Genomic DNA, 113391 nt, shown 5'->3' on the forward strand with positions numbered 1-113391 from the left:
CAGCATGCCGCCGGCTTCCGAGCGGAAGGCGAGGCTCGGCGTCGTACTTCACGTCCTGTACCTGATCTTCAACGAAGGCTACGCCGCGAGCTCCGGTGCGTCGCTGCAGCGCGAAGAACTCACTACTGAGGCAATCCGGCTGGCACGGCTGCTCCTGGCCGCTGCGCCGTCCGAACCTGAGGCGACGGGGCTGCTGGCTCTGATGCTGCTGACTGATTCCCGGCGATCGGCCCGCACTCTGGGCGATGGGACGCCGGTGCCGCTGGCCGAGCAGGACCGAAGCCTGTGGAACCGCGCGCAGATCGACGAGGGCGTTGCGTTGTTGTCATCAGTCCTGGGCCGTAGTGCTGCCGGACCGTACCAACTGCAGGCGGCGATCGCGGCGGTCCACGCGGAGGCAGCGTCCAACGACGAAACCGATTGGCCGCAGATCCTTGCCCTGTACACGGTGCTGGAGGCTGTCGCTCCGAGTCCGGTGGTGACCTTGAACCGTGCCGTGGCACTGGCCATGGTGAAGGGTCCCGCCGCGGGTCTTGAGCTGCTGTCCGGGCTGGATGCTGAGCTCGGGCGCTCGCACCGATTGGACGCCGTGCGTGGGCATCTGTACGAGCTGGCGGGATTGATACCGGAGGCACGCGCGGCTTTTCTTGCCGCAGCCAGGAAAACGCAAAGTCTGCAGGAGCGCCGGTACCTGCTGGGGAAGGTCACAAAGCTGGACGGCGGCGGGTCCTGACCCCATATAGTCGGATCATGGAACAGCGCATACTTGGCAAGACCGGCCGACCCGTTTCAACCGTGGGGCTGGGAACGTGGCAACTCGGAGCCGACTGGGGTTCCGTCACCGAAGCGGACGCCTTTGCCGTGCTGGAAGCCTCTGTGGAGCATGGAGTCACGTTCTTTGACACCGCGGATGTGTACGGCGACGGGCGCAGCGAACAGTTCATCGGTCGCTTCCTCAGCGAGCGCCCCGAGCTGAACGTCACCGTTGCCACCAAAATGGGACGCCGGGTGGACCAGGTTCCGGAAAACTACACCCTCAAGAACTTCCGCGAGTGGACCGACCGTTCCCGCCGCAACCTGCAGCAGGACACCCTGGACCTCGTCCAGCTGCACTGCCCGCCCACCGCGGTATATAGCAGCTCCGAGGTCTACGATGCCCTGGACACCCTGGTCAGCGAGGGAGCCATCCGCAACTACGGCGTCAGCGTGGAGCGGACGGACGAGGCCCTTGAAGCCATCAAACGCGGCAACACGGCCTCAGTCCAGATCATCCTGAACGCCTTCCGTTTGAAGCCCCTCGACGAGGTCCTGCCCGTAGCCAAGGAAGCCGGCGTCGGCATCATCGCGCGTGTGCCGCTGGCTTCCGGATTGTTGTCCGGCAAGTACACTCCGGAGACTACCTTTGCGGCCAACGACCACCGGAACTACAACCGCGACGGTGCCGCTTTCGACGTCGGCGAGACGTTCTCCGGCGTGGACTTCGCCACCGGCGTCAAGGCAGCGCAGGAGTTCAGCGCATTGGTTCCCGACGGCGTCACCACCCCGCAGGCGGCCCTCGCCTGGATCGTCGCCCAGGATGGCGTCACCTCGGTCATCCCCGGAGCGCGCTCCGCCGAGCAAGCTGCAGCCAACGCCGAAGCCGGAGACATGCAGGTTGTCGGAGCAGGCTTGTCTGACGGGGTGCGGGACATCTACGACCGCTACTTCCGCGAAGCGATCCACCCGCGCTGGTAGGCGGCAGGCCGGCGTCGGGCGTTTTTTGTTTCGGCTTACCAGCCGCTCCGGGTGGGCGTATGGCCCTTCCTGGCTTCCTCGGGCATCGACATTTCCGCCCTTAACCCGAGAAGGCGGATCGGCCGGTCGGGTTCGATTTTGGCCGTAAGGTCCAGTGCCTGAGCCAGAACTTCGTCGCGGTCATAGGTCTCGGGGATTTTCCTCGCGTAGGTCTTGGTGAAGAAGGGTTTGTAACGGACCTTGAGGGTTAGCCCGACCACGGGCCGACCCTCGGCGGCGACGTCTTCCAGGACGCGGGCGGTCAGCTCCTTGAGGGCGTTTTCGATCTGGCCGGGCTCGGTGAGATCCTGCTGGAACGTAGTTTCACGGCCGTGGGCGCGGGCAACCCAGGGTGTGTCGTCGACCTCCGTGGCGCCCTCGCCTCTGCCGAGTTGTGCGTACCAAGGTCCCATTTTCGGCCCGAACTCCGGGACCAGGCTGGCCGGATCCGCGGCAGCGAGTTTATTCACCGTGGTGATGCCATGGGTGGCCAGGCGCTTGGAGATCTTGGGGCCGATCCCCCACAACCCGATGGTGGGCTTCTCCCCCATGACGTCCAGCCAGTTGTCCTTGGTCAGGCGGAAGATGCCAGCGGGTTTGCCGAAATCGGTGGCGTTCTTGGCCCGGACCAAGGTGTCACCGATGCCCACGCTGCAGTGGAGCTGGGTGTTCTCCAGGACGGCCGCCTGGATCTGCTTCGCGTACGTCACCGGGTCTTCGGTTTCCACGCCCACAAACGCTTCATCCCAACCCAGTACCTGGACTGTGGCGCCGGGTTGTTCGCGAAGGGTAGCCATTACGGTTTCGGAAGCGGCCAGATAAGCCTCCTGGTCGACGGGCAGGATGATGGCGTCCGGCACCTTCCGGGCCGCTAAGCGCAGCGGCATGCCCGAGCCGACGCCGAACGCCCGGGCTTCGTAGGACGCCGTAGACACAACAGCCCGCTCCGTGGGGTCCCCCCGGCCGCCAACGATGATCGGCTTACCGGCAAGCTCGGGGCGCCTCAGGACCTCGACCGCCGCAATGAACTGGTCGAGGTCTACGTGCAGCACCCATGGAGTTCCGCTCACGGGATCAGTCTGCCTCATTGGGTGCGGGCTTGGCTGCAGCTTCACGACCCTCTTTCGGCTGGGTTTCCGTTGAAATCAACCTATTTCGGGTGCATTTGACGGCCCGCGGCTTGAAAGTGGGTCGGGGCGGTACGCGTCCCGGGCACCGGCTGCCCCCGCATAAGCTGACATGGTGCAGTTTTCACTTTGGCTGGCCCTCGTAGGCGCCGGCACCCTCATCAGTTTCACACCCGGCGCCGGCGCGATCTTCACCATGAGCAACTCGCTCAACTCCGGCTTCCGACGCTCCATCTGGGGCATCCTTGGCCAACAGGTGGCCTTGATCATTCACATCTTGATTGTCGCCCTTGGCGTGGGCGTCCTGGTCTCCAATTCGCCGGTGATCTTCAACGTCATCCGCTACGCCGGCGCCGCCTATCTGGTGTATCTGGGCATCCGGCAGTTCCTGCACAAGCCTGACCTGGATAAAGAACAGGTCGATGACAAGAAGAACGAGCCCGCACTGTCCATGTTCCAGCGCGGCATCTGGGTCAACCTCCTGAACCCGAAGGCAATCGTCTTCTTCTTGGCCTTCATGCCCCAGTTCATCCGCCCGGATCAGCCCCTGGTGCAGCAGTACCTCGTGTTGACTGCCACAGTTCTGGCCATCGACATCATGGTCATGTGGTTCTTCTTCGCCTTGGCAGCACGTTCGTTCCAGCGGTTCACCCATGACCAAAAGGGCCAAATCATCCTGAACCGGATCTTCGGTTGCTTGTTCGTAATGGTGGGTATCCTGCTGGCAGTCATCCACTAGCCCCTTCCGGGAGCGCGTGAATGCTACGGTCAGAGGCATGGAAGCGGACTGGATCGAGCACCGACGCGCGGACGACGGCGAGCATGTCGGATGGATGAAGCCTGTCGACGACGGATTCGTCGCCGTTGATTTGCTGGGCCGTCCCCGGACCGAGGCGGTGGACTGGTTGAGCGCGGAGGAAGTTCTTGATGAGCTCGGTTTGCGGTACCTGGCAGACCCCCACGAGCTACGGCTCGACGACGGCGGATGGCTCCGCGTCCGGATCGCCGAAGTGACGCCCTCCGCAGTCCGGGTCAAGAAGGACGATTGGGGCGACATGACCGCTCCGCAGATCTACTTCACGGTTTCCCTGCCCGTCAGCGAAGAGAAACTTCGCCCGCTGAAGCGATAGCTACGACGTGGATCCCCGCACCACCAGCGAACTCTCCAGGGTCACATGCGGCTCAGCCAGCGGCGTGCCCTCCATGAGTCCCCGGAGCTGCTCCCCCGCTTTGCGCCCCAATGGCGTCGCTGGCAGATGCACACTGGTGAGGCTGGGGTTGCTGGTGGCGGAGTAGGGAAGATCGTCGAAGCCCGCAACTGCCAGCTCCCCGGGGATGGCTACTCCCTCCACGCGCGCTTCCTGCAGCACACCGTAAGCGTGTGTGTCGGTACCGCAAACGACGGCGGTCACCCCCACTGCTTTCCACAAAGGCCAGGCTTCGGCGAAGGCGGCAGCGGCAGCACCGACGTCGATCGCTGTACTGATGACATGCCCGGCATCCACCACGAGACCGCAGGCGGCAGCTTCCTCGAGGAAGGCGTCGCGCCGCAGCTGGAAGGTGGTGGTCCCCGTGACACCGTCCACGTACGCCGCGCGGGTGTGTCCGGAGGAGGCCAGGTGGCGGGCCAGCTCACGGGCTCCTTGGGCAACGTCGAGGTTCACGGAGGGTGCGTAGGCTTCCAGCCCCGGGGCGTCCAGCAGGACCAGTGGGCCGGCTGCGGAGAGGTCTTCAAGGAATTCCGCGCTCGGGGCTCCGACCAGCAGGCCGGCAGGGCGGAGGGCCAGCAGTTTACGTACGTCGGAAGCCTGGGGTGATTCGCCGGCGTCGGTCACTGAGAGCAGGAGTTGATATTCCGCGCCCAAGGCTTCCCTGACCCCTGCGATCACGTTGGCGAAGAACGGGTTGGACACATCGGGCGTCACGAGGATGACGATGGAACTGACGCCGCGGGCCAGTGAACTCCCAATGCTGTCCACCACGTAACCCAGTTCGGCGATGGCGGACCGGACGCGGGAGATGTTGTCGTCCGAAACCCGTCCCTGGGTCTTGCCGTTGGCGACCAGGGAAACCGTGGCTGTGGAAACACCCGCCCGCGCGGCCACCATCGCAGCCGTTACCCGGGGCGAGCGATGTGCGCGGCCACTGCGCCGCTCCAGGGATTCCATGTATCGATCGTAGCCTTGTTACACGGCCCTGACCTGCGCCAAGGCATCAAGCGCTTGACGCCCTCAACGTTAAGCGTTTGACGTAAAGGTTGAAGCAGTGCCAAAATCACCCTGAATGCTTATCGCCCTGCCCCGGGCAAGTTCGTGGCAGGCCCCAATGACGTGGAGAGAAACGTGGAAACCAACCCCCGCAAAAAGATCATTCTTGATTGCGATCCTGGCCATGACGACGCAGTGGCATTGCTGTTGGCGCACGGAAACCCGGACATCGAGCTGCTCGCCGTGACCACCGTGGTTGGCAACCAGACCCTCGAAAAAGTCACCCGCAACGCACTGTCCGTGGCAACCATTGCCGGCATCACCGGCGTCCCCTTCGCCGCAGGCTGCGACCGCCCGCTGGTCCGCACCATCGAAACCGCCCCCAGCATCCATGGTGACTCCGGCATGGACGGCCCCGAGCAGCCCGAGTCCGCGATCGAACTCGACCCGCGCCACGCCGTCGACCTCATCATCGAAACCGTCATGGCGCATGAGCCGGGCACGGTCACCCTGGTCCCCACCGCGGGCCTGACCAACATCGCGATGGCTGCCCGCAAGGAGCCACGCATCGTGGAGCGCGTCAAAGAAGTTGTCCTCATGGGCGGCGGCTACCACGTGGGCAACTGGAGCGCGGTTGCGGAGTTCAACATCATCATCGACCCCGAGGCCGCACACATCGTGTTTAACGAGAAGTGGCCGGTTGTCATGGTGGGCTTGGACCTCACGCACCAAGCGCTGGCCACGGATGATGTGGTGGAGCGCATCGCCGAGATCGGCACCAAGCCCGCCAAGTTCGTTCTGGAGCTCATGGAGTTCTTCAAGAAGACCTACAAGGACGCCCAGGGCTTCGACTTCCCGCCCGTGCACGATCCCTGCGCCGTCGCCTACGTCATCGACTCCACGGTCATGACCACGCGCAAGGTCCCCGTGGACATCGAACTGCAGGGCAAGCTCACGCTCGGCATGACGGTGGCCGACTTCCGCGCACCCGCCCCGGAGGACTGCCACACGTCCGTTGCCGTTGACCTGGACCACAAAAAGTTCTGGGATCTGGTCACCGACGCGATCGAGCGGATTGGAGAACCAATGCACGACGGCGGCACTCCCTCTGGCGCGCAGCTCGCCGAAGCGGTTCTGGCAGGAGAGGCGAAGTAATGTCCACCCTCGCTGAAACCAAGTCCACCCGCAGCAACGTCACAGCCCTCATGGTCGCCCTGCTGGCAGCCTGCGTGGCCTTCCAGCTCAATGCCTCCATGCTCAGCCCGGCCCTGGTGACCATGGGCAACGAACTGCAGACCGACCAGGCCACCATCGGCCTCTCGCAGACCTGGTTCTTCACGGCCGCAGCGCTGTTCTCCCTGTTCCTTCCCCGCCTCAGCGACATCGTAGGCCGCAAGAAGATCCTCCTCGGCATGATGGTCCTCATGGCCGTCGGTTCGGTCATCGCCGCTTTGGCACCGGACGTCACCTGGCTGTTCGTAGGCCGCATCATCCAGGGCGTGAGCGGTCCGACGGTTCCGCTCTGCCTCATCATGCTCCGCTCCGCCGTGAGCAACCCGCGAAAGTACGGCGCGCTCATGGGCCTCATAACGGCCGTCAATGGTGGCGTGGCCGGCGTCGACTCCTTCGTGGGCGGCTACTTCGCGGAGAACTTCGGCTTCCGCAGCATCTTCTGGCTGATGGTTGCCCTGGCCGTCGTTGCCACCGCTTTGATCGCCTTCCTGGCCAGCGAAAGCAAGCCGGCCGCAGGCACCACTATGGACTGGTTGGGCGTATTCTTCATCGTCATCGCCGTCGGCGCGCTGCTGACCGCGCTGAACGAAGGCTCCAAGCTCGCGTCGGCATTCGACGGCGGCACGCTGGCCCTCGCCGTCGGCCTCACTGTAATTGCCGTCGTCGCGTTCCTTGCGTTTTGGACCGTCGAGAAGCGCGCCAAGCAGCCGATGGTGGAAACCGTCCACCTGCGCCAACGTTCCACGTGGGCTCCCCTGCTGACCACGACGCTTACCATGACCGGTATCTTCGCGGTGATCAACGGCATCGTCCCCGCGTTCGTCCAGGCCGCCGATCCCGGTTTTGGCGTCGGGCCCACGGAAATGTCGCTCATGATCCTGACCCCGTACGCGCTCCTCGGCTGGGTCTTCGGACCGATCAGCGGCCGGCTCGCTCCAGTGCTGGGCTACACCAAGGTGCTACGCATCGGCCTGGTCGGCAGCCTCGTAGCCCTGGCGATCATTGCGCTTTTCGGCCTCAGCAGCCTGCCCATGATGATCGTGGGAACGGCCTTGCTGGGTATCATGTACGCCGGTACCGTCAACATCATGCTGAACGGACTCGGCGTGGTCCTCTCGCCCAAGGGCAACCCCGGTTTCCTCCCCGGCATGAACGCCGGCGCCTTCAACCTGGGTGCGGGACTGAGCTTCCTCGTCCTTCCGGCCGTCCTGGTGGCCACCTCAGCGCTCGGTGACGCGAAGGCGTCCTACCTGACCGTCGTCGTCGTTGGTTTTGCCATTACGTTCGCTGCCTTCGCGGCCTCACTGCTGATCCCCAAGCCGGTTGACGCCGAGGTGCACGAAGACCAGGAGGTGGCGGCGTGAGCAAGTCCGGAATCGTCGTCGTTGGCTCGCTGAACGCGGACCTGACCATTTATACCGAGCGGCTCCCCCAGCCCGGCGAGACCGTACACGGCAACGGTTTCGCCGTTAATCCCGGCGGCAAGAGCGCCAACCAGGCCGTTGCGGCCAGCAAGCTTGGCGGCAACGTGACGCTGATCGGCGCTGTCGGCAACGACCCCAACGGGACCATGCTCCTTGAGTCCACTGCAGGTGCCGGCGTTGATGTTTCCCGCGTCCGGCGCTCGGACGTTGCGACCGGAGTAGCTGTCATTTCCGTGGATGCCAACGGAGAGAACAGCATCATCATCTCCGCCGGCGCCAACGGCACGCTGGCCCCGGCCGACGTCGACTTCGCTGCCTTCCGCGATGCCGCCGTGGTCTGCCTGTGCCTGGAGGTGGGCATCGATACCGTGGTGGCCGCCGCCCAGGCAGGGCACGACGCCGGGGCAACAGTCCTGCTGAACCTCTCGCCGTACGCGGAGGTTCCGGAGTTGTTGGCAGGCTTGAGCGACGTGCTGCTGGTCAACGCGCACGAGGCGGCCCTGTTCCTTGGCTCGGAGGCTTTTATCCCTTCCGCCGAGGCGAACGCCGACGCCTGGGAGCCCGTCCGCAGCCAGTTCGCCGACCGTGGACTGCAGCGCGTCCTCGTGACGCTCGGTTCGCAGGGGTCCGTGGTGCTGGATTCCCTGGCTGACGGAGAGCAACTGGCACGGATCGCTCCAACGCGGGTGGCCGCCGTCGACACCACGGGTGCCGGCGATGCGTTCACCGGTGCCGTGGCCGCGCGCTTGGCTGCCGGTGATTCGCTCGTTGATGCGGCGTCGTTTGCTTCAGTGGCCGCCGCGTTGGCTGCGACGAAGAAGGGCACCCAGGCCGCCTACGCAACCCTCGGGGAAGTCGAAGCCGCCCGCGCCTCCTAACCCCCGTGTACCCAACTGGGTAACAGCACACGTCCTATTGAGACGTCAGTGGAACATGTGCTGTTACCTACTTGGGTTAAGCGGACTTGCGGGCGGCGCGTTGGGCGGAGCGCTCGGTCGCCCGGCGGCTCAGGGCACCGTGTCCCGCCATGAGGCGGGGCACCACAACGTACACAGCTGTGGGAACCACGAAGGCGGTCAACACCAGGGCGCGCAGGACCGGGTGCAAAGGCTCCATGAGCGGGCCAAGCAACAGCATGCCCACCGAGACCAGCGGGAAGATCGCGATCCAAGTGATGAGTGCACGCATGTGCACCGAGGGTCCCTGGGGCCGGACGACGGCGGCGCTTGAGTTGGGCGCGACAGCCGGGGCTTCGGGGGCAGTTGTTTCGGCGGCGACGGGGGTCGTCATCAGATTCTCCAACCAGATAGTTGTAATTGATGTGAGATCACCATAACCCTGCGCGCAAACAATTACAACTACTTAGTTGGAAACTGCTAATATGACCCTATGGCATGGGACACTGAACGAACCAAGGCCCTGCTGCTTGAGGCCGCCACCACCGAGTTCTGCACGCGCGGTTTGGCGGGCGCCCGCATTGACAGGATCGCGTCCGAGGCCGGGGTCAACAAAGAGCGGATCTACCAGTACTTCGGCAACAAGAATGCGCTGTTCGACGCCGTTATCGTCACGGCCCTCAGCTCCCTCATGGACGAGGTACCCATCGAAGGCACCGGCCCGGAAGCCATGGCCGATTACGCCGGGCGACTCTTTGACCACCACCAAAAAGACGCCACGGCCCCCCGCCTCCTGTTCTGGGAGGGTTTGGAGCGCGGCACCGACGTTGTGGGCCTGCCCAAACGAATGGCCAATTGCGCTTCCAAGGTCAACAGCACCATCGCAGCCCTGCCCGGCATCTCCAGGGAGGATGCCGGAGATCTCCTCATCACCATCGTCAGCCTCTGCGATTCGGCTCCCGTCCTGCCCGCCCTGGATGGTCTCATGGCCGGCAATGACCCCGGCCGCATCCAAAGGCGACGCGCCGCCGTCGTACGAACTGTCCATTTGGCCGCAGCGGCACTGGCAGCGGAAGCCGCCACCGCCTGAAGCCGGCGCCCTGCGCCCACGCTGTGACAACTTTGACACCAAAAGTGACTCACTTGTGAAGTTGCCCCTAGCCAAGAGGGGGTGACATCGACCATGCTTGCTGAATGTACTCAACGACGAGCCCATACCGCATCATCACGGTCTGCACTGGAAACATCTGCCGCTCGCCCATGGCCGCGCTCATGCTGACCGAAGCCTTCGCCGCGGAAGGGCTCGGCGAACTCGTAGTGGTCGACTCCGCGGGCACCACCGGATACGAAGTCGGCCACCCCATCGACGCCCGCGCAGCCCGGGTCCTGACCGCCCAGCACATCGCCTCCGAGGACCACGTGGCCCGCGAATGGAGGCACGAATGGTTCGCAGGCCGCGACCTCATTCTCGCCCTCGACGTAGACCACTTCGGCTGGCTCCAGGAAGGCGCCCCTGACCGCGGATCACTGGAAAAAGTCCGCATGCTCAGGAGCTTCGACCCCCAGGTGGCAGGGCGAAACACCCTGGATCTCGGCATCGAAGACCCCTGGTACGGCGGGCACACGGACTTCGACAACACGTGGACACTCATCAAATCGGCCATCCCCGGAATCGTGGAGCATGTCAAAGCCGCCATCGCCTCCGCAGGCATCGAAGCAGGCCACGAGCACCAGCAGGTAACCTCTATGACATGACCCCTGCACCTGTGATCATCGCTGTTGACGGCAGGTCCGGCGCAGGCAAAACCACTCTGGCCGTGGAACTGGCGGCCCGGTTGCGGCAGCACCACAAAGTATCGCTTTTCCATCTGGAGGACATCTATCCCGGCTGGAACGGGCTGCGCACGGGCATTGAACGCTACGTGGGCACCGTCCTGGCGCCGCTTCGCGAGGGCAAGGCGGCCGAATGGGTCAGCTGGGATTGGGAACGGCATTACGACGGCGGCCTGAACGTCACGCTGCCCGCCGAGATCGTCATCGTCGAGGGTGTCGGAGCTGGAGCCGAAGCGGCCCGTTCCATGCTGGACGCGGTGGTGTGGGTGGAGGCGCCAGGCGAGGATCGCCGTCGTCGTGCCCTGACGCGCGACGGAAGCACCTACGAACCGTACTGGGACTCCTGGGCCGCCCAGGAGGATGAGTGGCTCTCCACGGACTCGGTGACCGAGGAGGCCGACATCCACGTCCGGAATCCAGCCGACGGCAGCGCACCGGAGGATGTCCTGCAGGCCCTGATGTACCTGCCGTCGCTGGCGGCCATCCTCTCCCCCGAACTCAGCGCCCGCCGCGGCTTGCAGTTGCGGTCCGAGCGCCTGGAAGCAACACCGGACGCAGCGCTGCTCTTCGAAACCCTCTATGGCCGCTCAACGAACGCTGTGTGGCTCGATTCCTCGAACGCCGCCGCGGTTGCCGGCCGCTCCCAAGCCGCCGCGCGCAGCCGCTTCAGCATCCTGGCCGACGACGGCGGAACTTTCGGCCAGTCGGTACTGCACCGCTCCGGGGCCACCAAAGTGACCGCGGGGTCCGCCACTGTGACAACATCCGGCCCCTTCTTCCGATGGCTGGACTCAGTCTGGGGCAGGCGGGCCGTCCGCGCACCCAGGGGCTACGACGCCCAGTTCACGCTCGGCTGGCTGGGATACCTGGGCTACGAACTCAAACGTGAAACCGGCGGCAACGACGTCAACTCCGACACCCCTGACGCGGCACTCATCTTCGCCGGGCGGGCCGTGGTGCTGGACCATCGCGAACACACAGTATGGCTGCTCGCATTGGAAGCCCCCGACGCCGGCGACTGGCTGCGGGAGGCGCGAGCCGCCGTCGTCCAGGCTTCCGACGGCGGTGCTGCCGCTGCTTTGGGCGGCTCCGGCGCGACGGGCGCCCTTGGCGCGACGGTTCCCGAGTTCGCCAGCCGGGATTCCGCAACCGACTACAAGCGCAAAATCGCCGACTCCCAGCACCAGATCAGCGAAGGCAACTCCTACGAAATCTGCCTGACCACCACACTCGAGGCGGCCGCCGGGGACCTGGACGCCTGGAGCAGCTACCTTGCGTTGCGACGCCGGAACCCAGCCCCGTTCGCCAGTTACCTCCGGTTCGACGGACTGGAGATTGCCAGCACGTCGCCTGAGCGGTTCCTGCGGATACTGTCCGACGGCGGCATGCGTGCCGAGCCGATCAAGGGCACCCGCGGCCGGTCAGCCGACGCGGCCGAGGACGCAGCGTTGCGGCACGACCTTGAGACATCGTTGAAGGACCGCGCCGAGAACATCATGATCGTTGACCTCCTGCGCAACGATCTCAGCCACTTCGCAATTCCTGGCTCAGTGACGGTGAGCAGGCTCTGCGCCATCGAAAGCTACGCCACTGTCCACCAGATGGTGAGCACTATCGACGCGCACCTTCGGCCGGGAGCTCCCCGGGCTGAAGCAGTCGCCGCGGCATTTCCGGCCGGGTCCATGACGGGCGCGCCAAAAATCAGCACCATGGACATCCTCGACCAGCTGGAATCAGGGCCACGGGGCATCTACTCCGGCGCCATTGGCTACTTTTCCCTGAACGCGGCCACCGACCTCGCCGTCGTCATCCGCACCCTGGTGGTGAACCCCGACGACGACGGCGGACGGACGCTCTCCCTGGGGGTGGGCGGGGCCATTACGGCTGATTCGGTAGCCGACGACGAATACGAGGAGATCCGGACCAAGGCTTTCGGTGTGCTCTCCACCCTTGGCGCCGACTTCCCCCACTGAGTTTTTGTACAGCTAATGCCCTCATAAAGGCCCTTTAGGCGCATTAGCTGTACAAAAACTACTGCAGCGTGGCGGTCAATCTGGCGACGTTATCCACATACTTGGCCAGAGGGGGCCTGTCCATCCAGTCGTCCAACGTAAGCTCACGGGATACCTCGCGATACGTGGACTCCACGGCCCGCATGAGGTTCACGGTTTCGGCGCCCAGCAGCATCACCGAAACCTCCATGTTCAGGGAGAAGGAGCGCATGTCCATATTGCTGGAACCAAGAACGGCTACTTCGTCATCAATGGTGAAGTGCTTGGCGTGGAGGACGTATGGCGCACGGTACAGGTAGATACGCACACCCGCATCCAGCAAGGCCTCGTAGTAGGAGCGCTGGGCGTGGTGAACCAGGAACTGGTCGCCCTTCTCCGAGACGAACAGCTCCACATCCACGCCCCTCTGGGCAGCCGTGGTGATGGCATAAAGCAGGGAGTCATCAGGCACGAAGTACGGGCTGCAAATGGAGATCCGGTGCTGCGCCGAGTAGATCAGCGTGTTGAAAAGGCGAAGGTTGTTTTCCGTGGCGAACCCGGGTCCGCTGGGCACTACCTGGGCTGTCACCTGTCCCGGAGACGGGAGGGGCGGAAGACGCAGCTGGTCCTCCAGGGATTCGTCAGTTTCACTGAGCCAGTCGGTCGCGAACACCACGTTGAGGGTGGGCACAATCGGCCCTTCAAGCCTGGACATCAGCTCTACCCACTTGCGGCCAACCTTGTGGTGCTTGGGATTGTTGTAGGAAGGTTCGATCAGGTTCTGTGAGCCCGTGAAAGCGACTTGGCCGTCAATGACCATGATCTTGCGGTGGTTCCTCAGGTCCGGACGCCGCCATTGGCCGTGGATTGGCAGTAGCGGCAGCATCCGTTTCCACTGGATCTTGCTTGCCTTCAGCCTGCGGATCAGCCGACGGTAGCCCTTGACCCGCAACGTTCCGATGTGGTCGAAGAGGAGCCTCACGGTGACACCACGTTCAGCCGCTTTCTCCATCTCGGTCAGAAGTTCGTCCGTCACGGAGTCGCTGCTCATGATGTAGAACTCGGCGTTGACGTAAGATCTGGCGCCCCTGACCGCCTCGGCCATGGCCTTGATGGATTCCTCATACCCAGGAATCAGTTCCACCTTGTTGCCATCCACCATGGGAAGGGAGCCAAGCCGGTGATTGAGCTCACCGGCCGACTTCACCCACTCGGGGCCGGAGTAGAGGCTCACCGGATCGGCGAGGTCCGAGGTCACTGCACGAACACGGCGGTTGACCTCTTCCTGCTGCTCACGCCTGCGCTTGGAGAGCTTGAAATTGCCAAAAAGCAGGAACAGGACGAAGCCCACGGAAGGGATGAGGAACACAGCCAACAGCCAGGCCATGGCGGTGGTGGGACGTCGGTTGCCGGGAATGATTCCCAGCAGGACGATCCGCATGACGACTTCCGCGATGGCCCACGCACCCAGCAACCAGGTCCACTCCTGGCCAAACGGAAAAGGAAAGAGCACCTGACAAACCCCCACGGTTCATGAACAACAGTGACCACAGCCTATCCGGCAAAGTCATCAGCAGCGGCCCGCACTAAGCTGGGACCATGACTTCAGCAGCTCCCACCGTCCTCGTTTTCCTGGACCCTGCCTTCGAAAACGGCCGCATTGTCGACTCCGGCCAACCGCAACTTATGGCCACGGACTTGGGAGCTACCCGGGGCGATGGCGTGTTCGAATCGCTCCTGGCCGTGCAGGGCCGCCCCCGGAAGGTCCAGGCGCACCTCAACCGTCTGGCCGGTTCCGCGGCAGCGCTGGACCTGACCCTGCCGTCACAGGACGCGTGGCGAAAGGCAATCGACACAGCCATTACGGAATTCCGCGAAGTCCACCCGGCACCCTCGGCCGAGGAGGATGAAGTGGTGGTTAAGCTGCTCGTCACCCGAGGTGTTGAAGGTGCGGCGAGCCCCACCTGCTGGGTACAGGCGTCGCCCTCACCCGCGGGCAGCCGCCGGCAACGGGAGACGGGTATCGACGTCGTGCTTTTGGACCGCGGCTTCGACACCGAAGCCGGCGAGCGCGCGCCGTGGCTGTTGCTTGGCGCCAAAACGCTGTCCTACGCCGTCAACATGGCGGCGCTGCGCTACGCGCACAAGCAGGGCGCGGATGACGCGATCTTCACCTCGACCGATGGCCGCGTCCTTGAGGGACCGACGTCCACTGTGCTGCTGGCGCACCTTGAGACAGTCGACGACGGCGACGGTTCCGTCAGGACTGTTCGTCGCCTCATCACGCCACAGCTCGACAGCGGGATCCTCCCGGGCACCTCGCAGGGTGCCCTGTTCGCCGCGGCCAAGGCTGCGGGCTGGGAATTGGGCTACGGGCCGCTTGAGCCGCAGGACCTGTTCGATGCCGACGCCGTCTGGCTCATTTCGAGCATCCGCTTGATCGCCCCCGTGAACCACATCAACGGCAAAGAAGTGGGCACGCCCGCCATCCGAAAGCAGCTTACAGCCGAACTGAACGAATTGTTCGCGGGCATCGAGTAAGGTCCAGCATCGCGCATCTGCCAAAAATGCTCCGCTTGGAACCTAGCAGGTCACAAGTAGAGTAATTGCTCGCATGACTCAATGATAAGGAACTCTTGGCCTCGGCCATGAGCTTGTTGTGCGTTGAATCCCATTTCTTATCCTCCTTGAAATGGTTATTCGTCATGTGATGAATCTTGTTTCCGTGTTAGTTGGATCACTTCCAGCTGGCACTACCTTCAGACTTTTCTGGCTAACTTCCCGGAGGGAACATGGGACTCAGCTCCCCCACAAAAGCCGAAGCATCGGCAACCGAAGCGCAGACTGCTGCTTCATCATCAGGACTCCGCCGGTCCATGGAGGCCCGGCACCTGGTCATGATCGCCATGGGCGGAGTCATCGGTTCGGGGCTTTTCGTCAGTTCCGGCTACACCATCGCCACGGCCGGCCCCCTGGGTGCGGTGCTCGCATTCCTGATCGGCGCCGTCGTGGTTTACCTTGTCATGGCTTGCCTCGGGGAACTCGCTGTTGCGTTCCCCGTGTCAGGCGCATTCCACATCTATGCGGCCCGGACCATTGGACCGGCCACGAGCTTTGCCACCGCCTGGCTTTACTGGCTCTGCTGGGCCGTGGCACTGGGTTCTGAATTCACGGCAGCAGGACTCCTGATGCAACGGTGGTTCCCCGGCGTCGACGTCTGGATCTGGTGCTTCGTGTTCGCCACGGTCCTGTTTACGCTGAACGCCATTTCATCGCGTGTCTTTGGTGAATCGGAGTTCTGGTTCGCGCTGATCAAGGTCGCCGCCGTCGTCGGCCTCATCATCCTGGGCGGTGCCGCACTGGCTGGCTTCCACCCCCTTGCCGCGGGCGACTATCCGTCGTTCGGATCGAACTTCAGCACCCCTGACGGGCTCTTCCCGAACGGCTTCACCGGAGTTTTCGTCACCTGCCTGGCTGTGTTCTACGCCTTCTCCGGCTCTGAACTGATCGGCGTAGCGGCGGGCGAAACCGCCAACCCCGGCGCCACCATCCCCAAGGCCATGCGCACCACGGTGATCCGCCTCATGATCTTCTTCGTCGGTGCCATCACGGTCATCGCGGCCACCATCCCGTATGAAAAAGTCAGCGTGGACGAGAGCCCGTTCGTCACCGTGTTCTCCATGCTTGGCATTCCCTACGCAGCGGACATCATGAACTTCGTGATCATTACCGCGCTGCTTTCTGCCGGTAACTGCGGTTTGTTCTCCTGTGCCCGCATGCTGTTTTCACTGGCCGACGAAGGCCATGCCCCGCAGGTTTTCAAGAAACTGACCAAGCGCGGTATCCCCCTGGTTGCCCTCTGCGTGAGCATGCTCGGCGGACTGGCTTCGCTCATCAGCAGCGTCGTGGCGCCGGCTACCGTCTACCTGGTGCTGGTCTCCGTAGCCGGCTTCGCAACGGTGGGCGTGTGGATGTCGATTGTGGCTTCACACTTCATCTACCGGCGGACATTTGTGCGGAACGGGGGCGACGTCAACACGTTGCCGTACAAGGCACCGCTCTTTCCGCTGGTGCCGATCCTCGCATTCACACTGTGCGTTGTGTCCTTGATCGGCATTGCCTTCGATCCCAACCAAGTGGCAGCCCTCCTGTTCGGAGTTCCATTTGTGGGCGCCTGCTACGCGTTCTTCTACTTCAAGTACGGACGCCGACGCTCACTCAAGAGGGCCCTGGACGCTTAGCTCCGTGGCTTCCTGAACTTTGGACACCGATCGGCCCTCAGTCAACCAGTCGTGGTTGACCGAGTGCCGATCGTTTTTAAGTTTCGGTGCCGCCACCACCTGCTTTCAGGTTGCACGAGCCGCGCCACGCCGTTTGGGGAGGCGTGTCGGGTACGGCGACCAGCCAAAGTGGGTCGTGGCGGCACGCTTTGGCATCGCGGCTTAGGTGAAAGTACGACGCCGGCCCACACCTCGCCAGCGCAGGCTCACCGTCGATGGGTTCCCGACGGCTTAGGGTCTCGGTGGCTTCCTGACCCACTCTGGACACAGATCAACCCTTGGCCAACGTACTGCGGTTGACCAAAGGCTGATTGGACTTGAAAGAAGGTCAGGACGCCAAGCTTCCCGTGCCGCCATCACCCACTTTCATCTTCCAAAGGGCCCGCCACGCCGTCTTCCACGGCGAGCCAGGCAGGATGCGCGGCCAAAGTGGGTCGCAGCGGCGCGCAGGCGGGACAGCTCGAGTCCTACTTCCTGCCCGCCCTGACCGGGTGTTCGCTCAGAATCGACAGGCGGTTGAAGGCGTTTATGCCGATCGCAGCCATGCAGATGACACTGATCTGCTCGTCGCTGTAGTGCTGGCGCGCTTTGGCAAAGAGTTCGGGGCTGGGCCGGGAGGTGCTCATCCGGGTGATCTGCTCGGCAATCTGCATGGCTACAACTTCGGCGGGCTCGAAGAGCTGCACTTCTTCATACACCGCTACCAAGGACAATCGCTGTTCGGTTTCCCCGTACTTCAGGGCTCGGCGATGGTGCAGGTCCAGGCAAAACGCACAGCCGTTGATCTGTGAGCACAGGTAATTGATGAGTTCCAGGGTCTGGCGTGAAATTCCGAGCCGGTCGGCCTCGTCAACGAGTTGCTGCGAATAGTGACTGAGCGTTGCGTAAAGGTCGGGCTGCTGCTTATCGAGGTAACCGGCGAGCCGGGGCTTCGTTTCCTGTTCGGGCATGCTTGGAGCTTAACCCACCACGCAGCGGGGCCACCAAGTGAGCGAGCGACTGCCCCAAACCCAGGGAACGTGAGCGAGCGACCGCCCCAAACCCAGGGAACGTGAGCGAGCCTTGGCCCCAAGGGGTGGGAACGTGAGCGAGCGACCGCCCCAAACCCAGGGAACGTGAGCGAGCGACCACCCCAAGGGGTGGGAACGTGAGCGAGCGACGGCCCCAAGGGGTGGGAACGTGAGCGAGCGTCAGTCGCCAGCGTCGGCGGAGAGGCGGATGCCGTTCTCAGCCAGCCACAAGGGGTTGAAGGCCTTGCTCAGGTAGTTCGTACCGGCGTCGGGCGCTATGGCCACCACCACCGAACCGTGAGGCGCGGCACGGGCTACCCGCACTGCCGCTGCCACCGCGAGCCCGGACGAGGGCCCCAGCGCCAGTCCTTCCTCATCAAGTAGGCGGTGGACGGTGGAGTAGACCTCGTCGTTGGGAATGCGGAGGAAGCGATCGACTATGGAGCGGTCGAAGATCTTGGGCCATTCAGCCTGCGGCCAGGAGTTGCCCACGCCATCCACCAGGATCTCACCGGGGTGCCCGCCGCTGTACGCGGAGCCGTAAGGGTCCGCGCCCACTACTTCCACATGGCCGCCCGGGCGCGCGGCCGCCACCTGTTCCTTCAGGTAGCGCCCGTTTCCGCTGATGGTCCCGCCCGTACCGATCCCGGCCACAAAGTGTGTCACCAGACCACCGGTCTGTTCCCAGATTTCCGGCCCGGTCGTCTCGTAATGGGCTAAAGGGTTGGCCGGGTTGTCGAACTGCATGGGCCGCCACGCCCCCGGCGTCCCTGCCGTAATGCGGGCGGCCACGGCTCGGGCGTTTTCCGGGGACTCGGACGGCGCGTTCCAATCCGTCAGGATCACCCGCGCCCCGTAGTTGTGGAGGGCCGCCAGTTTTTCCTGCGAAATGGTGTCGCCGGTGACCACCACAACCGGGTGGCCCGTGAGGTGCCCTATCAGCGCCAACCCAATCCCCGTGTTTCCGGACGTGCTCTCAACGATCGTGGCACCGGGCTGCAGCTCCCCTGAACGTTCGGCCGCCCGCACCATACTCAATGCCGTACGGTCCTTGATGGAGCCGCCGGGGTTCTCCGACTCCAGCTTGATGTGGATGGCACTGCCCAGCCCGCGGCTGAGCTCCTCCAACTTCACCAACGGCGTATTTCCCACCTTGTCCAAAACTGAAGCATCGAGTCCGTCAAGAGCCGCGGGCATGGCGTGCGCCCCATGTTTGCGGGTGCCCGTACTCATGCTGTCTCCTCCTCAGTCCCGGGGAACAGCTGGTCCGCGGCTTCCCGCAAGACTGTCCGTGCCCGCTCCACCAGTTCCGCAGCCGACGGCCTGTCCGCCAGCACATCGGCCAGCCGGCCCACCACCAGCCCCGTCCCGTTCCCGAGCGGCTGCGCAGCCTCCGCTTCCAGCAGGAGGTAGGAAGCAGTGAGGGCCTCGATCGCCAAGAGCTTCTCCGCCGCATCAATGGACTTTTCCAGTTGCTGCAGGGCCAGTGGCGCCAAGGTGGAATGGTCCTCGACGTCGGCCGAGAGGGTGGGGGCGCCAAGGGTCGCCGGGGCTGCCAGGAACTTGAGCTCGGCCAAGAGCCCAGCCGCCGAGTACCAGAGCAGCCCGGGCAGTTCCTCCTGGATCAAAGCCGACGCAGATCCGGGCTCGGACGATGCCGCTGCCAGGTGTCGTGCCCGGATGGCCCGTTGCGGTGGATACAGCTTGGCAATGCGTCGTTCGCTGGAAATCCCCACATGCGCCAAGGCCAGCCGCAGCCCTTCAAAGGACAAGGCCAGCTGCATCGGTTGGAAGTTCCCGCCGGACACCATCGCACCGGACTCCACATCAACCAGCGGGTTATCGCCCCGGCCATTCAGTTCCACCTCCAGGGCCGACCGCAGTTGCGACACCAAAGACCGGAACGCACCATGGGTCTGCGGCGCGGCACGGAACGACAACGCGTCCTGCACCGATACCTCCGGCCGGACGTCCTCCAGCCATCCACCGCTCAAAAGCCGGCGGACAGCGGCCGCCGAGTCGCCCTGCCCGTCCACTGCCTTTGCCGCCTGGATGGCCGGCGAAAAGGGACTCAGGTTCCCGCCGCCGTCGTACCTTGCGATGGTCTCCAGCGAGAGTGAAAGCGCGACGTCGGCCAAGCGGGTCAGGTGCCTCAGCCGCACCAAAGCAAGGGTCCCGGCACCAACGGAGAACGCGTTGGCACTCACCAAGGCCAGCGCCTCACCGGCAGCGGGTTGGAGGGGTTGAAGGCCGGCGTCGGCGAGCGCTTTGGCGCCAGGAACCAGCAGGCCGGAGGCGTCGAACGCTTCGCCCTCGCCCAAGGCAACAGCGGCGACGGCGGCCAGTTGGGTCAGGTCGGACGAGCCCACCGAACCTTCGCTGGGGATGGCGGGAAAGACGCCACGGTTGAGCAGTTCAGCATAGAAGGCGGCGGTTTCCGGACGGACGCCTGAGCCGCCCCGGCTGAACCCGATGAGGCGGGCGAGGATCACCGAGCGGGCAGCAGTCCGGTCAAGGTACGGACCCACGCCGCTGTTGTGATACCGGACCACCTGTACTTGATAAGCCAGCAGCGACTTCTCCTCCACGTCGGTGTCCCGACCGGATCCGAGCAAGGTATTCAGCCCGTAAACCCGTTGGCCGGACGCGGCAGTCTTTTCCACGACTCCCCGGGAACGCCGGAGCAAATTCAACGCATCTTGGTTGAGTTCCACGTGAAACGTCGGATCCGCGGCCGCCTCCGCCACAAGCAGAGCGGAAACAGTCCCCGTTCCGATGCTGAAGGTTCCCACTAGAAATCCAGGAGATTCTGCCGGAAACCGCCGTTGCCGTAACTCGTCCTCAACAGGCCGCGGCGCCGCAGTTCAGGCGTGAGTTTGTCCAGGACCCCGTGGACAGTCACGGGATCCACGAAACCGGAGAACAGAAACCCGTCACCGCCAACAGCCGAGCCGGTTTCCTCAAGGTAGTCGGCGATTTCACCGACCGTGCCGATGATCGAGTCACCCGCACCGCCGCTGCGTGCCTGCAGGATCTCGCGCAACGTGGATCCGGGAGGCGCCGCCTTGGCGAAATGCTCCAGCGTGCCTTGGTTGCTGTTGGTACTGAGTTCGGGAAGGGGCTGGTCCAGGTCGAACTGCTTGAAATCGATCACGGAGAGGTAGGAGATGGAGTTGAGCTGGCTGTCGATATCGCGCTGCGTCAGCTCCCGGCGCTGGGCCCGCAACTCCTCCGCCTCCGCGGTGGAACCAACCACGGTGGGCTTCAACACGAAAAGTACCTTCACGTCGTCGGGATTCCGCCCGGCTTTCGCGGCCTCGGCGCGGATGGAATCGCGGTAGGCCTTCATGCCGTCAACGCCACGGGCCAGGGCAATCGCCACGTCCGCGTGGCCGCCGGCGAACGCCTTGCCGCGTGGCGAAGCACCGGCTTGCACCAGGACAGGCTCCTCGGGCAACGGCGCTGTGTTCAGCGGGCCGCGGACCTTGAAGAATTCTCCTTCGTGGTTGATGGGATGCACTTTGCTGTGGTCGGCAAACCTGCCGGCTTCCACATCCTCAAGAACCGCGCCCGGTTCCCAACTCCGCCACAGCCGCCTGACGACGTCGACGAATTCCTCCGCCTTTTCATACCGGAGGTCGTGTTCGATCTGCTGGTCCAGGCCGTAATTCTGCGCAGCGAGATCGCTGCCCGAAGTGACCACGTTCCACCCGAGCTGCCCCTCTGAGAAGTGCTGCAGCGTGGCAAGGAGGCGGGCCGCCGTGAAGGGCGGGTAGAAGGAGGCGCTGACAGTGGGGACGATTCCCAAGTGTTCCGTGGCAGAGAGCAGGTACGGGACCAGCGCCAGGGGATCGTGCTTCGGCGCAAACGAAGCATGGGCCAGCGAAACCTCGGCTGTGCCTCCATAGGTGTCGGGGACGGTCAGGGAGTCCTCGATGATGAACAGGTCCAGGCCGGACTGCTCAAAGGCCCGGACAGCTTCCTGGTACAGGGCGGGTTTCTTCCAGTCATAGCCCAGGCTGTACCCCGGCGTGCCCCATCCCTGGACACCGAATCCGTGCCCCACAAACCAACCAAAATGCAGCATGGGCTTGAGTGTAGAACTGCTCTGTCCGTTCACCGCGACCTGCTTTCACACGAAGTTACAGGGGGTCGTACTGCGTCAATTATGCTCCCGGGACGTCTTAATTGGGCCCGTACTCCAGCACCCTCCGGTTACGCAACATGACGAGGCCCGCCGTGCAGGCCGTCGTCGTGAATGCTACTTTTTTCTTGAGTAATGAGAACCAGCGCGAAGCCCTGACTTGCTGGTCGGCAACCCTCTCTCCGGCGGGGTGCCTCAGGTGACTACTCGGCGTATCGACAACTCGAACTGCAAGCGTGACTGAGGAGCACCAGCAATGCCTGAACCCACCGAAGAAAAACTCGCCTATCGCCTGATCACGGGCCCCGACACCCGTGAATTCTGCGAGCGCATCAGCAATGCCCTGGCTGAGGGCTACGTCCTGCACGGCAATCCCGCAGCCACCTTCAACGGCACAGACGTGATCGTCGCCCAGGCCGTGATCCTGCCTGCCGCCGTCGCCAGTTCCGACGCTGCAGTAGCAAGCGCCGTGGACGAGTTGGAGAACTACGAGGAAATTTTCGAGGGCCACGCATGAGCTACGCCGGTGACCTGACCCCGCAGGACGCGTGGACCAAGCTGGAACAAGGCGCCATCCTGGTGGACGTCCGGACCGAGGGCGAGTGGGCCCACATCGGCATTCCCGACACCAAGGCCACGGAGAACGATCCCCTGTTCATCCAGTGGAACCTCGCCGGGGGCATCCCGAACTCCCGCTTCATCGATGACCTGCAGCAGCAGGCTCCCGAAGGCGACGGCGTGGAACTGGTGTTCCTCTGCCGCTCCGGCCAGCGCTCCATCGCCGCTGCCATCGCCGCCACCCAGGCCGGATTCACCGCCTACAACGTCCTTGAGGGCTTTGAGGGTGAGCCGGACCGTTACGGCGAACGTACTGTAAATGGCTGGAAGAACCGCGGCCTGCCTACCAACCTGGGGAACGACTAAGTGACTTTTAATCCTGACGCCGCCGGCTGGAGCCCTGACACCCAGGCTGTCCGCGGTGGCCTTGACCGTACCAACTTCCAGGAAACGGCCGAGCCTGTCTTCCTGAACTCCGGCTTCGTTTACGAATCCGCCGCAGCCGCCGAACGCGCCTTCACGGGCGAAGACGAACGCTTCGTCTACTCCCGCTACGGCAACCCATCCGTGGCCACCTTCCAGGAGCGGCTCCGCCTGCTCGAGGGAACCGAAGCGTGCTTTGCGACGGCGTCCGGCATGTCCGCAGTGTTCACCGCCCTGGGTGCCTTGCTGGCTGCCGGTGACCGCGTGGTTGCCGCACGCTCGCTCTTCGGCTCGTGCTTCGTGATCCTCAACGAAATCCTGCCGCGCTGGGGCGTGGAGACGGTGTTTGTCGATGGACCGGACCTGGATCAGTGGCGCGAAGCTCTCTCCGAGCCGACCACTGCGGTCTTCTTTGAGTCGCCGTCCAACCCGATGCAGGAAATCGTGGACATCGCGGCCGTCAGCGAACTGGCACATGCCGCAGGGGCGACGGTCGTCGTCGACAACGTCTTTGCCACTCCCCTGCTGCAACGCTGTGGAGACCTGGGCGCAGACGTGATCGTCTACTCCGGTACCAAGCACATTGATGGCCAGGGCCGCGTCATGGGTGGCGCCATCCTGGGCACCAAGGAATTCATCGACGGTCCGGTCAAGCAGCTCATGCGCCACACCGGCCCGTCTCTGTCCTCCTTCAACGCCTGGGTGCTCACCAAGGGCCTTGAGACGATCGGGCTGCGCGTGAACCACAGCTCGGCGTCTGCCCTGAAGATCGCCGAATGGCTTGAGCAGCAGCCTGCCATCAGCTGGGTAAAGTACCCGCTGCTGAAATCTCACCCCCAGTATGAGCTGGCCACCAAGCAGATGAAGGCCGGCGGCACCGTGCTGACCTTCGAGCTCTCGCCCTCCGGTGGGCGCAGCGCCAAGGAAGCCGCATTCGCGCTGCTCGATGGCCTGGGCGTCATCGACATCTCCAACAACCTGGGCGACTCCAAGTCCCTCATCACCCACCCGGCCACCACGACGCACCGGGCCATGGGTCCGGAGGGACGTGCGGCGATCGGTTTGTCCGATGGCGTGGTTCGTTTGTCAGTGGGTCTGGAGGACGTCGACGACCTCATCATGGATCTGGAGAAGGCCCTCAAACAGGTCTAACCTTGCTGGCATGAGGCATCCATACCGCCGTGCGGGGGCTGTCATCGTTGCGGGTTCGGTGGTGTGGTTGGCCGGGATTTCGCCGGGTTCGCGCGTGTACCTCATGCGCGACCCCGCCGAGCGCCTGCGTTTGCTGGTCAACAGCGAACGCGGGTGGGTCATCGGCCATCATTTGGCTGCTGCGGGAACGGCGGCGGTACCAACGGGCTTCCTCGCCTTCGCACAGGTCCAACGTCCCGGGGCCTCCAAAACGTGGGCATCCGCCGGAGCAGCAGCGCTGTTGGCGGGTGCACCCCTTTTCATTTACAGCCTTTCCCGCCGGGCCTCGGACCTTGAGCGTTTCGCCTCGTTTCGAGGGTCCAACGCACCCTTCCTCGGCTACTCTTGGCTGCACGTCCTGGGTTTGGCGGCGCTGGGCGGCAGCCTCTTGAAGTCCCCTGCCAAACGGTGGGTGGGCATCACGGCAGCAGGGGTAGCCGCTGCCTCCGGAACTGTCCTGGCAACCACTAAGGACATACCGCCACTGGTCTTCTACCTCACCGAAGGGGCCCTGGGCGCATACCTGATGATCTGGGCTGAACCCCACGCCGACGCTGAACAGCCGGAAGACTAGGGCCGCCGCACCCTGGTCATCATGGGTGAAGGGTCCTTGTGCGCAGCGGCGGCTGTGCCACGGACCGTCACCCTCGCAGCATGCGCGACGACGGCAGCAAGGGTTTCCCCGTCGGGCACACCTCCGGGCTGATTGCCCCGGTCGCGGCGCCTCTTGCTGTATCGCACCGCCGCGTCCCGTTGCTCGAAGGCCCCGTTGCCGCGCCCGAGGATCTCCGCGACACCGGCCTTGACGAGCGCCAATTCGCCCTGGTCATCCAGGACGGGGCTCAGGTAATCCACCAATGCCCAGACCACATCCGCGGCCGGTTGGGGGCGGAAATCCCCGAAGTCCAGGAGATCTCCGCGCAACCCTGAATTACTGGCCCGCCAACCCGCCATCCGCAACAGTGCGGTAGGCACCGGGGTGGGATCAACGCCGTCGAGCATCTCCAGGGAAGCAGTCTCCACCAGCGCCCGTACCAGCACGGCGATCAGGGCCGCGTCCTCCGCGCGGAGGCAGACATCGGCCACCCGGACTTCCACCGTTGGGTGGTTTTTGGAAATCCTGGCGTCGAAGTAGATCATGCCCTCATCCAGGATTACCCCTGTATCAAGCAGCCGCTGCACGACGCGTCGATAAGCCGTCAGCGAGCCGAAGAGGGAGGACGGTCCGGACGTTGGCCATCGGTTCCATGCCTGCGTGCGGTAACTGTCGTAACCCGTGGGAAGTCCGCGCCAGTAGGGGGAATTGGCGGAGAGGGCGGTGAGGACGGCCAGTTTGTCCCGGATGTGGTCCAGCACCACCACGCCTTCTTCGGGTGACTCCACGGAGGTGTGCACATGGAACCCGCAGGTCAGCTGCTCGGTGGCGATGATTCCGAAGTTGTCCAGCATCGCGGCGTAGCGCGGGTCCGGGGTGGTGTGCGTGTTCGAGGCGAGGGGGGACGTCGCGAGCGCAGCAATCCTTGCCCCGTGCTGCCGGGCTGCTTGGTCAGCCATGGCGCGGCCCCGGCGGATCTGCTGGAGGATTTCAGCGTAGCTGTGGCACGGACGTGTCTGGGTTTCGATCTGCTCCAGCTTGAGTTCCGGGCTCAGGCCTGTGGCCGTCACAGCTTCGTCATGGCCTGCCAGCAGCGCATCCGCGAGGGCCAAGGGCGCGCCCGTCACGGGATCCACAATGAGCAGCTCTTCCTCCACCCCGAAAGTCCGCATGCTCCATTCTGCGCCATGGGTGGCTTTGCCGAATACAGGTCAGACGTGCGGGGTGACGTGAGATTCTGCTGGATCATTGCCGCTGGGAGCGGAGCGGCCTCGCGGATTGTCAGGTCAGGCAAGCCGGCCGAGGCCGATGATCCAGCAGATTTGTCCACATACGCGAATTTTCCGGGCCGGAGAAGGTCAAGTCCGTGGCTGACTGAGCCCATGAACGCATTTGAATTCTTGTCCTCGGTGGGTGGAGTAGCCACGGTGGGCCTGCTCAAGGCACACGGCCACAGCCCGGCGGACCTGAAGAAGCTCGAGGGCGCCTATCAACCGCGGCACGGCATATGGGCTCTCCCATCGGCAGATACTGAGTTTGTCTTCGCCCTCGTGAACAACGGACTTCTCACGTGCGCAAGCGCGGCTGTCCGCTATGGCCTCTGGCTCAAGGACAAACCGCGAAGACTTCACTTGGCAACCAGGCACAACAGAGGTCGGGGATTTATCCGGCACGGCGGTCTCAGGCTGGGCTCGGAATCCCACATGCCGGTTGCATCCTTGGAAGACACAGTCATTCACGCTCTCACGTGCCTGCCGGAGGTCGACGCTATTGCCGTGGCCCAGTCCGCGATGAAGAGCCGTGGAGTTTCGCGGGACGTCCTGGAGGGCGAGTTGCGGGCCAAGTACTTCGGGAATGCGAGGAAACGACTTCGGATGGCCGATGGTCTGTCCGAGTCCGTTCCGGAGATCAGTGCCCGTCTGCTTTTCGAATCAGAGGGTCTTTCATTCAGACGCCAGGTCCGTATCCCCGGAGTGGGCCGGGTGGACACCCTGATTGATGGCTGGCTGATTGTGGAGGTCAATGGCTATCAGTTCCACAGCTCAAGAGACGCGTGGCGTAAGGACATGGGCAGGCTGAACGCGGCACAGGAACGGGGTTTCACCATCCTGAGCTTTGCTCCTGAGCAGATCTGGCGTTCTCCGGACGATGTCATGGCGCAGATTCATGGGTTTCTTGCACGGGGACGGCCGCACACCCGACCCTGCCCTTGAGTTTTCTGCTGGATCATTGCGGACAGAAGGAGGAGGCGAGCCCGTCATTCCGGGGTTGCCTCCTCCTTCTCATGCGGATGATCCAGCAGATTTGCTTGCCATCAGTCCTGGAAGTACTCGACCTTCGCGCCAATGGTGTTCAGGCGCTCGGCCAAGTCCTCATAGCCTCGCTCGATCACGTAAATGTTGCGCAGCTCCGAGGTACCCCGGGCGGCCAGCATGGCCAACAGCAGGCAGGCAGCGGGGCGCAGGGCGGGCGGGCAACCGACCTCGGCAGCACGCCACTTGGTGGGTCCGTTGACGTAGATCCTGTGCGGGTCCAACAGCTGTACCTGGGCGCCGAGCTTGTTCAGCTCCGTCAGGTAGATTGCCCGGTTCTCGTAGACCCAGTCGTGGATCATGGTCTGGCCCTCGGCATTGCCGGCGATGACGGCGAAGAAGGGCAGGTTGTCGATGTTCAGGCCCGGGAACGGCATTGGGTGGATCTTGTCCTGCGGGGCATGTAGTTCTGAAGGCTTGGTGGTCACGTCCACCAACCGTGTGCGGCCGTTGCGGGCCATGTATTCACCGGAGATCTCCAGTTTCTGGCCCATCTGCTCAAGGGTAGCCAGTTCAATCTCCATGAATTCAATGGGGACGCGGCGAATCGTGACCTCGGAGTTGGTGACGATACCGGCCGTGATCAGGCTCATGGCCTCGATGGGGTCCTCGGACGGGAAGTACTCGATGTCCACATCGATTGCGGGCCGCCCGGTGATCTTCAGCGTGGTGGTTCCCACGCCTTCGATCTCCACACCCAGTCCCTGCAGGTAGAAGCACAGATCCTGGACCATGTAGTTGGGGCTGGCGTTGCGGATCACCGTGGTGCCTTCACGGTGGGCAGCAGCCATGATCGCATTTTCTGTGACCGTGTCGCCGCGCTCGGTCAGCACGAAGGAGCGGTGGTGTCCGTCGGCCGGAGGAGCAGCCACGGAATAGAACCCTGACTTGGCTTCAACGGTCAGGCCGAACTCGCGCAGCGCCTGCATGTGGGGCTCAACGGTTCGGGTACCAAGATCGCATCCGCCGGCGTAGGGCAGCAGGTATTCGCTGGTCTCGTCCAGGAGCGGTCCCAGCAGCATGATGACGCTGCGGGTGCGGCGGGCGGCGTCGACATCCATCGACTCGAGGTCCAGTACTTCGGGCCGGCGAATGCGCAGATCGCTGCCATTGAGCCAGGTGCACTCCACGCCGATGGATGTCAGGACTTCAACAATCCTGTTCACCTCTTCAATGCGTGCCAGCCGGCGGAGCGTGGTGGTGCCGCGGTTAATGAGGCTCGCGCACAGCAGGGCCACACCGGCGTTCTTGCTGCTGTTGACATCCACTTCGCCCGAAAGCGTCCGGCCACCTTCCACCCGGAGGTGGGTCATCTGCGGTTTGCCTACCTTGACGATGGAACGGCCGAAGATCGCTTCGAGTCGTTCGATCATCCGGAGGCTCAGGTTCTGTTTACCTTGCTCCATACGGGCGATTGCGCTTTGGCTGGTTCCCAGCTCAGTAGCCAACTGCCCTTGCGTCCAGCCCTTTTCTCCACGTGCGTTGCGGAGCAGGAGGCCGACGTGTTCTGCGGTAGGTTGAGTCATACCCAAGAAATATCACAAATGAGTTAGAAGTGGCTACCAAAACACGGTTTGCGCGGCAAACGTCACACCCTACCCGTTTTGTGCGATAAAGCCCGACGGCGGTGCGCTGCGCGGCGGGACGCTGCGCGGGACGGAGATTTCCACATGGGCATCGCTCCCCATTGTTCCGTGGGAAATGATAGCTGACCATGAACTGGAAACCACAGGGGGAAACATGCCTTTCTTCGGCGCCGACGTCGAGGACAACATCGTGAGCGTCCGGCACCAACAACAAGCCCGACGGCGGATGCGGCCTTCTGCAGGCCGCGCCACTCTCGCCTGCCTGCTCACCTTTGCCCTGGCCTTCACCCTTGCCGCTTGCTCCCTGGGAGGAAACGTTATGCCCGAATCCGACGACTCACTCAACAGCAAAGTGCTCGATTCCGCCACCAATGGCACAGCCTTGAAGCTGGCCGATGCCCCGGACTTCGCGTGGGACCAGGCCGGGTTTGTCCTGTCGGGCACGCCGGCGAAGGACATCGAGGAGGCCTTCGGCGAACCCCTGACCAAGGAGAACCGCTACACCGCGTCACCGGCGCTGTTCGTGTTCCTGAAGGATGGCAAGGTGGCCAAGGCAGTCCGTATCGTCCCGGACGCATTCTTTGGAGCCGACGCCAGGAAGAAATATGGCCGGGACGTGGTGCTCACCCCTCCGGAAGGCAAAAAGGGCTTCCTGAACTGGCGCGAGTAAAGATCCTAAGCGCGCCAATAGCCCAACGCATCAATGCGGTGCTTGTCCACACCCAAGCCCTTCCGCAGATGCTTGACGATTGCCCGGGTACTTGACGCTTCGCACGCGATCCAGAAGAAGTCCTCCGCCACGGACACAGAAGGGGCCGTCAGCGAGTCACACACCTCCTCAACCAGGGACGCCCCGTCGCGTTTGCGCGGAATCCAGGTGACCACATCGGAATCCGACGCCCGCACCTCAAGCGAAGGGTCGGCGTCGTGCTGGTATTCAATCCAGGCCGTGACAGGGACCGATCCCCGTGCGTCCAGCAGCGAGTTGATGGCCGGAATCGAGGCAGGATCGCCCACCACCCAGATGCGGCGCGGGGCGGGCTGCGGGAAGGCGAAGGAGCTGCCTTGGACGGTGGCGTCGATGGTGTCGCCGGCTTTGGCCGTGCGTGCCCAGTCAGCCGCCACCCCTGCGTGCATCGCGAAGTCCATGCTGAAGGTGCCGTTCTCCGGCGACGCGTTCACCAGGGTGTAGGCGCGCTGATGAGCCTTGCCGGAATCGTCGAACCACAGCCGGATCCACATGGTTGGATGCACGCCACTGGCCTGGAGGAGTCCGCCGTCGCGAACGTGCACGCGGAGGAAATCCGGCGTGATCTCTTCCCGGCCCGTGACCTCCAAGGTGAAGTCCTTGGCACCCATGACCTTAAGGACTACGCCCTCCCAATTGCGCTTCACACGGCTCTCCTTCACGAACGGCCACAATTTGTGTGCGCAGCCGATGCCACCTATCTTGAACTTAAGTAAGCCTAACCTAAGCCTGAAAGCAGCCAGAGAACATGACGCCATCTTCCGTCCCGGCAGGTGGTCCCGGAAACTACCGGGACAACTGGGGCATTCCGCATCTGTGGGCTGAATCGGCGGATGAACTCGCCTTCCTTCAGGGGCGGAACGCGGCGACGGACCGCTCGTGGCAGATCGAGCTGGAACGCTGGCGATCAGAAGGCCGCACCGCCGAAGTGCTGGGCCCCGACGCCTTGGTCTGGGACCGCTTTGCCCGGCAGGCCCGGCTCAATGACACCGCGCGCCGCTGCTTCGAGAAACTCCCCCATGAAACCCAGCACTGGTGCGGACAGTACGTAGCCGGGATCAACCAAGCCCTGGCGGACGGCCTTCGCGGAGGCCCCGAATTCGACGCAGCCGGCTGCGCCCCCGAGCCATGGCTCCCTTGGACTCCGCTGGGCGTCTTCCTGGTGCATCACATCCTTTTCTCCACCTTTCCCAACAAGATGTTCCGCGCCCATGTCGCTCGGACGCTCGGGGAAAACGCCGTGGGCCTGTTCAGCATCGAAGCCCCGGTCTGGTCCGGCAGCAACGCGTGGGCCGCGCACGGTTCCACGACGGCGAGCGGCCGGCCGCTGATCGCCGGGGACCCCCACCGCCTCATGGAACTGCCGGGCGTGTACCAGCAAGTGCGGCTCGCCTGCCCGGAGTTCGACGTTGTGGGTTTCGCATTTCCCGGCGTCCCGGGCTTGCCACACTTCGCCCACACGGGACACACCGCCTGGGCCGTTACCAACGCCATGGCCGATTACCAGGACCTCTACGTGGAGGAACTCCGCCGGATCAGCGACAGCACCGGAGACCACATTGAGGCGCGGGGTCCGGAAGGCTGGGAAACCGCCGTCGTCAGTTCCGAGACCATCAGGGTCCGGGACAGCGACGCTGTAACTATCGAGATCATCGAGACTGCCCGCGGCCCGGTCATCTCTGACACGCCCGACGGCGGCGCCCTGAGTTTGCGCTTCCCGGCGCGGGTTGATGGGCGGCTGGGTTTCGAGGCGCTCCTGCCGCTGCTGCGGAGCCGGAACGTCGCAGACGTGGAGGCCGCCCTCGATGCCTGGGTGGAGCCCGTGAACAGCGTGGTGGCCGCGGATTCCTCCGGTGCGGTACGGCATTTCGTCGCCGGGCTTGTTCCGCAGCGCAACCCCGCAAACCGCCGCTTGCCCGCACCGGCCACTTCGCCGCGCCACGCATGGGACAAGCACTACGCTTCGCTGCCCCGCACCGACATCCAACGGTTTGCGGTGAGCGCGAACGACCGCGCGGCCGGAGGCGGCGAATCCGTAGCCATGGAGTTTGCGCCCGCCCATCGTGCCACGCGGATCCGGCACTTGTTGGAGTCCGCGCCGGCGGCGACGTTGACCGTGGACGACATGCAGGCCATCCACACTGACACGCTGCTGGGTCCTTGGCCAGTATTCCGGCAGATTCTTGGCGGGATGCACCCCGGCGCACTCTCCCCGAAGGCAAAGGACGCGAGATCACAGCTGATGGCCTGGGATGGCCGGATGGACGCGGACAGCCACCAAGCGGCGCTCTTCGCTGCTTGGCGCGGTGCTTTGGTCCAGCGCTTCCACGGGCATTCGGCTCTGGCTCCGTTGAACACGCCCAGCGGATACTCCCCCTTGTTCGGGCCATGGTTATCGGTGGCATCGCGCATCGGCTTTGCGCTGGAGACACTGCTGGCCCGGGCCCAGGAACTGGGCATCGACGTAAGCACGGAGGCCATGGCGGCGTTGGAGGACACAGCGCTGGAAGAGGCCTTGCGGGATGGGGGCTACTGGGGCGATCGACACAAGCTGTTGCCCGTCCACGTGCTCCCCGAGCCCCTGGCGGCAACGGTACCCACCTCCGGTCTTGGCGGAGACACCGGTTGTGTGCTGAGCACCGAAAGTCTTCCTGGTGTGGAGGACCGAAGCTTCCGGGGTCCCGTGGCACGTTACGTCTGGGACTTGGGCGACCGGGACAACAGCCGATGGATCGTGCCCTTCGGGGCCGCCGGAAGGCCTGGCCACAAGCATTTCACTGACCAGCTCCCCTTGTGGACTGATGGCCAACTGGTCCCCGTGGCCACCGACTGGGCCGCCCTGGCCAAAGACCCCCACTGACAGCGGCGCCAGCCGCACCAACCGAAGGAAACCATGACCACCACCGCACAGGACTTCTCTGTCCGCACCACTGTCTACACCGAGGAACTCGAAGGCTGGGGCTCACTCCGGATCGTTCCCCTGGTCCCCACCGAGGACATCGGACTCATCCACGAGTGGGTGTCGCAGCCCAGGGCCAGGTTCTGGGGCATGACCGGGAAGCCTCGCGAGGAAGTACTTGCCATCTACGAGTTCCTTGACTCACTGGACACCCACCACGCGTTCCTGGTGATCCTCGACGGCGAACCACTGGCTCTGTTCCAAACGTACGAACCACTTCACGACCCCGTGGGTGAGGCGTACCCGGCGCGGGAGGAAGACATCGGAATGCACCTCCTCCTCGCCCCGGCCACCCGGCCCATCCCGCACTTCACGCCCCGCCTGGCAACCTCGCTCATCAAGTACCTGTTCTCTGTGCCGGGCAAGGACAGGATCGTTGTGGAACCGGATGCCCGCAACGCCAAGGCCCTTCGCCGTTTGGAAGCCACCTGCTTCGAATTGGGTCCGATCATCCAACTGGAAGAAAAGGAAGCCCAGCTCGGATTCCTGACCCGCGCCGGCTTCGAGGAGATCCAGCGCCAGCGCTAGGCAGCTAACGCCAGACGAAGCTCCACGTCCCTGCGCCCACGGCTGTCAGCATCGCGGCCGCGGCAACCAGCACCCCGCCGAGCACAACCCACGCGTCCAGAAGTGAGTACGTGGACTCACGCGCCCACGTCCGTTGTCCGCCGCCGAAGCCGCGTGCTTCCATGGTCACGGCCAACCGTGAAGCCCGGCGGACAGCCTGGACAAGCAAGCCAAAACTCTGTCCCAGCGTCGCCTTGAGTCTCTGCAACGGACTGCCCTGCGAGCCGACGCCCCGGGCGCGTCGGGCCATTCCGATGGTCTGCCATTCCTCCGCCATGAGGCCCACCAGCCTCATGGCAGCAAGGGAACCAAGTACAAAGCGGTGCGGCAGCCTCGCTTTCTGGGCCAAGGCGTCGGCAAGGTCGGTCGGGTCTGTGCACGACATCAGCAGGATCGCCGGGAGGGCAATCGCCAAACCGCGCAACATGAAACCAAGCCCCAGCTGGAGGGAACCTTCGCTGATTGACCAGAGTCCGACGTCGAGCAGTAGAGCGCCGCTGTCCGCCGCCACAATGGCGGTACTCCAGCCCCCGATCACCGCCGCGATGATCAGCGGCCACGCGCGAAGCCACAACAGCCGCAAGGTGAGGCCCGCCAACGGGAAGAGCGCCAGTTCCGCAATCAGCGCAGTGGATGCCGAAACCCAGTCGATGGACAGGGCCAACACCAGTGAGATGAGAAAGACAGCCACGAACTTCGCCAGGGGGTTTGCCCGGGTCAGGAGGGCGTGGTTGCCTCTCAGGTTCAATGCATCCCTCATGCGGCGCCCGCTTCCTGATGCGCGGTTTCGCCCTGCGCTACGGGCCCCAGCCGCAGCTCCGTCCCGCCCAGGACCGCGCTGAACTCCTGGTCGTGGGTTACCGAAACCACGGCCGTCCCGGCGTCGAGCAACTCGGAAAGGAACGACGCGAGCTCAGCCCAGGTATTGGCGTCCTGCCCGAACGTCGGCTCATCCAGGACCAGCACCTTGGGGTGGGCCGCAAGCACGGTAGCTACCGAAAGCCTTCGTTTCTCCCCGCCGGACAATGTGTAGGGATTCGCGTCTACCAGATGGCCCAGCCTCAACCGCTCCACCAGTTCGTCGACGCGCTCCTCGCCGTGGCCAAGATGCTTGGGGCCGAACATGAGCTCGTCCAGGACGTTGCCTGTAACGAACTGGTGCTCAGGCTCCTGGAAAACTGTTCCGATCCGTGAGATCAGCTGATCAGCTTTCCACTTGTACGGGTCAATGCCCGCTCCTTCCGAAAGCTCGACGCCGGCACTCACCGTGCCGTCCACCGGCGCCAGAAGGCCGGCCAACGTGAGCGCAAAGGTCGATTTGCCGGCACCGTTCGGCCCGGTAATGGTCAAAGCCTGGCCTGCCCTGACCTGGGCGGTGATGTCTTTCTGCGCGGGAACGGGCGGGATGGTCCTGAAGCCCTTCCGCTTGGGCTTTTCCCGCGAAACGGCCAGGTCCTGGGCTGCGAGGAGCAGCTGGTTGGGACCGTCCGCCTGGGTCCGCGCCCGCGTCGCAGGGACGTAACCGGGGACCCACACGCCCGCTGCCATCAGCATTGACCGTGCCTTGGTGAGAACCTGGTCCGGCGGTCCGTCCAGCAGCGTTCCACCACCGGCAGAACCGGGCTGCAGGACCACGATCCGGTCCACCAGGTCCTTCCACACGGACACCCTGTGCTCCACGACCACCAGCGTGGCGCCCGTCTTGTCCAGGCAGCGGCGCACCGCATCCCGGACCTCCAGGACGCCTGCGGGATCGAGGTTGGCCGTGGGTTCGTCGAGCAGGATCAACCCGGGCCGCATCGCCAAAATGCCCGCCAGCGCAAGCCGCTGCTTCTGGCCGCCGGAAAGTGCCGCCGTCGGGTGGTCCAGCGCCAAACCGCCGCCCGCAGCGGTACGCAAGCCGACGTCGTCGAGCGCTTCATGCACGCGGGACCAGATCTCATCCCGCGGCACGGCCAGGTTCTCCGCACCGAAAGCGACGTCGTCGCCCACGCGGGAGAGGATCACCTGGGTTTCGGGGTCCTGCTGCATCAACCCGGCGCGGCCACGTGACTCACGGGGTGTAACGCCGTCGATCAACAGCGAACCTGTCTCGTCCGAGTCGTCTTCCTCGTCACCCAGCACCCCGGCCAGGGCGTGCAGCAGCGTGGACTTGCCGGCCCCTGACGGGCCCAGCAGCAGGACCCGCTCCCCCGGTTCGATCCGAAGGTCCAAGCCCTGGATGGCAGGCGTGGAACGGCCGGCATGCCGCCACCCCCACCCCTCGGCGGAAATGGCGGCAGGCTTGACCGAGCCGCTGTGTGTGGCGGGCATCAGCTGAAGACGGGCTCCGAGGCGGCCTTGCGCGAGGCGAAGGAGCTCAGAACGCCCGTCTTCGCCAGACCGCGGGTGGCCACCCAGGAGAGGGCCCCTGCGATGATGGCGCCGGAGATCGTGGTGAAGGTGATGTAGGTCAGCTTGTCGATTGCCTCGTAGGCGATGTTCCAGCCCCATGGCAGGAAGGAGTCGTTAAGGCCGCAGAAGAGTCCGGCGCCCGCACCGGCCAGCAATGAAACGGGCAGGTTGAACTTCTTGTAACGGAAAGCCGCGAAGATGAGCTCGGCGCCGAGGCCCTGGAGGACACCGGAGATGAGCACGGTGGTGCCGTATTGCGAGCCCATGATGAGTTCGCCGGTGGCGGCCACAGCCTCGCAGAACAGGGCTGCGCCGGGCTTGCGGATAATGAGCATGCCAAGGACCGCGGGAATCATCCAGCCGCCGGCGATCAGGCCGGTCAGCGGCGGGTAGGCCGCGTTCATGGGAATGGATACGATCGCGGCGCCCTGGGACCAGGCCCAGAAGATCACGCCGCCGGCGATGGCGATGAGGGCCGCCACCACGATGTCTACAACACGCCAGCTGTAACTGGTCTTCTTCACGTTTACCGTGGTCATTTTTCTGCCTCCTGAGGTTACAGGAGGGGAAAGTGCTCCCCGGCTTCCAAACGGCATGCGCCGTCCGGACCCGGACACTCTGAGAAGCTCGACTCCCTTGCGCCGGTACTAACCGGATCAGGTTCGAGGGTCTGCGGCTGTCCGCACTCTCAGCGCCCTCGCGTCTCCTGCGTGGTGCAGGATTCGACGGCGGCGCTCCCCTGTCGTTATCAAATCTGCCCTGATGGGCGGGTTCAGTTTACACCTTGGCGTGCCAGGGAGTCCGGGTGGGCGGCCAGACGGGGTCACATTCCGCCCTTGCCGTTGCGAGGCCCGCTCTGCGCCCCATTCCTCGCCCGTGGCACGCAGAGCAGGCCAGGCAACGCACCCTGCAAGAATGGCTGCATGACGGATGTTCCCGGTTCCAACCTCCCCGACGCCACGCCAGTGTCCGAGCCACCCCTCGCAGCCAGCGTGATCCTGCTCCGCGATGCCCCTTCCGGGCTTGAGGCGTTCGTCCAACACCGGGTCAGCACCATGGACTTCGCTGCGGGAATGGTGGTGTTCCCCGGAGGCCGGGTGGATAAGGCGGATCAGGCCGGATGGGATTACCCGACGGAGCTGCTCCAACGCCACGCTGCCGACTGGGCGCAAAGCTCGATTGCCTCGGATCCAACCCAAGCCCGGAATGCCTCGGGAACTGTCCTGGCTGCAGCCATCCGCGAGGTCCACGAAGAGGCGGGGCTTGCCATTGAGGCCGCTGCCTTGCGCCCGTGGGCCAACTGGATCACTCCCGTGGACATGCCCAAGCGTTTTGACACCTACTTCTACGTCGCCAAGCCCGCACCGGAAGCACAGCCCCGGCATCAGACCACGGAGGCGTGGCAATCGCTGTGGATGCCGGTCAGCGCGATTTTGGCTTCCGAAGCCGAAGGCAGGCTCAAGTTGATGCCGCCCACGTATTACCTGCTGAAGGAAATCGAGGCTTTCGACTCCGTGGACGCTGTTTGGTCGGCCGAACACCCGGTGGTTCCGGTGCTGGCCCCGGTAGGTTCCTTGACTGCGTTTCTCAAGGAACGGGAGAACCGCGGGTAGCCTGCCATACAGCTAGGCTGGGGGCATGAACCTCTTTTTCAAGCTGTTGGGCGCCGGGGTAAGCCTCGGCGCGGGCTTTGTCGGTACCAAACTCGTCAACAAAGGCTGGGAAAAGGCCACAGGCAACAAGCCGCCCACAGGCAACGACGACGTGGAGACGAGCCTGCGCTCGGCCCTGACCTTCGCGCTTATTTCCGCCTTCGTGAGCACGGTCATCCAGGTCCTCACCAGCCGGGGGACGCAGCGGGCCATTGCCCGTTTCGCCAAGTCCCAGGACATCGTCTAAGCACCACACCCGCAAAAGCAACGCGGGGTCACTTATGGCCCATATATCCCCTTGGGACGGGCCATAAGTGACCCCGCGTTGCTGTTAAGGTTCCAGTTGCTGTTAAGGTTCCAGGGGCTCCTGGCCGGCAGCAGCCCTTTGGACCACGGCTTCGAGCTCATCCTTGGTGAGCTTCTCGCGGTGTCCGTGCTTGGTCCGGTAGGCGGAGCGGCCCACCATGTGCGCGGACACCGGCGCCGTGAGGAGCTGGAAGATCCACGCCACCAGCAGGACCGGCCACACCCACCAGGTGCGCATCTGCAGGCCGATGGCTGAGAGCATCAGGAACAGGCCGAGCACCTGCGGCTTGGTGGCTGCGTGCATGCGGCTCATCAGGTCCGGGAACCTCAGCAGGCCGATCGCCGCGCCAAGGGACATCAGCGCACCGACAATAAGGAACACCACGGTGACGGCGTCGATGACCACATCTACTCCGGAGGCATCAGGATTCATTGCTGTGTTCCCTCCTCTCGGCCACGAAGCGGGCAACCGTCACCGAGCCTATGAATCCAATGATCGCAAGGGCCACCAGCAACACCAGATTGTTGAGGTGCCGGTTTACCGCCATGTCCACGGCAAGCGCTGCGCCCACGATAGCCAGCAGGACGTCGGAGGCCAGGACGCGGTCCAACAGGGACGGCCCGATCGCAATGCGGATGATGGCGCCTGCAGCTGCGAGGCTAAGGATCACCGCCGTAGCCACCAGAACAAATTCCTTCACAGCGCTGCCCCTTCCAGGCCGGCACGAGGTTCGGCCTTCAGTGCCTCAACCTCTTCCCGGGTCCCCATAATCCGGATCAGCCCGGCCTCAATACCCTGCGTTTCGTGACGTATCTTGGCGATGTCCGCTTCCCCGTAAATATTGAGTGCGTGCAAGTACAGCGTCGACGTCGAACGGTCCACCTCCACCACCAGTGATCCGGGGATCAGCGATATAACGTGACCTGTTGCAGTCACCATGAGGTCCGAATGGCTCCGCAGGGGAACAGCGACGACGGCGCTCCGGACCTTGGGCCCCTTGACCACCGCCAGGTACAGAACCACGAAGCTCGCTGCCACCACTTTCGCGAGGAAGACCACGGCGAACGGAATGGCACGCAGGATATTGAACCTGCCGCTGAGCTCCACGGGCGGGAGGTAGAAGAACTTGGCAACCAGCACGGCGATCAGGGCGCCGAAGAGCAGGTTGCCCGGGCTGAAGTCCCGCCACAGCGCACCCCACACGATGACCAACCAGATGAGAAGCGGCAGTTCCGTGCGGAACGAGGTCGGTTTGCGGCTCATTTCGCACCACTGTTCTGAGGCAGGGGCGGCACTTCGACGGCGTCGCCCAGCACGGAATGGATGTAGGCCGAGCGGTCCAACATGATTTCAGCTGAACCGTCCGCAATCTGGAAGAGTGGACCGGCGAAGACCGTCAAAGCCACACCGAACACGACCAATGCCGCCGTTGAACCCACCATGGTCCGCGGCAGCACTCCGATGTTCCCGGGGGTCAGCAGCACGGGGTCCGGGTACTCGGCATCTTCAGGTTTGCGCCAGAAAGCCCTGTTCCACACCCTTGCGATGGCCAGCAGGGTCAGCAGGCTCGTGACGACGCCGCCCACTACCAGCACGATCGCCAGAGGCGTACCAAGCTCCACGCCCGCCTGCAGAAGCCCCAGCTTCCCAAGGAACCCGGAGAACGGTGGAATGCCTGCCAGGTTCATGGCCGGAACGAAGAAAAGCAACGCCAACAAGGGCGAGAGCTTGGCCAAGCCGCCAAGCCGGTCAATGGAGGAGCTGCCACCACGACGCTCGATCAGACCCGTCACCAGGAACAGGCTGGTCTGCACGGTGATGTGGTGCGCGACGTAGAACACCGCTGCGCCCAGGCCGGACACGGAACTGATGGCCAGCCCGAACACCATGTACCCGATATGGCTGACCAGGGTGAAGGACAGAAGACGTTTGATGTCACTTTGGGCCAAGGCACCCAATATGCCAACCACCATCGTCAGCAGTGCCACCACCATCAAAGGGACGTTGAGGGTATCCCCGGGGAACAGCAGTGTCTCAGTCCGGACCATCGCGTAAACGCCTACTTTGGTCAGCAAGCCGGCGAACACCGCTGTAACGGGCGCCGGCGCCGTGGGATAGGAGTCGGGAAGCCAGAACGACAGGGGGAAGACAGCCGCTTTGATGCCGAACGCCACCAACAGCATCACGTGCAACAGGTTCTGCGTGCCGGGGTCCAGTTCCGCCAGCTTGACGGCCAGGTCGGCCATCGTGATGGTTCCGGTGGCCCCGTAAATCATGGCAATGGCGATCAGGAACAGGACGGACGACACCACTGAGACCACCACGTACGTGACGCCGGCCCGGATGCGCGGACCGGTGCCACCCAGGGTCATAAGCACGTAGCTTGCTGTCAGCAGAATCTCAAAGCCGACGTAGAGGTTGAAGAGATCACCTGTGAGGAAGGCATTGGACACGCCCGCCACCAGGATGAGATACGTCGGGTGGAAGATCGAAACGGGCGCTTCCTGGTCGCCGTCAGCCATGCCTTGGCCTGTCGCATAAATCAGAACCGCGAGGCTTACCACGGACGAAACCACCAGCATGAGCGAGGAGAACTGGTCCACGACCAGCACCACGCCCCACGGCGGCAGCCAGCCACCCAAGGTGACGGAGGTGGTGCCGCCAGTCCAGACGGAGAACAGCAGAAGGCATTCCAACAGCAGTGTGGTGCTGAGGATGCCGATGCTGACTACGCGCTGGGCGGTCTGGTGGCGGATCAGCAGGAACGCCAGTGCGGCGCCCAGGATGGGAAGGAGGACAGCCAGCGGCGACAGGTTTGCGAGATTCACGCGCTGCCTCCTTCCTGAGTCGTTGTCGTGTTGGGGGTTTCCGTGGCTTCCGGATGGTTCCGGTCCGAAGTGCTTGACGGAGTGACCGCGAACTCCGAGGTTTCCAATGGCACGATCGCGTCGTCCTCAGCGTCGAAGCTGGGGGTCTTTGCCACGCGCACGTCTTCGAGGTCGTCCTGGATTTCATCCTGGCGGGCCAGTACCCAGGTGCGGTAGATGATGCCGAGCATGAATGCTGTCACGGCAAAAGAGATGACGATTGACGTGAGGATCAGCGCCTGTGGGAGAGGGTCGTTGTAGGAATGCGGGTCGGTTTCCTTGGTGAAGAACGGAGCAAGCCCGGCGTACCCTCCAGTACTCAAGATCAGGATGTTGGTCGCGTTGGCCAGCAGCATCAGCCCCAGGAGCACGCGCGTAAGGCTGCGTTCCAGGATGAGGTAGATGCCGCAGGCGTACAGGACGCCCATGACGATCAGCAGGGTCAGGTTGATGCTCATGCGGTACCTTTCCCGGAGCTGGATGGTTCGGCCGCAGCTTCAGCCCATCCGGCTTGCTCGGCTTGCTCGGCTTGCTCGGCGGCATCTTCCTCGGTGAGGGGTGCGCCTTGGCCTTCAAAATGCTCGTCGATTTCCGCACCGAGGCTGCGGAGGACGTCCAGCGCCAGTCCCACCACCACGATGTAGACGCCGATATCGAAGATCGTGGACGTGACGAATTTGACGTCTCCGAAGACGGGCAGCCAGAACTCGACAATGGCGCTCTGGAACACCTGTCCGCCAAGGAACAACGGAACGAAACCGGACGCTGCCGCCGTCGCAAGTCCCGTTCCCAGCAGTGTTCCGGCACTGACTGTCGCGGCCTCGCTCAACTCGAACCGCCCGCCGGCAAGGTACCGGATGGTCAGGGCGAGCCCTGCCGTCAGTCCACCCGCGAAGCCTCCACCGGGCAGGTTGTGGCCTGCGAGGAGGAGATAGATGGAGAATACGATCAGCGAATGGAAGATGAGCCGGGTGACGACTTCGAAAATGATCGAACGCCGCTCGGGTGCCAAGGTGCGGCCGGCCACCAGCCAGGCGTCACGGGTGACTGCCGTGAACTTCCGGGCGACAGCCAGCGTCGCGCTCGTCCGGGAGTCAGGCTCGACGCCGGTGCGGCGCCCCACGCTGCCTTCCGGCACAGCATCGGACGTTTTGATGCGGTCTCCGCGGCTGCGGACGAAGATCAGGCTCGCTACGCCCGTGGCGGCAATCGCCAAGACGGAAATCTCGCCAAAAGTATCCCAGGCGCGGATGTCCACCAGGGTCACGTTGACCACGTTCAAGCCTCCACCGCCTTCGTAGGCAAGGCGCGGGAAGTCGAGGGAAACCGGGGTAGCAACACGGGCACCCATGGCGTAGATCGCCACGAAGATCATGGTGATGCCGAACGCTGCGCCGATGATGACGCGGATGACCCTGAGCCGGCCGCCGGTCCTGTCCCGCAGCTCGGCAGGCAGGCTGCGCATTGCAAGAACGAAGGCCACCAACACAATGGTCTCCACGAGCATCTGCGTCAAGGCCAGGTCCGGGGCGCCCTGGAGCGCGAACATGAGAGCGATGCCGTACCCGGTGACAGACACCATCAGCACGGCGAGGAACCGCTTGTTGGCCCGGACCGCGGCCAGCGCTCCCACCACGATTCCCACGCCCAGCACCATCTGCAGCGGCGAGTTCGGGTCGATGAAGTAGATCCCGTCCGGCAGCGGCTTGTTGGCCATGACAATGGCAGCCAGGGGAACGGCGAAGGCTGCAGTGAGGATCACGGCCAGGTAGAAGTACAGTGAACCTCGCTGCGTGCGGCCCGTGATCCAGACGGCAACATCATCCAGCGCACCGATGGTGTTTTGGTAAGCGCGGTCGCCGTCGACCCAATCGGGCACCAGGCCCTGGACGCGGGCAACGGCGTTGCGGCCGTAGAACATCGCCGCTCCCATCACGAACGTCACCGCCGTCAGGCCCAGAGCGGGCGTCAAGCCGTGCCACAGAGCCAAGTGTCCGGCGTCGACGGCGTCCGGTCCGGTGGCGAACAGCGCAGCGTAAGGCTGAATCCAGGTGTCCACCGGCGTGGGCCAGACCCCGTACACGACGCTGAGCAGGCTGAGGATCGCCGGGGCAGCCAGGAACGAAGGCTTGATGGGTTTGAACGGAGTGGGCTCCACGCCCGGTTTGACCGCGAACGCTCCCCACATGAAACGGGCGCTGTAGGCGAAGGTGAGGATGGAGCCAATGACAAGGCCCACCAGGATCCAGATCCCCAAGGGGTCCTCATTGCCTGTTCCGAAGTGGACGAAAGCCTCAAAGACCGACTCCTTGGCAACAAATCCCGCAAGGGGCGGCACACCGGCCATCGACGCGGCAGCGATCGCCGCCACCACGCCCAGCGCGCGAGATGACCTGAAGACGCCGGAGAGCTTACGGATGTCACGCGTGCCGGACTGGTGGTCGATGATGCCCACCACGAGGAACAGCGTGGCCTTGAACAAGCCATGGGCCAGCAGCAAGCCCAGGCCGGCCAAGGCGGCATCGGGCCGGCCCAGTCCCACCACCATGGTGAGGAAGCCGAGCTGGCTCACAGTGCCGTAAGCGAGGATGAGTTTGATATCCGTCTGCCGCAGCGCACGATAGCCACCGATGATCATGGTGGCCAGGCCAAGCCCGAGGACCAACGGCAGCCAGAACTCCGAGGTCGCGAAGCCCGGCGCCAGGCGGGCCACGATGTAGATGCCGGCTTTCACCATCGCAGCCGCGTGCAGGTAGGCGCTGACCGGCGTCGGGGCCGCCATGGCCCCCGGCAGCCAGAAGTGGAAAGGGACGAGCGCCGATTTGGTGATGGCACCCACCAGGACCAGTACGACGGCGGCATCCACCGCGCCCTGCATGGGTCCGGTCATGAGCGCCCCGGCTTGGTCGAGGATGGCAGACACACGGTATGTCCCGGCTGCCTGGCCCAGGATGATCAAACCCACGAGCATTGCCAGACCGCCTGCAGTGGTGACCATCAGTGCCTGCAGGGCAGACCGTCGTGCCGCCAGACGGGTGCGGGCATAGCCGATCAGGAGGTACGACAGGATGGTGGTGAGCTCCCAGAAGACAAAGAGCATCAGGAGGTCGTCGGAGGTGACCAACCCGAACATGGCACCTGCGAAAGCAAGCAGTTGGGCACCGAAGCCCCCGAGGCCGGAGTCCTTGTTTTTGAAGTACCTGGCGCAATAGACAAGCACCAGGGAGCCCACTCCCAGAATGAGCAGCGACATGACCCAGGCAAGGGGATCCATGCGGAACGCCAGTTCCATGTGCAAACCGGGAATCCAGGGCAAGACTTCTTCTATGCCCCCACCGGAATATACGGCGTTGTACTGAAGGACCAGCCAAACAAAGGCGGCCGCGGGGACGGCGGCCAGAACGTAGAACGCATTCCTTCGAAGCGAGCGGAAGATCAAGGGCGCCACAGTTGCCGCTGCAAAGGTGATGGCAAGAACTGTGATCACTGTTTTCTCCGCAAAGTCAGGAAAGAATTGTCAAAAGTTGGAGCAGGCGGTCATACGTTGGGTTCGGTTCATCCAGTTTATCAAGGGGCCAGGACACTTTTAGGCCACTTTCCCGTCCCCACCGCCCGACGACTGCTGTTGTCCACATAGCCTGTCATCCACACGCAGTCCCTGCCGCCCCGATAGCATTCACACTATGAACGCGGCCGCAGTTCCCGAAGCCTCCAACCCGACATCCGAGCTTGCCTCCGGTCCGGTCACCTCGAAGAAGGGACAGATCCTTGCGTGGGCGTCCTGGGATTGGGGATCTGCAGCCTTCAACGCTGTCATGACGACCTTCGTTTTCACCGTTTATCTCACGTCCAATGCCTTCGGGGGAGAAGACGCGGCATCGGCTGCTTTGGGCGCCGCGCTTGCCATAGCGGGCCTGGCCATCGCTCTCCTTGCACCGGTTACGGGTCAACGCTCCGATGCGGGCGGGCGGCGGAAGCTATGGTTGGGCGTCAACACGGCCGCCACAGCACTGCTCACGGGACTGTGCTTCTTCGTCTTCCCCCGGCCCGAGTTCCTGCTCCTCGGAGTCTGCCTGATCGCACTCGGCAATGTTTTTTTCGAGTTCGCCGGGGTGAACTACAACGCCATGCTGGCCCAGATCTCCACCCCCCGGAACATCGGTAAAGTCAGCGGTTTTGGGTGGGGAATGGGCTACCTGGGCGGGATCGTGGCGCTCCTGCTGGTCCTGCAGCTTTTTGTCCAGCCATCCTTCGACTGGTTCGGTGCCTCTACCCAGGATTCGCTCAATATCCGGCTGGTCGCTGTCTTCTCGGCCCTGTGGTTCTTCATCTTTGCCCTCCCGGTGATGTTTGCCGTCCCTGAGGTCTCCGTGAAGAAGGACACGGCGGCCCTGGGATTCGTCGACTCCTACAAGTTGCTGATCCGCCGCATCGGGGCCATCTACAGGACCAGCCCCCACACCATCTACTTCCTGCTGTCCAGTGCCATCTTCCGCGATGGTCTGGCCGCAGTCTTCACTTTCGGCGGCGTGATTGCCGCCGGGACCTTCGGTTTCGAGCTCAAGGAAGTGATCTTCTTTGCCATCTTCGGCAACGTCGTTGCCGCTGTTGGCGCGGTCATTGGCGGCTTCCTGGACGACAGGATCGGACCCAAGGCCGTCATCGTGTTGTCCTTGATCGGCCTGCTGACCGCGGGAACGTTCATCCTGGTCCTGGGCAATGGAGATTACGTCTTCTTTGGCAATGCCTGGCCCGGGACATCCACCTTCTGGGTCTTCGGGCTTCTCCTGTGCCTGTTCGTCGGGCCGGCACAGTCATCCTCCAGGGCCTACCTCGCCAGGCTCGCCCCGGCAGGTGAGTCCGGGGAGCTGTTCGGTCTCTACGCCACCACGGGGCGGGCCGTCAGCTTCCTGGCACCAACCCTGTTCACTCTCTGCATCACAATCGCCTCTCCCCTCGTCCCTGCCGGGGAAGCCCAGCGCTGGGGCATCCTGGGCATCATGGCAGTGCTCCTGGCGGGCCTCCTGGTGATCCTTCCCGTGAAGCCGCCGGCCAAAGTGGAAGTAGCCGTAGTACCAGAGCGTTAACTACATAGGACCGGTTCGGCGTCGACAACGTACCGGAGCGGTTCAACAGAGTTTAGGGTGGAGCTATGAACGTGGAAGAGACCGAACTTCCGGGCCTCGGCATCCGGAAGGACTTCGTGACGGCTTCGGGCCGCCGGATCGGCGTAGTAGAGCTGCGCGAAGGAGAAACCGAGCTTTTCGTCTCGACGTGGGATGACCCGGACACCTGCCAGGCCTCCATTCCATTGACAGCGGACGAAGCATCGACGCTCGGGAACCTTCTCGGCGGGCAGCACATTGCCATGCGCCTGGCAGAAGCACACCGCGAAGTCCCCGGAATCGTCACACGCCAGTTCTCCATCACCGCTGATTCGCCGTTCGTGAACCAGGCCATGGGGAAGGCCCAAATCCGCACACGCAGTGGTGTCTCCATCGTGGCGATCATGCGTGAAGGTGAGGTTGTCCCCTCGCCTGCACCCGACGTCGTTCTTCACACCGGTGATCTGCTTGTAGCGGTCGGCACCCAGGAAGGACTTGACTCGGCAGCCGACATCCTCCGCAACGGCTGACTCGAATGGATCCGCTCGCATTAGCCCTCGTTGAACTGGGGGCCGTCGTCTTCTGCCTCGGCCTCCTGGCTCGACTAGCGGGCCGAATCGGCATGTCACCCATCCCCCTTTATCTTGTGGGCGGATTGGCCTTCGGTGCCGGCGGGTTCGTCAAGCTCGACGGAATGCACGAGTTCGCACACCTCTCCGGCGAGATCGGCGTCATTCTGCTGCTGCTTATGCTCGGTTTGGAATATACGGCGTCAGAGCTTGTTACGGGCCTGCGGCGTTCGTGGCAGGCAGGCGTCATGGATTTTGTCCTGAACTTCCTGCCGGGCGCAGGGCTGGCAGTCCTTCTGGGTTGGGGGCTCGTGGGGGCAATCGTCATGGGCGGCGTTACGTATATCTCCTCATCGGGTATCGCGGCCAAGGTCATCACCGACCTTGGCCGGATCGGTAACCGTGAGACGCCGGTGGTGCTGTCCATTCTGGTGTTCGAAGACTTGGCCATGGCCATCTACTTGCCCATCCTCACGGCAATCCTGGCCGGCGTAGGGTTCCTGGGCGGGCTGCAGACGGTGGGCATCGCCTTGGCCGTTGTCACAGTAGTGCTGGTGATCGCCCTCAAGTACGGTCAGCGGGTTTCGCAGGCCATCCACAGCGAGAACTCCGAGGTCTTCCTGCTCAATGTCCTTGGCCTTGCCTTGTTGGTGGCGGGAATTGCCTCCGCACTTCAGGTATCGGCCGCCGTGGGAGCCTTCATGTTGGGCATCGCCATCTCCGGCGCCACCGCCCACAACGCCACCCGGATCCTCGAACCCCTGCGGGACTTGTTTGCGGCTATCTTCTTCGTGGCTTTCGGACTTAACACTGATCCGACTTCGATTCCGCCCGTCCTGGGCTGGGCCCTGCTGCTGGCCGTGCTCACTGCTGCCACCAAGATGCTCACAGGCATCTGGGCCGCCAAGCGGGCCGGAATCGCCAAACCGGGCCGGTTCCGCGCGGGGGCGGCATTGATTGCCCGCGGTGAATTCTCCATTGTCATTGCCGGCCTTGCCGTCGCTTCGGGAGCTGTTCCAGACGAACTCGCGGCGCTGGCAACGGCCTACGTCCTCATCATGGCCATCCTTGGCCCTCTGGCGGCTCGTTTCGTGGAGCCCGTGGTCAAGTCCCTCCGAAGAACCCCCAAAGCCCCGCCACGGACCCCGGACCACGCTCCGGCGTAGCGTCTCACCTTTGAACCTTCACTGAGGGGCGACGTCTCAACCGAAACAGGCCGCTAGCCAAACCTCGCGGCTCAAAAAGCTAGATGGACGTCCGGTGGAAGTTCAGGTGGCTGCGGCTTGCGGTGGGTCCGCGCTGGCCCTGGTAGCGGTTGCCGTATTCGCCGGAACCGTAGGGGTGCTCAGCAGCGGAGGTCAGGCGGAAGAAGCACAGCTGGCCAATCTTCATGCCCGGCCACAGCTTGATGGGCAGCGTAGCCACATTGGAGAGCTCGAGCGTGACGTGTCCGGAGAAACCGGGATCGATGAAGCCGGCGGTCGAGTGCGTCAGCAGCCCCAAGCGGCCCAGGGAGGACTTGCCTTCCAGCCGCGCGGCGATGTCATCGGGCAGGCTCACGGTTTCGTAGGTGGAGCCGAGCACGAATTCCCCGGGGTGCAGGATGAAAGGCTCGTCACCTTCCACTTCCACCAGGCGGGTCAGCTCGGGCTGCTCTTCTGCCGGGTCGATGTGGGCGTATTTGTGGTTGTCGAAGAGCCGGAAGAACCGGTCGATACGCACATCCACGGAAGACGGCTGCACCATCGCGGGATCGTACGGCTCAAGAACAATCCGTTGGGAGTCGATTTCGGCACGTATGTCGCGGTCAGAGATCAGCACGTCATCAAAAATACCCCATAGGCCAAATACCCCATGCATTGTCCGGGCCGCCCCATGGGACTATAGTTCCCGGACATGTAAAGCCGCGCCCGTACTTGGGGGCAACGAGCAACCGCGGGGTAATTGTGAACAAACTGGCAGCGCCTGCCGCTATTGTGCTGGCTGGCGCACTGGCACTTTGCATGGCCGCGTCCAGTCAGATCCTGCCGGCGACCGAGGCGGCACCTGGCGCAAGCGCCACTCCGTCGTCCAGCGCCCCTTCCGGACTGGCGGTCCCTGAGGAAAGCCCGACGGCGGCTCCGTCACCATTGGCGGTGGACCCTGCCGGGGGCGGGTCTGAGAGTCCCATGCCTACGACCGAGCCGTCGCCTTCCCAAACGCCTGCTGTGCGCGAAAGCGGTCCGGTGGCAGTCGACCCGGTGTTTGAAACACCTCCGCCGGTGCCGAACATCGGACCATCGTGGGGGCCGGATAATCCGTCGGACCCCAGTCCGGGCACTCCGCCCACTTCTTCCCAACCGGCTGAGGCCCAGCCCACTCCCCAACAGAACGCTGGCGATGGTACCCCCGGCTCGACGCCGACAGGTGAGGCAGCCGGCCCGGCGCCTACCCAAGGAGCTACGCCAACAGCCGAGCCGACACCAACGGCCCAGCCCACAGCGGAACCAAGCCAAACGCCGACACCAAGCCAAACGCCGACACCCAGCCAAACGCCGTCGCCAATAACCACCCCAACCGCCACCGCGCCGGAAAGCCCCGCAGCCCCCACGGCTCCAGCCCCCACCGCCACGCCTTTCCCCGGCAAAGCCCCGAACCAGGATCCCCAGCTCGAAGACGGCGCACTCGCGCTCCTTCCGGATAACAACAGCGCGGCCATCCTGACGGTGTTCAACGCGATCAACAGCTACCGGGCATCGCTGGGCCTGGCCCCGGTGAAGTACCACGCGACGGTGGCGAGCCTGGCGCAGGAGTGGTCCAACAACATTGCAACGCGCGAAGTGATCCAGCACCGGCCCAACTTCTGGACCGACCCGCGGGCGATGAGCCCGAACAATGGCGCAGGCGAGGTCATTGCTGTGCGCTGGGACCGCGACGCCGCGCAGCTTGTGGAGTGGTGGAAGGGCTCACCGGGGCACGATGCTTTGTTGCGCGATCCCCGGTTCAATGTGATGGGCATTGGCATCACGTACACGGATGGCAATTGGCAGACGACGCCCAACCGCTACACACTTTGGGGCGTGGTCAACTTCTTCGGCTACAAGACACTGCCGGCAGGGACCACCAACAGCCCCGGCGGAACGGTCACACCGCCGATTGATCCCGTGGCTGTCTGTGAACCCGGCTCGAAGCACCAGCCGCCAACTGTCGACCTGGGTGCGGCCTCGATCAGCAGCGCCGCCGATCTTGTGTCCATCGCAGGTGACGGTTCCGTGGTCGCCTACCCGTCCTGGGGCAACGGCAGGTTTGGTCCGGGCAAGCGGATTGGGGCCGGATTCGTGGGCCTCAAGGATCTCTTTGTGACGGACTGGGACCGCGATGGGGTCTTCGACCTGCTGTATCAACGCCTCGACGGTGCGCTGCTGGTCTATCCCGGCCTTCAAAGCGGCGGATTCAAGGATCCTGTGATGCTGGGCCAGGGGTGGGGAACCCTGAACATTTCCGTGGGGACCTGGTGCGCCAACAACAGGCTGCCGCAGATCGTCGCCATGGACCAGGGCGGCAACCTTTATCTGTACAAGAACACCGGGCTGAGCTACATCCGCAGCCAGGCAGCGATTGGGACAGGAAACCCCTCCGTCCGGGTGACCATGGTGGACTACAACGCCGATGGCTTTGAGGACCTGCTCGCTACCGAACCGAACGGGACCTTAAGGCTGTACAGGGGCAGCGGTTTGGGCACGCCCAAGCAGGAATCCCGGCCCGTGGTGGGCAGCGCGTGGACCGATTACATCGGGTTGAGGGCGTTGAGCGGGCTCACGGGGCCTGACTCCGTGGGCGTCGCCGGCCTGGACCGCAACGGGCTGGTGGAGTACTGGGACCTCAGTTCGGGACGCCTCACCACCCCGGTCACTATCGGCAACGGCTGGGGTGGCCTGAGGTTTGCCAGTTAGGAGCTGGCTTCGATCGCGGTCTTGAGCCGCTCCAACTGCCCGACCTCGTCTTCCAAGGCCTTCTGGATCATCCCGTTCATGAGCTTCCGCAGCCCTTTGGGATGGTACTCCAGCGCGAAGCGGAGCCGGGTGGTGGCGCCCTCGGTGCTCAGGTAGTAGCCCCCTGTGGGTCGGGCGGGTCCGGCGACGACGGCGTACCGGACTTCCGCTCCGGGGCGGGCTTCGGTGATGGTGAAGTCGGCTGCGATGGGACGGCCACCGGGTCCTGCCACGGTCTGCTGGTACAACGCGCCCTTCTGGCCACGGATGCCGGACCGCAGCGCGATGCTGCGCACATCGGAACGCCAGAGGGAGTTGTTCATGCCGTCCATGAGGAAACCGTAAACGGTCATGGCGTCCCGACTGATCACCACTTCATTGGCTGCGAATGCCACGGAAAACCCACTTTCGGCCTACGGTTCAAATGTCGTAGCCGGGTTCCCCATACACTGCAGCTAACACCTTCAGAATAGTCAGCGCAGCGCCGGGCGCGACACACGGGCACCGAGCCTTGACCGAATGGTTACCTGATGACTTTTTTGGTGCACACTGCTGACACGCGCCGTCCTGCCGGGTAGAGTCCTGCCGCTGGCCAAAAACCGAGTGGGGGACGACATGCGGGTTCAGGATCGAGCAGGGACACCGAAGAATGCCCGACGCCGTTGGGCGGCCCGCGCTGCCCTCCTCGCCACCGTTCTGGCCGGCGCCCTCGCTGCCGCGACCCCTGCAACAGCGGCACCAGCCACCACGGCCCCCGCAGCCAGCCCCGCCAAGCTGCCCGCCGCCGTCGTGAATGTTTTGGTTCCTGCAGCAGCGAATCCGCTGCCGGGGCTCGACCCCGTGGGCGATCCCGCCAACCTGTCCGCCCTGGTGAACAAGGCCCGTCCGCTCAACCCTATCAGCCATGCTCCGGGGGATCTGGTGAACGCCCGCGGCTCGGGCCAATATCTGCGGGCCGAGGCGGCTGCCTGGCTGAACGGGCTCTTCCAAGGCGCCGCCGATGCCGGGACGGGTGGGCTGGCTGTGGTGAGCGGCTACCGTTCCTACGCCCAACAGCAGCAGGTGTACGCCTCCTATGTGAGCCTCTATGGCCAGGCGCAGGCGGACCTGATCTCGGCCCGGCCCGGCTACAGCGAGCACCAAACGGGCTTGGCGGTGGACGTCGGCAACTCCAATGGTTCCTGCGGCCTGAGCACCTGTTTTGGAAACACCGCCGCGGGTGTGTGGGTGGCCGCGAATGCCTACAAATATGGGTTCATCGTCCGCTACCCGAACGGCTACACCAACATCACGGGGTACAGCTACGAGCCCTGGCACCTGCGCTATGTGGGCGTCGACCTGGCAACCGACATGAAGCGTCGGGGGTTCGCGACCCTGGAGCAGTACTTTGCCGGCAACCCCACTATGTACGCGAGCATCACTTCCGGAGCGGACCTCGTGGCCGCGGACGCGGCAGGCAGGCTCCTTCGCTACCCCGCACTGCCCAGCGGAGGGTACGGCGTCCCGAACCAGATCGGTTCCAACTGGACGGGCCTGAAGCAGGCTTTCGTGGTGGACTGGGATTCGGACGGGGTCTACGACCTCCTGGCCCAGTGGAGCAACGGGACCCTGGGCCTGTTCAAGGGCTGGCCGGGCGGCGCATTCTCCACCCAGATCGTGGTGGGTACGGGCGACTGGGACGCGATGACCATCACTGTCGGCAAGTGGTCCAGCAATCAGGGCTACCCAGGCGTGGTGGGTTACTTCCCGGACGGCGGTCTGCGCTACTACCCCAACACGTCCGGCAGGGCGTTGACGTACCGGGTCGATATCGGGACCGGTTGGGCCGGCATGGGGTTGACCATGGCGGATTGGGACGCGGACGGCGCCAACGACATCCTTGCCACCACCACTTCCGGCGTCCTGCTCAGCTACCCAGGCAACGGCTTCGGCGGTTTCAAGGCACTGCCAAGCAGCATCGGATCCGGGTGGGGAACCATGAAGGCCCTTGTTCCCAGCTTCGGCTTGTCGGGACCGGGGACACGGAGCATCACCGCCCAGACGGTTGATGGGTACTTGGTGGACTACGGATTGGGCAATGGCGTGTGGGGCGCCCAACGTCAGGTTGGCAAGGGCTGGAACGGCATGAAACTGTTCAGGTAGGGCACTTCCGAGGTGGGGTGAGCCGGCCGGAGTGCCTGTCATTGGGAGCCGCGCAACTGCGCTAAGCTAGGACTCGCCCGGTTGATTTCCGGCCGGGCAGCGCGGGCGTAGCTCAATGGTAGAGCGCTAGCTTCCCAAGCTCGATACGCGGGTTCGATTCCCGTCGCCCGCTCACAGCGAACCCCGGATCCTCAAGGATCCGGGGTTCTTTTGTTTGCATGCCTGGAGACGTGACGGCGGATCCCGCCAGGATCAGACCGTCTGCGGTTCCTGCACGATCCGCAGCACCCGACGGCGGTCCCGCAGATCCACCTTGAGGTGCAGCGAGGACTTCCGGGCAAGGACGACGGCGACTACCGCTGCGGCGATTGCCGGCACCCCGCCTGCCACGAGGATGGCCAGGTGCGGACCAAGGTGCTCTGCAAGCCATCCCATCATGGGTCCGCCGATGGCCTGACCGCCGATGAGCACCACCAGGTAAAGGCTCATGACGCGGCCGCGGATGCTCATGTTGGAACTGGTTTGGACCATTTGGTTGGCGGCGGTGAGGAACATCAGGCACCAGAAACCGGAGAGGACCATGGTCACACTGAAGAACACCATGGATGGCATCACCGAAGCCAGGCACAGCATCAGTCCGTACAGGCCTGCGGAGAGCACCACCGAGCGCAACCGCAGCTGCCTGCGGCGGGTGGAAGCGACGGCGCCCATCAGTGCACCGAGCGCAACCATGGCGTTCAACAGTCCGTAGCCTCCGGCACCGGCGTCGTACACATGGTCCGCAAAAGCGGCCAGCAGCACCGGCATGCTCATGGCGAAAACGGCCACGAATCCGGCCATCAGCCATGGCCAGTAGATGGTGGGCTTGCTGAGCGCGTAGTTGAGGCCTTCGCGCAGCATGCCCTTCTTTCGGGGTGTCGGCTGGCTGAGGTGGAGCTGGTCCTTGCGGAGGATCATCAGCATGGCCACTGTGGAGCAGCAGGCCACGGCGTTCCCTGCGAAAGCCCAGCCCGCGCCGACGGCGGTCAGCAACCAGCCGGCCAGCGCCGGACCTATGAGACCGCCAAGCTGGAAGGTGGTGGAGTTGACGCTGATGGCATTGCGCAGATAGGTGGGTCCGACGAGTTCGTTGACGAACACCTGCCGGGCGGGCTGGTCGAGGACCGTCACAAAGCCCAAGACCAATGCGATGACGTAGACGTGCCAGACCTGGACCGTGTGGGTGAGGGACAACACCGCCAAGGCCGCCGCCAGCACCGCTGCCGCCGACTGGCAGATGATGAGGATCTTTCGTTTGGCGAAGCGGTCGGCAATCATGCCGCCCCAGGGGCCAAGGAACAGTGACGGCATGAACTGCAGGGCCACGGTAATTCCGACGGCGGTGACGGAACCGGAGAGTTGGAGCACCATCCAGTCCTGGGCGATGCGCTGCATCCAGATGGCGATGACCGCGATGAAGTGGCCGATCGCGAAGATCCTGAAGTTGGGCACCTTCAAGGAAATGAAGGTGTGCCGCCAGGGCAGCTTTTCACTCACGACGGCGAGTGGCTGGGTGACGGTGTCCGGCTGCTTTGTCTCCGGCAGGCTTGCATCCGGCTGGGGACCAGCTGACAGGGAATCGATGACGGGCTGGCTGACGTGTGCCGCTGAAGGCGGTGGGGGTGCCAAGAGTAGTCCTCGGATGGGAGTTTCGGTGGGATGCGTTTAACGCTAGGGTTGCCAGCAGCAATTGTGGAAGCGTATTGCGCCTATAACTAGCATTGCGGAACGCAATGGGCTCCCGTCCCCGCGCAGTACTCCGTCCCTGCGCTGACCTGCGCTTTGAGGAGTTCCGTGTTCGAACCCGTCCAGCTCCGCTCCTTCCTCGCCGTTGCGGAAACGCTGAGTTTCACCAAGGCCGCAGAGCGACTTGGACTTGCCCAGCCGACAGTGAGCCAGCACGTACGGAAGCTTGAGGCGGCCGCTAAGCGGGTCCTCGTGGCCCGCGATACCCGCGAGGTCAGGCTCACCGACAATGGGGATGCCATGGCCGGTTTTGCCCGCAGCATCCTGGCGGCCCACGATTCCGCCGCCCGGTACTTCTCAGGTTCGGCCATGCGTGGGCGCCTCCGCTTCGGCACTGCCGACGACCTCGCCATTACGGGCCTCCCCCGGATCCTCCGCGAATTCCGGCAGCTGTACCCACAGATCAACCTCGAACTCACCGTCAGCCAAAGCGATCAGCTCTACAAACGGCTAAACGCCGGGCAACTGGACCTGGTGTTCGTGAAGTGGGTGGCCGGGGCCAAGGAGGGAACAGTGGTCCGGCACGACAACTTCGCGTGGGTAGGCGTGGAACAGACCGTTCTCGAGCCCGGCGCACCTGTCCCGCTCATTGCCTACCCCGCCCCGAGCCTCAGCCGGAAACTCGCGATCGATGCTTTGGAAGCCGAGGGCCGCACCTGGCGGATTACCTGCAGCACCAAGCAAATCAGCGGTGTCCTGGCAGCGGTCCGGGCCGGCATCGGAGTTGCGGTCATGCCCGCTTCACTGGTCCCGGAGGACCTGAAGGTGATCACCCAGCGGTTCGGGCTGCCGCCGGTGGGCGACGTCGACTTCACCCTGATCCGCAATCCGCTGGCCAACGCGGAGGTCATTGACGCCTTGACCCAGGCCATCATGGGTCGGACGCTGAGCAAGTCGAATTAGGCTTCGAAGGTGTTCGAACGGACACCCCGGTTAGCTGGGTAAGCGCATTCCCGGTATCGTGGGGCGCATGACCGACCACCCTTCGCTTACCGAGCTGACCCCTGGCATTTGCTCCGTCACGCTCCGCTCCCATGGAATTCAGGATGTCGTCCGGATTGCGGCTGACGCAGGGCTGGCAGGAATTGAGTGGGGCACAGATGTCCACGTCAGCGACGCCGCGTCGGCAGCTCTCGCCAAGGAGTCTACGGAAGCCGCCGGGCTGGCGGTCCTGTCGCTCGGTTCGTACTACCGTTGCGGCGCATTTGGGGATTTCGACCGCATCTTGGATCTCGCCGAGACCGTGGGGGCACCGAGAATCCGCGTCTGGGCAGGCGAAACCGGCTCTGCGGAGGCCAGCAAGGAGCTGTGGGAGGCGATAGTCACGGACACCCGGCGGATTGCCGACCTTGCGGCTGCCCGGGATATATCCATCGCCTTCGAGTACCACGGCAACACGCTCACAGACTCCCCCGCTACGACGCTGGAACTGCTGGACCGGGTCGATCACCCGAACGTCGGGACCTACTGGCAACCCGCCGTCGGGCTTTCAGACCAGCAGGCGCTGGACTCGCTGCACCAGGTCCTCCCGCACGTGACGGGCGTGCACTGCTTCTCCTGGGGACCGGCGGGCGAGCGCTTCCCGCTTCGGAACCGAAAGCTGCTGTGGCAGGCGGTTTCGGATGTCCTCCGAGGCAACGGCAAGGACCTGGACCTCATGTTGGAGTTCATCCAGGACGACCTCCCGGAGAACGTGCTCAGCGACGCCAACTTCCTGCACGCGCTCACGCTGGGCGAGGACTAGGGCAGGCCAAGGAGGACGCCGCAGCGAGTTCGCTGCAACACTGCGGTCTCGTACGGAAGCTTCCGGCGAAACCGCAGGCTTCCGGCGATTTCGGCACAAGCAGGCCTTAAAACTCCGTGCTGCGGCGCAGCTGCACAGATCCGCTCACCGGAGGCGTGTCCGGATCTCCCGCCGCGAGGCGCCCAATATCTTCCAGCGGCAGGTGAACCGTCGACAAGGCGGGGCGGAAGTCGCGCAGGGTTTCAATATCATCGAAGCCGGCAAGCGTGGCATCGCGGGGAATCCACACACCCTCCGGACGCAGGGCTGCCGTGACCCCGATGGCCATGACGTCATTGACGGCGAAGATGCAGAGCCGCTCCTTGGAGGTCTTGATCCGTTCCGCTAACGCCTGACCGGCCCGGAAACCCCCGGCACGATTGAACCCGGTGCGGATGACTTCGGCGGCCGGGCGTCCGGCGTCGGACAGGCCGCGCTGGAAGCCGCGGACGCGGTCATCTGAGGTGAACAGCCCCTCGGGGCCGGCAATGATCACGAATCCGCCCTCGTGGCTGGCCGCGAGTTGTTCAGCCAGCCCGGCAGCCAGCTCCTCATTGGGCACCTTCACCACGTGATAGCCCTCTGTTGCGGTGGCCCCCACCACGGGGTGGCCTACGACACCCACCTGTCCCCCGTTGCGGCAATAACGGTCCAACTCGGCAGCCAGTTCGGCGTTGCCCTGCTTGTCTTCTTCGCGTGCCGAGCGGGAGCCGGCGATCACGATGGAGTCGGCGCGGCGTGCGGCGAAGGCAGCCACGGCTTCCTTCTCATCTGCAGGAGCTCCGGAGGTGCTGGCCAGAAGCACCATGCGGTTCTGCTGGCGGGCGGCCTCCTGGACGCCGCGCGCAATGGCCGAGAAGTAGGGGTCGGCGATGTCGTGGACCACCAGTCCGATAAGCCCCGAGCTCGATTTCGCAAGGGCCTGGGCTTGCGCGTTGGGAACGTAGCCAAGCTTGTCGGCGGCCTCCCGTACGCGCTCCGCAATGTCTTCGGCAGGCTTCCGGGACGAGCCGTTCAGGACCCGGGAGGCCGTGGCCAGGGAGACCCCGGCCAGGCGGGCAACTTCACTCAGCGTACTGGCGGCCACGGGGAGACTCCTCTTCTTCAAGCGCCGGGGCTGGCGCTAAGGAAATTATGGCAGCTACGCGACAATTTTGGGAAAGCGCTTGCCAAGCAAGCCGGAAATGGTGCATTATCGATCCCAGTGGGAATGCGCTTTCCAACACTGAAAACCAAGCACCGGCTTCCGCGCAGCGACCGGCACACAAGGCATTTGGAGAAAACATGGGCTTCGAAACAAAGACGATCCGTATCGCCATGAACGGCATCACCGGCCGAATGGGTTACCGCCAGCACCTGCTGCGGTCCATCCTTCCCATCCGCGATGCAGGCGGCTTCACCCTTGAAGACGGCACCAAGGTCCAGGTGGAGCCCATCCTGGTGGGCCGGAACGAAGCGAAGATCCGCGAACTCGCCGAGCTCCACAAGGTCTCGGAGTGGACCACAGACCTGGATTCAGTCATCAACGACCCCACCGTGGATGTCGTTTTCGACGCCTCCATGACCAGCCTCCGCGCAGCCACCCTCAAGAAGGCAATGCGCGCCGGCAAGCACATCTTCACAGAAAAGCCCACCGCGGAGACCCTCGAAGAAGCCATCGAGCTGGCACAGATCGGCAAGGAAGCCGGCGTGACCGCAGGCGTCGTCCACGACAAGCTCTACCTGCCCGGACTGGTAAAGCTTCGCCGCCTGGTGGACGAGGGCTTCTTCGGCCGCATTCTCTCCATCCGTGGCGAATTCGGCTACTGGGTCTTCGAAGGCGACGTTCAGGCCGCCCAGCGCCCGTCGTGGAACTACCGCAAGGAAGACGGCGGCGGAATGACCACGGACATGTTCTGCCACTGGAACTACGTCCTCGAGGGCATCATCGGCAAGGTCAAGAGCGTCAACGCCAAGACCGCCACGCACATCCCCGCCCGCTGGGACGAGGCCGGCAAGGAATACAAGGCAACCGCCGACGACGCCTCCTACGGCATCTTCGAACTCGAAACCCCGGGCGGCGACGACGTCATCGGCCAGATCAACTCCTCCTGGGCCGTCCGTGTCTACCGCGACGAACTGGTTGAGTTCCAGATCGACGGCACGCACGGTTCCGCCGTCGCCGGTTTGAACAAGTGCGTTGCGCAGCAGCGCGCGCACACCCCCAAGCCGGTCTGGAACCCGGACCTGCCCGTGACCGAATCCTTCCGCAGCCAGTGGCAGGAAGTCCCCGCCAACGCAGAGCTGGACAACGGCTTCAAGCTGCAGTGGGAAGAATTCCTGCGCGACGTGGTCGCCGGCCGCGAGCACCGCTTTGGCCTGCTCTCTGCCGCCCGTGGCGTCCAGCTGGCCGAGCTCGGCCTGCAGTCCTCGGCCGAGCGCCGCACCATCGACATCCCGGAGATCACCCTCTAATGACGTCACTGATTCTTCCTACAGACGACGGCGGCACCCGCGAGTACCGCCTCCAGGCCGCCACAACATGGGCCAAGCCAACCGCTCCCTTGACGGCCCGCCGCGCCTACGCCGCAGCCCACGTCATTCCCGAGGTCGCCGCTGACAACACCCCCGGCGCGCCGGCACAGCTGGACTGGGACGCGACGTTGGCTTACCGCCACGAGCTGTGGTCCTACGGTCTGGGCGTCGCCGACGCCATGGACACCGCCCAGCGCGGCATGGGCCTGGACTGGGCAGCAACCCAGCAGCTCATCAAGCGGACCGGTGCCGAGGCAGCTTCGGTGGTGGCCGCCGGGAACGCTGCCGTTGCCGGCAAGTCCGTCCGCGACCTCGTCTCCTGCGGCGCGGGCACCGACCAGTTGGACATCGCAGCGCTTCCCGACGGCGCAGCCGGAGTCCAGGCGGTGATCGAGGCCTACCGCGAGCAGATCGCCGTCGTCAGCGAAGCTGGTCCCAAGGTGATCCTGATGGCTTCGCGAGCCCTCGCCAAAGTCGCCAACGGCGCCGACGACTATCTGCACGTCTACTCCACGCTGCTCCAGGAAGTGGACCAGCCGGTCATCCTGCACTGGCTCGGCACCATGTTCGACCCCGCGCTGGCTGGCTACTGGGGCTCGGACGTTGTTTCCGTAGCAACCGAGACCTTCCTTAGCTTGATCCGCGAGCACGCAGACAAGGTCGACGGCGTCAAGGTTTCGCTGCTGGACGCCTCGCACGAGGTCGCCCTCCGCGCGAACCTCCCGGAAGGCGTCCGCCTCTACACGGGCGATGACTTCAACTACCCGGAGCTGATCGACGGCGATGGAGCCAACCACTCGGACGCCCTGTTGGGCATCTTTGCGGCCATCTACCCGGCCGCGTCGGTCGCCCTGCAGAAGTACGACGCCGGTCAAGGCGCCGAGGGACGCGCCATCCTGGACTCCACCCGCGAGCTCGGAAAGCACATCTTCAGCGCCCCGACGTTCTACTACAAGACCGGGATCGCCTTCATGTCTTGGCTCAACGGCAAGCAGCCCGGATTCCAGATGGTGGGGGGCCTGCACTCGGGCCGTTCAGTGCTGCACTTGGCGAAGACCTTCGAACTGGCGGACCAGGCCGGCCTGCTGAAGGACCCCTCCCTGGCGGCGTTCCGGATGTCCGACTACCTGCGCATCAACGGGGTGGGCGCATGAGCGACTTCTCGCGACTCTCCCTCAACAGCGCCACCACCAAGAAATGGACCCTGGCCGAAGCCGTGGATGGTTGCGCCCGTGCGGGCATCCCGGCCATCGGCCCCTGGCGCGACCGCGTGGCCGAGGCCGGGCTGGACAAGGCCGCCAAGCTGATCAGGGATGCCGGACTGCGCGTTTCGTCCTTGTGCCGCGGCGGGTTCCTGACGGCAGCTGACGCCGAGGGACAAGCAGCGGCTCTGGCTGACAATTTCGAGGCCGTCCGTGAAGCGGTAGCACTCGATACCCAGGAATTGTTCCTTGTGGTCGGAGGGCTCGCACGCGGTGAGAAGGACGTGGTGGCTGCCCGCCAGCGAGTGGCCGACCGGCTCGAGGAACTGGTTCCGTTTGCTACGGAAAACGGCGTTCGCCTGGTGCTGGAACCGCTGCATCCGATGTACGCCGCTGACCGCGCGTTGATCTCCACCCTTGGCCAGGCACTTGATCTCGCCGCGCCGTACGACGCGAAGGCCGTCGGCGTCGCCGTCGACACCTTTCATGTCTGGTGGGATCCGGAGCTGAAGGCCCAGATCGAACGGGCCGGACGTGAAGACCGCATCGCTTCCTATCAGGTGTGCGATTTCAACCTGCCGATCGCCGCCGACGCGCTGCTCTCGCGCGGGATGATGGGCGACGGCGTCATCGACTTCGCGACCATCGGCACCTGGGTCAGGGACGCCGGATACACGGGCGACATTGAGGTCGAGATCTTCAACCAAGAGATTTGGGACGCCGACGGCGACACGGTCCTGGAAACCATGAAGCAGCGCTACGCGGAGCTCGTCCTCCCGTTCGCCTAACAACGTGGTCCTCCCGCGGATGCCCTAAGCGCCGCGGGAGGATCGCTCCAAATACCAGCGGGTTCCTGCCAAGGTCACGGCGGGGGCCCGCTTTTGCGCGTGCCAAGGGTGACAGCAATTACGAGGCATTCGCGGCAAGCTCCACGCGGGTCTTCGGCAGGCCGATCAAGGTGACCGAACCGCCGTCGTTCCCTTGCAGTTCGAGACTGATGTTGCGCGTCTCCGGCTGCGGTTCCACTGTGCTGACCCTGAAAACTTCACCGCCGATCCGCAGCCGGTCGCCGTTCCTGACCGTCTTGAGCTTTGTATCTTTGCTTGCGGTCATCTATTTGTCTTTCCTGGAGTCGTCACCTTGTGTTTCGCGGAGTTCCTCGCCGCGGCTCACAAGTTCTTCTTCCTTTTTCTGCTGTTTCTCGCTGCGTTTGGTGTCCCGGGGAGGAAGCTGGAGGCTCTCCTCAGCCTCAATGCCGCCCTGGAGCTGACGGCCGCGTTCCATCTCGGCATCGAACTCGGCGCCGAACAACAGGGACATGTTCAGGATCCACAGCCACAGCAACATGATGATGACGCCGGCCAGAGCGCCGTAGGTCTTGTTGTAGTTGCTGAAGTTGGCCACGTAGAAGCCGAAGCCCAGGGAAGCCAGGGCGAAAATGACGAGCGCGATCAGTGAACCCATGCTCATCCAGCGGAATTTGGGCTGTTTGACGTTGGGAGTGAAGTAGTAGAGGACAGCAATGATAGCCACCACGATCACGATGAGGACCGGCCACTTGGCGATGTTCCACACGGTCAAGAAGACATCAGACAGGCCGATCGCCCCGCCAATTGCCTCGGCCACCGGACCGCTCAGGACCAGCATGGCCGCCACCAGGGCAGCCCCCACCACAGCTACGACCGTCACGGCCAGCATGGTTCCGCGCAGCTTCACAAGACCGCGGCCTTCGTCCACTTCGTAGACGCGGTTCATTGCCCGGCTGAAGGCCGTGACGTAACCGGAGGCGGACCAGAGGGCCACAAGGATACCGAAAACCAAGGCGAAGCCCGCAGCGTTTGATCGGGTGAGCTCTTCAATGGGTTGGCGCATGGCGTCGACACCTGGTCCAGGCGCGAATTGCTGGACGATGTCAAGGATGGCCGAGGTGGTCTTGCCTGCGTCACCAAAGAGCCCCAGGACGGAAACCAGTGCCAAGAGGGCCGGGAAGAGCGACAGAACAGCGTAGTAAGTCAAACCTGCCGCGGCATCGGGACACTGGTCCTTGCTGAACTCGCTCAGCGTGCGCTTGGCAATGTAGGTCCACGTAGGCTTGGCGAGGTCGTTGGGACTGTCCGGCTTGGTGGAATCTTCCGGAGAGGGCGCAGTCCGCGCCTTGCTCGTACTGGTGTGGGCTGAGTCTTGTGTAGTCATGAGGCACTCGTCCGTGGGTAGTTTGCGCGAACAGCTGACCCATCAATACTAAGCATACTGATGAATACTGCGGAAGAACCCCGGCGAAAATACCTTTGTGTCAGGCCAATTTACTCGCCAGCAAGAACTCGAATGGCGACTCAATTACTGAGCGGATCACCTGGCCGGCGGCGCCCAGGAGCGTACCGGAATGCTCCAGTCCGGACACCGTGAGGTTTCCGGGGGCCAGGAGTCCGGGAGCGTGCCGTTCCAAGCCGGCCAGCAGCGACGGCCTGAGCCACTCGCCCAGGACGGCAAAATGCCCACCAAGGACCACGGCCTCAATATCCATCAACCGCGCGGCCGAGGCGAGCGCAACGCCCAGGTAGCGACCGGCGTCGTAAACCGCCGCGGTGGCTCCCGGCTCACCGGCAGCAAGCGCCACCAGCAGCATGTCGGTCCGCTCGCCCAGTGTCCCGGCGGCAATCCCGGCCGCTTCGAAAATGGCCTCCTGGCCGGCAAAAGTCTCAAGGCAGCCCGATCCACCGCACGAGCACGCAGGGCCTTCGGGATGGACCACGATATGGCCCAGCTCGCCCGCCGACCCACCCGGCCCGGTGTACAACTCGGAGCCGATGATGACGCCGCCACCAACGCCGACCTCACCCGAGACGTACAGGAAGTCGGGCGCCCCTCCGCCATACCAGAGCTCGCCGAGGGCTGCGCTGTTGGCCTCGTTGGAGAGCTTGACGCCAAGCGGTGCCCCCTCGAGCAGGGACCGGGGGTGCAACTTCTCGTTTTCCCAATGGAGGTTGGGGGCGGACAGCACGACGTCATTCTTTTCATCCACCAGCCCGGGAACGGCCAGCCCGCCGCCTAGGATAGCTATGTCCTCCGCGGCCGCCGCCGCCTTCGCCTCAGCGGCCAGAACAGCCAGCTGATCCATGACCTGCATGGGCGGAACTCCGCGGTTCCGCGATTCAACAGCCGAATGGAAGCGCAGGTTCCCGGCAAGATCCACCAGGCCTACAGCCAGATAATCGACGTTGATCTCCATGCCCACGACGCCCCGGCGGGAGTTCAGCTCCAAACCCTGGCCAGGCCGCCCCCGCTCACCATCGCGATAAAGGCCAACCTCCGACACCAGCCCCGACTCGACGAGATCCGCCACAAGACTGGAAACCGCAGCCTTGGTCAGCCCGGTGCCGGCAGCAAGCTGCGCACGGCTGGGCTTGCTGTCAGCGGTTCTGGCAATCGAGTCCAACACCAGCGAAAGATTTCGACGGCGGACGTCACCCACGCGTCCGGGCGCAGTTGGCTCATTCATCAGCAGGGACCTCCTCGCGGATTCAAAATTTCTTGCGGACTTCCATTGACCATGATCCATCATCCCCCATATAGTTCAGATTGAAAACTAATTGGAATGCCGTTTTCCATCTTCTTTCCCGTTGCCTTGCAAAGGAGCAATCATGACCCCTCAGCCCACCCCTGCAGACAAGTTCACGTTCGGTCTCTGGACGGTCGGTTGGACCGGCGCCGACCCCTTCGGCGTGGCAACGCGCCAGGCCTTGGACCCTGTTGAAGCAGTCCACAAACTGAGCGAACTCGGCGCATACGGCATCACCTTCCACGACAACGACCTCGTTCCTTTCGATGCGAGCGCCTCCGAGCGCGAACTGATCCTGAAGAACTTCAAGGCAGCGTTGGCTGAGACCGGCCTGAAGACGCCCATGGTCACCACCAACCTCTTCAGCCACCCGGTCTTCAAGGACGGCGGATTCACCTCCAACGACCGTTCCATCCGCCGCTTCGCACTGAGCAAGATCCTGCGCAACATCGACCTCGCGGCCGAGCTTGGCGCCGAAACGTTCGTTATGTGGGGTGGCCGCGAAGGCAGCGAGTACGACGGCTCCAAGGACCTCGCAGCGGCACTGGACCGCATGAAGGAAGGCGTTGACACCGCCGCCGGGTACATCAAGGAAAAGGGCTACGGCCTGCGGATCGCCCTGGAGCCCAAGCCCAACGAACCACGCGGCGACATCTTCCTCCCCACCGTGGGACACGGCCTGGCTTTCATCGCCCAGCTGGAGCACGGCGACATCGTTGGCCTCAACCCGGAAACGGGCCACGAGCAGATGGCCGGACTGAACTTCACCCACGGCATTGCCCAGGCACTGTGGGCCGGCAAGCTCTTCCACATCGACCTCAACGGCCAGCGTGGCATCAAGTACGACCAAGACCTCGTCTTCGGCCACGGCGACCTCACCAGCGCCTTCTTCACTGTGGACCTCCTGGAGAACGGCTTCCCCAACGGCGGACCCAAGTACACCGGCCCACGCCACTTCGACTACAAGCCGTCCCGCACTGATGGCTACGACGGTGTCTGGGAATCGGCCAAGTCCAACATGTCCATGTACCTCCTGCTCAAGGAACGTGCCCTGGCCTTCCGCGCGGATCCCGAAGTACAGGAAGCCCTGGCAACCTCGGGCGTGTTCGAACTCGGCGAAAGCACTCTGGCTGCCGGTGAAACCACGGCGGACCTGCTGGCTGACGCCAGCGCCTTCGACACGTTCGACGCCGACAAGGCAGCTGAGCGCTCATTCGCCTTCATCCGCCTCAACCAGCTGGCCATCGAGCACCTCCTCGGCGCCCGCTGATCCACCCCCACCACCGCAACCCCGCCGCCGGGCCTGCCCTTGGATATCCCAGGCAGGCCCGGCGCGGTTCGCCAAAGGAACAACGCATGCCTCTCGTAGCCGGGATCGACAGCTCCACCCAGTCCTGCAAAGTGGTCATCCGGGATTCAGCCACCGGCGCCTTGGTTCGCCAGGGCCGGGCCTCCCATCCGGAGGGTACCGAAATCCACCCGGATCACTGGTGGACCGCCCTGCAGGAAGCAATCGAAGCAGCGGGCGGGCTCGACGACGTCGATGCCGTTTCCGTCGGCGGGCAGCAGCACGGAATGGTGTGCCTCGACGAAACCGGCAACGTGGTCCGCCCTGCCCTGCTGTGGAACGATACCCGCTCCGCGCAGGACGCTGAGGAGCTGATTCTCGACGCCGGACATGGTGATCCCGTAGCGGGAGCCGGGTATTGGGCGGGCAGCACCGGCACAGTTCCAGTAGCTTCCCTGACGGCCACCAAACTGCGCTGGCTCGCCCGGAACGAGCCCGAAAATGCGCAACGGACGGCCGCGGTGTGCCTCCCCCATGATTGGCTGTCCTGGCGGCTGGCCGGTCACGGCCCGGGAACAGGCCCGGCGTCCTTGGAGCTCCTGCGTACGGATCGCTCGGATGCTTCGGGCACTGGCTACTTTTCGGCAACCACCGGCGAGTATCTTCCGGACGTCCTGGAGAGCACCCTCGGGCACCTCCCACTCCTGCCCGGCGTGGTTGGGCCGCTGGAGACGGCTGGCAAGACCCCTGCCGGTGCACTGATCGGACCCGGCGCGGGCGACAACGCAGCCGCAGGCCTCGGCGTGAGTGCCAGCGTCGGGGATGTTGTCATTTCCATCGGAACGTCCGGAACGGTATTTGCGGTCTCGGACACTCCCTCCCGGGATTCAAGTGGACTGGTAGCAGGCTTCGCCGATGCCACGGGCCACTACCTCCCACTGGCCTGCACACTCAACGCCACGCGGATCTTCGACGCCACAGCTGCATTGCTCGATGTGAGCCTGGACGAGCTGGGTACTTTGGCGTTGTCTGCTCCGGAAGGCGCCGGGGGCTTGACGCTGGTCCCCTATTTTGAAGGGGAGCGGACCCCCAATCTTCCCGAGGCCACCGGCTCCCTTCATGGGCTGACCCTCTCCAACTACACTCCCGCCAACCTGGCGCGGGCGGCGATAGAGGGGGTTGTCTGTTCGCTCGCTGACGGCTTGGCAGCCCTCCAGGCCCAGGGTGTAGAGGCCCGGCGCATCATCCTGGTTGGTGGGGGCGCTCAATCCGAGGCTGTTCAACAAGTGGCTGCCTCCGCGTTCGGACTGCCGGTCTTTGTTCCGAAGCCCGGAGAATACGTGGCTGACGGCGCGGCACGGCAAGCGGCCGGCGTCCTCACGGGCCAGTTGCCCGAGTGGCCTGTGGACGGCCTTACCGTGGACCACGCTGATCCGAAGGGGGTGGCGCCCTTCCTGGAGAGGTACCGCCATTACGCCGCCAAGGCAGCCATCGGCTGATCGTGGCTCCCGGTGCTCTATCGTGACAGGGTGAGCTCAGAACAATCTGCATCAGCCCGGCCTCCCGTCATGGAGGACGTCGCCCGCGTGGCAGGTGTTTCCCACCAGACTGTCTCCCGGGTCCTGAACAACCACCCGAACGTGAGTTCCAAGACCCGCGAACGGGTAGAGCAGGCCATCACCGAGTTGGGCTACCGCCGCAACACAGCTGCCCGCAGCCTGGTGACCCGGCGGTCCCAGACCATCGGGGTGCTGGGCAGTGAACTTGCCCAATACGGGCCATCACACACCCTCCTCGGGGTGCAGCAGGCAGCACGGGATGCGGGTTATTTCGTCAGCGTGGCCGGCCTTCGGGAGGTCACGCCCGAGACCATCAAGGATGCGCTGGCACACTTCATGGACCAGGGCGTGGACGGCATTGTGGTGACGGTTCCACATCCGGGCACATTCGAGGTCCTCAAGGATGTCACTTCCCAGGTTCCGTTGGTCGCTGTGGGCTCCGTCGGCGACGAGGAACTCGCCGGCGCTACCGTTGACCAGCGGCAGGGGGCCCGGCTCGCCGTCGAGCATTTGCTGGACCTGGGGCACCGGCGGATCGGCCACCTGTCGGGCCCCTCCGACTGGATCGACGCCGCGGCACGCATCGACGGCTGGCGTGACGCGCTGGACGCGGCCAGCATCGAGCCGGGAACCTTGATCGAGGGGGACTGGAGCGCCGAATGCGGTTACCGGGAGGGCCTGAAAATTGCCGCTGACAGAGCCGTCACCGCACTGTTCGTGGCCAACGACCAGATGGCGCTGGGGGTATTACGCGCCTTCCATGAAGCCGGGGTGCAGGTTCCCGGTGACATCAGCCTGGTGGGTTTCGATGACCAGCCCGAGTCGGCGTACTTCATCCCGCCGTTGACCACAGTGGCCCAGGATTTCGAAGAACTCGGCCAACGGTGCATTGGATTGTTGCTGGACCGCATCGAAAGCGGCAGCACCGGGACAGCGGCGACCGTGACTCCCCGGCTCGTAGTCCGTTCCACCACCGCCCCGCCCCCAACTAAGTAACAGCAGATGTCGTATTGAGCTCCCATTACGACATCTGCTGCTACCTACATGGGGGTGTCGGGGGCCAACGTCCGTCCTGAGCACAGCTTCACCCTGAGCGGCTCTTGACATCAATGTTGTGAGCGCTAACAATTGCATCAGACGTTCTTCACTTTCCACCCCGACCCCCGGCAATGAGGCCTTGGCCAGCCGGATGGAGACACCCATGAATACCTCTGAAAACCTCCCGCTCGATGAGCAGTTCGTCATCGGCGTGGACTACGGCACCTTGTCCGGCCGCGCCGTCGTGGTGCGCGTCTCCGACGGTGCCGAGATCGGCAGCGGCGTGTTCGAGTACCCCCACGCAGTTGTTTCGGACCGCCTCCCCACGAGCGGGCAACGCCTCCCTGCCGACTGGGCCCTTCAGGTCCCGAACGACTACCGCGACGTCCTGCGCAATGCTGTACCGGCCGCCGTCGCTGATGCCGGTATCAACCCTGAGAACGTGGTGGGTATCGCTACCGACTTCACCGCCTGCACCATGGTTCCGACGACGGCGGACGGCACACCGCTGAACGAACTGGAACGCTTCGCTGACCGGCCCCACGCGTTCGTGAAGCTGTGGCGCCACCACGCTGCGCAGCCGCAGGCTGACCGCATCAACCAGCTGGCAGAAGAGCGTGGCGAGTCCTGGCTCCCCCGCTACGGCGGCCTGATCTCCTCGGAATGGGAATTCGCCAAGGGCCTGCAGCTTCTCGAGGAAGACCCCGAGGTCTACGCGGCCATGGAGCACTGGGTGGAGGCGGCCGACTGGATCGTCTGGCAGCTCTGCGGAAGCTACGTCCGCAACGCCTGCACTGCCGGTTACAAGGGCATCTACCAGGACGGCAAATACCCGTCGGAAGATTTCCTGGCAGCACTGAACCCCGATTTCAAGGACTTCGTCAGCAGCAAACTGGAGCACACCATCGGGCGGCTGGGAGATGCCGCGGGCTACCTCACCGAAGAAGCCGCCGGCTGGACCGGGCTCCCGGCGGGAATCGCCGTGGCGGTAGGCAACGTTGACGCCCACGTCAGCGCACCTGCCGCGAACGCTGTGGAACCCGGGCAGCTGGTAGCGATCATGGGCACCTCCACGTGCCATGTCATGAATGGTGATGTCCTGCGTGAAGTCCCCGGCATGTGCGGCGTGGTCGACGGCGGCATCGTGGACGGCCTGTGGGGCTACGAAGCAGGCCAGTCCGGAGTGGGCGACATCTTTGGCTGGTTCACCAAGAACGGTGTGCCACCCGAATACCACCAGGCCGCAGCAGCCAATGACCAAAGCATCCACGAGTACCTCACGGAACTCGCGGAGAAGCAGGCCATCGGCGAGCACGGCCTGATCGCCCTGGACTGGCACTCGGGCAACCGCTCAGTGCTGGTGGATCACGAACTGTCCGGCGTCGTGGTGGGGCAGACCCTGGCCACCAAGCCGGAGGACATCTACCGGGCACTGCTGGAGGCCACGGCGTTTGGAACCCGGACCATCGTGGATGCCTTCCGTGACTCCGGGGTACCGGTGAAGGAATTCATCGTGGCCGGCGGCCTGCTGAAGAACAAGTTCCTGATGCAGGTCTACGCAGACATCACCGGCTTGCAGCTCTCCACCATCGGCTCGGAACAGGGTCCCGCATTGGGTTCGGCGATCCACGCCGCCGCTGCTGCCGGGAAGTACGCAGACATCCGCGAGGCCGCCGCTGCCATGGCTGCCGCGCCGGGAGCTGTTTACACCCCGATCCCGGAGAACGTGGCCGCGTACGAGGCCCTCTTCCAGGAATACCGCACCCTTCACGACTACTTCGGCCGTGGAAGCAACAATGTGATGCACCGCCTGAAGTCCATCCAGCGCCTGGCACTGGGCGCCGGCGGGGTGGCCGAACCGGCGTCGAACTCCTCCACCGACCAGGCTGAGCGGGTGTCCGCATGAGCAACCTCCTGGACACCATCGCCAAGGTCCGTGAGGACGTCTGCGAACTCCATTCGGAACTGACGCGCTACGGGCTGGTGGTCTGGACGGCAGGCAACGTTTCCGGCCGCATTCCAGGTCATGACCTCATGGTCATCAAGCCCTCGGGTGTCTCCTACGACGACCTCACGCCCGAGCTCATGGTGGTCACCGACCTGTACGGCATCCCGGTCCGGGGCATGAACACCGGCAGCAGCGGCACCATCGACTGGGGCAACCCCGACCTCTCGCCGTCCTCGGATACCGCTGCGCACGCCTACGTATACCGGCACATGCCCGAGGTCGGCGGAGTGGTGCACACACACTCCACCTACGCCACAGCGTGGGCTGCCCGGGGCGAAGAAATTCCCTGCGTCCTGACCATGATGGGGGACGAATTCGGTGGGCCCATCCCCATCGGCCCCTTTGCCCTGATCGGCGACGACTCCATCGGCCAAGGCATCGTGGAGACGTTGAAGGACTCCAACTCACCGGCCGTGCTGATGCAGAACCACGGCCCGTTCACCATCGGCAAATCCGCCCGCGAGGCCGTCAAAGCCGCCGTGATGTGCGAGGAAGTGGCCAAGACTGTGCACGTCTCGCGCCAACTCGGCGAGCCACTTCCCATTGACCAAGCCAAGATCGAGTCGCTCTACGACCGCTACCAGAACGTTTACGGCCGCTGAGGCGGACCACCAACCAGCCCGCGCTTTTCAGCAAATACCCAGGAGCCCTCAAATGCCCAACGCCAACAACACCTCGCTGGACCAGTACGAGGTCTGGTTCCTCACCGGCAGCCAGCACCTCTACGGCGAGGATGTCCTCAAGCAGGTCGCTGCGCAATCCCAGGAGATCGCCAACGTCCTGAACGCCGCCGGTGATGTGCCGGTGAAGCTCGTCTGGAAGCCCGTCCTCACCGATTCCGACGCCATCCGCCGCACCGCCCTTGAAGCCAACGCCGATGATTCCGTGATCGGCGTGACCGCGTGGATGCACACGTTCAGCCCGGCCAAGATGTGGATCCAGGGACTGGACGCACTGCGCAAGCCCCTCCTGCACCTGCACACCCAGGCCAACCGGGACCTCCCCTGGGCGGACATCGACTTCGACTTCATGAACCTCAACCAAGCAGCCCACGGCGACCGCGAATTCGGGTACATCCAGGCCCGCCTCGGCGTGCCGCGGAAGACCGTCGTCGGGCATGTCTCCAATCCTGAGGTCGTGCGCCAGGTGGGCGCCTGGCAGCGCGCCTCCGCCGGCTGGGCAGCGGTCAGGACCCTGAAGCTGACCCGCTTTGGTGACAACATGCGCAACGTCGCAGTCACCGAAGGCGACAAGACCGAGGCCGAGCTGCGCTTCGGCGTCTCGGTCAACACCTGGTCCGTCAACGAGCTCGCCGACGCTGTCCACACCGCCGCAGAGTCCGACGTCGACGCCCTGGTTGCAGAATATGAGCGCCTCTATGAGGTGGTTGACGAGCTGAAGACCGGCGGTGCCCGGCACGAGTCCCTCCGCTACAGTGCCCGCATCGAGCTGGGCCTGCGGAGCTTCCTGGAAGCCAACGGCTCGGCTGCGTTCACCACGTCCTTCGAGGACCTCGGCGAACTCCGCCAGCTCCCCGGCATGGCCGTGCAACGGCTCATGGCCGACGGTTACGGCTTCGGCGCCGAAGGTGACTGGAAGACCGCCATCCTGGTCCGCGCGGCCAAGGTCATGGGCTCCGGGTTGCCCGGCGGCGCTTCGCTGATGGAGGACTACACCTACCACCTTGAACCCGGCTCGGAGAAGATACTCGGGGCGCACATGCTCGAAGTTTGCCCGTCCCTGACCGCGAAGAAGCCCCGCGTGGAGATCCACCCGCTGGGCATCGGCGGCAAGGAAGATCCCGTCCGCATGGTGTTCGACACCGACGCGGGCCCCGGCGTCGTCGTCGCACTGTCCGACATGCGCGACCGCTTCCGCCTGGTCGCCAACGCCGTGGACGTCGTCGACCTCGACCAGCCACTGCCCAACCTGCCCGTCGCCCGCGCGCTCTGGGAACCGAAGCCGGACTTCGCCACCTCAGCTGCCGCGTGGCTCACAGCCGGAGCCGCCCACCACACGGTACTCTCCACGCAGGTGGGCCTCGAGGTGTTCGAGGACTTCGCCGAGATCGCCCGCACGGAACTGCTCACCATCGACGAAGGCACCACCATCAAACAGTTCAAGAAGGAACTCGCCTGGAACGCCGCCTACTACAAGCTGGCCGGCGGCCTGTGAGCACCGAATTCACGCTAAGCGCGGGCGGTTACACGGCTGTTGTGACCGCCCGCGCCGCCGCGCTTCGCGTCCTGCAGTTCGACGGACGGGACCTTGTGGTCCCGTTTCCGGAAGGCGGCCCGATCCCGGATTACCGCGGCATCATCGCCGCGCCCTGGCCCAACAGGATCGCTGACGGCAGGTACGCCTTCGACGGCGCCACCCATCAGCTTCCGCTTACCGAGCCGGAGCGGGGCACGGCGCTGCACGGGCTCGCTTATCCGCTCGACTGGACCGTGAAGGAGCACGACGCCGGTTCGGTCACCTTGACGTGCACGGTGGGGCCGACCACGGGCTATCCCTTCGTGGTGGAGCTCTCTACGCGTTATGTTCTGGACCAAACCGGACTCCACACCTTCGTGACCGCCCACAACGCAGCGGACGTTGCCGCTCCCTATGGCGTGTGCCCGCACCCGTACTTGGTGGCGGGTTCTTCGCCTTTGGATGAGTGGATCCTCGAAGCGCCCGCCGGGAAGTTCCTGGAGGTCACCCCGGACCGGCTGCTGCCCGTTTCGCTGGAGCCGGTGGCAGGCCATGAGTTCGACTTCCGTTCCGCGCGGCCCATCGGCACCACCGAAATCGACCATGCATTTACGGACATAACGTTCGACGCCGGGCTGGCGCGGCTTTCGCTGCGGGACCCGGCGGGCACCGGCGTCGGAATGTCGTGGGACGAAAGCTGCCCGTGGCTTCAGATCCATACGGCTGACAAGCCGGCACCCATTCCCAGCCGTATTGGGCTGGCCGTGGAACCGATGACGTGTCCCCCGGATGCGTTCAACAGCGGCACGGACCTGATCCGCCTGGAACCCGGCGAGACCCACACCGCCTCCTGGAGCATCTACGCCCTCTAACAACCCAACTGGGTAACAGCAAATGCCGTTATGAGGTTCCATAACGGCATTTGCTGTTACTTACTTGGGTGGGGTTAGCCGATCAGCCGGGCGTCACCGGTGTTGATCGAGGATGCCGGGAAACCGTTCTTCACCACAATCTTCTCCAGGCTTCCGTCCTTGCGGAGACTGTCCACATAGTCGTTCAAAGCCTTGACCAAAGCCGTGTTTCCCTTGGTTACAGGCAGGCAGGTCTGCGGCGGTTCGAGTGAGGCTTTGATGGCGTTGTCAGGCTCGAGAACCTCTACCTTGAGACCGTTGCTGTTGTTGTGGGCCTCGCCGAAACCGTCGATACCCACGTCCAGCCGGCCGGACTTGAGGTCCTGGAACAAGTCCACCGGCGCCTTGTAGAGCTGGAGGTCCCCGCCGAGGTAGCTCTTGGCGTCGTCAACCCACACATTGCCGTTGACCGTCCCCACCTTTTTGCCCTTGAGGTCGGTGACTTTGTTGAGGCCGTCCTTGGAGATCAGGACCATCTGGTCCGTGTAGATGGGTTCTGTCAGGTCAAGGATGTCGGCCCGGGCCTTGGAGCGCCACCAACCACCGGTGGCAATGTCCGCCCGGCCACCCTGCACCGTGGGGATAACTGCTGCTGCAGCTGCGGAGACCGTGGTGATTGAAAGGCATTCTTTCTGCGCAAAGCCCATGAGGATGTCGCCGTCGACGCCTCCGAGCTCGTTGCCCTTGAAGGTGACGTAGGGAGGCGCTTCATAGACGGCCACCGTCAGGTTGCCCTTCTTAATGGTGCCGAAGTCCGATGCCGGCTTGCAGTCAGCAGAGACCTTGGAGCCGGCAGCTTCGGTGCTGCCACCGCAACCGCTGAGGGACGCGGCCAGTGCCAGGGCAGCCGCTGCTGACGCAATCATTCGTAATTTCATGATGGGTTCCTCTGTATGGGGGTGCTTGACGACGTCAACGGTGACGCGCCAGGCGATGCTCAACGAAGTTGCTTAGGGAACTCGCGGGAATAGTGATCAACGCGTACATCAGACCCGCGAGGGTGAGGATGCTCAAGTAGCGGAACGTGATGGAGCCGATGGAGTAGGCCTGGCTCATCAGTTCCGGCATGGCAATGGTGTAGGCCAGGGAGGTTGCCTGGAACACCATGATCGCGAATCCCATGAGCGGCGGGATGGCGATTCTGATCCCTTGCGGAATCACAACAAATCGGAGGATGTCTCCGCGGCCCATGCCCAGGGCATGGCCGGCTTCCACTTCTCCACTGGGCACCGCCTGCAATCCGCCGCGGATGATCTCGCTGGTGTAGGCCGCTGTGGTGAACGCCAGGGCCAGCGATGCCGCAACAAAGGAGGTCAGCGTCATTCCGGCAGTGGGAAGTCCAAAGTAGAACAACTGCAAAACCACCAGGGCAGGAGTTCCGCGGCCTATTTCGATCACGCCAATGAACAGCAGCCGGACAAACCTGTTCTTTGAACCAGCACCAAGTGCCAGTACCAGCCCCGCCGGCAGGCCTATCAACAGCGTCACCAAAGTCAGCTGCAGGCTGACCCCCAAGCCGCCCAACAGGTCCGGGAAGTATTCCACCCAGTCGTTGAAGAACGTCATCGCGCTACCCTCTTTCGAAGCTTGGCATCCAGCAACCGTGTTGCCCACGCGCAGGGAATAGTCATGGCCACGTAGAGCCCGGCCGCCCACAGGAAGGGCACAATCGCATCCCCTGTAACAGTGGATTCATGGCTGGCCCAATAGATGGTGTCCTGGACACCTATAACCGAGGCAACGGACGAGTCCTTCAAGAGGCCGATCGCAAAAGTTGCCGCAGCCGGGATGGAAACACGAAAGACCTGGGGGCCGATAACGGTGGCCAAGGTGGCCGCATGGGACAGGCCCAAGGCATCGCTGGCTTCCCACTGACCTTCGTGGATGGCCGTCAATCCGCCCCGGTAGATCTCAGCCATGTAGGCGGAGGCCACCAGGCCGAAACCAATGACTGCGGCGGCGAAGGAGCTGAGTTCAATGACGCCGATTCCCACACCGAAGTAAATGATGAAGAGCCAGGCCAGAGGAGGAATACCGCGCAACAGCTCAATGAGGGCCCGCGCAACGAACCGCACCAAGACAATTCGCGAGCGGCGTGCCAGGACCAGCGGGATGCCGCCTACGGCACCCAACAGAAGCGAAGACAGTGTCAGCAGCAGCGTCATGGTGACGCCCTGCGCCACTACGCCGAGGTGTTCCATGTCAGCGCTCCAATACTGCGCGCAGGAACCGTCGCGTACGCTCCATGGCAGGAGCGGTGAAAACGTCGGCGGGATCGCCCTGTTCCAGGATTGCACCTTCGGCCATGACAACCACGCGATCCGAGACATCCCTCGCGAACTGCATCTCGTGGGTCACCACCACCATGGTCATGCCCTCGGAGGCGAGTTCTTTCATGACGGCCAGGACTTCCAAGCCGACCTCGGGATCGAGGGCAGAGGTTGGTTCGTCGAACAACATGACCTGCGGGTCCAAGGCCAGTGCCCTGGCAATCGCGATCCGCTGCTGCTGGCCACCGGAGCAACGGCTCGGGTATTGCTTGGCCTTGTCCGCCAGCCCAACCCTTTCCAGCAGTTTCATGGAACGGGCATCGGCCTCAGCCCGGCTCCTGCCCAGCACCCGTTCCTGGGGAAGGGAAATATTGCGAAGCACCGTCATGTGCGGGAAAAGATTGAAGGACTGGAACACCATGCCCACATTGCGGCGCAAGCTGACCAGGTCCTTATTGCTGATCTCGGTGCCGGCGTCCACGTGGTTGCCTTCAACAGTAATCCGCCCGCTGTCCGGGACCTCCAGCAGGTTGATGCACCTTAGGAGTGTGCTCTTGCCAGCGCCGCTGGGGCCGATAATGGCAACGACCTCACCTTCCCTGACGGACAACGAGACATCATTGATCACTGTGTGATCTCCATAGCGCTTGACTACTGATTCAAGCGCTATGGCGGTCCGATGTTCAGCGTCTTCATGCATGGCTAACTCGTTCCTGACTTGTGTCATTGGCTCAAGGCGACGCTGACAGGCGCCGGTGCCGCACCGGCGTCGAACCCTTTACCCAAGGCGTTCAGCGCAAAAGAGGCGATATCGAGGATCGGCACGTTGGTGTATTTGCGGATTTCCTGGCGGAATTCAGGCAGCAGGGTGCATTCAAGTACCAGGACGCCAACATCGGCAAAGCGACCCCCCGGTCCGAACTCACGCTTGGCCACCCTGGCCACGCCTTCCTTCAGCAAGGCCTGGTCCCAGCCATTGCCCAGCGCGTGGTCGTTGGTCAGCATGGTGGCCCAACCGGGCTCGCCTTCCATGCCGGCGATGACGATCTGCGATGACAATGCGTGATCAGCCAGCAGCTTGGCGGCGAGTGACTCCGAGACAGTCAACACGCCGATGTAGCCGCTGGACAGCACCGAGGCAATCGGGAGCAGGTCCAGCCCACTGGTGATCACGTTGGTCGTCTGGCGCTTGTCCTTGCGGGCGTAGAAGAAGAAGCCGCAGTCGGTGATGACCAAGGGGCAGTGCGCCAGCTTTTTGCTCGCTTTCCAAAAGGCCTCCACAGCTTCGGGCTCGCCGTTCACCAAGGGCTCCACCCGGGCACCCCGCGCCACTGCGTAGGCCACGGGAAGGCCCTGCCAACTGGCGGGGTTCTCGAAGAAGCCCACGGGATTGTCACTGATGCCGGGCGCATCCGGGGTGAGGCACTCCACGTAGTCCACCGGATACGAGTCGAGGTCGCAGAGGATGACGCCAAGCTGGGGCTTAACCTCAGTCATTGCCGGCCACCTCCACGGGAACGTCGAGCGTAGCCTGGCTGCCGCCGTCGAACGCTTCTACGCGGGTGGCGGCACTGCCGACAATAGCGACGGCGTTGACCTCCACCCGGATGCCTGGCAGGTTCAGCTCCTCGCCGATCAGAATGCCCGTCGCCGTGGGGCCGGGAGCCGGGAAGTAGCTGAAGCGGATGTCGTAGGTGCGCTGCCATTCTTCGTAGCTGAGTTCGCCTGCGTAGAAGGTATTGAACTGGACAACATCGCCCATGGTTCCGCCGAGGCTTTCGATGACCCGCTTCAGGGATTCCATGACGTTCTTGCATTGGGCCACGATGTCGCCGGGGTTGTTGACGTTGCCGTCAGCGTCGAGGTCCTCCTGGCCACCCACATAAATCATGTCCCCGACGCGGATGCCGTGGCTGTGGTTGATCTTGAAGTGGCCTGGCACCTGCCAGTGTCCGGGAACCTCTGCGAAGCGTCGTTCGAGGGTGGTCATTTTTCGTTCTCCTTTGTGGTGATCGTCACTGATCACTTCAAGCATGGAACGAAAAAGGGGCTTTTAACCCGACAACAGTGCGAGGTCTGCTGGGGCTGCCACAAGAGATTCTTGCGCCTGCCTTAAAGGCACGACGGCGGCCCTCCCGGCTTAGGCGGCAGCGGCACCCAGGAGGCTGTGGATTTCGTCCAAAACAGCCTTGACGATCGGTCGCCTGGCATCGCTGCTGCGCGTTACCGTGAGCACGCGCCTGTTGATATGCGGCCTGTCGAAGGTATGAATTCCGACCGGAGCCACGGCACTGTCCACGGAAAACGGCGGGAGCAACGAAATGCCGCGGCCCCGGGAAATTGACTCAACCAGCAACAGGAGATCATCAACCACCCACCGGATGTTGGGCTCGAACCCTTCATTCCGGCAGGCGTAGCGGACCGCTTGGCCGCAGGCGCCGGCATCCGGAGTGAGTACCCACGCTTCGTTTTTGAGGTCCGCCAGCTTCAGCCGGGGCGGGACCACGTAGTCCGGCGGAGTCACCAGGGCCAGTGGTTCATTCATGACTTCCTGGGTCACCAGATAGTCAGGGAAGGCCATGGGCACATTGTCATAGAGGTCCACGATGGCAATGTCCAGGGCGCCGTTCAGCAGTTGCTCGATGCTGTCCACGGGTTCAACAACGTTGACGGTAAGTTCGACGTCAGGAGCGCTCACCTCGAGCTTTTCGGTGACAGGAAGCAGGACGTTCCGGGCCAAAGAGGGAATGGAGCCTATACGGACGCGGCCGGCAAGTTCGCCGCTGAGCTGGTCCATCTCGGCGCGGGTCAATTCCAGAAGGCGCACGACTGCGCGGGCATGCTCCACCAGGATCTCCCCGGCTCCGGTCAATCCAACGCCGCGGGAGGAGCGGTCCAGGAGCTGTACTCCGGTTTCGCGTTCCAGGATGCTGATCTGTTGGGAAACGGCCGAGGACGTAATGCCCAGGACACGGGCTGCACCGGCCAGGGAGCCTTGCCGGGCAACCTCGTTAAGGAGGCGCAACCGCGTAACGTCGGGGAGGGGTTTTTCCGTCATGAATCATTCTTGCACGATTAGCTGTTCTTAAGTCAGAAGCGGATGTATCTTAAGTTAAACAACGAGCCAGGCCCGGACGACGATGTCCGAAACTGGCCCCCATCACTTCCCCTGTGAAAGGACGCCACGTGAAGACCGTGGAAACAAACCCGTCCAAACTGACCCTTACCGGCATCCTCGGAGCCCCCGACTCTGTTGCGCGAAACATCACCGCCACCATCGAGGACCTCGCCCCCGACCTGCAGGAACTCAGCCACGGAATCCATGGCATTGCAGAAGTTGGCTTCGAGGAACGACTCTCCGTGGCCTTCGCCGCCGAATTCCTCCGCTACAGGGGCTATCCCGTCCAAGTCGGCAGGTACGGTCTGCGCACTTCGCTGCGTGCCGAGGCCGGCTCGGGCTCTCCCAAGGTGGCGGTCCTGGCTGAATACGACGCCCTCCCCGGGGTAGGCCATGGATGCGGTCACAACGTCATCTGCGCCGCGGCCGTCGGGGCATTCCTCGGCGTGGCTGCGCATGTTGAACAACTGGGCGGCTCCGTAGTACTGATCGGCACCCCGGCTGAGGAAAACGGGAACGGCAAGGAACTCCTGGCCCGGGCAGGCGCCTTTGACGACATCGACGCCGTCGTGATGCTGCACCCCTTCACCGGGGAGTATGAGGTTGCATCCTTCGCATCGTTGGCGGTCCGCGACGTGGAGGTGACTTTCCACGGGGTGGCGGCCCACGCTTCTTCGGCACCGCACATGGGCCGTAACGCCCTCGACGCCGTTGTGGCCGCATACCAAGGGATTGCGGCGCTTCGCCAACACATTCCCGCGACGGATCGCCTGCACTGCCTCATCACTGAGGGCGGTTCGGCGGTGAACGTCGTCCCCCACCTGGCGGGCGCCGTCGTCGAAATCCGCTCCCTGGACCCGGCTGGACTGGTGGACATCTCCCGGAAAGTTCAGGACATCCTGGAAGGCGCGGCGCTCATGACCGGCACGCGGCTGGAAACGTCCTGGGACCCCTTCCCCGCCTATCTCCCGGTCCGCAGCAATGACGCCCTGGCCACCCGCTACCACGGGCACATGTCCGCACGGGGCCGCGCCATCACGCTGGAGACTGAGTTGGTGGGCGGTGGCTGGTCGACGGATCTGGGCAACCTGAGCCTGCGCATCCCGTCCATCCACCCCACGGTCAGCATCTCCCGCGAAACTGCCGTGATGCACACGGTGGAGTTTGGCCAGCATTCCATCAGCCCCGCCGGCGACGCCGCCGTGGTGGACGGAGCCGTGGGGCTGGCACTGACGATTGCCGACTACCTCGCCGACGCCCGGCTCCGGGAGCAGGTGCAGCTGGACTTCGAAGCCGCCGGCGGCGCCGTTGACGTCGAACAGCTGCTCACTCCACCCACGCAGAAGTAGCAAGGCCATGCTGAATCCAGTTCATTTGCGCACCCTCTCCGTGGTCCTCCGCACAGGCTCTTTCGCTGACGCGGCACGCGAAATCGGCTACACCGGTTCAGCCGTTTCACAGCAGGTGGCGGCGCTGGAACGGGCCGTGCAGGCGCCGCTGGTGGAACGCGACGCCCAGAGCATCCGGCCCACCGAGGCTGCCAAGTTCCTGGCCGCACGGGCCCGCGACATCATCAACGCCCTGGGTGCGCTCGAAGACGACATGAAGGGCTTCAGCAAGGGCGACTACGGCCTCATGCGCCTGGGCAGTTTCAGCACCGCAAGCCAACGGCTGCTGCCGGGAGGGCTGGCCGCCTACCTCCGCAGGCACCCGAACTCCTCCGTGGAACTCGAGGAAAGCGGACCTGCCGAACTTGCGGCCATGATCCGGGATTCAACACTGGATGTGGCCGTGGTGTTCCACTACGACCTCGTCCCCCAAAAATGGCCGGCCAATGTGGTTGCCGTCCCGCTGCTGGCCGAGGAGCTGGTGCTGCTGCTGCCGGACGGCCACCGCTTGGCGGGAACGGACTCCATCACAATGCAGGACCTCGCTGAAGAGAACTGGGTGTCCACCAAGGAGGACTGCTCGGGCGATGCCTGCCTCCGACATCTCTGCGCAGGAAGCGGGTTCGCTCCCCGCATCAGTGTGCGCAGCAACAATTACGACGCCATCCGCAGCATGGTCAAGTCCGGTCTCGGCGTCGCCCTGGTTCCCGCGCTGGACCACGTTCCCACGGACGGTATCGTGGCCACCGGCATCCGCGGTTGCACGGCCCGGAGGCACATCTCGGCATTACGGCAGAAAACGGAGGCGGGGATCTCCATCAGCAGTGTCATCCAGTGCCTGGGCCGCTCGGCGGACCGGCTGGCGGTCTCCACCCCGGGCCTGTTCCGTCAGACGAAGCAGCCCGACGCCATGGCGCCGGTAGAGTACCTGGCCGGGCTCCGCGCGTCGTAATCCCGCCCAACTGGGTAACAGATAACGCTCCACTGAGCCGCCAATGGAACATGTGCTGTTACCTAGTTGGGTGCACCGGCGGTGCTTTGGCGCACCACGAGTTCGGGCGTGAACACGACGGCGCGGTGCTTGGTCCCGCCGCTCTCCTGCTCCTCCGCGAGCAGCTCGACGGCGGTCCGGCCCAGCGCCTCGGTCGGCTGGCGGATGGAGGACAAAGGAACGACGGCGGAGGTTGCGAAATCGATGTCGTCGTACCCGATCAGGGCAATGTCTTCAGGGATGCGGACGGTGCGCAGCATGGTCAAGGACTGCATGACCCCGAGGGCAAGGAGGTCATTGGAGCAGAAGACCGCATCCGGGCGCTCATCCGGCGAACGCTCCACCAGATCGTTGCCCACCTGACGCCCGGCCAGGACCGTCTGCCCGGCAGAGTCGAGTACCTCAATGGACGCTCCCGCCACCTCTGCCACCGCCCGCTGCGCGCCTTCGAGGCGGTGGGCCACCTGGCGGATTGCTGGACTTCCGACGAAAACCAGACGACGGCGGCCGATGTCCAGCAGGTGCTTGGCCGCCAAATAACCGCCTTCCTCATCATCGACCGAAACTGAGCTGCAACGTTCCGTGTCGGCGAGCTGGTCCACCAGAACGGTCGGCACGCCGCGTTCACGAAGGTTGTCGATGCGGTCCGCGACGTCTCCCACCGGGGACAGAAGGAGCCCTTGGACGCGCTGCTCTTGGAAGAGGTCCATGTAGTGCGCCTCCCGGGAGGCATCCTGTCCGCTGTCCCCTACCAAGACAACACTTCCCAGCGCGGTGGCGGCGTCCTCGGCTGCTCGGGCTACCGAGGAAAAGAAGGGGTTGCCGACGTCCAGGACCACCAGGCCGATAGTGCGGCTTTGGCCTGCGCGGAGTTGGCGGGCGGCGTCATTGCGCACAAATCCAAGTTCAGCGATGGATTTCAGCACTCGCTCCTTGGTGCGCTGCGAGACACGGTCCGGGTAGTTGAGCACGTTGGAAACCGTGCCCACGGCAACCTTGGCATGAGTGGCAACATCTTTGATGCTCGCTGTTTGGGACATGCTTTCCGATCTCCGCCGTCTTCTCGTCTTACCTGCAGGAAACGCCTTGACACCCTCCTTTATCCGAGGGTAATTTGAATCGTAACAAATGAAACGATTCAAAGACGAGTAACCCGGAGAACCGCAGATGAGGGTATGTTTCCGTTCCTCCGTCCACCCCGAGTTGATGGACGAGTACAGGCGCCGACACGCAGCCGTTTGGCCCGGGATGCTCCGTGCCCTCAAGGACGCGGGTTGGAACAACTACTCCCTGTTTCTCGCGTCAGACGGGCAGCTCATTGGCTACTTGGAATGTGACGACTATGCGCAAGCGCAAGCCCGCATGGCCGTCACCGAGGTCAACGCCCGCTGGCAAGCGGAAATGGCCACCCTCTTTGCCAACAGCGATGTCCCTCCGGACGAGGGCTTCGAGATCGTGGAAGAAGTTTTCAACCTGGAAGACCAACTGGCTTCAGCAAGCAAGGCCGGCAACGCCATCACCCATCAGAAGGAACAAGCATGAACACCACAGAATCGGCCCTGGGCCGCTTGGGAGAACTGGCCATTGAAGTGCCCTCCTGGGCCTATGGAAATTCGGGGACGCGGTTCAAGGTCTTCGGCACCCCGGGTACCCCACGCACCGTGCAGGAAAAGATCGCGGATGCGGCGAAGGTCCACGAGCTCACGGGCCTGGCGCCCACGGTCGCGCTGCACATCCCGTGGGACAAGGTGGATGACTACTCGGCCCTGCGTGAATATGCAGAGGGCCTGGGTGTTGGCCTGGGCACCATCAACTCGAACACCTTCCAGGATGATGAGTACAAGTTCGGTTCGCTCACCTCCTCGAACGAATCCGTACGACGCCGGGCGATCGAGCACCACCTCGAGTGCATCGACATCATGCACGCCACCGGGTCCAAGGACCTGAAGATCTGGCTGGCTGACGGCACCAACTACCCTGGCCAGGACGATATGCGCGGCCGTCAGGACCGTCTCGCAGAAAGCCTGCAGGAAATCTACGCGGCCTTAGGTGATGAGCAGCGCTTGGTGTTGGAGTACAAGTTCTTCGAGCCGGCTTTCTACCACACCGATGTTCCGGACTGGGGCACCTCGTACGCGCAGACCCTGGCCCTGGGTGAGAAGGCGTTTGTGTGCCTGGACACCGGCCACCACGCCCCCGGCACCAACATCGAATTCATCGTGATGCAGCTCCTGCGGCTGGGCAAGCTCGGTTCCTTCGACTTCAACTCCCGCTTCTACGCCGACGATGACCTGATTGTGGGCGCGGCTGATCCTTTCCAGCTGTTCCGCATCATGCACGAAGTGATCCGTGGCGGCGGTTTCGGGAAGGAGTCCGGCGTCGCCCTGATGCTGGACCAGTGCCACAACCTGGAAGAGAAGATCCCGGGCCAGATCCGCTCGGTGCTCAACGTCCAGGAAATGACCGCCCGCGCCCTGCTGGTGGACACGTCCGCGTTGGATGAGGCCCAGCGGGCGGGGGACGTCCTGGCCGCGAACGGCATCTTCAACGATGCCTTCTACACCGATGTCCGCCCGGTCCTGGCCGAATGGCGCGAAGCCCGCGGACTGCCCGCCGACCCGATCGCTGCCTACAAGGCCAGCGGCTACCAGAAGAAGATCAACGAGGACCGCGCAGGCGGCCAGCAAGCCGGATGGGGCGCGTAACACCATGAGTACTGTTGAAGAGCTGATCAACCGTTCCAACCGCCTCGGTGCGGACAAGCGGAACACCAACTTCGCCGGCGGCAACACCTCCGCGAAGGGCACTGAAAAGGATCCCGTCACCGGCCAGGACGTCGAACTCCTCTGGGTCAAGGGCTCCGGCGGTGACCTCGGCACGCTGAAGGCCGAGAACCTTGCAGTACTCCGGCTCGACCGGCTGCAGGCGCTGAAGTCCGTTTACCCCGGCGTCGAGCGTGAAGACGAAATGGTGGCCGCGTTCGATTACTGCCTGCACGGCAAGGGCGGCGCGGCGCCGTCGATCGACACCGCCATGCACGGGCTGGACGCCGCGCACGTGGACCACCTGCACCCGGACTCGGGCATCGCGATTGCGACGGCGGTGGACGGCGAGGCCCTGACGTCCAAGATTTTCGGTGACAAGGTGGTGTGGGTTCCGTGGCGCCGGCCCGGTTTCCAGCTCGGCATGGACATTGCCGCGATCAAGGAAGCCAACCCGCAAGCGGTCGGCACCATCCTGGGCGGCCACGGCATCACCGCTTGGGGCGCCACGAGCGAGGAAGCCGAGACCAACTCCCTCTGGATCATCGACCAGGCCGAAAAGTACATCGCCGAGAACGGCAAAGCAGAACCCTTCGGGCCGGCCCTGCCCGGCTACGCCGCCCTCCCCGAAACCGAGCGCCGCGCCAAAGCAGCCGCCCTCGCCCCGGTGATCCGAGGCCTGGCCTCCACCGACAAACCGCAGCTGGGGCACTTCAGCGATGACGCCGTCGTGCTTGAATTCCTCGCCGCCACCGAGCACCCGCGCCTCGGCGCCCTGGGCACCTCCTGCCCGGACCACTTCCTCCGGACCAAGGTCAAACCCCTGATCCTGGACCTGCCCGCGGACGCGCCCATCGAAGAGTCCGTGGCGCGGTTGAAGGAACTGCACGCCGAATACCGGCAGGATTACCAGGCCTACTACGACCGCCACGCGGACGCCGATTCACCTGCCCTCCGTGGCGCGGACCCCGCGATCGTGCTCATCCCCGGGGTGGGCATGTTCTCCTACGGCAAGGACAAGCAGACCGCACGCGTGGCCGGCGAGTTCTACATCAACGCCATCAACGTCATGCGCGGCGCCGAGGCGATCTCCAGCTACGCCCCGATCGAGGAATCCGAGAAGTTCCGCATCGAGTACTGGGCACTGGAAGAAGCCAAGCTCGCCCGGATGCCCAAGCCCAAGTCCCACGCCACCCGCATCGCGCTGGTGACCGGTGCGGCGTCGGGCATCGGCAAGGCGATCGCCACCCGTTTGGCGTCCGACGGCGCGTGCGTGGTGATTGCCGACCTGAACCTGGAGAACGCCCAAGCCGTCGCCGCGGAACTGGGCGGACCCGACGTCGCCATCGGCGTCCAGGCCGACGTCACCAACGAAGCCCAAATCGCCGCCGCCATCCAGGAGGCCGTGCTCGCGTTCGGTGGCCTGGACTTGGTGGTCAACAACGCCGGGCTCTCCATCTCCAAGCCGCTGCTGGAAACCACGGAGAAGGACTGGGACCTCCAGCACAACGTCATGGCCAAGGGCTCGTTCCTGGTCTCCAAGGCCGCGGCGAAGGTCATGATCGATCAGGGCCTGGGCGGAGACATCATCTACATCTCCTCCAAGAACTCCGTGTTCGCCGGCCCCAACAACATCGCCTACTCCGCCACCAAAGCAGACCAAGCGCACCAGGTACGGCTCCTCGCCGCGGAACTGGGCGATCACGGCATCCGCGTCAACGGCATCAACCCCGACGGCGTGGTCCGCGGCTCGGGCATCTTCGCCGGCGGCTGGGGTGCCAAGCGCGCAGCCGTGTACGGGGTGGACGAGCAGGAACTGGGCAAGTACTACGCCCAACGCACCCTCCTCAAGCGCGAGGTCCTGCCCGAACACGTAGCCAACGCCGCCGCCGTACTCACCAGCAACGAACTCTCCCACACCACCGGCCTCCACATCCCCGTGGACGCCGGCGTCGCGGCAGCGTTCCTGCGGTGAGTACCGCCATGGGTGATGTCGACGGCGGCGTTTTTGTCGCCGTCGACATTGGCGCTTCTTCCGGCCGCGTCATGCTCGGTCGCGTCTCGCCCTCCACAGGCGTTTCCCTTGAGACAATCCACCGCTTTCCCAACGGAGTCATCGAGCTCGACGGCGGCCTCCACTGGGATTTCGAGGCCCTCTTCGCTGAGGTGCTTGAGGGGTTGGCGGCGGCAGCTTCCGTGGCTTCGGAACATGGGGAGCGGATTGCCAGCATCGGTATCGATACGTGGGCTGTGGACTACGGGCTGGTGGATTCCGCGGGCAAGTCGGTCTCCGTGCCGTACAGCTACCGGGACGAGCGAAGCCGGGCCGCCGTAGCGGGCGTGCATTCCGTCATTCCACCGGAGAGGCTCTACGCGACCACCGGGTTGCAGTTCCTGCAGTTCAACACGGTGTACCAGCTGGCCGCCGAGCGTTCGCTTAGTGGCCTGCAGGCTCTGCTCATTCCGGATTTGATCGCCTTCCTGCTGACCGGCGAGCGCCGGACCGAGGCCACCAACGCATCCACCACCGGACTCTTCGACGCTGTTTCCGGTGAGTGGGCCACGGAATTCATGGACGCCCTTGGCCTGCCACGGGATGTCTTCCCGCCACTGATCCAGCCCGGGGAAACCGTGGGCCGGCTGCTGCCGTCCGTGGTGGAACGGACCGGGCTGGCTGTTGACACCCGGGTGGTAGCAGTGGGTTCACACGACACAGCATCTGCCGTTGCCGCCGTTCCGGCGTCTGCAGAGGACTTTGCCTACATTTCCTCGGGAACCTGGTCGCTGGTGGGCGTGGAACTGGATAAGCCCGTGCTCAGTGAAGCCAGCCGAACCGCAAACTTCACCAACGAACGCGGCGTGGACGGAACCGTCCGGTACCTGCGCAACGTCGGCGGCCTCTGGCTCCTGAGCGAATGCCAACGTTCGTGGGCCGGGCAAGGGTTCAGCCAATCACTGCCCGCCCTGCTCGAGGCCGCCGCAGCACTCCCGCCAGGTGGACCGCAGATCAACGTCGACGATCCTGCTTTCACCGCCCCGGACAACATGCCCGAACGCATCCGCGCAGCCGTGCGGCACAACGGTGACGTGCTCGCGGACCGTCCTGCCGCCGTCGTGCGGTGCATCCTGGACAGCCTCGCGGCCGGTTACGCCCGGACACTGTCCGACGCCGAACGGCTCACCGGCCGCACGACCTCGGTGGTGCACATCGTTGGTGGCGGGTCGCAAAACAGGCTGCTCTGCCAGCTGACGGCAGACGCAACGGGGAAGCCTGTGGTGGCGGGCCCTGTGGAGGCTACAGCCCTGGGCAACGTGCTGATCCAGGCGCGGGCGGCGGGCGTGGTGAGCGGTGGCTTGGCTGAGCTTCGGGCGCTCGTCGGCGCAGGGACGGAATTGGTGCGGTACGAGCCCGGGGAGGCTCCCGCCACAGTCGAGATGAGGATGGAAAGCAGCTTCGGGTCACTGCGAGCCAAAATGTAACTGATCGGTGTCATAATTGGGAATATGGAGATGAGTGCTGAGGCTATTGGCCACGCCATACGCGAGCGACGAAAGGCCCGAGGGTATACCCAGCAGGCTCTGGCCGAGTCCATCGGGGCTTCCCGCAAATTCGTTGTCGATCTGGAAGCGGGCAAAGAGGGCGCGTCCTTTGGTTTGGCCCTCAAAGCCATGCAGCTCCTGGGGCTGGGCATACGCCCTGAGGACAACGGATACCCTGAATTCGCTCAGGACTTCGCGCGCACTCTCAACGATCATGATTACCACTACGCCATGCGGTTACTGGGGGAATACGCCAGCGCCTCGCTCACAGCCGGTCGGGCGTTGATGCCCGCTGCCCCCTCTTTGGATGACGGCGCCTACCGGGCGGCGCTTGGCGCAGTCACCCGATGGCTGTCAGCCAAGACCGGCTCGCCCGTACCCAAATGGGCAAGGAACGCAAAGGCGTCGTCGCAGCCGGTTTTCCTTGCCGAGAAGCTCCACCCGGTGAGTGATCGGATGAAGGAGCTCATTCGTCGTGAGACTCCCCCTGAGATCGCTGCCATGAATGTCTGGATCCGCGAGAGAGACCTGGAAACAGTGTGAATGGCATGCGCGAATTCCGACGGGACGACGTCGTTGAACTGCTTCGCGACATGGAAGAGCGACTTGGAAGCCGCGGCATCGCATTGGACATCCAAATCGTAGGTGGTGCCGCGCTCCTGCTTCACGGCATCTTGGACCGCGTTACCGGCGATATTGATGCACGTTACGCTCCCAGGGACGCTGTTGATGAAGTGGCCGCCGCCATGGCGCAGGAGTACGGGTTGCCCTCAAAGTGGCTGAACAGCAACGCAGCGGCATTTCTCCCCGAAGAGGCGCGGTGGATCGCCGGCCCCGATGGGACGTCGTCCGCTGTCAAGCTCGCAGATCTGCCCACCTTGGCTGCGATGAAGATCGCAGCTGAACGCGCGAAAGATATTGAGGATCTGGGCCACATAGTGCTGGCACTGGGGATCGAAAAAGCTGACGAACTTGTACAACTCGCATTCGAAAAATACGGCGAGCATTCTGTGGCTCTAAGCGCTCCATCAGACAACTACGAAATCGTTGCCGAGGAAGCCATCGCCGCCGCCGAGGCGCTGCGTCGGACCAGATCGTGAACCCTCACCCCATCACCCACGCAGCACCAAGCAGCAGCGGCACCGCCAGCATGGACGTGATCACGGCAGTGGACTGCGCGATCTTCTGCCCCACGCCATACCTGAGCGCGTAGAGCACCACGTTCTGGCCAGTGGGCAGGATCGCGCAGGCCGTCACCACGAACGTGCTGAAGGAATCCAGCCGGAACACAAACACCGCCAGCACCCAGGCCAGGGCCGGTTGGATCACGGACTTCAGAACGATGGCAAGAGTGGTCGGTGCGCGGTCGCCGCCACCATGTCCGGCAGACAGCCCGTGCAGTGACATGCCGAAAATGATCAGCATGAGCGGCACCGCCAGTTGTGCCACGAGCTTCAACGGATCGAGGGTCCAGCCGGGCAGTTCCAGCCCGAGGGCACTGACCAGCACGCCGAGAATCGCGGCAACTGTCACGGGATTGCGGAAGGGAGTGGCAAGGATCCGCCACACAGATACTTTGGTGGCGGTGGGGTTGGTCAGGTCCAGGATGGTGAGCGCAATCGGTGTCACCAAGGCCAACTGGAACAGCATGATGGGAACCACGTACGTGGTGCTGCCCAGGATGTAGAGGGATAACGGAACGCCCAGGTTGGTGGAGTTCACGATTCCTGTTGCCAAGGCCCCAATGGTGGTCCGCCGGACTCCCCAACGAAAAATCGCCCCGGACGCAGCAAACACCAGCATGACAGCCGAAGCGGTCACCACCGAGATCAGGCCGGTGGGGCTCAGGATGTCGGAAATGTGACGGGAAGCGATGGTGGAGAACATCAAGCTTGGCAGTCCCACCATGAACGTCAGCGTGGAAAGCACTTTGCTCCCCTGCGGGCCGAGCGCGTTGGTCTTGCCCAGGATGTAGCCCACCAGCAGGACGACGCCAACTACGAAGAAGCCCTTCAGTACTCCGTCCAAGCTTCTTATCCTTCAGTTACGCTGTTGCCGACCCTTGCGATAGTAACCGTTTTCACCACTGCAAAGGCCGCAACGTCTGGTACGTCACAGCGCCCGATGAGGCTCCCGCGCTAAACTGGTGCCACTATGATCCGCACAATGTTCAAGTCCAAGATCCACCGCGCAACGGTGACCCATGCCGATCTTCACTACGTCGGTTCCGTCACTGTCGACCTGGACCTCCTGGACGCGGCCGACATCCTTCCCGGCGAGCTTGTCTCGATCGTCGATGTCACCAACGGCGCCCGGCTGGAAACCTACACCATTGCCGGCGAGCGCGGTTCCGGCGTGATCGGAATCAACGGCGCAGCCGCCCACATGGTTCATGTCGGCGACACAGTCATTCTCATCACCTACGCGGAGATGACCACGGAGGAGGCCCGGGCCTACGAGCCCAAGGTGGTCCACGTTGGCAAGGACAACAGGATCGTGCAGCTCGGCAACGACCCCGCCGAAGCCCACACCCCCGGGCTCATGCGCCCGCCGCACGCGCTGAGCAACGCGGCGCACCTCAGCTAAGTTTCCACAGCAACGCCCGACGTCGGCACTCACCTGAGCCCCGACGTCGTAGTTTTTGTACAGATACCGCCCTTAAAAGGGCCCCTTAGGCTCATTAGGTGTACAAAAACTCCGGGTCCACATGGCGGAAAGCTCCGCAGAAAACGCTTACTCGCGCAGCAAGTCTGGCTAGGCTGTAGTTCGTGAACCAACGAAACCCCGCCCGCACGCTGTCATGATCGGTGTCCTGTCCGGGTTCTTCGTGGTGTGGGCCATCATCCTGGTGGGCATGTTCGTGGGCCGGCGCGGCATCCTGGGCGACAACGCCAGGTCAGTGCTGAGCTCCCTGACCTTCTTCGTAGCCAGCCCAGCGCTGCTTTTCGAAACCCTGAGCAAAGCGAAGCTGCACGACGTCTTCGCCGCACCCCTCCTGGTCACGGCCGTGGGCGCGGTGCTGACCGGGCTGCTGTTCTTCCTGCTGGTGAAGTTCTGGCTCAAACGCTCCATGCCCGAAGCCCTCATGTCCTCCATGAGTGCGTCCCTGGCAAACTCTGCGAACCTCGGCATTCCGATCGCCGTGTTCGTCCTCGGCGATGCCAGCTATGTGGCGCCGCTGCTGATCTTCCAGTTGGCGTTTTTCACCCCGATGTACCTCATGGCCCTGGATGCCAGCACCAGTTCGCACCGCACCACTCCCCTGCGCTTCGTACTGATGATCGTCAAGAACCCGATGATTGTGGGCTCAGCACTGGGGCTCTTGGTGGCGGGCACGGGTTTCCAAGTGCCAGCGCTCATCCTCGAGCCGATCCACCTCATTGGCGGGGCCGCGATTCCTGCGATGCTGATGGCGTTCGGCATGAGCCTGAACGGGTCCCGGCCCTTGCAGAAGTCCTCGGGACGCCGGCTCGACACTCTGCTCGCCAGCGGCTTCAAACTCGTGGTGCATCCGCTGGTCGCGTACCTTTTCGCCAGGTTTGCCTTGGGAATGGACGGGCACGCACTGTTCGCCGTGGTGGTCACTTCCGCCCTGCCCACGGCCCAGAACGTGTTTGTCGCGGCCAACCGCTATCAAGCGGGAATCACCGTGGCCAAGGACACCGTGCTGATCACCACGATCGTGGCCGTCCCGGCGATGATCGCCGTGGCGTTGCTGCTTACCTAACGCCCCGGCCACCCAAGTAGGTAACAGCAAACGCTCTGCTCGGGCTTGGGTGGAGCGTTTACTGTCACCTAGTTGGGTTATTCGACGTCGGCACTGGCCAGGTAGTGGTCAAGGAGCTGGGCGCAGCGGATGAAGCCCAGGTGTGAGTACGCCTGCGGGTGGTTGCCCAGGTGCGTTTCCGTGGCGGGATCGTACTCTTCCGGGAGCAAACCGGTCGGACCGAACAACGCCACCAACTGGTTGAACAACTCGAGGGCATCATCCAACCGCCCCACAGCCAGGTACGCCTCGATCAGCCAGGTGGTGCAGATGTGGAAGCCGCCCTCCAAACCCGGCAGGCCGTCGTCGTACCTGTACCGGAAAACGGTGGGCCCCACGCGCAGCTCCCGCTCCACAGCGGTGACCGTATCCAGGAACCTCTGGTCCTGGACGTCCAGAAGCCCGGACAACCCGATGTGCAGGACGGCGGCGTCGAGGTCAGGGCTGTCGTACGCCACGGTGTAGGACCGCGCCGAGTCGTCCCAGCCATCGCGAAGAACCTCGGCGCGGATGATCTCTGCCTCAGGAGCCCAGTCAGCGTGGGCGACGCGTCCGTGCCTCGCCGCGGTTTTCAGTGCCCGGTCCAGCGTCACCCAACACATCGTCTTGGTGTAGACGTGGTGCCGCGGCGCACGCCGGGCTTCCCAGATGCCGTGGTCAGGCTCATGCCAACGCGCCATGACGGCATGTGCCATCTGCTCCATCAGGTACCAGTGCTCGTCCGGCAGGAAGTCCTGCCGCTCGGCAAGGTCGCCGATCAGCTCGGCGATAGGCCCGAACACATCCAGCTGGACCTGATGATCAGCGGCGTTTCCAATACGCACCGGACGCGAGCCGGCATAACCGGGCAGGCTCTCCACGATCGCTTCCGTGGACAGCGGCGCACCGGTGACCGAATACAGCGGGTGCAACCATTCAGGCCCTGGCGCATTTTCCAGGATCCGGCCAAGCCAATCGAGGAAACCGTGGGCCTCGTTGGTGGACCCCAACGACACCAGCGCGTTGACCGTCATGGACCCGTCGCGCAGCCAGCAGTAGCGGTAATCCCAGTTGCGCGTCCCGCCAATCCCTTCCGGCAAGGACGTCGTAGGCGCGGCGAGGACGGCGCCCGTGGGCTCATGAACCAAGGATTTCAGCACCAAGGCGGACCGGCGCACCAAGGACGGTTTCATGGTGGGCAGCTGCAGCGTCTTGACCCACTCGCGCATTTCACGCCCGACGGCGGCACGTCGGGGGGGTTCTCCGTCCGGGTCCGCGGGCGGCGGCTCGGTATCACCGCAGCGCATGTTCAGGACCACGGGCCCGTCACCGAGGGCGACCTCCGCGGTGGCTGTCGCGTAGCGGCCATCGCTGGTGATCGTGAAGGCTACCCCGGGTGCGGAGAGGATGATGGGATCGGAGGTTCCGAGGATATGTACTTCATCGCCGCGGATTTCCATACTGAACGGGGCGTTTGCGTAGTCGGGGCGGGGTGCGAAAACCACGCGGGCCGAACCGGTTCCGGACAAGACGCGGACCAGGCTGGTGATGCCCTCGGGAGCGGGTTCAAGGTAATCGGTCACGGTGACGTCAGCCCAGCGGGTCTCCACGATCATGGTGTTGTCCACGTAACGCTGCGCCAGCACCGGCGAGGGCTTCACCGGTTCGACGCTGAAGTGCCCGGCGGGGTCACCGCCCAGGATGTGGGCGAACAGAGAACCCGAATCCGGCAAGGGGTGGCTCATCCAGCAGACCTTGGCGTCCGGAGTGAGAAGTGCCGTTGAGGAACCGTTGCCGATCATCGAGTGCCGTTCCAGGCCTACGGCGTCCTCACCGAACAGCCAGGCGCGCCTAAGTTCGAACAACAGAGCCAGCACGCGCGCAAAGGCTTCAGGGTCCGGGATGGTGTGCGCCGCCGTCGTGCTTCCTGCTCCTACGTGCAATCCAAGGTCGGGGCCGCGCAGGGTGGCGAGTGCCTTCTCGTCGCTTTCGGCATCGCCCGCGTAGAGGGCGGCGCTGACTCCCAGCCGTGCGCGCAACTGCTCCAGCGCCTGGCCCTTGGCGGGTTCCTCCACGGTGAGGTCCAGGACTGTCCCGTCCACGATGAAGTACATGCCGAATTCGATGGCGATTTTCTGGGCGGCGAACCTCACGCGTTCCACCACTTCCGGTGTCGCCGGGCGCGTGTGGACGCCTACCCCTACCGGTTTCCGGACAACGCTGATGCCCTTCTCGAAACCCACGGCTTCGGTGAGGGCGGTGGTCACCTGCTGCAGCATCTGTTCCGTGGCGAGGGAGAGCGTGTAGGCGTAGCCCATGTCGAACTCGACACCATGTGAGCCCACCAAATGAACCTCGGCCGGCAACCGGGATACTGCCGCCAGGTCACGCAAGGACCTGCCGGAAATGATGGCGGCGTGCGTGTTGGGCAGGGCCGCGAGGGCACGGAGGGCGACGGCTGCACTGTCCAGGGGGAGGGTTTCGGTGGAAACACCTTCGGCCGAGCAGAGCGTTCCTCCGTAATTGCAAGCGACCAGAAGGCCTGGAACCCGAGCCAAGACCCGCAGCTCGGCAAACAACTCCGGTGTGATGCCGTTCTGCGCGTCCGACTGGAGGACCGTTCTCAGCAGGCCAAGGGGAAGTGACTTCATCAGCAGTGCTGAATCGGCGACTGTCTGGTTCAAAGGCGCAGGCATAACGAATCCTTCCGAAGCGGATACCTAAAGTTTCCGCCCGGCGGGTTTCGCTTGCCTACCTCCTTTATTGCGTACGAGTAAAGTCTTTCCTTGGATTTATCCGGGTGCTTATGCGGGCACGAGGCCGGCCACGTCGGCCAGCAGCTCAACGGACCGCAACCGCTCCTCGGTGCCCACGCTCTGGTGGGCCACGATCAACTCGTCGGCGTCTGCGAAGGCAGCGAACTCATCAAGATAGTCGCGGACCACGTCCTTGGTGCCGACGGCGGAGAACTTCATCATTTGGGCGATGTGCTGACCCTGCGGGGAATCAAGGACCATGTCTGCTTCGTCGTCCGTGAATTCGCGCCCGCCGCCGAAGAACAGCGAGACACGTGCACGCTTCACCGCCAGGTGAATGGCCTGGGCCTCGGCGTTGCTGTCAGCCGCGGTGACGTTTACGCCTGCGATCACGTGAGGCTCGGACAGCTGCTCCGAGGGCTTGAACTCGCGGCGGTAAATGGCCACGGCGTCCTGGAGCGCAGCAGGAGCAAAGTGTGAAGCGAACGCATACGGCAGGCCCAACTGGGCGGCCAATTGCGCTCCGAAAAGCGAGGACCCAAGAATGTACAGCGGCACATTGGTGCCCTTGCCCGGCGTGGCTTCAACACCTTGGATGCGGGTGGGGCCGGTGAGGTAGCCCTGCAGTTCCAGGACGTCCTGCGGGAACCTGTCCGAGGACGTGTGGTCCCGCCGCAGGGCACGCATGGTGTTTTGGTCACTGCCCGGGGCACGTCCCAAACCGAGGTCGATGCGGCCCGGGTGCAGCGTTTCCAGTGTGCCGAACTGCTCCGCGATGGTCAGCGGCGAATGGTTGGGCAGCATGACGCCGCCGGCACCGAGGCGGATGGTCTTGGTGTGCGCGGCCACGTGGGCGATCAGCACGCTCGTGGCCGACGACGCGATGGCGGACATGTTGTGGTGCTCGGCGTACCAAACCCGGCGGTAACCCAGTTCTTCAGCCTTCTGCGCCATGGCCACACTGCCCGCGAGGCTTTCCGCCACCGTCTGGCCCTTCCCGATGGTTGCCAGGTCGAGGATGGAAAGAGGAAGAGTCACGGGGAAGCCTTTCGGTACGTTTCGCGGTGCCCTCTTCTGCTTTGCCGGGCACTTAAGCGACAACGACGGCGGCGCCCGGCTTATTTCTGTGAGTTGCGTCGCGTGGGGGTTTTGTGACCCTGTTCGACGTCCCGTTAAGTGCCGTGAACCCTTGTATCCCAGCGTTTCGGACTGCTTTGACCGCCCTCCCGGCCGACCCGGATAGTTGCAGCCAAGACCTCGCATCAGAGCCTTCAAAGGAGAACCCATGGCACGAATTACAGCCGCTTCCGGCATCACCGCGGCGCTGGCCGCCGCCGCCCTGCTGGGGCTGGCGGCATGCTCGGATCCGGGAGCGACGGCAGCCGCGTCAGCCCCGGCGTCGAACGCTTCCTCCAGCGCAACCAAGCAGTTCAACCTGACGCCGCAGCAGGACCGCATCAAGGTGTCCGTGGACTCCGCGGCCGCCGCCCTGGTCCCGGACGCCATCAAGGCCGACGGCAAGCTGACCGTGGTGACCACGGGCGGAACTCCCCCGCTGAGCACGTTCGCCACAGACAACAAGACCCTGATCGGCAGCGAAGTTGACATTGCCTACGCCGTCGGCGAGACCCTGGGGTTGCAGGTGGAAGTACTGCCGGTCGCGTGGGCCGACTGGCCCCTGGGTGTCGAGTCGGGCAAGTACGAGGCCGTGCTGTCCAACGTCACGGTGACCGAGGCCCGCAAGGAGAAGTTCGACTTCGCCACCTACCGCAACGACCTCCTGGGCTTCTACGCCAAGGCCGACTCGGACATCTCGACGGTGAAGGAACCCAAGGATGTGGCCGGCAAGCGCATCATCGTCGGCTCGGGAACCAACCAGGAAGCCATCCTGGTCCGCTGGGACGAGGAGAACAAGAAGAACGGCTTGAAGCCGGTCGAGTTCCAGTATTACGACGACGACTCCGCCTCCCAGCTCGCCCTCCAGTCCGGACGTGCGGACCTGACGTTCGGGCCCAACGCCTCCGCAGCCTACAAGGCCGCGAAGGATGGAAAGACCAAGGAAGTCGGCACCCTTGAGGGAGGCTGGCCGCTGAAGGCCGAAATCGCCTTCACCACCCAGAAGGGGAATGGCTTGGCCGTTGCTGCGCAGGCTGCCCTGAACACCCTCATCAAGGACGGCAACTACGGCAAGATCCTGGACCGCTGGGGACTGTCCTCCGAGGCCATCCCCGCATCTGAGCTGAACCCGCCGGGCCTGCCCAAGAAGTAAGCGCCCTCACCCAACTGGGTGACAGCAAACGTCCTAATGACTCGTCATTGGACCGTTTGCTGTCACCCAGTTGGGTTTAATCAGAGCTGTGATGGGTCCGTGTTCGCGCCACACAGTACGACGGCGACCGTCTCACCATCGCGCGGGGCGTACGCACCCGAGAGCAGCGCGGCATACGCTGCCGCAGCACCGTGTTCCACCAGGATCCTGTGCTTCTCCCATAGGGCACGCCGGGCATCCACGATGTCCTGGTCCGTCACGAGCACACTCTCCACCCCGGTCCGGCGGGCCACGCCAAAGCCGATCTCTCCCACCCGGCGGGCACCCAGGGAATCAGCTGCAATTCCGGAGACCGCGACATCCACCGGTTCCCCCTGCGCCAAAGCGGTGTGCAGGGTGGGAACCGTTTCCGGCTCAACAGCAACAACGTGCGCCCGGCCTTCAGCTGCCGCCGCAATGCCGCCCATCAACCCACCGCCGCCCACAGCGACGAGGATGGTATTGACGTCGGGCAGTTCGTCCAGAAGCTCAAGCCCAACGCCGCCGGCGCCGGCCACGATCTCAGGCTGGTCGTAGGCGTGGCAGTAGACAGCGCCTTTCTCCTCGGCGAAGGTGATGGCGGCTGCGTAGGCCTCGGCGTATTCGGCGCCGCCTTGGACCACAGTGGCTCCAATGGCGTAGAGCTTGTGGACCTTGTTCGCCGGAGCGGATTCCGGAACGAAAACAGTTGCCGGGACGCCGAGCTTGGCCGCAGTATAGGCGTTGGCGAGTCCAGCGTTGCCTCCGGAGGCCACCACAATCCCCACGTCAGGATCGAGCTCACCGTTCTCTTTTGCGGTGAGCAGCCGGTTGAAGGCGCCGCGGGCCTTGAAGGATCCGGTGTGCTGCATGTACTCGCATTTGAACCAAAGATTGTACGGCTCGCCGTTTCCGCTTTCCGCGAGGGGCGTGTGCCGGACCCAGCCAGCCGTCCGAGTGTAGGCGGCTTCTACTTCTTCGCGTGTGACCATCGTGGCTGCACCTTTCGTCAGGTTCATCCTATGGTTGGCGGGGATTTCCGGGCACGCCCAATCCTTCATTGCGGCCCCATGGCCTGGATCTCTAAGTTACGGTCACGCTTCCGGTATCACCATGGCAAAGCGCTCAGGCCGGGCGACGTCCGGATCCGGCCCGTTCCGTATACCGCGGTCCAATCCGTCGATGGCCTCCAGTTCGCTGCCGCTGAGTTCGAAATCAAAGACGTCGAAGTTCTCCGCGATCCGTGCAGGGTTGGTGGACTTGGGGATGGCCGAGCGGCCCTGCTGGAGGTGCCAGCGGATCATGACCTGCGCCGGCGTCTTCCCGTGGGCCTGTGCGATGGCAGCGATCGCAGGATCTTCCATCACGTTCTGCCGCGCCTCGCCCCAGCCCGGGTAGAAGGTGATCCCGCCGATCGGCGACCACGCCTGGGTGAGGATTCCGTTGTCAGCGTCGGCGGCCTGGACCTCCGGCTGCGTGAAGTAGGGGTGAAGCTCGATCTGGTTCACTGCCGGCACAACGTCCGTGGAAGCGAGCAATTCCTTGAGGTGGTGTGGCATGAAGTTGCTGACCCCGATCGCCCGGACACGGCCGTCGGACAGCAGCCTCTCCAACGCCTTGTAGGCCGCGATTGTCTGGTCGAAACGGTCCGGAGCGGGCTGGTGCAGGATAAAGAGGTCCAGGTAGTCCACCCCGAGCTTTCCGGTGGCCTTGTCCCAGGCATGGAGCGTCTGATCGTAGCCATAGTCGCTGACCCAGACCTTTGTCTCGATGAAGACATCCCGGCGGTCCAGGCCCGATGCGCGGATGCCTTCGCCAACCTCCCGTTCATTCCCGTAGGCCGCCGCAGTGTCGATATGCCGGTAGCCGGCCGCGAGCGCGGCCTGAACTGCCGCCGTCGTTTCTTCCGGGGCGCTTTGGAAGACGCCCAAGCCGAGCGCCGGCATGGTGATTCCGTTGTTGAGGGTTAGTTGCTTGCTCATGCCCTCCACGCTAGGGACGGCAGCGCACCGGTGGGAGTGCACACCATTACCTCCCTGCCGTCCCAAGTACTGGCAGTCCCTCCCTCCTTGGGCCGCGCCAGCGTAGCGTTGCAGCCATGACCCATAGTGACGACGTGCGAAAGTTCCTGACCTCGCGCAGGGCGCGGATCACGCCCGAGGCCGCCGGCCTGCCTGCCTACGGCGGGAACCGCCGCGTTGCCGGGCTCCGCCGGGAAGAGGTGGCCATGCTTGCCGGGATGAGCATCGATTACTACATCAGGCTGGAGCGGGGGAATCTTTCCGGCGCGTCGGACAGCGTCCTGGAGGCGCTCGGCCGCGCTTTACAGCTTGACGACGCCGAAACGGCCCACCTTTTCGACCTCGCCCGCGCGGCAGGCGCCGCTCCACGCGTGCGTCGCAAGCGAAGCCCCCGCACGGTCCGGCCAAGCGTTCAGCGCGTCGTCGATGCAATTACGACGGCGCCGGCCTGGGTCCGCAACGACCGCGGCGATGTCCTGGCCTCCAATGAACTCGGCGCAGCGCTGTACATGGACTTGATGGCCGAGGAAACCAAGCCGCCGAACAGTGCCCGGTTCACGTTCCTGAATCCGAAAGCCCGGCAGTTCTTCGCTGACTGGGAGCGCAGCGCGGACGACATCGTTGCCGTGCTCCGGTCCACTGCCGGGAAGAATCCCTATGACCGGGACCTGACGGACCTTATCGGGGAGCTCTCCACCCGCAGCGAAGAATTCCGCATCAGATGGGCCCGTCACGACGTGAAGTACCACCGGACCGGCCGGAAGCACCTGTACCATCCGGTCGTTGGGGACCTGGACTTAAGCTTCGAGGCGCTCGAGCTCGCGGCCGATCCCGGCCTGCGCATCAACGTGTACACGGCAGATCCGGGAACGCCCTCCGAGGACGCACTCAAGGTGCTCGCCAGTTGGGTGGCTACGCAACGGGACGGCGCGCAGGCTCCCGTCGAGGAAAAGGGCTGAGCCGGAGCACCTACGCTTGAACCATGCCTGACTTTGTCCTGCGCCCGGCCGCAGCCACCGACGCCGCCTGGATCGCCGAACTCCGTGCCGTAGTGATGCGTCCTGATCTGGAACGGCTTGATCGCTTCGACCCCGTCCGTGTCCGCGAGCGCTTCCTGAACTCCTTCCAGCCGGAGCACACGTACATCATCCATTCAGATGGTGTCGACGCCGGGGTCATTGCTGTCAGGCCTGAACCGGACGCCCGGTGGATAGAACATTTCTTCATCGCACCCGCCCATCAGGGCAAGGGACTTGGCGGGGCCGTATTGCGCCACGTCATGGCTGCATCGGTGGACGAGCGGCCCTTCCGGCTGGATGTGCTGCAAGGTAGCCCTGCCCGTCGCTTGTACGAGCGGCACGGCTTCACGCTCGAATCCGAGGACGCGATCGATGTCTTCATGGTGGCTCCGGGCAACAGCTGACCACAGCTGCACCGGAATGCGGTAACCTCAGCACACCACGCGGCTTCGACGCGACACTTTCCGGGGGGAAAAATGGGGATCTTTCGAGCGTGCGCTTTGAGGCACGCAAGCACCATCGCATTGACAGCGGGTCTCTTGGCGTCCGGCCTGCTGGGCGCCGGACCGGCCAGGGCAGACTCACAACCCACTCCGTATATCGACGGGGTTCCGTATGTCGGTTCCGAAATGCGCCGCCAGTACAACTACGACTACTGGGGCTGCAAGAATCCTGACGGCTCCGGCGACGGCATCTCCTTGGAGTGGCTGCGGGACGGCGAAACTCTCCCCCAGGAGAGGCAAGGCGAAACCTTGCGGATCCTGCCCGAGGACCTGGGCAGCCGCATCTCCGTGCGGGTCCATCCCTTGACTCCCGGTGAACCCGGCTGCCCCACCGGCACCCAGCTCAGCCCCGAGACCGCCACCATCAAAGCCTCCTCCAGGGCCATGGGCTGGACAGGGCGGGGCAATTTCGAACCCCTGGCACGGACTCATGACGGCAGGCTCATCCTGTACCCGCGGACTTACACCTATTACAAGGGCTCCTGCGAAGGTCCTTGCCCCGCGTACTGGGGTTCATGGGACGAGCCCCGGCAAGTGGGCGCGGGCTGGAACATGTTCAACATCGTTTTCTCGCCCGGTGATTTCGACGGCGACGGGTTCAATGATCTCCTCGCCAGGAACGGCGCCGGCCAGTTGTTCCTCTATCCCGGCGACGGCGAAGGTGGCTGGCTCCCTACCCGGCAGGTCGGTTCGGGATGGAACATCTTTGATTCGATTGTGGGCCCGGGCGACTTCAACGGCGATGGAACCAATGATGTCCTGGCCAGAACTCCCGGCGGCGATCTCTACCTCTACCCCGGCGACGGCCAAGGAGGCTGGCTCGCGCCGTCCAAGGTGGGCTGGGGCTGGCAGGTCATGGACAAGATCATCACCAGCGGCGACATGAACGGCGACGGCACGGTTGAGATCTTCGGACGGGACCACAACGGCGGCCTCCAGCTGTACCCCACCGACGGCCAAGGAGGATGGGGCGTCCCCGCCTTCATGGGCGGTGGCTGGAACACTTTCCTGGATGTCTCCGGCTTGGGCAGTTTCGCCCATCAGAAGTACAACAACCTTGTGGCCATCAACCAGAACGGCGATCTTGTGCTCTACTCCACGGGCGCGGCCACCACAGCGCTGTATGGGCCATACGGGCCTGTCGGCAACCGCTGGAACGTGTTCCGGGAACTGCTGTAGCCCTCACCGGAAGGACACCCTAGAGTGGCTGCCCCAACACCGTGAGCTGCAACGCGACGGTTCCGTGTTCCTCATCAGCCGGACCAGCCGTGAAATTCTGCTGGATCATCGCCAGGAGCAGCGGAAACAGCCCCCGTGATTCCGGGGCTTCGTTCCCGTCCGTGGGGAATGATCCAGCAGAATATTCCAGCCTCTTCATCAGACCTGCACTGACTCTTCGGAGCGCACCGGGGTTTCAAGGCCAAGGTTTTCGCGCAGCGTAGTGCCTCGGTAATCCGTGGGGTAGACACCGCGTTCCTGGAGCTCGGGGACCAGGTGGTTCACGATGTCGTCCAGGCCCGTCGGGATGAGCCACGGCGAGATATTGAAACCGTCCACAGCACCGACGCGGGCGTACTCGGCGAGGTGGTCGGCCACCGCCGAGTAGGAGCCAGTGAACGTGGAGTCGATGCGTGCAGTCTTGGACGTGACGAACTGGCGGATGGAGAGCCCCTTGTCCTTGGCCTCGGCACGCCATTGGTCTGCCAGCTGGCGGGCCTTGGCACCGTGGAATCCGCTGCCGCGCGTCTCTGATGTTTCTTCCACCACGGGGTCGATCTCCGGAAGCGGACCATCGGGGTCGTAGGAGGAAAGCTCACGGCCCCAGAATTGCTCCAGGTACGCGATGGCCTGCTGGGGCCCGATCTGCAGGCTCCGGACCCAGGCCTTTTTCTCCTCTGCCTCCTCCGGGGTGGCCGCGAGGATGAATTCACTGGCAGGCATGATCTGCACGGCGTTGGCACCGCGGCCTGCTGCCACCGATCGGGCAACGATGTCGCGGCGGAACTCCACGGCATCATCGAACTTGGGGTGTGCGGAGAAGATAACGTCCGCTTGCCGGGCGGCGAAGTCACGACCCTCGGGTGAGTCGCCGGCCTGGAAGAGCACGGGACGGTACTGGGCGCTGCGCGGCAGGCGGGGAGTCACGTCCACGGTGTAGTGCTGGCCTTCGTGGAGCACAGGCCGGGCGGGTCCGGACGCCGTTTCCCACGAGTCCCAGATCCGCTTGGCCGTCTCAACAAAAGCTTCTGCATGCTTGTAGCGGTCGGCATGGTCCAGATAGCCGCCGCGGCGGAAGTTGGCCCCGGTCCAGGCGTTGTCCGTAGTCACCACGTTCCATGCCGCCCGGCCACCGGAGATCAGGTCCAGCGAGGACAAACGGTGTGCCAGGTCCGCCGGATCGTTGTAGGTGGTGTTCTGGGTGGCCACCAGGCCGATGTTCTTCGTCACCGACGCCAAGGCGGCGAGCATGGTCTGAGCATCGGGCCGACCTGCCACATCCAGCGCATGGGGACGCCCCAGGTGTTCGCGAAGCCGCAGCCCTTCGCCCAGGAAGAAGGCAGCGAATTTGCCACGTTCGGCGGTCTGAACGATGTGGCGGAACGATTCGAAGTCTGTCTGGGAACCGGATTCGGCTGCCTTCCAGACTGTGCCCGAATTAACGCCTTGGAAGAAGATGCCGAACTGGATCTGGCCGCTCGGCTGGAAAATGTCGCGTGTCATGGTGGTCCTTAATTTCCTGTTCCGGAGGCGGTGGTTGCGTAGCGGTTCTGCGCCGGTCCCAGGCCCAGCAGGTCGCGGAACGTTCCATCCTGGAGGGGTCCGCGCAGCGAACCGCTGCGACGCAGCTCGGGAAGGACAAGACGGGAAAGTTCCTCAAGATCCACGTCCACGGCAGCGGGGTGCAGACGGATGCCGTCGGCTTCGCCCAGCAAATCGTCCAGCAGCTCGACTAGTCCCGCAGCCGGTCCGGCGTAACGTGCCCGTCCACTTTCCGGCAAAGAGGCCACGCGGGCTTCCGCAGCCTGCCCGCGCGCGTCCAGGACGACGTCGAGCTCGGCAACAACGGCCACCGAACCGCCCAGCCGTGCACGGACATCGCGGATCTCGGCGGTCAGCAGCTCGGGCGTGGGCGCGGACACCAGAACAGCGTCAACAGCCTCGACCGGCACCAGCCCTTCGCCCACCAGGGACGCGGCGGCCAGCACGGGCAGCTGTCCCTGCAGGGGCCTTGGAATGATGGACGGTCCCTTGACCGAATACGGCGTGCCGGCGAAATCGGCAGGGGTTTCGAAGTCCGCGTAGTGAAGCTTGTCGACGTCCAGGTAGCGGCCCGTGGCAACATCGCGGATCACGGCGTCGTCCTCCCAGGAGTCCCACAAACGCCGGCCCACTTCGATGGACGCCGCGGCTTCCTGCGCGCGTGCCTCACCGGAGACAAAAGAGCGTCCGACGGCGGCAGCGGCCTCAGGTGACTCCTCTGCGGTTGCAATCCACCCGGCACGGCCTCCGGAGACGTAATCCAGGCTGGCGAGCTGCGTGGAAATGTGGAACGGCTCCGTGTAAACGGTGTCCACTTCCGGAACCACAGCGATGGTCCGCGTGATCGGCCCGGCGAACGCGGCCCGCTGGAGGGCATTGGCGCGTCCGGCGCGGGGTGCGTCCTGGAACGTGGCTACATGGAAGCCGGCGGATTCCGCAGCGAGGACAGCCCCGGCGAGGTCCTGGTATCCGGCCCCGTCCAGTTCGATGGCCAGGAATCCTGGCGTGTGGGAGATGGTCACTTCTGGTCCTGACGTTCGTAGGGAATCTTTTCGCCGGCTTCGATGGCCACGGGCAGCCGGTTTTCGGCAGGCGGCAGCGGGCAGGTCGCGAGGTCCGTGTAGGCGCACGGCAGGTTGACCGCGCGGTTGAAGTCCAGCGTCACGGTTCCGTCAACGGCAGGCGTCACGGACAGCGAGCGGTTCGCCGCGTAGGTGGTCTTTCCGGAAGTCTGGTCCGTGAACAGCACAGAGAGCGAGCCAGGGGCGTACCCGTTGAACGCGGTCAGTGCGAGCTCCTGCCCGGCAAGCTTGAACCGGATTTCCCCGGGGGCTTCGTAAACGTGCTGGATGCCCTCGACGGCGGCCCCCACCGTGGTCTCGCGCGGCGCCTCGAACGGGACAAAGGTTCCGGCCACGGCGAACGCCGCATTCGGGGTGTACGCGGGCGTGCCCTGGTACTCCTGAAGCAGCGCGTTCGATGGGTTCCGCGGGCGCACGATGTACTCGCCACCACGCTTCGCTACCTCGATCACGGTGTCCCCCGACACCAGGTTGATGCCGCCCCGCTCCGCGATCGGGCCGAGCTGGATGCTTCCTTTCAGCTCCTGGTCGTCCTGCAGCAGGATTTCGCCCGGCTCAAGATCAACACGTACGACGTCGGCGTCCGCGCTCCAGGTGCCCGGCGCGCCTTCCAGCCGGGTCGGTTCAGTGGTCAGCCAGTGGAGGTGTGTGACGGCCAGGAAGCCGTGCGGGTGGGCGCGGTGGCGTTCGTGGGCTGCGTGCCACTCCTGCCATTCCTCGTCGAAGGCTTCGAGCGCGGTTTCAGTGTGCGTAGACATTGGCATTGTCCGTCCTGTTGAAGGCGTGGTCGGCGGTGACGGTTGCTGCTGCGTCCGGTTCGGTGGCCCCGGCGAATTCCGGACGGCCACCGAACGGGTCCCCGGACTCCCACAACGTGGTGGGGGCGGCCGCGCGAACGGCCGGGATGACTTCCAGGGCAAACCGCTCCAGGATTTCCAGCTGCTTCCCGAAGGGCAAGGTGGTGGGCAAGGAGATCGACTGGAGATCGTGGTTGTACAGCGAGTGGTAGCTGAGGATCTTGTCGATGACCTGTTCCGGGCTTCCCACCAGGGCAGGTCCCTCGGCGACTGCGTGCTCGATGTCCCTGAACGGCGAGTTGTTGCCGGGGACGTTGCGGCCGGCGGTCAGGCCCTCATAGACGGGACCGTACTGGCGGATGGCCTCCTGCGTGGTGTCCGCGATGAATACCCCGCCTGCCCCGCTGCCCGATCCGAGGTACTGGTGCCGGGGATCGTGGCCGTGGCGTTCGTATTCCTCGCGGTAGTGGTCGATCAGGACCTTGTAGTTTTCCCGGGGCTGGATCGCGTTGGCCGTGAACAGCGGATCGCCCCACTTGGCGGCGAGCGCAGCCGACGTCAGGGTTGTAGCCGAGCCGTGCCAAATCCGCGGGGACCCCGCGAAGGGGCGCGGCGTCGTCGTCGTTGGTTCAGCGAGGGCGGGCCGGAAGCGACCGGACCAGGTAACGCTTTCCTTGCGCCACAGGGTCCGGAGCAGCGCGTATTTCTCGGCCAGAAGGTCCCACTGGTCATCCAGCGAAAGTCCGAAGAGCGGGTACTGCAGTACTTCGTTGCCCTTGCCGATCACCAGTTCGAGGCGGCCACGGCTGAGCTGGTCGATCGTGGCGTAGTCCTCGGCCACCCGCACCGGATCCAGGACGGAGAGCACGGTGACCCCGGTCTGGAGGCGGATGCGGCTGGTGACGGCAGCGATCGCGGCGAGGACCGTCGTCGGGGACGATGAGACAAACTCGCCGGCGTGGCGTTCACCGACGGAGAAGCTGTCGAAACCGAGTTCCTCCGCGCGGCGGGCCGTCTCCACCACCTGGTTGAGGCGGTCAGCAGTGGAGACGATCTCCCCCGTAACCGGGTTCTTCAGGTGGGGAATGATGTCCAGGACCTGGAATTTCATTTGCCCGTTCCAAAGTTTGCTTCGGTGACGGTCTTGGATTCGGGGACGGCTTCCTCGGAGAGGCCCCAGCGTTGCAGGACCTTGGCGTAGGAGCCGTCCTTGATGGTGGAGTTCAAGGCGTCGGTGATGGCCGGGGCCAGTCCGTTGCCCTTCAGCGTGGTGGCTGCCACCAGGGTTTCGGACGGCCAGCCGGCGTTGACCTTGCCCACCACTTTGAGGTCGTCACGGGTGTTCTCGCGGTACGTCACGGATGGGTACGGTGCAAGGTTGAGGTCGGTGCGGCCGGAGGAGAGCGCCAGGATGGTGTCGGCGTCGGAGGAGTAGTACTGCAGCGTGGCCGGGGCCTTGCCCTTTGCCTCGAGTTCCTTGTTCCAGGCCAGCAGGATCTTTTCCTGGTTGGTGCCGGAACCGACGGAAATCTTGAGGCCCGATATGTCGTCCGAGCCCTTGATGTCGTAGCTGGAGCTCTTCTTTGCCTCGAAGCCCATGAAGGCCGCACGGTAGGTGGAGAAGTCGAACAGCTTCACGCGTGCGGCGTTGATGCCCACGTTGGAGAACACGGCCTCGAAGTCACCGGACTGCGTCTTCAGCGGCCAGTTCTCCCAGGATGTCACCTGCAGGTCCAGGTCCAGGCCGAGCTTGTCGGCCACCAGCTGGGCGATGTCCACCTCGACGCCGATCGGGGTCTTGTCGTCCGTGGCGTGGAAGGACAGCGGGATCGAGCCCGCGGTGGTGGCTACGGTCAGCTTGCCGTCCTTGGCGATGGCAGCGGGAACGGCAGCCGCGGCGGTTGCATCTTTTTCCCCACGGATCCGGTTCTGGTCCACGGAGGTGTTGTAGACGATGCCGTTCTTGGCGGCTTCGGATTCCGACTTGGCTGCCGACGCTCCGGGATCGGAGCACCCGGCCAGGACAGGAAGCACGACGGCGGGCAGCACCGCGAGCGCCAGGAGCTTGGTTTTGCGTGTGGAACGGATGGTGGTGGAGCGGGTGGTACGAAGCATGAAGGGGTCCTAGATGTTGAAAGCCGGTTCGATGACTCGGGAGAAGAAGCTGCGGGTACGTTCTTCGCGGGGGTTGGCAAAAATGTCCTGGGGTGAGCCGGATTCGACGATCACACCGTCATCCATGAACACCACCGTGTCTGCGACGTCCCGGGCAAAGCCCATCTCGTGGGTCACCACAATGAGGGTGGTTCCTGACGTGGCGAGTTCCCGGATGACATCGAGGACCTCGTTGACCAGCTCCGGGTCGAGAGCGGAAGTGGGCTCGTCGAAGAGCAGGATCTTCGGGTCAAGGGCCAGCGCCCGGGCAATCGCCACACGCTGCTGCTGCCCACCGGAAAGCTGGCGGGGGTAGGCATCGGCACGGTCCTTCAGGCCCACGCGGTCCAGGAGTTCGAGTCCGCGCTTGCGTGCCTCGGGCTTGGAACGGCCCTGCGCCACGATCGGCGCCTCAGCCACGTTCTCCAGCGCCGTCAGGTGCGGGAACAGGTTGAAGTTCTGGAACACCATGCCAATGTTCGTGCGCTGCTTGAGGATGTCCTTCTCGCGCAGTTCGTGGAGCTTGTTGCCGCGGACCTCGTAGCCCACCAGTTCTCCGTCGATGGTGATGTAGCCGCCGTCGACCTTTTCCAGGTGGTTGATGGTCCGCAACAGGGTGGACTTGCCGGAGCCGGACGGGCCCACGATCACTGCGACACCGCCCGGGGGAACCGAGAGGGACACTCCCTTGAGGACCTCGGTGGCACCGAAGGACTTGCGGACGTTGGTGATGTCGACTTGTCCGCGCGTGGCGGCCGGCTGCACAGCCGCTGTGGCAGTGCCCGCCGGAGCTGTCCCGGCTGAAGCTGTCCCGGCCGAAGCGGCGGCCTGCGTTTCAGCGGCAGCCTGTGCCGCCGTCGTCGTGGATTGCTTGCGTGCGGCGATGATGCTCATCGGGCGTCCTTCGTGGTCGAGGCGGGAGCATGGCTTGCGAAGAATTTCCGCGCTTTCTGCAGCGGGGTCAGCGGCAGGTTCCGGACAGCGCCCTTGGAGAAGTGGCGTTCGATGTAGTACTGGAAAACGCTCAACACCGAGGTAATGACCACGTACCAAAGCGTCGCCACCAGGAGCAGCGGCAGCACCTGCTGGGTACGGTTGTAGATGACCTGAACGGTGTAGAACAGCTCGGAGTAGGCCAGGACATACACAATCGAGGTGCCCTTGACCAGGCCGATGATCTCGTTGAAGGCATTGGGAAGGATGGCGCGCATGGCTTGGGGCAGGATGATCCTGGTATTGCGCTGCCAGGCCGGGATGCCCAGAGCGGAGGCTGCCTCGAGCTGGCCTTGGTCCACGGAGAGGATGCCGCCGCGGATGATCTCCGCGGAGTACGCGGCCTGGTTCAGCGTCAGGCCCAGGACGGCTGCAGCGAACTGGCTGATCAACGTGGTGGTCTGGGCCTCGAAGAAGCGGACGTCCGTGAACGGAATGCCGAGGCTGATCTTCTCGTACAGGTAGCCGAGGTTGTACCAGAGCAGGAGCTGGACCAGCAGCGGGGTCGACCGGAAAATCCAGGAGAACGTCCAGGAGACCGAAACCAGCAACGGCGATGCGGACAGACGCATGAGGGCCAGGATGAAGCCGAGCACGAAGCCAAGGACACCGGAGATGGCAGTGAGCTTGAGTGTCTCCACAAGGCCGGCGACCACTGACTGCGCCGTGAACCATTGGGCCACAACGCCCCACTCCCAGCGGGGGTTGGTGACAAGGGACCAGGCGATCGCGGCTACACCGGCGGCGACCACCACCGTCCCCACCCAACGCCAGGGATGCCGGGCGGGCACCAGCTTGTACTCGGAGTAATCCGGGGTGGGCGGTGCTGTGTCCGCCGTGGCAGGCGGTGCGATTGCACTCATGCGCCACCTCATTTCAGTTGGTTGTTCTCTATCGGATGGCTGCCAATCTATGGGCGTGCCAGAGCCTCCAGCAAGGCGGGTATTTGCACTTCTTCACTGGACTTCCCGGGGCTTCGCCGGAGTTCTTGGGGCGTCACAATCGTCGTCACGAAACGTCGTATGAGTCGCAGTTTTGCGTCGGTTAACGGCTCGTGACGTGTGGTGAACGGCGGTTACCCGCTCCTCGACCGGCACGTCCGGGAGTCCCTAGATTGGGCATCACCAACCACTGCATTCCAGGAGATCCCATGCCGCCACGAGTTCCCGCCATCGCCTTCATTGGCGGCGGTCCGCGCACGGCCGGAGTCCTGGAACGACTCGCCGCGAACCGCCCGGACCTGTTCAACGGCCCCTTGGACATCCACGTGATTGAACCCCATCAGCCCGGTTCGGGACGGATCTGGCGCTATGACCAGAGCCCGGGCCTGCTGCTGAACTCCACCGCCGGGGACGTCACCATGTTCACCGATGAGTCCGTCACCTGCGATGGCCCCTCCGTGCAGGGTCCCGGACTTTCCGCCTGGGCCGCCGGCGTCCTGGACGGCACCATCCGCGACGTCCCTACGTTGGAGCCGCACCTGCTGGTCCAGCTGCGCGAACTGACCCCTGCGTCGTTTCCCACACGCCAGCTCCAGAGCAAGTACCTTGAATGGTTCTTTGGCCGGGCAGTCACCGCCCTCGGCCCCGAGGTCACGGTAACGGTCCACCAGGACACCGCCACGGGCGTATCGCCCGCCTCCGCCGTTTCGGCCGCCACTGAAGGCAGGCACGACGACGGTCCGCACCGCGTGCGGTTGGCCTCGGGCGCCGAGGTGGTCGCCGACGTCGTGGTGTACGCGCTGGGCCACACCGACTCCGTTGTTGACCCCGAGTCCGTCCGGCACAGCGAATTCGCCGCCCGGCACGGCGGGTTCCATGCGCCGCCGTCGTACACCACCGATGTTGACTATTCCGCCATAGGCCCCGGGCAGGATGTGATCGTGTCCGGCATGGGCTTGGCGTTCGTTGACCTTTTGGTGCTGCTGTTCGAGGGCCGGGGCGGCCGCTTCGAGGAAAGGCCCGACGGCGGACTCGACTACGTGCCCTCCGGCGCCGAGCCGCGGCTCTGGGCAGGGTCACGGCGCGGCGTCCCGTACCACTCGAAGATTTCCTCCACCCTGCGCACGCCCGTTGACCGTCCGCGGTACTTCACCGCAGCAGCCATCGACGCCCTGCTCGCTGAGCACCAGGAACTCGATTTCCGGGCGCACCTGTGGCCGCTGATCGCCAAGGACGCGGGCCACGCCTACTACCGCGAGCTCTTCACCGGCTACCCGGAGCGGGTCCTGGGCTCCTGGGCCGACTTCGAGGCCCGCTTCGATGCCCTCGACTGGTACAGCGCACTCCGCGAGGAACTGGTGGCCGTATCAGTCCCCGATGCTGCCCTGCGTCTTGACCTGGAAAAGCTGGACCACCCGCTCAGCGGCTGCGCCTTCGCCGACCACGAGGCAGTCCAGCGGGCCGTCACTGCCTACATCCAACGGGACCTCGACCTGCGCACCGGACCTGACCATTCCGAAACCCTGGCCCTGTTCACTGCTTTGCTGTACGTGTACATGGACCTTGGCCGGCTGGTCCCGCAGGAACGGTTGAATGCCCGGTCCCAGCAGTCCATCCACGGCTGGTGGCACGGTTTCTTCAGTTTCGTGGACTCGGGGCCGCCGTCGCACCGTCTCCGCGAGATGCTGGCCCTCCACCGGGCCGGACTCCTCAAATTCCTTGGCCCCGGCATGTGGGTACGCGCTGATGAGTCCTTGGGCCGATTCGTGGCCGGTTCGTTCCAGTCGCCGGTGGTGGTGGATGCGGCGGCCTACATTGAGGCGAGGTTGCCGGCCGCTTCCGTGGAACGTTCCGCGAACCCCGCCCTGGCGGACCTGCACGACGCCGGTTGGGGCACCGAACAGCGGCTGCTCACCTCCGAGGGCACACACTCGACCGGCAAGCTCCTGGTTTCCGGGAATTTCGAGGTCCTCTCACCGGTTGGAAGCCCACAGCAGGGTTTGTTCGCGGTGGGTCCCTGGACCTCGGGCTGGGGCGCGGGAGCGTTCGCACGTCCGAACACCAACGCAGCCCCCTTCCGGGAGAACGATGCCCTGGCCCGCAGGATCCTGGAGTCCCTGACCACCGCCCGCCCAACTGAGTCGCAGTTAACGTCGTATTGAGCGCTCAATACGACATCTACTGCTACCTACTTGGGTGCCACGAACGAAAGGCAAGCCATGACCTCAACCCCAACCCGGCCGCCGTCGGGCCTTACCGTCCTCAGCCTGCCCATGCGGGACCCCCGCGTGAAGCCGCTGCTGGACGAGCTCGCCATTGAATACAACACGCGCTACGGGGACCTGTTCAGCAGCGAAGGCGCCTCGGAGGAACTGAACCGCTACCCGGCCGAAGAATTTGCGGCTCCCCATGGCGCATTGATCATCATCCAGGAAGACGGCGAATCCGTTGCCGGGGGCGCCTTCCGCCGCTACGACGAGCACACTGCCGAGCTCAAGCGGATCTGGACCCACTCGGCGCATCGCAGGCGCGGTCTGGCCCGGTTGGTCCTGGCAGAACTCGAAAACGAGGCACGCCGTCGCGGCTACCGGAAGCTCTATCTGACCACCGGACCGAGGCAACCGGAGGCCAAGAACCTCTACCTCGCCACCGGGTACAAAGCCCTGTTCGACCTCGCCGCCGACCCCGAGGACATCAAGCATTTGGCGTTCAGCAAGGATCTTGCCAAGCCCAGCTAAGCTATGCGCATGGCCAAGAAAACCACTGCGGAAAAACTCGCCACCATCCAACAGGGTTACACCTTGGAGGGGGCCACCATAGAGCTCGGTGCAGCAATTGTGGACGGTGAAGTCCACAAGGAAGCCCAGGTCCGCCTGCCGCTCGCCATGATGAACCGGCACGGCCTGGTGGCCGGCGCAACGGGCACCGGCAAGACGGTCACGCTGCACATGATCGCCGAACAACTTTCGACGGCGGGTGTCCCGGTTTTCCTCGCGGACATCAAGGGTGATCTTTCCGGTTTGGCGACGCCGGCCACTGGCAGTGAGAAGCTGGCGGCACGTACGTCTGCGCTCGGACAGGACTGGCAGGCCAAGAACTTCCCGGTGGAATTCCTTTCCCTGGGCGGAGACGGCAACGGCATCCCGGTCCGCGCCACCATCACCTCGTTCGGGCCCATCCTGCTCTCCCGCATCATGGACCTCAACGACACCCAGGAGTCCAGCCTCCAGCTGATCTTCCACTTCGCGGACCAGAAGAACCTTGAACTGATCGACCTCAAGGACCTCCGCGCCGTCATCCAGTTCCTTACCTCGGACGAAGGCAAAGCCGAACTCGCCGAACTGGGCGGGCTGTCCAAGGCCACAGCCGGGGTGATCCTGCGTGAGTTGATCGGCCTCGAAGCGCAGGGCATGGAGAAGTTCTTCGGCGAACCCGAATTCGATACCGCCGAGTTGCTCCGCACGGCACCGGACGGCCGCGGTGTGGTCAGCTGCCTGGAACTGCCCACCCTGCAAACCAAGCCACTCCTCTTCTCCACCTTCCTCATGTGGCTCCTGGCCGACCTTTTCGAGGAACTCCCTGAGGCAGGCGACCTCGACAAGCCCAAGCTGGTGTTCTTCCTGGACGAGGCCCACCTGCTGTTCAACGACGCATCCAAGGCCTTCCTTGAAGCCATCACCACCACCGTCCGGCTCATCCGTTCCAAGGGCGTGGGCATCTTCTTCGTCACCCAGACCCCCAAGGATGTTCCGGCGGACGTCCTGGGCCAATTGGCCAACCGCGTGCAGCACGCCCTTCGCGCCTTCACACCCGAGGACGCCAAGGCCCTGAAAGCCACCGTGTCCACCTTCCCGGTGAGTGACTACGACCTCGAAGAGACCCTCACGTCGGCCGGCATCGGCGAGGCCGTCATCACTGTCATGAATGAGAAGGGTGCGCCGACGCCCGTCGCCTTGACCCGGCTCCGAGCGCCGGAATCCGTCATGGGCCCCAGTACTGATGACCTCATCAAGAGCACTATTGCTGCCTCGTCCCTCCTGGCCAAGTACGGAACAGCAGTGGACAACCTTTCGGCGTACGAGAAACTCAACGGCAAGACAGCAGCGCCCACCGGGGATGCCGCGCCGGGCCAGCCACCGGTCCCGTCTTCGGCGGGCTCCCCGGCCTCAGCGCGCTCCACAGCCGGAACCTCCCAAGCGGACATTGACGCTGAAGCGCGACGGATCGAGGAAGAAATCCTCGGACGGCCCAGTTCGCGTCCTGCGTCGTCCACGCCCGGTTCGTTCCCGGCACCTCCCGCGCCGGCACCCGTCCCTGCTCCGCAACAGACTTCACAGGACAGCATGTTCGGTGACATCGCAGGGGCACTCGGCGGAGCATTGGGCGGGGGCCTCAAGAGCATGGTCCGGTCCATGGGGACCCAGCTCGGCCGGGACCTTATGCGCGGAGTTTTCGGCACATCCTCACGTCGCCGACGCTAGTCCCAGCCGTCACAACCCGTACCTCCTGCACGGCGGGGGCTGCTGCGGCAGGTAACGTAAAGGGCGTGCAGTTGAGTCAAGCGTTCGTTAGGACCGCAGCCGGATGGCTGCTCGGTCTGATGCTCGCTGCCGCCGGAGCGATCGTCTCCATCAACCTGGTGAGCTCCTCCGTGGCCAGTCCGCAGCAGCCGGTCAAGGAGTATTTCCGGGCGCTCCAGGACGGAAACGGTGAAGAAGCACTCGGGCTGCTGCGCGCCAAGGTGCCCAGCGCCAACGCTGCCATGCTGGACGGAACTGCCCTTCAAACCGCCGCCTCCAAGCTGTCCGACGTGAAACTTGGAAACCCCGAGGCCCGCGGAAGCAGCAGGGTTTCGGTGCCGGTTGACTACACCTTGGACGGCAGCCGCCTACACACTGAGTTCCTCATGGAACGGACCGGTACCCAATGGCTTTTCTTTGCCAAGTGGGCGTTCGTTCCCACCACTCTGCCCACCATTGACGTCACCGTGGTGAACTCCAGCGAAGCCACCCTCAACGGTGTGCCCGTCAACATGCCCAACGGTCGCAACACGTTCGCGGTGTTCTTCCCGGGCAAGTACGAAGCCAGCTTGAACGGGACCTACTTTGAAGCCCCCGCAACATCTGCGCTGGTGGCAACACGCGACGGCGGGCAGGCACCCCTGAACCTGCAGACCCGTTCCACCAAGGCCATGAACGACGCCGTTGCAGGCAAGGTCCGCGAGTTCCTGGACACCTGCGCGGCCCAGGCAACCGAGCAGCAGCGCCTGCAGCCAGACTGCCCGTTCTACCATGTCAGCAACGCCCGGGTAGTGGACGGAACCATCAAGTGGGCCATTACGGAGTACCCCAAGATCACCATCGAGCCGTTCAGCGGCAGATGGGTTGTCGCGCCCTTGAACGGCAAGGCCACCTTGACGGCCAGGGAGGTCAATCTCTTTACGGGACTCGTGAACGACCTCAACGTGGAGCACGACTTCAGTTTCACCACACAGTTGGACATCAAAGACGACACGGTGACGGTCACGCCCTTGCTGACGTTCTAGCCACGTCGCTGCCAAGAGCCACTGCATAGCATCGCTGCATAAGGTCGCTGAATAAACCGGAATGGCCCGGCTCCTGCCCCGCTTTGGGGAGGAACCGGGCCCTTCTCACGGGGCTTGGTTATGCCGCCTTAGTCCATACCGCGCAGGTCCAGCACCAGCTCGGACTCACCATCGGCCTGCAGGACCACGGGAATGCCCCAGTCCTGCTGATACAGGTGGCATGCAGCATGGTCCGGGATCTCGCCGTCTTCAGTTTCGGGTCCATCGCACGCGGCCGCGCGGGCTGTGATGTGCAGGATGCCCTCGGGAACATCCGCCGAGAGTTCGAGCGTCCGCAGGAGACCCACCGAAGTCCCGCCGCCCGAAACCAACAACTCAGGCGGGGTGGAGGAAATCTTCATCTGGGTGGGGTCGCCCCAACGGTCATCGAGCTTCTGGCCGGTGGGAGCCTTGAAGCGCACCGCGAGCTCGAGTGTCCCGGGGGTCACCGGGCTCTTGGGACGCTGCGTTTGCGAGGCGCCTTCGTCCACCTGGAGGGCTTCCTTGGGGATCGGCACCAGGACCAGCTGGTGCTTGTTCGACTCGACCACCACCAGCAGCGGATCGCTGCCTTCGACCTGGACCACGACGACGTCGCTCGGCTCGGCAAGGCCCCTCGCCAGTGTGGAGACGGACTTGCTCGCGGGATCGTAGCGGCGCACGGCACCGTTGTAGGTGTCAGCAATAGCCACGGAGTTGTCCGGCAACACCGTCACACCGAGGGGGTGCTGCAGGCGCGCTTCGGAAGCCTCGCCATCACGGAAACCGAAATCGAACAGGCCCTTGCCCACAGCGGTTTCCACCGTGACGCCGGAATCGCTGATGACCAGGCGGCGCAGGGATGAGGTCTCCGAGTCGGCTACCCAGATGTTGTCTTCGCCGTCGATCGCCAAGCCCGAGGACTGGGCGAACCAGGCTTCCTCGGCTTTGCCGTCCAGCAAGCCTTCGAGACCTGAGCCAGCGAGGATGGAGA

107 protein-coding genes, 1 tRNA gene and 2 riboswitches (2 of these 110 only partly in view) are annotated in these 113391 nt (G+C 64.1%); of the genes, 58 read left to right on the forward strand and 50 right to left on the reverse strand.

Features of this window, described 5'->3' with window-relative positions:
- Positions 1-733 carry the 3' portion of an RNA polymerase sigma factor gene (locus ACFUOZ_RS11205; RefSeq protein ID WP_377547959.1) on the forward strand. 494 nt of this gene lie to the left of the window's left edge, so only the last 733 of its 1227 coding nucleotides appear in the window; its start codon lies off the left edge, out of view; its stop codon occupies positions 731-733.
- Positions 734-750: 17 nt separating this feature from the next.
- Entirely contained in the window at positions 751-1734 is a 984-nt protein-coding gene (locus ACFUOZ_RS11210; RefSeq protein ID WP_377547961.1) for an aldo/keto reductase, read from the forward strand.
- A gap of 35 nt (positions 1735-1769) precedes the next feature.
- Here the strand turns inward: ACFUOZ_RS11210 and ACFUOZ_RS11215 are convergent, their stop codons facing one another.
- Positions 1770-2861 (reverse strand): DNA polymerase IV, encoded by a 1092-nt coding sequence (locus ACFUOZ_RS11215; RefSeq protein WP_377547964.1) that lies wholly within the window; start codon positions 2859-2861, stop codon positions 1770-1772.
- Positions 2862-3012: 151 nt separating this feature from the next.
- Here ACFUOZ_RS11215 and ACFUOZ_RS11220 point away from each other — a divergent pair, with 151 nt between their 5' ends.
- Together ACFUOZ_RS11220 and ACFUOZ_RS11225 are read left to right on the forward strand one after the other, a co-directional pair.
- On the forward strand, positions 3013-3639 hold the full coding sequence (locus ACFUOZ_RS11220; RefSeq protein WP_377547967.1) for a LysE family transporter: 627 nt from the start codon (positions 3013-3015) through the stop codon (positions 3637-3639).
- A gap of 37 nt (positions 3640-3676) precedes the next feature.
- Positions 3677-4030 carry a hypothetical protein gene (locus ACFUOZ_RS11225; protein ID WP_377547969.1) on the forward strand — a complete coding sequence of 118 codons (354 nt, stop codon included), beginning with the start codon at positions 3677-3679 and terminating at the stop codon, positions 4028-4030.
- Here ACFUOZ_RS11225 and ACFUOZ_RS11230 read toward each other — a convergent pair whose 3' ends face one another.
- Complete coding sequence (locus ACFUOZ_RS11230; RefSeq protein ID WP_377547971.1) at positions 4031-5068, reverse strand: LacI family DNA-binding transcriptional regulator; 1038 nt, start codon at positions 5066-5068, stop codon at positions 4031-4033.
- A 174-nt stretch (positions 5069-5242) separates the two neighbouring features.
- Between ACFUOZ_RS11230 and ACFUOZ_RS11235 the strand changes: the two genes are divergently transcribed.
- From ACFUOZ_RS11235 to ACFUOZ_RS11245, 3 genes are read left to right on the forward strand one after another with little or no spacing between them, the layout of a single operon-like run.
- Positions 5243-6262, forward strand: a complete 1020-nt coding sequence (locus ACFUOZ_RS11235) for a nucleoside hydrolase (protein WP_377547974.1) — start codon at positions 5243-5245, stop codon at positions 6260-6262.
- Positions 6262-7704: an MFS transporter gene (locus ACFUOZ_RS11240; protein WP_377547976.1), complete on the forward strand. Its 1443-nt coding sequence runs from the start codon at positions 6262-6264 to the stop codon at positions 7702-7704. The genes ACFUOZ_RS11235 and ACFUOZ_RS11240 overlap by 1 nt, the downstream gene beginning before the upstream one ends.
- Positions 7701-8642: a ribokinase gene (locus ACFUOZ_RS11245; protein ID WP_377547979.1), complete on the forward strand. Its 942-nt coding sequence runs from the start codon at positions 7701-7703 to the stop codon at positions 8640-8642. The genes ACFUOZ_RS11240 and ACFUOZ_RS11245 overlap by 4 nt, the downstream gene beginning before the upstream one ends.
- Positions 8643-8718: 76 nt before the next feature.
- On the opposite strand, the gene ACFUOZ_RS11250 is transcribed toward ACFUOZ_RS11245, so the two are convergent.
- Positions 8719-9054 (reverse strand): hypothetical protein, encoded by a 336-nt coding sequence (locus tag ACFUOZ_RS11250; protein WP_377547982.1) that lies wholly within the window; start codon positions 9052-9054, stop codon positions 8719-8721.
- Between the two features lie 99 nt (positions 9055-9153).
- Here ACFUOZ_RS11250 and ACFUOZ_RS11255 point away from each other — a divergent pair, with 99 nt between their 5' ends.
- The 3 genes from ACFUOZ_RS11255 to pabB all read left to right on the forward strand — a co-directional run bounded on the left by ACFUOZ_RS11255 (position 9154) and on the right by pabB (position 12466).
- Positions 9154-9750, forward strand: coding sequence for a TetR/AcrR family transcriptional regulator (locus ACFUOZ_RS11255; RefSeq protein WP_377547985.1), 597 nt, complete (start codon positions 9154-9156; stop codon positions 9748-9750).
- Positions 9751-9854: 104 nt separating this feature from the next.
- Positions 9855-10415 (forward strand): low molecular weight protein-tyrosine-phosphatase, encoded by a 561-nt coding sequence (locus ACFUOZ_RS11260; RefSeq protein ID WP_377547988.1) that lies wholly within the window; start codon positions 9855-9857, stop codon positions 10413-10415.
- Positions 10412-12466 carry an aminodeoxychorismate synthase component I gene (gene pabB / locus ACFUOZ_RS11265; RefSeq protein ID WP_377547990.1) on the forward strand — a complete coding sequence of 685 codons (2055 nt, stop codon included), beginning with the start codon at positions 10412-10414 and terminating at the stop codon, positions 12464-12466. Before ACFUOZ_RS11260 ends, pabB begins: the two co-directional genes overlap by 4 nt.
- Positions 12467-12524: 58 nt before the next feature.
- Here pabB and cls read toward each other — a convergent pair whose 3' ends face one another.
- Positions 12525-13997 carry a cardiolipin synthase gene (cls, locus tag ACFUOZ_RS11270; protein ID WP_377547992.1) on the reverse strand — a complete coding sequence of 491 codons (1473 nt, stop codon included), beginning with the start codon at positions 13995-13997 and terminating at the stop codon, positions 12525-12527.
- 86 nt (positions 13998-14083) lie between these two features.
- Between cls and ACFUOZ_RS11275 the strand changes: the two genes are divergently transcribed.
- Together ACFUOZ_RS11275 and ACFUOZ_RS11280 are read left to right on the forward strand one after the other, a co-directional pair.
- Complete coding sequence (locus tag ACFUOZ_RS11275) at positions 14084-15025, forward strand: aminodeoxychorismate lyase (RefSeq protein WP_377547994.1); 942 nt, start codon at positions 14084-14086, stop codon at positions 15023-15025.
- Between the two features lie 251 nt (positions 15026-15276).
- Entirely contained in the window at positions 15277-16725 is a 1449-nt protein-coding gene (locus ACFUOZ_RS11280) for an amino acid permease (RefSeq protein WP_377547996.1), read from the forward strand.
- Between the two features lie 506 nt (positions 16726-17231).
- On the opposite strand, the gene ACFUOZ_RS11285 is transcribed toward ACFUOZ_RS11280, so the two are convergent.
- The 4 genes from ACFUOZ_RS11285 to ACFUOZ_RS11300 all read right to left on the reverse strand — a co-directional run bounded on the left by ACFUOZ_RS11285 (position 17232) and on the right by ACFUOZ_RS11300 (position 21894).
- On the reverse strand, positions 17232-17714 hold the full coding sequence (locus ACFUOZ_RS11285; RefSeq protein ID WP_377547998.1) for a carboxymuconolactone decarboxylase family protein: 483 nt from the start codon (positions 17712-17714) through the stop codon (positions 17232-17234).
- Positions 17715-17954: 240 nt separating this feature from the next.
- The gene (locus ACFUOZ_RS11290; protein ID WP_377548000.1) at positions 17955-19007 is read right to left on the reverse strand and encodes a PLP-dependent cysteine synthase family protein; all 1053 of its coding nucleotides are present in this window, start codon (positions 19005-19007) and stop codon (positions 17955-17957) included.
- The gene (locus ACFUOZ_RS11295; protein WP_377548002.1) at positions 19004-20566 is read right to left on the reverse strand and encodes an aromatic amino acid ammonia-lyase; all 1563 of its coding nucleotides are present in this window, start codon (positions 20564-20566) and stop codon (positions 19004-19006) included. Before ACFUOZ_RS11295 ends, ACFUOZ_RS11290 begins: the two co-directional genes overlap by 4 nt.
- On the reverse strand, positions 20566-21894 hold the full coding sequence (locus ACFUOZ_RS11300; RefSeq protein ID WP_377548004.1) for an NtaA/DmoA family FMN-dependent monooxygenase: 1329 nt from the start codon (positions 21892-21894) through the stop codon (positions 20566-20568). The genes ACFUOZ_RS11295 and ACFUOZ_RS11300 overlap by 1 nt, the downstream gene beginning before the upstream one ends.
- A 155-nt stretch (positions 21895-22049) precedes the next feature.
- Positions 22050-22161, forward strand: a riboswitch (SAM riboswitch).
- Between the two features lie 13 nt (positions 22162-22174).
- Between ACFUOZ_RS11300 and ACFUOZ_RS11305 the strand changes: the two genes are divergently transcribed.
- Genes ACFUOZ_RS11305 through ACFUOZ_RS11320 form a run of 4 tightly spaced genes read left to right on the forward strand, consistent with a single transcriptional unit; the run spans position 22175 to position 24664 of the window.
- Positions 22175-22435 (forward strand): DUF1737 domain-containing protein, encoded by a 261-nt coding sequence (locus ACFUOZ_RS11305; RefSeq protein ID WP_377548006.1) that lies wholly within the window; start codon positions 22175-22177, stop codon positions 22433-22435.
- Positions 22432-22842 (forward strand): rhodanese-like domain-containing protein, encoded by a 411-nt coding sequence (locus tag ACFUOZ_RS11310; RefSeq protein WP_377548008.1) that lies wholly within the window; start codon positions 22432-22434, stop codon positions 22840-22842. The genes ACFUOZ_RS11305 and ACFUOZ_RS11310 overlap by 4 nt, the downstream gene beginning before the upstream one ends.
- Positions 22843-24051: an O-succinylhomoserine sulfhydrylase gene (locus ACFUOZ_RS11315; RefSeq protein ID WP_377548010.1), complete on the forward strand. Its 1209-nt coding sequence runs from the start codon at positions 22843-22845 to the stop codon at positions 24049-24051.
- A 10-nt stretch (positions 24052-24061) separates the two neighbouring features.
- Positions 24062-24664: a hypothetical protein gene (locus tag ACFUOZ_RS11320; RefSeq protein ID WP_377548012.1), complete on the forward strand. Its 603-nt coding sequence runs from the start codon at positions 24062-24064 to the stop codon at positions 24662-24664.
- On the opposite strand, the gene ACFUOZ_RS11325 is transcribed toward ACFUOZ_RS11320, so the two are convergent.
- On the reverse strand, positions 24661-25857 hold the full coding sequence (locus ACFUOZ_RS11325; protein WP_377548014.1) for a glutamate--cysteine ligase: 1197 nt from the start codon (positions 25855-25857) through the stop codon (positions 24661-24663). The two genes, ACFUOZ_RS11320 and ACFUOZ_RS11325, sit on opposite strands and share 4 nt — an antisense overlap.
- A 210-nt stretch (positions 25858-26067) precedes the next feature.
- Here ACFUOZ_RS11325 and ACFUOZ_RS11330 point away from each other — a divergent pair, with 210 nt between their 5' ends.
- On the forward strand, positions 26068-26898 hold the full coding sequence (locus ACFUOZ_RS11330) for an endonuclease domain-containing protein (RefSeq protein WP_377548016.1): 831 nt from the start codon (positions 26068-26070) through the stop codon (positions 26896-26898).
- A 101-nt stretch (positions 26899-26999) separates the two neighbouring features.
- On the opposite strand, the gene ACFUOZ_RS11335 is transcribed toward ACFUOZ_RS11330, so the two are convergent.
- Entirely contained in the window at positions 27000-28523 is a 1524-nt protein-coding gene (locus ACFUOZ_RS11335) for a UDP-N-acetylglucosamine 1-carboxyvinyltransferase (RefSeq protein ID WP_377548019.1), read from the reverse strand.
- Positions 28524-28737: 214 nt separating this feature from the next.
- Here ACFUOZ_RS11335 and ACFUOZ_RS11340 point away from each other — a divergent pair, with 214 nt between their 5' ends.
- Positions 28738-29253: a hypothetical protein gene (locus ACFUOZ_RS11340; protein ID WP_377548021.1), complete on the forward strand. Its 516-nt coding sequence runs from the start codon at positions 28738-28740 to the stop codon at positions 29251-29253.
- A 5-nt stretch (positions 29254-29258) separates the two neighbouring features.
- Here ACFUOZ_RS11340 and ACFUOZ_RS11345 read toward each other — a convergent pair whose 3' ends face one another.
- On the reverse strand, positions 29259-29978 hold the full coding sequence (locus tag ACFUOZ_RS11345; protein ID WP_377548023.1) for a siderophore-interacting protein: 720 nt from the start codon (positions 29976-29978) through the stop codon (positions 29259-29261).
- Between the two features lie 101 nt (positions 29979-30079).
- Here ACFUOZ_RS11345 and ACFUOZ_RS11350 point away from each other — a divergent pair, with 101 nt between their 5' ends.
- Both ACFUOZ_RS11350 and ACFUOZ_RS11355 read left to right on the forward strand, forming a co-directional pair.
- Positions 30080-32191 carry a penicillin acylase family protein gene (locus ACFUOZ_RS11350; RefSeq protein ID WP_377548026.1) on the forward strand — a complete coding sequence of 704 codons (2112 nt, stop codon included), beginning with the start codon at positions 30080-30082 and terminating at the stop codon, positions 32189-32191.
- Between the two features lie 33 nt (positions 32192-32224).
- A complete protein-coding gene (locus tag ACFUOZ_RS11355; RefSeq protein WP_377548028.1) occupies positions 32225-32818 on the forward strand; it encodes a GNAT family N-acetyltransferase in 594 nt (197 codons plus the stop codon).
- Positions 32819-32822: 4 nt separating this feature from the next.
- Here the strand turns inward: ACFUOZ_RS11355 and ACFUOZ_RS11360 are convergent, their stop codons facing one another.
- Genes ACFUOZ_RS11360 through ACFUOZ_RS11370 form a run of 3 tightly spaced genes read right to left on the reverse strand, consistent with a single transcriptional unit; the run spans position 32823 to position 35790 of the window.
- On the reverse strand, positions 32823-33617 hold the full coding sequence (locus tag ACFUOZ_RS11360; protein ID WP_377548030.1) for an energy-coupling factor transporter transmembrane component T family protein: 795 nt from the start codon (positions 33615-33617) through the stop codon (positions 32823-32825).
- Complete coding sequence (locus ACFUOZ_RS11365; RefSeq protein ID WP_377548032.1) at positions 33614-35170, reverse strand: ABC transporter ATP-binding protein; 1557 nt, start codon at positions 35168-35170, stop codon at positions 33614-33616. The genes ACFUOZ_RS11360 and ACFUOZ_RS11365 overlap by 4 nt, the downstream gene beginning before the upstream one ends.
- Positions 35170-35790, reverse strand: a complete 621-nt coding sequence (locus tag ACFUOZ_RS11370) for an ECF transporter S component (protein ID WP_377548034.1) — start codon at positions 35788-35790, stop codon at positions 35170-35172. The genes ACFUOZ_RS11365 and ACFUOZ_RS11370 overlap by 1 nt, the downstream gene beginning before the upstream one ends.
- Before the next feature lie 76 nt (positions 35791-35866).
- Positions 35867-36002, reverse strand: a riboswitch (TPP riboswitch).
- A gap of 172 nt (positions 36003-36174) precedes the next feature.
- On the opposite strand from ACFUOZ_RS11370, the gene ACFUOZ_RS11375 reads away from it, so the two are divergent.
- Together ACFUOZ_RS11375 and ACFUOZ_RS11380 are read left to right on the forward strand one after the other, a co-directional pair.
- Positions 36175-36864 (forward strand): NUDIX domain-containing protein, encoded by a 690-nt coding sequence (locus ACFUOZ_RS11375; RefSeq protein WP_377548037.1) that lies wholly within the window; start codon positions 36175-36177, stop codon positions 36862-36864.
- A gap of 25 nt (positions 36865-36889) precedes the next feature.
- Positions 36890-37150 (forward strand): DUF4235 domain-containing protein, encoded by a 261-nt coding sequence (locus ACFUOZ_RS11380; protein ID WP_377548039.1) that lies wholly within the window; start codon positions 36890-36892, stop codon positions 37148-37150.
- A 102-nt stretch (positions 37151-37252) separates the two neighbouring features.
- On the opposite strand, the gene mnhG is transcribed toward ACFUOZ_RS11380, so the two are convergent.
- Genes mnhG through ACFUOZ_RS11410 form a run of 6 tightly spaced genes read right to left on the reverse strand, consistent with a single transcriptional unit; the run spans position 37253 to position 43564 of the window.
- Complete coding sequence (gene mnhG, locus ACFUOZ_RS11385) at positions 37253-37642, reverse strand: monovalent cation/H(+) antiporter subunit G (RefSeq protein ID WP_377548041.1); 390 nt, start codon at positions 37640-37642, stop codon at positions 37253-37255.
- Positions 37632-37910, reverse strand: a complete 279-nt coding sequence (locus tag ACFUOZ_RS11390; protein ID WP_377548043.1) for a monovalent cation/H+ antiporter complex subunit F — start codon at positions 37908-37910, stop codon at positions 37632-37634. Before ACFUOZ_RS11390 ends, mnhG begins: the two co-directional genes overlap by 11 nt.
- The gene (locus ACFUOZ_RS11395) at positions 37907-38473 is read right to left on the reverse strand and encodes a Na+/H+ antiporter subunit E (RefSeq protein ID WP_377548046.1); all 567 of its coding nucleotides are present in this window, start codon (positions 38471-38473) and stop codon (positions 37907-37909) included. Before ACFUOZ_RS11395 ends, ACFUOZ_RS11390 begins: the two co-directional genes overlap by 4 nt.
- Positions 38470-40038 (reverse strand): Na+/H+ antiporter subunit D, encoded by a 1569-nt coding sequence (locus tag ACFUOZ_RS11400; RefSeq protein ID WP_377548048.1) that lies wholly within the window; start codon positions 40036-40038, stop codon positions 38470-38472. The genes ACFUOZ_RS11395 and ACFUOZ_RS11400 overlap by 4 nt, the downstream gene beginning before the upstream one ends.
- Positions 40035-40535: a Na(+)/H(+) antiporter subunit C gene (locus ACFUOZ_RS11405; RefSeq protein ID WP_377548050.1), complete on the reverse strand. Its 501-nt coding sequence runs from the start codon at positions 40533-40535 to the stop codon at positions 40035-40037. The genes ACFUOZ_RS11400 and ACFUOZ_RS11405 overlap by 4 nt, the downstream gene beginning before the upstream one ends.
- Positions 40532-43564, reverse strand: a complete 3033-nt coding sequence (locus ACFUOZ_RS11410) for a Na+/H+ antiporter subunit A (protein ID WP_377548052.1) — start codon at positions 43562-43564, stop codon at positions 40532-40534. Before ACFUOZ_RS11410 ends, ACFUOZ_RS11405 begins: the two co-directional genes overlap by 4 nt.
- A 196-nt stretch (positions 43565-43760) precedes the next feature.
- Between ACFUOZ_RS11410 and ACFUOZ_RS11415 the strand changes: the two genes are divergently transcribed.
- The 3 genes from ACFUOZ_RS11415 to ACFUOZ_RS11425 all read left to right on the forward strand — a co-directional run bounded on the left by ACFUOZ_RS11415 (position 43761) and on the right by ACFUOZ_RS11425 (position 46917).
- A complete protein-coding gene (locus ACFUOZ_RS11415) occupies positions 43761-45164 on the forward strand; it encodes an MFS transporter (protein ID WP_377548054.1) in 1404 nt (467 codons plus the stop codon).
- A 65-nt stretch (positions 45165-45229) separates the two neighbouring features.
- Complete coding sequence (locus tag ACFUOZ_RS11420) at positions 45230-45712, forward strand: cation:proton antiporter regulatory subunit (protein ID WP_377548057.1); 483 nt, start codon at positions 45230-45232, stop codon at positions 45710-45712.
- A gap of 5 nt (positions 45713-45717) precedes the next feature.
- Entirely contained in the window at positions 45718-46917 is a 1200-nt protein-coding gene (locus ACFUOZ_RS11425; RefSeq protein ID WP_377548059.1) for a cation:proton antiporter, read from the forward strand.
- Between the two features lie 79 nt (positions 46918-46996).
- Here ACFUOZ_RS11425 and dcd read toward each other — a convergent pair whose 3' ends face one another.
- Together dcd and ACFUOZ_RS11435 are read right to left on the reverse strand one after the other, a co-directional pair.
- Complete coding sequence (dcd, locus tag ACFUOZ_RS11430; protein ID WP_021474048.1) at positions 46997-47572, reverse strand: dCTP deaminase; 576 nt, start codon at positions 47570-47572, stop codon at positions 46997-46999.
- Positions 47573-47768: 196 nt separating this feature from the next.
- Positions 47769-47921, reverse strand: a complete 153-nt coding sequence (locus ACFUOZ_RS11435) for a hypothetical protein (RefSeq protein ID WP_377548061.1) — start codon at positions 47919-47921, stop codon at positions 47769-47771.
- Here ACFUOZ_RS11435 and ACFUOZ_RS11440 point away from each other — a divergent pair.
- Positions 47920-49683 carry a CAP domain-containing protein gene (locus ACFUOZ_RS11440; protein ID WP_377548063.1) on the forward strand — a complete coding sequence of 588 codons (1764 nt, stop codon included), beginning with the start codon at positions 47920-47922 and terminating at the stop codon, positions 49681-49683. The two genes, ACFUOZ_RS11435 and ACFUOZ_RS11440, sit on opposite strands and share 2 nt — an antisense overlap.
- Here ACFUOZ_RS11440 and ACFUOZ_RS11445 read toward each other — a convergent pair.
- Positions 49680-50117 carry an SRPBCC family protein gene (locus tag ACFUOZ_RS11445; RefSeq protein ID WP_262276256.1) on the reverse strand — a complete coding sequence of 146 codons (438 nt, stop codon included), beginning with the start codon at positions 50115-50117 and terminating at the stop codon, positions 49680-49682. The genes ACFUOZ_RS11440 and ACFUOZ_RS11445 overlap by 4 nt on opposite strands.
- A 220-nt stretch (positions 50118-50337) precedes the next feature.
- Here ACFUOZ_RS11445 and ACFUOZ_RS11450 point away from each other — a divergent pair, with 220 nt between their 5' ends.
- Both ACFUOZ_RS11450 and ACFUOZ_RS11455 read left to right on the forward strand, forming a co-directional pair.
- Positions 50338-51864 carry a D-alanyl-D-alanine carboxypeptidase family protein gene (locus ACFUOZ_RS11450; RefSeq protein WP_377548066.1) on the forward strand — a complete coding sequence of 509 codons (1527 nt, stop codon included), beginning with the start codon at positions 50338-50340 and terminating at the stop codon, positions 51862-51864.
- A 101-nt stretch (positions 51865-51965) separates the two neighbouring features.
- Positions 51966-52036: transfer RNA gene (locus tag ACFUOZ_RS11455), tRNA-Gly, on the forward strand.
- Between the two features lie 80 nt (positions 52037-52116).
- Here ACFUOZ_RS11455 and ACFUOZ_RS11460 read toward each other — a convergent pair.
- Entirely contained in the window at positions 52117-53532 is a 1416-nt protein-coding gene (locus ACFUOZ_RS11460; protein ID WP_377548067.1) for an MFS transporter, read from the reverse strand.
- Between the two features lie 165 nt (positions 53533-53697).
- Here ACFUOZ_RS11460 and ACFUOZ_RS11465 point away from each other — a divergent pair, with 165 nt between their 5' ends.
- Both ACFUOZ_RS11465 and ACFUOZ_RS11470 read left to right on the forward strand, forming a co-directional pair.
- Positions 53698-54552, forward strand: coding sequence for a LysR substrate-binding domain-containing protein (locus ACFUOZ_RS11465; RefSeq protein WP_024818365.1), 855 nt, complete (start codon positions 53698-53700; stop codon positions 54550-54552).
- A 67-nt stretch (positions 54553-54619) separates the two neighbouring features.
- Complete coding sequence (locus ACFUOZ_RS11470) at positions 54620-55393, forward strand: sugar phosphate isomerase/epimerase family protein (protein ID WP_377548070.1); 774 nt, start codon at positions 54620-54622, stop codon at positions 55391-55393.
- 106 nt (positions 55394-55499) lie between these two features.
- Here the strand turns inward: ACFUOZ_RS11470 and ACFUOZ_RS11475 are convergent, their stop codons facing one another.
- Complete coding sequence (locus ACFUOZ_RS11475; protein ID WP_377548073.1) at positions 55500-56519, reverse strand: LacI family DNA-binding transcriptional regulator; 1020 nt, start codon at positions 56517-56519, stop codon at positions 55500-55502.
- Positions 56520-56716: 197 nt separating this feature from the next.
- Here ACFUOZ_RS11475 and ACFUOZ_RS11480 point away from each other — a divergent pair, with 197 nt between their 5' ends.
- The 3 genes from ACFUOZ_RS11480 to ACFUOZ_RS11490 are packed head-to-tail and all read left to right on the forward strand — an operon-like array spanning position 56717 to position 59936.
- Positions 56717-57886, forward strand: a complete 1170-nt coding sequence (locus tag ACFUOZ_RS11480; protein ID WP_377548075.1) for a Gfo/Idh/MocA family protein — start codon at positions 56717-56719, stop codon at positions 57884-57886.
- On the forward strand, positions 57886-59100 hold the full coding sequence (locus ACFUOZ_RS11485) for a dihydrodipicolinate synthase family protein (RefSeq protein ID WP_377548077.1): 1215 nt from the start codon (positions 57886-57888) through the stop codon (positions 59098-59100). Before ACFUOZ_RS11480 ends, ACFUOZ_RS11485 begins: the two co-directional genes overlap by 1 nt.
- Positions 59097-59936 carry a sugar phosphate isomerase/epimerase family protein gene (locus ACFUOZ_RS11490; protein ID WP_377548079.1) on the forward strand — a complete coding sequence of 280 codons (840 nt, stop codon included), beginning with the start codon at positions 59097-59099 and terminating at the stop codon, positions 59934-59936. Before ACFUOZ_RS11485 ends, ACFUOZ_RS11490 begins: the two co-directional genes overlap by 4 nt.
- A gap of 118 nt (positions 59937-60054) precedes the next feature.
- Here the strand turns inward: ACFUOZ_RS11490 and ACFUOZ_RS11495 are convergent, their stop codons facing one another.
- From ACFUOZ_RS11495 to ACFUOZ_RS11505, 3 genes are all read right to left on the reverse strand, one after another.
- Positions 60055-60261: a hypothetical protein gene (locus ACFUOZ_RS11495; protein ID WP_377548081.1), complete on the reverse strand. Its 207-nt coding sequence runs from the start codon at positions 60259-60261 to the stop codon at positions 60055-60057.
- A complete protein-coding gene (locus tag ACFUOZ_RS11500) occupies positions 60262-61341 on the reverse strand; it encodes a YihY/virulence factor BrkB family protein (protein WP_377548083.1) in 1080 nt (359 codons plus the stop codon).
- Positions 61342-61441: 100 nt separating this feature from the next.
- Entirely contained in the window at positions 61442-62647 is a 1206-nt protein-coding gene (locus ACFUOZ_RS11505) for an ROK family protein (RefSeq protein ID WP_377548085.1), read from the reverse strand.
- Positions 62648-62789: 142 nt separating this feature from the next.
- On the opposite strand from ACFUOZ_RS11505, the gene xylA reads away from it, so the two are divergent.
- The 7 genes from xylA (at position 62790) to ACFUOZ_RS11540 (ending at position 71668) form a co-directional block, all read left to right on the forward strand.
- Positions 62790-63977 (forward strand): xylose isomerase, encoded by a 1188-nt coding sequence (gene xylA / locus ACFUOZ_RS11510; RefSeq protein ID WP_377548088.1) that lies wholly within the window; start codon positions 62790-62792, stop codon positions 63975-63977.
- A gap of 86 nt (positions 63978-64063) precedes the next feature.
- The gene (gene xylB, locus ACFUOZ_RS11515) at positions 64064-65494 is read left to right on the forward strand and encodes a xylulokinase (protein WP_377548090.1); all 1431 of its coding nucleotides are present in this window, start codon (positions 64064-64066) and stop codon (positions 65492-65494) included.
- Positions 65495-65563: 69 nt separating this feature from the next.
- Positions 65564-66550, forward strand: coding sequence for a LacI family DNA-binding transcriptional regulator (locus ACFUOZ_RS11520; protein WP_377548199.1), 987 nt, complete (start codon positions 65564-65566; stop codon positions 66548-66550).
- A 205-nt stretch (positions 66551-66755) separates the two neighbouring features.
- On the forward strand, positions 66756-68498 hold the full coding sequence (gene araB, locus ACFUOZ_RS11525; RefSeq protein ID WP_377548092.1) for a ribulokinase: 1743 nt from the start codon (positions 66756-66758) through the stop codon (positions 68496-68498).
- Positions 68495-69202, forward strand: a complete 708-nt coding sequence (locus tag ACFUOZ_RS11530) for an L-ribulose-5-phosphate 4-epimerase (RefSeq protein WP_377548094.1) — start codon at positions 68495-68497, stop codon at positions 69200-69202. The genes araB and ACFUOZ_RS11530 overlap by 4 nt, the downstream gene beginning before the upstream one ends.
- A 52-nt stretch (positions 69203-69254) precedes the next feature.
- A complete protein-coding gene (gene araA, locus ACFUOZ_RS11535; protein ID WP_377548096.1) occupies positions 69255-70775 on the forward strand; it encodes an L-arabinose isomerase in 1521 nt (506 codons plus the stop codon).
- Positions 70772-71668, forward strand: coding sequence for an aldose 1-epimerase family protein (locus ACFUOZ_RS11540; RefSeq protein WP_377548098.1), 897 nt, complete (start codon positions 70772-70774; stop codon positions 71666-71668). The genes araA and ACFUOZ_RS11540 overlap by 4 nt, the downstream gene beginning before the upstream one ends.
- Positions 71669-71742: 74 nt before the next feature.
- On the opposite strand, the gene ACFUOZ_RS11545 is transcribed toward ACFUOZ_RS11540, so the two are convergent.
- From ACFUOZ_RS11545 to ACFUOZ_RS11575, 7 genes are all read right to left on the reverse strand, one after another.
- Positions 71743-72585: a substrate-binding periplasmic protein gene (locus ACFUOZ_RS11545; protein ID WP_377548101.1), complete on the reverse strand. Its 843-nt coding sequence runs from the start codon at positions 72583-72585 to the stop codon at positions 71743-71745.
- Positions 72586-72619: 34 nt separating this feature from the next.
- Positions 72620-73273 carry an amino acid ABC transporter permease gene (locus ACFUOZ_RS11550; protein ID WP_377548103.1) on the reverse strand — a complete coding sequence of 218 codons (654 nt, stop codon included), beginning with the start codon at positions 73271-73273 and terminating at the stop codon, positions 72620-72622.
- The gene (locus tag ACFUOZ_RS11555; protein WP_377548106.1) at positions 73270-73908 is read right to left on the reverse strand and encodes an amino acid ABC transporter permease; all 639 of its coding nucleotides are present in this window, start codon (positions 73906-73908) and stop codon (positions 73270-73272) included. Before ACFUOZ_RS11555 ends, ACFUOZ_RS11550 begins: the two co-directional genes overlap by 4 nt.
- Position 73909: 1 nt before the next feature.
- Entirely contained in the window at positions 73910-74677 is a 768-nt protein-coding gene (locus tag ACFUOZ_RS11560; RefSeq protein WP_377548108.1) for an amino acid ABC transporter ATP-binding protein, read from the reverse strand.
- Positions 74678-74700: 23 nt separating this feature from the next.
- Positions 74701-75474 (reverse strand): hypothetical protein, encoded by a 774-nt coding sequence (locus tag ACFUOZ_RS11565; RefSeq protein WP_377548110.1) that lies wholly within the window; start codon positions 75472-75474, stop codon positions 74701-74703.
- On the reverse strand, positions 75467-75967 hold the full coding sequence (locus ACFUOZ_RS11570) for a RidA family protein (RefSeq protein ID WP_306845855.1): 501 nt from the start codon (positions 75965-75967) through the stop codon (positions 75467-75469). The genes ACFUOZ_RS11565 and ACFUOZ_RS11570 overlap by 8 nt, the downstream gene beginning before the upstream one ends.
- 150 nt (positions 75968-76117) lie before the next feature.
- Positions 76118-77035: a LysR family transcriptional regulator gene (locus tag ACFUOZ_RS11575; protein ID WP_377548113.1), complete on the reverse strand. Its 918-nt coding sequence runs from the start codon at positions 77033-77035 to the stop codon at positions 76118-76120.
- A gap of 128 nt (positions 77036-77163) precedes the next feature.
- Here ACFUOZ_RS11575 and ACFUOZ_RS11580 point away from each other — a divergent pair, with 128 nt between their 5' ends.
- Positions 77164-78444 (forward strand): amidohydrolase, encoded by a 1281-nt coding sequence (locus ACFUOZ_RS11580; RefSeq protein WP_377548115.1) that lies wholly within the window; start codon positions 77164-77166, stop codon positions 78442-78444.
- A 7-nt stretch (positions 78445-78451) separates the two neighbouring features.
- Entirely contained in the window at positions 78452-79435 is a 984-nt protein-coding gene (locus ACFUOZ_RS11585; protein WP_377548117.1) for a LysR family transcriptional regulator, read from the forward strand.
- Positions 79436-79497: 62 nt separating this feature from the next.
- On the opposite strand, the gene ACFUOZ_RS11590 is transcribed toward ACFUOZ_RS11585, so the two are convergent.
- Complete coding sequence (locus tag ACFUOZ_RS11590) at positions 79498-80514, reverse strand: LacI family DNA-binding transcriptional regulator (protein WP_377548119.1); 1017 nt, start codon at positions 80512-80514, stop codon at positions 79498-79500.
- 127 nt (positions 80515-80641) lie between these two features.
- Between ACFUOZ_RS11590 and ACFUOZ_RS11595 the strand changes: the two genes are divergently transcribed.
- From ACFUOZ_RS11595 to ACFUOZ_RS11620, 6 genes are read left to right on the forward strand one after another with little or no spacing between them, the layout of a single operon-like run.
- Positions 80642-81016: an L-rhamnose mutarotase gene (locus ACFUOZ_RS11595; RefSeq protein ID WP_377548122.1), complete on the forward strand. Its 375-nt coding sequence runs from the start codon at positions 80642-80644 to the stop codon at positions 81014-81016.
- Positions 81013-82179 (forward strand): L-rhamnose isomerase, encoded by a 1167-nt coding sequence (gene rhaI, locus ACFUOZ_RS11600; protein WP_377548124.1) that lies wholly within the window; start codon positions 81013-81015, stop codon positions 82177-82179. The genes ACFUOZ_RS11595 and rhaI overlap by 4 nt, the downstream gene beginning before the upstream one ends.
- Positions 82180-82183: 4 nt before the next feature.
- A complete protein-coding gene (locus ACFUOZ_RS11605; RefSeq protein ID WP_377548126.1) occupies positions 82184-84211 on the forward strand; it encodes a bifunctional aldolase/short-chain dehydrogenase in 2028 nt (675 codons plus the stop codon).
- 8 nt (positions 84212-84219) lie between these two features.
- A complete protein-coding gene (locus ACFUOZ_RS11610; protein ID WP_377548202.1) occupies positions 84220-85716 on the forward strand; it encodes a rhamnulokinase family protein in 1497 nt (498 codons plus the stop codon).
- Positions 85717-85746: 30 nt separating this feature from the next.
- Positions 85747-86319, forward strand: coding sequence for a helix-turn-helix domain-containing protein (locus tag ACFUOZ_RS11615; protein ID WP_377548129.1), 573 nt, complete (start codon positions 85747-85749; stop codon positions 86317-86319).
- A gap of 5 nt (positions 86320-86324) precedes the next feature.
- Positions 86325-86876, forward strand: a complete 552-nt coding sequence (locus tag ACFUOZ_RS11620; RefSeq protein WP_377548132.1) for a DUF6036 family nucleotidyltransferase — start codon at positions 86325-86327, stop codon at positions 86874-86876.
- A gap of 4 nt (positions 86877-86880) precedes the next feature.
- On the opposite strand, the gene ACFUOZ_RS11625 is transcribed toward ACFUOZ_RS11620, so the two are convergent.
- A complete protein-coding gene (locus tag ACFUOZ_RS11625; RefSeq protein WP_377548135.1) occupies positions 86881-87804 on the reverse strand; it encodes an AEC family transporter in 924 nt (307 codons plus the stop codon).
- Between the two features lie 126 nt (positions 87805-87930).
- Between ACFUOZ_RS11625 and panD the strand changes: the two genes are divergently transcribed.
- Entirely contained in the window at positions 87931-88362 is a 432-nt protein-coding gene (gene panD / locus ACFUOZ_RS11630; protein ID WP_377548137.1) for an aspartate 1-decarboxylase, read from the forward strand.
- Between the two features lie 214 nt (positions 88363-88576).
- On the forward strand, positions 88577-89503 hold the full coding sequence (locus tag ACFUOZ_RS11635) for an AEC family transporter (protein WP_377548140.1): 927 nt from the start codon (positions 88577-88579) through the stop codon (positions 89501-89503).
- Between the two features lie 77 nt (positions 89504-89580).
- On the opposite strand, the gene ACFUOZ_RS11640 is transcribed toward ACFUOZ_RS11635, so the two are convergent.
- Both ACFUOZ_RS11640 and ACFUOZ_RS11645 read right to left on the reverse strand, forming a co-directional pair.
- The gene (locus ACFUOZ_RS11640; protein ID WP_377548142.1) at positions 89581-92217 is read right to left on the reverse strand and encodes a trehalase-like domain-containing protein; all 2637 of its coding nucleotides are present in this window, start codon (positions 92215-92217) and stop codon (positions 89581-89583) included.
- Positions 92218-92325: 108 nt separating this feature from the next.
- Entirely contained in the window at positions 92326-93315 is a 990-nt protein-coding gene (locus tag ACFUOZ_RS11645; RefSeq protein ID WP_377548145.1) for an LLM class flavin-dependent oxidoreductase, read from the reverse strand.
- Positions 93316-93562: 247 nt separating this feature from the next.
- Here ACFUOZ_RS11645 and ACFUOZ_RS11650 point away from each other — a divergent pair, with 247 nt between their 5' ends.
- Positions 93563-94546 (forward strand): ABC transporter substrate-binding protein, encoded by a 984-nt coding sequence (locus tag ACFUOZ_RS11650; protein ID WP_377548147.1) that lies wholly within the window; start codon positions 93563-93565, stop codon positions 94544-94546.
- 80 nt (positions 94547-94626) lie between these two features.
- On the opposite strand, the gene ACFUOZ_RS11655 is transcribed toward ACFUOZ_RS11650, so the two are convergent.
- A complete protein-coding gene (locus ACFUOZ_RS11655) occupies positions 94627-95556 on the reverse strand; it encodes a threonine/serine dehydratase (RefSeq protein WP_377548150.1) in 930 nt (309 codons plus the stop codon).
- Between the two features lie 102 nt (positions 95557-95658).
- Positions 95659-96546 (reverse strand): aldo/keto reductase, encoded by an 888-nt coding sequence (locus tag ACFUOZ_RS11660; RefSeq protein WP_377548153.1) that lies wholly within the window; start codon positions 96544-96546, stop codon positions 95659-95661.
- A 116-nt stretch (positions 96547-96662) separates the two neighbouring features.
- On the opposite strand from ACFUOZ_RS11660, the gene ACFUOZ_RS11665 reads away from it, so the two are divergent.
- The 3 genes from ACFUOZ_RS11665 (at position 96663) to ACFUOZ_RS11675 (ending at position 99286) form a co-directional block, all read left to right on the forward strand.
- Positions 96663-97544 (forward strand): helix-turn-helix transcriptional regulator, encoded by an 882-nt coding sequence (locus ACFUOZ_RS11665; protein WP_377548156.1) that lies wholly within the window; start codon positions 96663-96665, stop codon positions 97542-97544.
- A gap of 23 nt (positions 97545-97567) precedes the next feature.
- A complete protein-coding gene (locus ACFUOZ_RS11670) occupies positions 97568-98008 on the forward strand; it encodes a GNAT family N-acetyltransferase (protein ID WP_377548159.1) in 441 nt (146 codons plus the stop codon).
- Positions 98009-98080: 72 nt separating this feature from the next.
- The gene (locus ACFUOZ_RS11675; protein ID WP_377548161.1) at positions 98081-99286 is read left to right on the forward strand and encodes an FG-GAP repeat domain-containing protein; all 1206 of its coding nucleotides are present in this window, start codon (positions 98081-98083) and stop codon (positions 99284-99286) included.
- Between the two features lie 19 nt (positions 99287-99305).
- On the opposite strand, the gene ACFUOZ_RS11680 is transcribed toward ACFUOZ_RS11675, so the two are convergent.
- The 8 genes from ACFUOZ_RS11680 to ACFUOZ_RS11715 are packed head-to-tail and all read right to left on the reverse strand — an operon-like array spanning position 99306 to position 106756.
- Positions 99306-99485 carry a hypothetical protein gene (locus ACFUOZ_RS11680; protein WP_377548164.1) on the reverse strand — a complete coding sequence of 60 codons (180 nt, stop codon included), beginning with the start codon at positions 99483-99485 and terminating at the stop codon, positions 99306-99308.
- Positions 99485-100828, reverse strand: a complete 1344-nt coding sequence (locus ACFUOZ_RS11685) for an NtaA/DmoA family FMN-dependent monooxygenase (RefSeq protein WP_377548167.1) — start codon at positions 100826-100828, stop codon at positions 99485-99487. Before ACFUOZ_RS11685 ends, ACFUOZ_RS11680 begins: the two co-directional genes overlap by 1 nt.
- Positions 100829-100836: 8 nt before the next feature.
- A complete protein-coding gene (locus ACFUOZ_RS11690; protein WP_377548169.1) occupies positions 100837-101889 on the reverse strand; it encodes an LLM class flavin-dependent oxidoreductase in 1053 nt (350 codons plus the stop codon).
- Positions 101886-102707 (reverse strand): DUF1684 domain-containing protein, encoded by an 822-nt coding sequence (locus ACFUOZ_RS11695; protein ID WP_377548171.1) that lies wholly within the window; start codon positions 102705-102707, stop codon positions 101886-101888. The genes ACFUOZ_RS11690 and ACFUOZ_RS11695 overlap by 4 nt, the downstream gene beginning before the upstream one ends.
- Positions 102691-103857, reverse strand: coding sequence for an LLM class flavin-dependent oxidoreductase (locus ACFUOZ_RS11700; protein ID WP_377548173.1), 1167 nt, complete (start codon positions 103855-103857; stop codon positions 102691-102693). Before ACFUOZ_RS11700 ends, ACFUOZ_RS11695 begins: the two co-directional genes overlap by 17 nt.
- Complete coding sequence (locus ACFUOZ_RS11705) at positions 103854-104861, reverse strand: ABC transporter substrate-binding protein (protein ID WP_377548176.1); 1008 nt, start codon at positions 104859-104861, stop codon at positions 103854-103856. The genes ACFUOZ_RS11700 and ACFUOZ_RS11705 overlap by 4 nt, the downstream gene beginning before the upstream one ends.
- 9 nt (positions 104862-104870) lie before the next feature.
- Positions 104871-105794, reverse strand: coding sequence for an amino acid ABC transporter ATP-binding protein (locus tag ACFUOZ_RS11710; RefSeq protein WP_377548178.1), 924 nt, complete (start codon positions 105792-105794; stop codon positions 104871-104873).
- On the reverse strand, positions 105791-106756 hold the full coding sequence (locus ACFUOZ_RS11715; RefSeq protein ID WP_377548180.1) for an amino acid ABC transporter permease: 966 nt from the start codon (positions 106754-106756) through the stop codon (positions 105791-105793). Before ACFUOZ_RS11715 ends, ACFUOZ_RS11710 begins: the two co-directional genes overlap by 4 nt.
- Positions 106757-107043: 287 nt before the next feature.
- Between ACFUOZ_RS11715 and ACFUOZ_RS11720 the strand changes: the two genes are divergently transcribed.
- The 4 genes from ACFUOZ_RS11720 (at position 107044) to ACFUOZ_RS11735 (ending at position 112379) form a co-directional block, all read left to right on the forward strand.
- The gene (locus ACFUOZ_RS11720; protein ID WP_377548183.1) at positions 107044-108996 is read left to right on the forward strand and encodes an FAD/NAD(P)-binding protein; all 1953 of its coding nucleotides are present in this window, start codon (positions 107044-107046) and stop codon (positions 108994-108996) included.
- 57 nt (positions 108997-109053) lie between these two features.
- A complete protein-coding gene (locus ACFUOZ_RS11725) occupies positions 109054-109572 on the forward strand; it encodes a GNAT family N-acetyltransferase (RefSeq protein WP_377548186.1) in 519 nt (172 codons plus the stop codon).
- Between the two features lie 9 nt (positions 109573-109581).
- On the forward strand, positions 109582-111315 hold the full coding sequence (locus ACFUOZ_RS11730; protein WP_377548188.1) for a helicase HerA-like domain-containing protein: 1734 nt from the start codon (positions 109582-109584) through the stop codon (positions 111313-111315).
- 71 nt (positions 111316-111386) lie between these two features.
- Positions 111387-112379 (forward strand): hypothetical protein, encoded by a 993-nt coding sequence (locus tag ACFUOZ_RS11735; RefSeq protein WP_377548204.1) that lies wholly within the window; start codon positions 111387-111389, stop codon positions 112377-112379.
- Positions 112380-112507: 128 nt separating this feature from the next.
- Here ACFUOZ_RS11735 and ACFUOZ_RS11740 read toward each other — a convergent pair whose 3' ends face one another.
- On the reverse strand, positions 112508-113391 hold the 3' end of the coding sequence (locus ACFUOZ_RS11740; RefSeq protein WP_377548190.1) for an NHL domain-containing thioredoxin family protein. It continues 1090 nt past the right edge of the window; the window shows 884 of its 1974 coding nt (coding positions 1091-1974); its start codon lies beyond the right edge, outside the window — the gene reads right to left on this strand; the stop codon is at positions 112508-112510.

The sequence above is a fragment of the Paenarthrobacter sp. NPDC057355 genome (genome assembly GCF_042667405.1).
Classification (GTDB): Bacteria; Actinomycetota; Actinomycetes; order Actinomycetales; family Micrococcaceae; genus Arthrobacter.

Coding starts and splice junctions, on each gene's coding strand:
- ACFUOZ_RS11210 (WP_377547961.1), top strand. CDS start 751: ATGGAACAGCGCATACTTGGCAAGACCGGCCGACCCGTTTCAACCGTG.
- ACFUOZ_RS11215 (WP_377547964.1), bottom strand. CDS start 2,861: ATGAGGCAGACTGATCCCGTGAGCGGAACTCCATGGGTGCTGCACGTA.
- ACFUOZ_RS11220 (WP_377547967.1), top strand. CDS start 3,013: ATGGTGCAGTTTTCACTTTGGCTGGCCCTCGTAGGCGCCGGCACCCTC.
- ACFUOZ_RS11225 (WP_377547969.1), top strand. CDS start 3,677: ATGGAAGCGGACTGGATCGAGCACCGACGCGCGGACGACGGCGAGCAT.
- ACFUOZ_RS11230 (WP_377547971.1), bottom strand. CDS start 5,068: ATGGAATCCCTGGAGCGGCGCAGTGGCCGCGCACATCGCTCGCCCCGG.
- ACFUOZ_RS11240 (WP_377547976.1), top strand. CDS start 6,262: ATGTCCACCCTCGCTGAAACCAAGTCCACCCGCAGCAACGTCACAGCC.
- ACFUOZ_RS11250 (WP_377547982.1), bottom strand. CDS start 9,054: ATGACGACCCCCGTCGCCGCCGAAACAACTGCCCCCGAAGCCCCGGCT.
- ACFUOZ_RS11255 (WP_377547985.1), top strand. CDS start 9,154: ATGGCATGGGACACTGAACGAACCAAGGCCCTGCTGCTTGAGGCCGCC.
- ACFUOZ_RS11260 (WP_377547988.1), top strand. CDS start 9,855: ATGTACTCAACGACGAGCCCATACCGCATCATCACGGTCTGCACTGGA.
- pabB (WP_377547990.1), top strand. CDS start 10,412: ATGACCCCTGCACCTGTGATCATCGCTGTTGACGGCAGGTCCGGCGCA.
- ACFUOZ_RS11275 (WP_377547994.1), top strand. CDS start 14,084: ATGACTTCAGCAGCTCCCACCGTCCTCGTTTTCCTGGACCCTGCCTTC.
- ACFUOZ_RS11280 (WP_377547996.1), top strand. CDS start 15,277: ATGGGACTCAGCTCCCCCACAAAAGCCGAAGCATCGGCAACCGAAGCG.
- ACFUOZ_RS11285 (WP_377547998.1), bottom strand. CDS start 17,714: ATGCCCGAACAGGAAACGAAGCCCCGGCTCGCCGGTTACCTCGATAAG.
- ACFUOZ_RS11290 (WP_377548000.1), bottom strand. CDS start 19,007: ATGAGTACGGGCACCCGCAAACATGGGGCGCACGCCATGCCCGCGGCT.
- ACFUOZ_RS11305 (WP_377548006.1), top strand. CDS start 22,175: ATGCCTGAACCCACCGAAGAAAAACTCGCCTATCGCCTGATCACGGGC.
- ACFUOZ_RS11310 (WP_377548008.1), top strand. CDS start 22,432: ATGAGCTACGCCGGTGACCTGACCCCGCAGGACGCGTGGACCAAGCTG.
- ACFUOZ_RS11320 (WP_377548012.1), top strand. CDS start 24,062: ATGAGGCATCCATACCGCCGTGCGGGGGCTGTCATCGTTGCGGGTTCG.
- ACFUOZ_RS11325 (WP_377548014.1), bottom strand. CDS start 25,857: ATGCGGACTTTCGGGGTGGAGGAAGAGCTGCTCATTGTGGATCCCGTG.
- ACFUOZ_RS11330 (WP_377548016.1), top strand. CDS start 26,068: ATGAACGCATTTGAATTCTTGTCCTCGGTGGGTGGAGTAGCCACGGTG.
- ACFUOZ_RS11335 (WP_377548019.1), bottom strand. CDS start 28,523: ATGACTCAACCTACCGCAGAACACGTCGGCCTCCTGCTCCGCAACGCA.
- ACFUOZ_RS11340 (WP_377548021.1), top strand. CDS start 28,738: ATGCCTTTCTTCGGCGCCGACGTCGAGGACAACATCGTGAGCGTCCGG.
- ACFUOZ_RS11350 (WP_377548026.1), top strand. CDS start 30,080: ATGACGCCATCTTCCGTCCCGGCAGGTGGTCCCGGAAACTACCGGGAC.
- ACFUOZ_RS11355 (WP_377548028.1), top strand. CDS start 32,225: ATGACCACCACCGCACAGGACTTCTCTGTCCGCACCACTGTCTACACC.
- ACFUOZ_RS11360 (WP_377548030.1), bottom strand. CDS start 33,617: ATGAGGGATGCATTGAACCTGAGAGGCAACCACGCCCTCCTGACCCGG.
- ACFUOZ_RS11365 (WP_377548032.1), bottom strand. CDS start 35,170: ATGCCCGCCACACACAGCGGCTCGGTCAAGCCTGCCGCCATTTCCGCC.
- ACFUOZ_RS11370 (WP_377548034.1), bottom strand. CDS start 35,790: ATGACCACGGTAAACGTGAAGAAGACCAGTTACAGCTGGCGTGTTGTA.
- ACFUOZ_RS11375 (WP_377548037.1), top strand. CDS start 36,175: ATGACGGATGTTCCCGGTTCCAACCTCCCCGACGCCACGCCAGTGTCC.
- ACFUOZ_RS11380 (WP_377548039.1), top strand. CDS start 36,890: ATGAACCTCTTTTTCAAGCTGTTGGGCGCCGGGGTAAGCCTCGGCGCG.
- mnhG (WP_377548041.1), bottom strand. CDS start 37,642: ATGAATCCTGATGCCTCCGGAGTAGATGTGGTCATCGACGCCGTCACC.
- ACFUOZ_RS11395 (WP_377548046.1), bottom strand. CDS start 38,473: ATGAGCCGCAAACCGACCTCGTTCCGCACGGAACTGCCGCTTCTCATC.
- ACFUOZ_RS11405 (WP_377548050.1), bottom strand. CDS start 40,535: ATGAGCATCAACCTGACCCTGCTGATCGTCATGGGCGTCCTGTACGCC.
- ACFUOZ_RS11415 (WP_377548054.1), top strand. CDS start 43,761: ATGAACGCGGCCGCAGTTCCCGAAGCCTCCAACCCGACATCCGAGCTT.
- ACFUOZ_RS11420 (WP_377548057.1), top strand. CDS start 45,230: ATGAACGTGGAAGAGACCGAACTTCCGGGCCTCGGCATCCGGAAGGAC.
- ACFUOZ_RS11425 (WP_377548059.1), top strand. CDS start 45,718: ATGGATCCGCTCGCATTAGCCCTCGTTGAACTGGGGGCCGTCGTCTTC.
- ACFUOZ_RS11440 (WP_377548063.1), top strand. CDS start 47,920: ATGCCTACGACCGAGCCGTCGCCTTCCCAAACGCCTGCTGTGCGCGAA.
- ACFUOZ_RS11435 (WP_377548061.1), bottom strand. CDS start 47,921: ATGGGACTCTCAGACCCGCCCCCGGCAGGGTCCACCGCCAATGGTGAC.
- ACFUOZ_RS11450 (WP_377548066.1), top strand. CDS start 50,338: ATGCGGGTTCAGGATCGAGCAGGGACACCGAAGAATGCCCGACGCCGT.
- ACFUOZ_RS11470 (WP_377548070.1), top strand. CDS start 54,620: ATGACCGACCACCCTTCGCTTACCGAGCTGACCCCTGGCATTTGCTCC.
- ACFUOZ_RS11480 (WP_377548075.1), top strand. CDS start 56,717: ATGGGCTTCGAAACAAAGACGATCCGTATCGCCATGAACGGCATCACC.
- ACFUOZ_RS11485 (WP_377548077.1), top strand. CDS start 57,886: ATGACGTCACTGATTCTTCCTACAGACGACGGCGGCACCCGCGAGTAC.
- ACFUOZ_RS11490 (WP_377548079.1), top strand. CDS start 59,097: ATGAGCGACTTCTCGCGACTCTCCCTCAACAGCGCCACCACCAAGAAA.
- ACFUOZ_RS11495 (WP_377548081.1), bottom strand. CDS start 60,261: ATGACCGCAAGCAAAGATACAAAGCTCAAGACGGTCAGGAACGGCGAC.
- ACFUOZ_RS11500 (WP_377548083.1), bottom strand. CDS start 61,341: ATGACTACACAAGACTCAGCCCACACCAGTACGAGCAAGGCGCGGACT.
- ACFUOZ_RS11505 (WP_377548085.1), bottom strand. CDS start 62,647: ATGAATGAGCCAACTGCGCCCGGACGCGTGGGTGACGTCCGCCGTCGA.
- xylA (WP_377548088.1), top strand. CDS start 62,790: ATGACCCCTCAGCCCACCCCTGCAGACAAGTTCACGTTCGGTCTCTGG.
- xylB (WP_377548090.1), top strand. CDS start 64,064: ATGCCTCTCGTAGCCGGGATCGACAGCTCCACCCAGTCCTGCAAAGTG.
- ACFUOZ_RS11520 (WP_377548199.1), top strand. CDS start 65,564: ATGGAGGACGTCGCCCGCGTGGCAGGTGTTTCCCACCAGACTGTCTCC.
- araB (WP_377548092.1), top strand. CDS start 66,756: ATGAATACCTCTGAAAACCTCCCGCTCGATGAGCAGTTCGTCATCGGC.
- ACFUOZ_RS11530 (WP_377548094.1), top strand. CDS start 68,495: ATGAGCAACCTCCTGGACACCATCGCCAAGGTCCGTGAGGACGTCTGC.
- araA (WP_377548096.1), top strand. CDS start 69,255: ATGCCCAACGCCAACAACACCTCGCTGGACCAGTACGAGGTCTGGTTC.
- ACFUOZ_RS11545 (WP_377548101.1), bottom strand. CDS start 72,585: ATGAAATTACGAATGATTGCGTCAGCAGCGGCTGCCCTGGCACTGGCC.
- ACFUOZ_RS11550 (WP_377548103.1), bottom strand. CDS start 73,273: ATGACGTTCTTCAACGACTGGGTGGAATACTTCCCGGACCTGTTGGGC.
- ACFUOZ_RS11555 (WP_377548106.1), bottom strand. CDS start 73,908: ATGGAACACCTCGGCGTAGTGGCGCAGGGCGTCACCATGACGCTGCTG.
- ACFUOZ_RS11560 (WP_377548108.1), bottom strand. CDS start 74,677: ATGCATGAAGACGCTGAACATCGGACCGCCATAGCGCTTGAATCAGTA.
- ACFUOZ_RS11565 (WP_377548110.1), bottom strand. CDS start 75,474: ATGACTGAGGTTAAGCCCCAGCTTGGCGTCATCCTCTGCGACCTCGAC.
- ACFUOZ_RS11570 (WP_306845855.1), bottom strand. CDS start 75,967: ATGACCACCCTCGAACGACGCTTCGCAGAGGTTCCCGGACACTGGCAG.
- ACFUOZ_RS11575 (WP_377548113.1), bottom strand. CDS start 77,035: ATGACGGAAAAACCCCTCCCCGACGTTACGCGGTTGCGCCTCCTTAAC.
- ACFUOZ_RS11585 (WP_377548117.1), top strand. CDS start 78,452: ATGCTGAATCCAGTTCATTTGCGCACCCTCTCCGTGGTCCTCCGCACA.
- ACFUOZ_RS11590 (WP_377548119.1), bottom strand. CDS start 80,514: ATGTCCCAAACAGCGAGCATCAAAGATGTTGCCACTCATGCCAAGGTT.
- ACFUOZ_RS11595 (WP_377548122.1), top strand. CDS start 80,642: ATGAGGGTATGTTTCCGTTCCTCCGTCCACCCCGAGTTGATGGACGAG.
- rhaI (WP_377548124.1), top strand. CDS start 81,013: ATGAACACCACAGAATCGGCCCTGGGCCGCTTGGGAGAACTGGCCATT.
- ACFUOZ_RS11605 (WP_377548126.1), top strand. CDS start 82,184: ATGAGTACTGTTGAAGAGCTGATCAACCGTTCCAACCGCCTCGGTGCG.
- ACFUOZ_RS11610 (WP_377548202.1), top strand. CDS start 84,220: ATGGGTGATGTCGACGGCGGCGTTTTTGTCGCCGTCGACATTGGCGCT.
- ACFUOZ_RS11615 (WP_377548129.1), top strand. CDS start 85,747: ATGAGTGCTGAGGCTATTGGCCACGCCATACGCGAGCGACGAAAGGCC.
- ACFUOZ_RS11620 (WP_377548132.1), top strand. CDS start 86,325: ATGCGCGAATTCCGACGGGACGACGTCGTTGAACTGCTTCGCGACATG.
- panD (WP_377548137.1), top strand. CDS start 87,931: ATGATCCGCACAATGTTCAAGTCCAAGATCCACCGCGCAACGGTGACC.
- ACFUOZ_RS11635 (WP_377548140.1), top strand. CDS start 88,577: ATGATCGGTGTCCTGTCCGGGTTCTTCGTGGTGTGGGCCATCATCCTG.
- ACFUOZ_RS11640 (WP_377548142.1), bottom strand. CDS start 92,217: ATGCCTGCGCCTTTGAACCAGACAGTCGCCGATTCAGCACTGCTGATG.
- ACFUOZ_RS11650 (WP_377548147.1), top strand. CDS start 93,563: ATGGCACGAATTACAGCCGCTTCCGGCATCACCGCGGCGCTGGCCGCC.
- ACFUOZ_RS11655 (WP_377548150.1), bottom strand. CDS start 95,556: ATGGTCACACGCGAAGAAGTAGAAGCCGCCTACACTCGGACGGCTGGC.
- ACFUOZ_RS11660 (WP_377548153.1), bottom strand. CDS start 96,546: ATGAGCAAGCAACTAACCCTCAACAACGGAATCACCATGCCGGCGCTC.
- ACFUOZ_RS11665 (WP_377548156.1), top strand. CDS start 96,663: ATGACCCATAGTGACGACGTGCGAAAGTTCCTGACCTCGCGCAGGGCG.
- ACFUOZ_RS11670 (WP_377548159.1), top strand. CDS start 97,568: ATGCCTGACTTTGTCCTGCGCCCGGCCGCAGCCACCGACGCCGCCTGG.
- ACFUOZ_RS11675 (WP_377548161.1), top strand. CDS start 98,081: ATGGGGATCTTTCGAGCGTGCGCTTTGAGGCACGCAAGCACCATCGCA.
- ACFUOZ_RS11680 (WP_377548164.1), bottom strand. CDS start 99,485: ATGAAGAGGCTGGAATATTCTGCTGGATCATTCCCCACGGACGGGAAC.
- ACFUOZ_RS11685 (WP_377548167.1), bottom strand. CDS start 100,828: ATGACACGCGACATTTTCCAGCCGAGCGGCCAGATCCAGTTCGGCATC.
- ACFUOZ_RS11695 (WP_377548171.1), bottom strand. CDS start 102,707: ATGTCTACGCACACTGAAACCGCGCTCGAAGCCTTCGACGAGGAATGG.
- ACFUOZ_RS11700 (WP_377548173.1), bottom strand. CDS start 103,857: ATGAAATTCCAGGTCCTGGACATCATTCCCCACCTGAAGAACCCGGTT.
- ACFUOZ_RS11705 (WP_377548176.1), bottom strand. CDS start 104,861: ATGCTTCGTACCACCCGCTCCACCACCATCCGTTCCACACGCAAAACC.
- ACFUOZ_RS11710 (WP_377548178.1), bottom strand. CDS start 105,794: ATGAGCATCATCGCCGCACGCAAGCAATCCACGACGACGGCGGCACAG.
- ACFUOZ_RS11715 (WP_377548180.1), bottom strand. CDS start 106,756: ATGAGTGCAATCGCACCGCCTGCCACGGCGGACACAGCACCGCCCACC.
- ACFUOZ_RS11720 (WP_377548183.1), top strand. CDS start 107,044: ATGCCGCCACGAGTTCCCGCCATCGCCTTCATTGGCGGCGGTCCGCGC.
- ACFUOZ_RS11725 (WP_377548186.1), top strand. CDS start 109,054: ATGACCTCAACCCCAACCCGGCCGCCGTCGGGCCTTACCGTCCTCAGC.
- ACFUOZ_RS11730 (WP_377548188.1), top strand. CDS start 109,582: ATGGCCAAGAAAACCACTGCGGAAAAACTCGCCACCATCCAACAGGGT.